The organism is Sphingomonas trueperi (assembly GCF_040545965.1).
GTDB classification, from domain to species: Bacteria; Pseudomonadota; Alphaproteobacteria; order Sphingomonadales; family Sphingomonadaceae; genus Sphingomonas; species Sphingomonas trueperi_C.
Map to the genome: position 1 here is coordinate 110015 of NZ_JBEPMV010000005.1, position 113094 is coordinate 223108.

The 113094-nt window shown below is 67.2% G+C and carries 99 protein-coding genes and 1 tRNA gene (2 of these 100 only partly in view); 57 read left to right on the top strand and 43 right to left on the bottom strand.

The window, feature by feature from the left end; genetic code table 11:
* From metK to ABIC35_RS15520, 6 genes are all read left to right on the top strand, one after another.
* Window positions 1-543, top strand: the end of a protein-coding gene (metK, locus tag ABIC35_RS15495; protein WP_066724303.1) for a methionine adenosyltransferase. 669 nt of this gene lie to the left of the window's left edge; 543 of the gene's 1212 nt are visible here — the last part of the coding sequence; the start codon falls outside the window, past its left edge; its stop codon occupies window positions 541-543.
* Window positions 544-692: 149 nt separating this feature from the next.
* Window positions 693-1448: an EAL domain-containing protein gene (locus tag ABIC35_RS15500; protein WP_121073508.1), complete on the top strand. Its 756-nt coding sequence runs from the start codon at window positions 693-695 to the stop codon at window positions 1446-1448.
* A 90-nt stretch (window positions 1449-1538) separates the two neighbouring features.
* The gene (locus ABIC35_RS15505; RefSeq protein WP_121073506.1) at window positions 1539-2300 is read left to right on the top strand and encodes an EAL domain-containing protein; all 762 of its coding nucleotides are present in this window, start codon (window positions 1539-1541) and stop codon (window positions 2298-2300) included.
* 157 nt (window positions 2301-2457) lie between these two features.
* Window positions 2458-3198: an EAL domain-containing protein gene (locus tag ABIC35_RS15510; protein WP_121073503.1), complete on the top strand. Its 741-nt coding sequence runs from the start codon at window positions 2458-2460 to the stop codon at window positions 3196-3198.
* A gap of 49 nt (window positions 3199-3247) precedes the next feature.
* On the top strand, window positions 3248-3928 hold the full coding sequence (gene trmB / locus ABIC35_RS15515; protein WP_121073500.1) for a tRNA (guanosine(46)-N7)-methyltransferase TrmB: 681 nt from the start codon (window positions 3248-3250) through the stop codon (window positions 3926-3928).
* Window positions 3915-4508 (top strand): NUDIX domain-containing protein, encoded by a 594-nt coding sequence (locus ABIC35_RS15520; protein WP_121073497.1) that lies wholly within the window; start codon window positions 3915-3917, stop codon window positions 4506-4508. Before trmB ends, ABIC35_RS15520 begins: the two co-directional genes overlap by 14 nt.
* Here the strand turns inward: ABIC35_RS15520 and ABIC35_RS15525 are convergent.
* Entirely contained in the window at window positions 4484-5518 is a 1035-nt protein-coding gene (locus ABIC35_RS15525) for a GNAT family N-acetyltransferase (protein WP_121073494.1), read from the bottom strand. The two genes, ABIC35_RS15520 and ABIC35_RS15525, sit on opposite strands and share 25 nt — an antisense overlap.
* 85 nt (window positions 5519-5603) lie before the next feature.
* Between ABIC35_RS15525 and ABIC35_RS15530 the strand changes: the two genes are divergently transcribed.
* The 3 genes from ABIC35_RS15530 (at window position 5604) to ABIC35_RS15540 (ending at window position 7680) form a co-directional block, all read left to right on the top strand.
* Window positions 5604-6059, top strand: a complete 456-nt coding sequence (locus ABIC35_RS15530) for a DUF2721 domain-containing protein (RefSeq protein WP_121073492.1) — start codon at window positions 5604-5606, stop codon at window positions 6057-6059.
* Window positions 6060-6121: 62 nt separating this feature from the next.
* Window positions 6122-6607: a 5-(carboxyamino)imidazole ribonucleotide mutase gene (gene purE / locus ABIC35_RS15535; RefSeq protein ID WP_121073489.1), complete on the top strand. Its 486-nt coding sequence runs from the start codon at window positions 6122-6124 to the stop codon at window positions 6605-6607.
* The gene (locus tag ABIC35_RS15540; protein WP_121073487.1) at window positions 6604-7680 is read left to right on the top strand and encodes a 5-(carboxyamino)imidazole ribonucleotide synthase; all 1077 of its coding nucleotides are present in this window, start codon (window positions 6604-6606) and stop codon (window positions 7678-7680) included. Before purE ends, ABIC35_RS15540 begins: the two co-directional genes overlap by 4 nt.
* Before the next feature lie 27 nt (window positions 7681-7707).
* Here the strand turns inward: ABIC35_RS15540 and ABIC35_RS15545 are convergent, their stop codons facing one another.
* Entirely contained in the window at window positions 7708-8028 is a 321-nt protein-coding gene (locus tag ABIC35_RS15545) for a hypothetical protein (RefSeq protein WP_064310305.1), read from the bottom strand.
* A 315-nt stretch (window positions 8029-8343) separates the two neighbouring features.
* On the opposite strand from ABIC35_RS15545, the gene ABIC35_RS15550 reads away from it, so the two are divergent.
* The gene (locus ABIC35_RS15550) at window positions 8344-9852 is read left to right on the top strand and encodes a pentapeptide repeat-containing protein (RefSeq protein ID WP_121073484.1); all 1509 of its coding nucleotides are present in this window, start codon (window positions 8344-8346) and stop codon (window positions 9850-9852) included.
* Here the strand turns inward: ABIC35_RS15550 and ABIC35_RS15555 are convergent.
* Genes ABIC35_RS15555 through ubiA form a run of 3 tightly spaced genes read right to left on the bottom strand, consistent with a single transcriptional unit; the run spans window position 9849 to window position 12925 of the window.
* Complete coding sequence (locus ABIC35_RS15555; RefSeq protein ID WP_121073481.1) at window positions 9849-10622, bottom strand: 3'(2'),5'-bisphosphate nucleotidase CysQ; 774 nt, start codon at window positions 10620-10622, stop codon at window positions 9849-9851. The genes ABIC35_RS15550 and ABIC35_RS15555 overlap by 4 nt on opposite strands.
* Window positions 10615-11961, bottom strand: a complete 1347-nt coding sequence (locus ABIC35_RS15560) for a TldD/PmbA family protein (RefSeq protein WP_121073478.1) — start codon at window positions 11959-11961, stop codon at window positions 10615-10617. The genes ABIC35_RS15555 and ABIC35_RS15560 overlap by 8 nt, the downstream gene beginning before the upstream one ends.
* 31 nt (window positions 11962-11992) lie before the next feature.
* Window positions 11993-12925, bottom strand: a complete 933-nt coding sequence (gene ubiA / locus ABIC35_RS15565) for a 4-hydroxybenzoate octaprenyltransferase (protein ID WP_121073474.1) — start codon at window positions 12923-12925, stop codon at window positions 11993-11995.
* Window positions 12926-13039: 114 nt separating this feature from the next.
* On the opposite strand from ubiA, the gene ABIC35_RS15570 reads away from it, so the two are divergent.
* Window positions 13040-13777: an EF-hand domain-containing protein gene (locus ABIC35_RS15570; RefSeq protein ID WP_121073471.1), complete on the top strand. Its 738-nt coding sequence runs from the start codon at window positions 13040-13042 to the stop codon at window positions 13775-13777.
* A gap of 173 nt (window positions 13778-13950) precedes the next feature.
* Here ABIC35_RS15570 and ABIC35_RS15575 read toward each other — a convergent pair whose 3' ends face one another.
* The gene (locus ABIC35_RS15575; protein WP_121073468.1) at window positions 13951-14517 is read right to left on the bottom strand and encodes a carboxymuconolactone decarboxylase family protein; all 567 of its coding nucleotides are present in this window, start codon (window positions 14515-14517) and stop codon (window positions 13951-13953) included.
* Window positions 14518-14730: 213 nt separating this feature from the next.
* On the opposite strand from ABIC35_RS15575, the gene ABIC35_RS15580 reads away from it, so the two are divergent.
* Complete coding sequence (locus ABIC35_RS15580; RefSeq protein ID WP_121073466.1) at window positions 14731-15846, top strand: acyltransferase family protein; 1116 nt, start codon at window positions 14731-14733, stop codon at window positions 15844-15846.
* Window positions 15847-16032: 186 nt separating this feature from the next.
* Window positions 16033-16566 carry a hypothetical protein gene (locus tag ABIC35_RS15585; RefSeq protein ID WP_121073463.1) on the top strand — a complete coding sequence of 178 codons (534 nt, stop codon included), beginning with the start codon at window positions 16033-16035 and terminating at the stop codon, window positions 16564-16566.
* A gap of 22 nt (window positions 16567-16588) precedes the next feature.
* Here ABIC35_RS15585 and ABIC35_RS15590 read toward each other — a convergent pair whose 3' ends face one another.
* The 6 genes from ABIC35_RS15590 to ABIC35_RS15615 all read right to left on the bottom strand — a co-directional run bounded on the left by ABIC35_RS15590 (window position 16589) and on the right by ABIC35_RS15615 (window position 20325).
* Window positions 16589-17212 (bottom strand): MarC family protein, encoded by a 624-nt coding sequence (locus ABIC35_RS15590; RefSeq protein ID WP_121073460.1) that lies wholly within the window; start codon window positions 17210-17212, stop codon window positions 16589-16591.
* A complete protein-coding gene (gene folD / locus ABIC35_RS15595) occupies window positions 17209-18084 on the bottom strand; it encodes a bifunctional methylenetetrahydrofolate dehydrogenase/methenyltetrahydrofolate cyclohydrolase FolD (protein WP_121073457.1) in 876 nt (291 codons plus the stop codon). Before folD ends, ABIC35_RS15590 begins: the two co-directional genes overlap by 4 nt.
* Window positions 18074-18382, bottom strand: coding sequence for a DUF167 domain-containing protein (locus tag ABIC35_RS15600; protein WP_121073454.1), 309 nt, complete (start codon window positions 18380-18382; stop codon window positions 18074-18076). The genes folD and ABIC35_RS15600 overlap by 11 nt, the downstream gene beginning before the upstream one ends.
* A gap of 3 nt (window positions 18383-18385) precedes the next feature.
* Entirely contained in the window at window positions 18386-18682 is a 297-nt protein-coding gene (locus tag ABIC35_RS15605; RefSeq protein ID WP_183049468.1) for a YggT family protein, read from the bottom strand.
* A 75-nt stretch (window positions 18683-18757) separates the two neighbouring features.
* Complete coding sequence (gene argB, locus ABIC35_RS15610) at window positions 18758-19657, bottom strand: acetylglutamate kinase (protein WP_121073451.1); 900 nt, start codon at window positions 19655-19657, stop codon at window positions 18758-18760.
* Between the two features lie 20 nt (window positions 19658-19677).
* Window positions 19678-20325, bottom strand: a complete 648-nt coding sequence (locus tag ABIC35_RS15615; RefSeq protein WP_121073449.1) for a queuosine precursor transporter — start codon at window positions 20323-20325, stop codon at window positions 19678-19680.
* A gap of 205 nt (window positions 20326-20530) precedes the next feature.
* Here ABIC35_RS15615 and ABIC35_RS15620 point away from each other — a divergent pair, with 205 nt between their 5' ends.
* The 4 genes from ABIC35_RS15620 (at window position 20531) to ABIC35_RS15635 (ending at window position 26517) form a co-directional block, all read left to right on the top strand.
* Window positions 20531-21061 carry a hypothetical protein gene (locus ABIC35_RS15620; RefSeq protein ID WP_121073447.1) on the top strand — a complete coding sequence of 177 codons (531 nt, stop codon included), beginning with the start codon at window positions 20531-20533 and terminating at the stop codon, window positions 21059-21061.
* A 154-nt stretch (window positions 21062-21215) separates the two neighbouring features.
* A complete protein-coding gene (locus tag ABIC35_RS15625; RefSeq protein ID WP_121073444.1) occupies window positions 21216-24050 on the top strand; it encodes a M16 family metallopeptidase in 2835 nt (944 codons plus the stop codon).
* 15 nt (window positions 24051-24065) lie between these two features.
* On the top strand, window positions 24066-24365 hold the full coding sequence (locus ABIC35_RS15630) for a hypothetical protein (protein WP_121073442.1): 300 nt from the start codon (window positions 24066-24068) through the stop codon (window positions 24363-24365).
* Window positions 24366-24453: 88 nt separating this feature from the next.
* Window positions 24454-26517, top strand: coding sequence for a S9 family peptidase (locus tag ABIC35_RS15635; RefSeq protein WP_121073439.1), 2064 nt, complete (start codon window positions 24454-24456; stop codon window positions 26515-26517).
* Window positions 26518-26611: 94 nt separating this feature from the next.
* Here the strand turns inward: ABIC35_RS15635 and ABIC35_RS15640 are convergent, their stop codons facing one another.
* From ABIC35_RS15640 to ABIC35_RS15660, 5 genes are all read right to left on the bottom strand, one after another.
* On the bottom strand, window positions 26612-27304 hold the full coding sequence (locus tag ABIC35_RS15640; protein WP_121073436.1) for a DarT1-associated NADAR antitoxin family protein: 693 nt from the start codon (window positions 27302-27304) through the stop codon (window positions 26612-26614).
* A complete protein-coding gene (locus tag ABIC35_RS15645) occupies window positions 27297-27821 on the bottom strand; it encodes a DarT ssDNA thymidine ADP-ribosyltransferase family protein (protein ID WP_183049295.1) in 525 nt (174 codons plus the stop codon). The genes ABIC35_RS15640 and ABIC35_RS15645 overlap by 8 nt, the downstream gene beginning before the upstream one ends.
* A 97-nt stretch (window positions 27822-27918) precedes the next feature.
* Complete coding sequence (locus ABIC35_RS15650; protein WP_354278507.1) at window positions 27919-28146, bottom strand: short-chain fatty acyl-CoA regulator family protein; 228 nt, start codon at window positions 28144-28146, stop codon at window positions 27919-27921.
* 19 nt (window positions 28147-28165) lie between these two features.
* Window positions 28166-28921, bottom strand: coding sequence for a class I SAM-dependent methyltransferase (locus tag ABIC35_RS15655; RefSeq protein ID WP_121073430.1), 756 nt, complete (start codon window positions 28919-28921; stop codon window positions 28166-28168).
* A gap of 208 nt (window positions 28922-29129) precedes the next feature.
* Window positions 29130-30506: a helix-turn-helix domain-containing protein gene (locus tag ABIC35_RS15660; protein ID WP_121079088.1), complete on the bottom strand. Its 1377-nt coding sequence runs from the start codon at window positions 30504-30506 to the stop codon at window positions 29130-29132.
* Between the two features lie 391 nt (window positions 30507-30897).
* On the opposite strand from ABIC35_RS15660, the gene aceA reads away from it, so the two are divergent.
* Both aceA and ABIC35_RS15670 read left to right on the top strand, forming a co-directional pair.
* A complete protein-coding gene (gene aceA / locus ABIC35_RS15665) occupies window positions 30898-32187 on the top strand; it encodes an isocitrate lyase (RefSeq protein WP_121073428.1) in 1290 nt (429 codons plus the stop codon).
* Window positions 32188-32201: 14 nt separating this feature from the next.
* Window positions 32202-32357: a hypothetical protein gene (locus ABIC35_RS15670; RefSeq protein WP_019367690.1), complete on the top strand. Its 156-nt coding sequence runs from the start codon at window positions 32202-32204 to the stop codon at window positions 32355-32357.
* Window positions 32358-32418: 61 nt separating this feature from the next.
* Here ABIC35_RS15670 and ABIC35_RS15675 read toward each other — a convergent pair whose 3' ends face one another.
* Complete coding sequence (locus ABIC35_RS15675) at window positions 32419-33870, bottom strand: MFS transporter (RefSeq protein ID WP_183049294.1); 1452 nt, start codon at window positions 33868-33870, stop codon at window positions 32419-32421.
* A 147-nt stretch (window positions 33871-34017) separates the two neighbouring features.
* On the opposite strand from ABIC35_RS15675, the gene ABIC35_RS15680 reads away from it, so the two are divergent.
* Both ABIC35_RS15680 and ABIC35_RS15685 read left to right on the top strand, forming a co-directional pair.
* Window positions 34018-35163 (top strand): acyl-CoA dehydrogenase family protein, encoded by a 1146-nt coding sequence (locus tag ABIC35_RS15680; RefSeq protein ID WP_121079084.1) that lies wholly within the window; start codon window positions 34018-34020, stop codon window positions 35161-35163.
* 42 nt (window positions 35164-35205) lie between these two features.
* Entirely contained in the window at window positions 35206-35994 is a 789-nt protein-coding gene (locus tag ABIC35_RS15685; protein WP_121073425.1) for an SDR family oxidoreductase, read from the top strand.
* Window positions 35995-36016: 22 nt separating this feature from the next.
* Here the strand turns inward: ABIC35_RS15685 and ABIC35_RS15690 are convergent, their stop codons facing one another.
* The gene (locus tag ABIC35_RS15690) at window positions 36017-38272 is read right to left on the bottom strand and encodes an NADP-dependent malic enzyme (RefSeq protein WP_121073422.1); all 2256 of its coding nucleotides are present in this window, start codon (window positions 38270-38272) and stop codon (window positions 36017-36019) included.
* A gap of 93 nt (window positions 38273-38365) precedes the next feature.
* Window positions 38366-39901: a hypothetical protein gene (locus ABIC35_RS15695; protein WP_121073420.1), complete on the bottom strand. Its 1536-nt coding sequence runs from the start codon at window positions 39899-39901 to the stop codon at window positions 38366-38368.
* Between the two features lie 111 nt (window positions 39902-40012).
* On the opposite strand from ABIC35_RS15695, the gene mutS reads away from it, so the two are divergent.
* Window positions 40013-42592, top strand: coding sequence for a DNA mismatch repair protein MutS (mutS, locus tag ABIC35_RS15700; RefSeq protein WP_121073417.1), 2580 nt, complete (start codon window positions 40013-40015; stop codon window positions 42590-42592).
* Here mutS and ABIC35_RS15705 read toward each other — a convergent pair.
* The 5 genes from ABIC35_RS15705 to ABIC35_RS15725 form a co-directional block, all read right to left on the bottom strand.
* On the bottom strand, window positions 42589-44220 hold the full coding sequence (locus ABIC35_RS15705) for a putative bifunctional diguanylate cyclase/phosphodiesterase (protein ID WP_354278508.1): 1632 nt from the start codon (window positions 44218-44220) through the stop codon (window positions 42589-42591). The genes mutS and ABIC35_RS15705 overlap by 4 nt on opposite strands.
* 578 nt (window positions 44221-44798) lie before the next feature.
* Window positions 44799-45326, bottom strand: a complete 528-nt coding sequence (locus ABIC35_RS15710; RefSeq protein ID WP_121073414.1) for a hypothetical protein — start codon at window positions 45324-45326, stop codon at window positions 44799-44801.
* 88 nt (window positions 45327-45414) lie between these two features.
* Window positions 45415-47610, bottom strand: coding sequence for an excinuclease ABC subunit UvrB (gene uvrB, locus ABIC35_RS15715; protein ID WP_121073410.1), 2196 nt, complete (start codon window positions 47608-47610; stop codon window positions 45415-45417).
* A 63-nt stretch (window positions 47611-47673) separates the two neighbouring features.
* A complete protein-coding gene (locus ABIC35_RS15720) occupies window positions 47674-48129 on the bottom strand; it encodes a hypothetical protein (RefSeq protein WP_121073407.1) in 456 nt (151 codons plus the stop codon).
* Between the two features lie 50 nt (window positions 48130-48179).
* Entirely contained in the window at window positions 48180-49343 is a 1164-nt protein-coding gene (locus ABIC35_RS15725; RefSeq protein ID WP_354278509.1) for an MBL fold metallo-hydrolase, read from the bottom strand.
* A gap of 63 nt (window positions 49344-49406) precedes the next feature.
* On the opposite strand from ABIC35_RS15725, the gene ligA reads away from it, so the two are divergent.
* The 4 genes from ligA to ABIC35_RS15745 all read left to right on the top strand — a co-directional run bounded on the left by ligA (window position 49407) and on the right by ABIC35_RS15745 (window position 57047).
* The gene (gene ligA, locus ABIC35_RS15730) at window positions 49407-51533 is read left to right on the top strand and encodes an NAD-dependent DNA ligase LigA (RefSeq protein WP_121073404.1); all 2127 of its coding nucleotides are present in this window, start codon (window positions 49407-49409) and stop codon (window positions 51531-51533) included.
* Between the two features lie 145 nt (window positions 51534-51678).
* Window positions 51679-55017, top strand: a complete 3339-nt coding sequence (locus ABIC35_RS15735; protein WP_121073401.1) for a TonB-dependent receptor — start codon at window positions 51679-51681, stop codon at window positions 55015-55017.
* 90 nt (window positions 55018-55107) lie between these two features.
* A complete protein-coding gene (locus ABIC35_RS15740; RefSeq protein ID WP_183049293.1) occupies window positions 55108-56247 on the top strand; it encodes a sensor histidine kinase in 1140 nt (379 codons plus the stop codon).
* Window positions 56244-57047, top strand: coding sequence for a LytR/AlgR family response regulator transcription factor (locus ABIC35_RS15745; RefSeq protein ID WP_121073394.1), 804 nt, complete (start codon window positions 56244-56246; stop codon window positions 57045-57047). The genes ABIC35_RS15740 and ABIC35_RS15745 overlap by 4 nt, the downstream gene beginning before the upstream one ends.
* A gap of 165 nt (window positions 57048-57212) precedes the next feature.
* Here the strand turns inward: ABIC35_RS15745 and ABIC35_RS15750 are convergent, their stop codons facing one another.
* The 3 genes from ABIC35_RS15750 to ABIC35_RS15760 form a co-directional block, all read right to left on the bottom strand.
* Window positions 57213-59723 carry a TonB-dependent receptor gene (locus ABIC35_RS15750; RefSeq protein ID WP_121073391.1) on the bottom strand — a complete coding sequence of 837 codons (2511 nt, stop codon included), beginning with the start codon at window positions 59721-59723 and terminating at the stop codon, window positions 57213-57215.
* Between the two features lie 125 nt (window positions 59724-59848).
* Window positions 59849-60952: an FUSC family protein gene (locus ABIC35_RS15755; protein WP_354278510.1), complete on the bottom strand. Its 1104-nt coding sequence runs from the start codon at window positions 60950-60952 to the stop codon at window positions 59849-59851.
* A gap of 1 nt (window position 60953) precedes the next feature.
* Window positions 60954-61679 (bottom strand): dienelactone hydrolase family protein, encoded by a 726-nt coding sequence (locus tag ABIC35_RS15760; RefSeq protein WP_121073388.1) that lies wholly within the window; start codon window positions 61677-61679, stop codon window positions 60954-60956.
* Window positions 61680-61755: 76 nt separating this feature from the next.
* Here ABIC35_RS15760 and gpmA point away from each other — a divergent pair, with 76 nt between their 5' ends.
* On the top strand, window positions 61756-62442 hold the full coding sequence (gene gpmA / locus ABIC35_RS15765) for a 2,3-diphosphoglycerate-dependent phosphoglycerate mutase (protein ID WP_121073385.1): 687 nt from the start codon (window positions 61756-61758) through the stop codon (window positions 62440-62442).
* 133 nt (window positions 62443-62575) lie between these two features.
* On the opposite strand, the gene ABIC35_RS15770 is transcribed toward gpmA, so the two are convergent.
* Window positions 62576-64123, bottom strand: a complete 1548-nt coding sequence (locus ABIC35_RS15770; RefSeq protein WP_183049467.1) for an amidase — start codon at window positions 64121-64123, stop codon at window positions 62576-62578.
* 161 nt (window positions 64124-64284) lie between these two features.
* On the opposite strand from ABIC35_RS15770, the gene ABIC35_RS15775 reads away from it, so the two are divergent.
* On the top strand, window positions 64285-65163 hold the full coding sequence (locus tag ABIC35_RS15775; RefSeq protein ID WP_121073379.1) for an AraC family transcriptional regulator: 879 nt from the start codon (window positions 64285-64287) through the stop codon (window positions 65161-65163).
* Window positions 65164-65599: 436 nt separating this feature from the next.
* Window positions 65600-67489 (top strand): ribonucleoside-diphosphate reductase subunit alpha, encoded by a 1890-nt coding sequence (locus ABIC35_RS15780; RefSeq protein ID WP_121073376.1) that lies wholly within the window; start codon window positions 65600-65602, stop codon window positions 67487-67489.
* A gap of 126 nt (window positions 67490-67615) precedes the next feature.
* Here ABIC35_RS15780 and ABIC35_RS15785 read toward each other — a convergent pair whose 3' ends face one another.
* A complete protein-coding gene (locus tag ABIC35_RS15785) occupies window positions 67616-67879 on the bottom strand; it encodes a DUF2171 domain-containing protein (RefSeq protein ID WP_084583816.1) in 264 nt (87 codons plus the stop codon).
* Between the two features lie 98 nt (window positions 67880-67977).
* Here ABIC35_RS15785 and ABIC35_RS15790 point away from each other — a divergent pair, with 98 nt between their 5' ends.
* The 4 genes from ABIC35_RS15790 (at window position 67978) to ABIC35_RS15805 (ending at window position 70046) form a co-directional block, all read left to right on the top strand.
* Window positions 67978-68313 carry a hypothetical protein gene (locus ABIC35_RS15790; protein WP_121073373.1) on the top strand — a complete coding sequence of 112 codons (336 nt, stop codon included), beginning with the start codon at window positions 67978-67980 and terminating at the stop codon, window positions 68311-68313.
* A complete protein-coding gene (locus ABIC35_RS15795) occupies window positions 68310-68531 on the top strand; it encodes a hypothetical protein (protein WP_121073370.1) in 222 nt (73 codons plus the stop codon). Before ABIC35_RS15790 ends, ABIC35_RS15795 begins: the two co-directional genes overlap by 4 nt.
* A gap of 51 nt (window positions 68532-68582) precedes the next feature.
* Complete coding sequence (locus tag ABIC35_RS15800; protein WP_064310348.1) at window positions 68583-69635, top strand: ribonucleotide-diphosphate reductase subunit beta; 1053 nt, start codon at window positions 68583-68585, stop codon at window positions 69633-69635.
* A gap of 243 nt (window positions 69636-69878) precedes the next feature.
* Window positions 69879-70046, top strand: coding sequence for a hypothetical protein (locus tag ABIC35_RS15805; RefSeq protein ID WP_183049292.1), 168 nt, complete (start codon window positions 69879-69881; stop codon window positions 70044-70046).
* A gap of 39 nt (window positions 70047-70085) precedes the next feature.
* Here ABIC35_RS15805 and ABIC35_RS15810 read toward each other — a convergent pair whose 3' ends face one another.
* From ABIC35_RS15810 to ABIC35_RS15820, 3 genes are read right to left on the bottom strand one after another with little or no spacing between them, the layout of a single operon-like run.
* Entirely contained in the window at window positions 70086-70712 is a 627-nt protein-coding gene (locus ABIC35_RS15810) for a 2-dehydro-3-deoxy-6-phosphogalactonate aldolase (RefSeq protein WP_121073367.1), read from the bottom strand.
* Window positions 70709-71587 (bottom strand): 2-dehydro-3-deoxygalactonokinase, encoded by an 879-nt coding sequence (locus ABIC35_RS15815; protein ID WP_121073364.1) that lies wholly within the window; start codon window positions 71585-71587, stop codon window positions 70709-70711. The genes ABIC35_RS15810 and ABIC35_RS15815 overlap by 4 nt, the downstream gene beginning before the upstream one ends.
* Window positions 71578-73197, bottom strand: coding sequence for a sodium/sugar symporter (locus tag ABIC35_RS15820; protein WP_121079076.1), 1620 nt, complete (start codon window positions 73195-73197; stop codon window positions 71578-71580). The genes ABIC35_RS15815 and ABIC35_RS15820 overlap by 10 nt, the downstream gene beginning before the upstream one ends.
* 192 nt (window positions 73198-73389) lie before the next feature.
* On the opposite strand from ABIC35_RS15820, the gene ABIC35_RS15825 reads away from it, so the two are divergent.
* Window positions 73390-74133, top strand: a complete 744-nt coding sequence (locus tag ABIC35_RS15825) for a FadR/GntR family transcriptional regulator (protein WP_121073360.1) — start codon at window positions 73390-73392, stop codon at window positions 74131-74133.
* Here ABIC35_RS15825 and ABIC35_RS15830 read toward each other — a convergent pair.
* Entirely contained in the window at window positions 74130-75191 is a 1062-nt protein-coding gene (locus tag ABIC35_RS15830; protein WP_121073357.1) for an SDR family oxidoreductase, read from the bottom strand. The genes ABIC35_RS15825 and ABIC35_RS15830 overlap by 4 nt on opposite strands.
* Window positions 75192-75290: 99 nt before the next feature.
* Between ABIC35_RS15830 and ABIC35_RS15835 the strand changes: the two genes are divergently transcribed.
* Complete coding sequence (locus ABIC35_RS15835) at window positions 75291-75671, top strand: winged helix-turn-helix transcriptional regulator (RefSeq protein ID WP_121073354.1); 381 nt, start codon at window positions 75291-75293, stop codon at window positions 75669-75671.
* Window positions 75672-75815: 144 nt separating this feature from the next.
* Here ABIC35_RS15835 and ABIC35_RS15840 read toward each other — a convergent pair whose 3' ends face one another.
* Entirely contained in the window at window positions 75816-77612 is a 1797-nt protein-coding gene (locus ABIC35_RS15840; protein WP_121073351.1) for an IlvD/Edd family dehydratase, read from the bottom strand.
* A 102-nt stretch (window positions 77613-77714) separates the two neighbouring features.
* On the opposite strand from ABIC35_RS15840, the gene ABIC35_RS15845 reads away from it, so the two are divergent.
* The 6 genes from ABIC35_RS15845 to hemW all read left to right on the top strand — a co-directional run bounded on the left by ABIC35_RS15845 (window position 77715) and on the right by hemW (window position 86067).
* On the top strand, window positions 77715-78641 hold the full coding sequence (locus ABIC35_RS15845; RefSeq protein WP_121073348.1) for a Gfo/Idh/MocA family protein: 927 nt from the start codon (window positions 77715-77717) through the stop codon (window positions 78639-78641).
* Window positions 78642-78835: 194 nt separating this feature from the next.
* Window positions 78836-80074 (top strand): efflux RND transporter periplasmic adaptor subunit, encoded by a 1239-nt coding sequence (locus tag ABIC35_RS15850; RefSeq protein WP_121073345.1) that lies wholly within the window; start codon window positions 78836-78838, stop codon window positions 80072-80074.
* 6 nt (window positions 80075-80080) lie between these two features.
* Window positions 80081-83281 carry an efflux RND transporter permease subunit gene (locus ABIC35_RS15855; RefSeq protein WP_121073342.1) on the top strand — a complete coding sequence of 1067 codons (3201 nt, stop codon included), beginning with the start codon at window positions 80081-80083 and terminating at the stop codon, window positions 83279-83281.
* On the top strand, window positions 83278-84801 hold the full coding sequence (locus ABIC35_RS15860; RefSeq protein WP_121073339.1) for an efflux transporter outer membrane subunit: 1524 nt from the start codon (window positions 83278-83280) through the stop codon (window positions 84799-84801). Before ABIC35_RS15855 ends, ABIC35_RS15860 begins: the two co-directional genes overlap by 4 nt.
* A gap of 38 nt (window positions 84802-84839) precedes the next feature.
* Window positions 84840-84913, top strand: a tRNA-Gly gene (locus ABIC35_RS15865).
* An 11-nt stretch (window positions 84914-84924) separates the two neighbouring features.
* Window positions 84925-86067: a radical SAM family heme chaperone HemW gene (gene hemW / locus ABIC35_RS15870; RefSeq protein WP_121073335.1), complete on the top strand. Its 1143-nt coding sequence runs from the start codon at window positions 84925-84927 to the stop codon at window positions 86065-86067.
* Window positions 86068-86196: 129 nt separating this feature from the next.
* On the opposite strand, the gene ABIC35_RS15875 is transcribed toward hemW, so the two are convergent.
* Window positions 86197-87396 (bottom strand): penicillin-binding protein activator, encoded by a 1200-nt coding sequence (locus ABIC35_RS15875; RefSeq protein WP_121073332.1) that lies wholly within the window; start codon window positions 87394-87396, stop codon window positions 86197-86199.
* Between the two features lie 11 nt (window positions 87397-87407).
* On the opposite strand from ABIC35_RS15875, the gene rsmI reads away from it, so the two are divergent.
* From rsmI to ABIC35_RS15895, 4 genes are read left to right on the top strand one after another with little or no spacing between them, the layout of a single operon-like run.
* Entirely contained in the window at window positions 87408-88241 is an 834-nt protein-coding gene (rsmI, locus tag ABIC35_RS15880; protein WP_121073329.1) for a 16S rRNA (cytidine(1402)-2'-O)-methyltransferase, read from the top strand.
* Window positions 88238-88591 carry a YraN family protein gene (locus ABIC35_RS15885; RefSeq protein WP_121073326.1) on the top strand — a complete coding sequence of 118 codons (354 nt, stop codon included), beginning with the start codon at window positions 88238-88240 and terminating at the stop codon, window positions 88589-88591. The genes rsmI and ABIC35_RS15885 overlap by 4 nt, the downstream gene beginning before the upstream one ends.
* A 31-nt stretch (window positions 88592-88622) precedes the next feature.
* Window positions 88623-89576: a glutathione synthase gene (gene gshB, locus ABIC35_RS15890; RefSeq protein ID WP_121073323.1), complete on the top strand. Its 954-nt coding sequence runs from the start codon at window positions 88623-88625 to the stop codon at window positions 89574-89576.
* A 15-nt stretch (window positions 89577-89591) separates the two neighbouring features.
* Window positions 89592-90179, top strand: coding sequence for a DedA family protein (locus ABIC35_RS15895; protein WP_121073321.1), 588 nt, complete (start codon window positions 89592-89594; stop codon window positions 90177-90179).
* Between the two features lie 6 nt (window positions 90180-90185).
* On the opposite strand, the gene ABIC35_RS15900 is transcribed toward ABIC35_RS15895, so the two are convergent.
* Window positions 90186-91325, bottom strand: coding sequence for a glutathionylspermidine synthase family protein (locus ABIC35_RS15900; RefSeq protein WP_121073319.1), 1140 nt, complete (start codon window positions 91323-91325; stop codon window positions 90186-90188).
* Window positions 91325-91675, bottom strand: coding sequence for a hypothetical protein (locus ABIC35_RS15905; RefSeq protein ID WP_121073317.1), 351 nt, complete (start codon window positions 91673-91675; stop codon window positions 91325-91327). Before ABIC35_RS15905 ends, ABIC35_RS15900 begins: the two co-directional genes overlap by 1 nt.
* 267 nt (window positions 91676-91942) lie before the next feature.
* On the opposite strand from ABIC35_RS15905, the gene mdh reads away from it, so the two are divergent.
* From mdh to ABIC35_RS15950, 9 genes are all read left to right on the top strand, one after another.
* A complete protein-coding gene (mdh, locus tag ABIC35_RS15910) occupies window positions 91943-92905 on the top strand; it encodes a malate dehydrogenase (protein ID WP_121073316.1) in 963 nt (320 codons plus the stop codon).
* A complete protein-coding gene (locus tag ABIC35_RS15915) occupies window positions 92875-93477 on the top strand; it encodes a hypothetical protein (protein WP_121073315.1) in 603 nt (200 codons plus the stop codon). The genes mdh and ABIC35_RS15915 overlap by 31 nt, the downstream gene beginning before the upstream one ends.
* On the top strand, window positions 93478-94362 hold the full coding sequence (gene sucD / locus ABIC35_RS15920) for a succinate--CoA ligase subunit alpha (protein ID WP_121073314.1): 885 nt from the start codon (window positions 93478-93480) through the stop codon (window positions 94360-94362).
* Window positions 94363-94426: 64 nt separating this feature from the next.
* Complete coding sequence (locus ABIC35_RS15925) at window positions 94427-97357, top strand: 2-oxoglutarate dehydrogenase E1 component (RefSeq protein ID WP_183049291.1); 2931 nt, start codon at window positions 94427-94429, stop codon at window positions 97355-97357.
* 2 nt (window positions 97358-97359) lie between these two features.
* Window positions 97360-98580: a 2-oxoglutarate dehydrogenase complex dihydrolipoyllysine-residue succinyltransferase gene (odhB, locus tag ABIC35_RS15930; protein ID WP_121073310.1), complete on the top strand. Its 1221-nt coding sequence runs from the start codon at window positions 97360-97362 to the stop codon at window positions 98578-98580.
* 120 nt (window positions 98581-98700) lie between these two features.
* Entirely contained in the window at window positions 98701-98976 is a 276-nt protein-coding gene (locus tag ABIC35_RS15935) for a GIY-YIG nuclease family protein (RefSeq protein ID WP_354278511.1), read from the top strand.
* A gap of 105 nt (window positions 98977-99081) precedes the next feature.
* A complete protein-coding gene (lpdA, locus tag ABIC35_RS15940) occupies window positions 99082-100476 on the top strand; it encodes a dihydrolipoyl dehydrogenase (RefSeq protein ID WP_121073306.1) in 1395 nt (464 codons plus the stop codon).
* A gap of 91 nt (window positions 100477-100567) precedes the next feature.
* A complete protein-coding gene (locus ABIC35_RS15945; protein WP_121073304.1) occupies window positions 100568-101752 on the top strand; it encodes an NAD(P)/FAD-dependent oxidoreductase in 1185 nt (394 codons plus the stop codon).
* Between the two features lie 243 nt (window positions 101753-101995).
* Complete coding sequence (locus tag ABIC35_RS15950; protein ID WP_121073302.1) at window positions 101996-103945, top strand: TonB-dependent receptor plug domain-containing protein; 1950 nt, start codon at window positions 101996-101998, stop codon at window positions 103943-103945.
* An 18-nt stretch (window positions 103946-103963) separates the two neighbouring features.
* Here the strand turns inward: ABIC35_RS15950 and metH are convergent, their stop codons facing one another.
* The 4 genes from metH to ABIC35_RS15970 all read right to left on the bottom strand — a co-directional run bounded on the left by metH (window position 103964) and on the right by ABIC35_RS15970 (window position 109738).
* Window positions 103964-106561 (bottom strand): methionine synthase, encoded by a 2598-nt coding sequence (gene metH / locus ABIC35_RS15955; RefSeq protein WP_121073300.1) that lies wholly within the window; start codon window positions 106559-106561, stop codon window positions 103964-103966.
* A 130-nt stretch (window positions 106562-106691) separates the two neighbouring features.
* Window positions 106692-107738: a homocysteine S-methyltransferase family protein gene (locus ABIC35_RS15960; protein WP_121073298.1), complete on the bottom strand. Its 1047-nt coding sequence runs from the start codon at window positions 107736-107738 to the stop codon at window positions 106692-106694.
* A gap of 135 nt (window positions 107739-107873) precedes the next feature.
* Window positions 107874-108773, bottom strand: coding sequence for a methylenetetrahydrofolate reductase (gene metF / locus ABIC35_RS15965; protein WP_121073296.1), 900 nt, complete (start codon window positions 108771-108773; stop codon window positions 107874-107876).
* Window positions 108774-108787: 14 nt separating this feature from the next.
* The gene (locus tag ABIC35_RS15970; RefSeq protein WP_121073294.1) at window positions 108788-109738 is read right to left on the bottom strand and encodes an ArsR/SmtB family transcription factor; all 951 of its coding nucleotides are present in this window, start codon (window positions 109736-109738) and stop codon (window positions 108788-108790) included.
* A 116-nt stretch (window positions 109739-109854) separates the two neighbouring features.
* On the opposite strand from ABIC35_RS15970, the gene ABIC35_RS15975 reads away from it, so the two are divergent.
* Genes ABIC35_RS15975 through ABIC35_RS15985 form a run of 3 tightly spaced genes read left to right on the top strand, consistent with a single transcriptional unit; the run spans window position 109855 to window position 111304 of the window.
* Window positions 109855-110088 (top strand): hypothetical protein, encoded by a 234-nt coding sequence (locus ABIC35_RS15975; protein ID WP_121073292.1) that lies wholly within the window; start codon window positions 109855-109857, stop codon window positions 110086-110088.
* A 38-nt stretch (window positions 110089-110126) separates the two neighbouring features.
* Window positions 110127-111077, top strand: coding sequence for an aldo/keto reductase (locus ABIC35_RS15980; protein WP_121073290.1), 951 nt, complete (start codon window positions 110127-110129; stop codon window positions 111075-111077).
* A complete protein-coding gene (locus tag ABIC35_RS15985; protein ID WP_010543862.1) occupies window positions 111077-111304 on the top strand; it encodes a hypothetical protein in 228 nt (75 codons plus the stop codon). Before ABIC35_RS15980 ends, ABIC35_RS15985 begins: the two co-directional genes overlap by 1 nt.
* Window positions 111305-111360: 56 nt before the next feature.
* Here the strand turns inward: ABIC35_RS15985 and ABIC35_RS15990 are convergent, their stop codons facing one another.
* Window positions 111361-113094, bottom strand: partial view of a TonB-dependent receptor domain-containing protein gene (locus tag ABIC35_RS15990; protein WP_121073288.1) — the 3' portion only. The gene runs 576 nt beyond the window's last position; only the last 1734 of its 2310 coding nucleotides appear in the window; its start codon lies off the right edge, out of view; its stop codon occupies window positions 111361-111363.

Here is a 113094-nt window from a genome sequence, read left to right on the forward strand (position 1 = left end):
CTGCTTCCGGCCGAGCTGCTGTCGGACGCGACCGAGTACCACATCAACCCGACCGGCTCGTTCGAAATCGGCGGCCCGGACGGTGACGCCGGCCTGACCGGCCGCAAGATCATCGTCGACACCTATGGCGGCGCGAGCCCGCACGGCGGCGGCGCGTTCAGCGGCAAGGATCCGACCAAGGTCGATCGTTCGGCGGCGTACATCACCCGCTATCTGGCGAAGAACATCGTCGCCGCCGGCCTCGCCGCGCGCTGCACGATCCAGCTCGCCTATGCCATCGGCGTGTCGAAGCCGCTGTCGCTCTATGTCGACACCCACGGCACCGGCACCGTCGGCGACGACAAGATCGAGCAGGCGATCCAGGGCATCGAGAAGCTGGGCGGCCTCACCCCGCGCGGCATCCGCACCCACCTGGGCCTCAACAAGCCGATCTACCAGCCGACCGCGGCCTATGGTCACTTCGGCCGCAAGCCCGAGGGTGACTTCTTCCCCTGGGAGCGCACCGATCTGGTCGAGGATCTGAAGGCCGCGCTCGCAGCCTGATCGGTCTTTCTGATCCGAAGATGAAAAGAGCCCCGCCGGCACCCGCTGCGCGGGGCTTTTTCGTGCCCCCACACCCACTTGTTTCGCACCCAGCCTATAAGGCCTTGTGGGGCCCGTCATGGTTAACACGGGCAGCGGAGGGAGTAGGAATGGTTCTCGACACGGAGGACTGGCAGGCCGCACCGGCACCGGGCCTGCATCTCGCATTTCGACCGGTACACGATGTCATCACGAGCCGCGTCTTCGCCTATGAGGCGGTGCTGCGCGGCCCCGACGGCGAGGAAGGCGACGAGATCCTCGCCCAGATCCCCGCGAAGCGCCATGCCGAGCTCGATCGCCGCGTCGCCGCGGGTGCGGTCGTCAAGGCAATGGAAATGGGCCTCGGCACCACCACCGCGCGCCTGCTGATCCCGATCCACGCGCCGAATGCTGCGCCGGCCAATGCCGCGCTCGCTGCCGCCACCCTGGCCGGACAGCGCACCGGTCTGATCCCCGAGCGGATGATCTTCGGCATTCACGGCTTTGCCGACGTGCCCGGCCAGCAGCTCGCCGATCTGGTCGACGGCCATGCCCGCGCGGGTGCGCTCACCGCCTTCCTCGGCCTGGGCCATGATCCGATCGGCTTCAGCCCCTGCGTGCGCTATCGCCCGGCGATGGTGCGGCTCGATCCCGATCTGGTGAATGGCATCGATTCGAGCTGGTCGCGCCGGCTGATGCTGGAAGAGCTGGCGCCGCGCCTGCGTGAGCACGGCATCCGCGTCATCGCCGACGGCGTGTCGAACGAGGCCGTGCTGCGCCGCCTGCGCAGCTTCGGCATCTTCCACCTCCAGGGCGATCTGGTCGCGCCGCCGATGCCCGGCATGCTCCCGCCGACCCGCATCGAGCGCCCTGCGGCGGCGGCTTGATATGGTGTTAGCCCGAGCGTCACCATCAACGCTCGGGTAATCACTTCCGCCTACCATTCGAGACAAGGGGATCCAGCTTGGAGATGCCCCATGCTCGACCAAATCGCTCCCGCTCCGCTTCAGGAAGCGCTTCGCCGAGACTGGTTCGCGATGGCGTTCCAGCCGGTCGTCAACACCTCCACCCTGATCGTCACCGCCTATGAAGCGACGTTCCGCGGCCCCGAAGGCGAAGGCCCTGCCGCCTTTGTCGAGACGCTCGCCGAGGACAAGCGGCCCACCTTCGATCTTCGCTGCCGCGTCGCCGCGATCGAGCAGGCGATGCAGCTCGGCATCACCGAGCGCCACACCCGCCTTGCGATCAAGGTGATGCCACGCTACATCACCGATCCGGACGCCGATGCCGATCGCATGCTGCGCATCGTCCGTCGCCTCGGCTTCCCCGCGCGCGAGCTGGTGTTCGAGTTCAGCGATCGCGACCATCTCGAAAGCGACAAGATGCTGCGGCTGATGAAAGCCTATCGCAAGCTCGGCTTCCTCATTGCCTTCGACGATTTCGGTGCGGGCGACATGGGGCTGGACCTCGTCTCGGCCTTTACCCCCGACACGCTGAAGCTCGCGCCCGAGCTGGTCCACAGCCTGTGCAGCAGCTGGGCCAAGCGGATCGTCGTCGAGCGCGTGGCCGAGATCGCCAAGAAGGGCCGCATCCGGCTGATCGCCGAAGGCGTCTCGACTCGCGCCGAGCATGATCGGCTGCGTTCGCTGGAGGTGACGCTGATGCAAGGTGATCTGATCGCGCTGCCGCAAGTGGGCGCGCTTCCTGCCCCTTCGCTGCGCCTCAACGTCGCGGCATGAGGCACGAATCGCGGAATCGTTTGCAGTCGTCGAATGCAAGCACCGTAGATTCCCCAACCGTTTGAATCCGCTGCGCAGACGCACGGAATGGGAGGGTTCGGCCGAATCGGGTACCCAAGCTCCAGGTTCACAAGAATCGCGTTGAGGAGCACACCCCATGGCCACCACGATGGATCTTCGGATCGACCTGCAGCCGATTACGGCCCAAGGCAGCACCGAGCCCTTCGCCTGGCATGCCGGCATCCAGGCGCGTCCCCAGGCCTTCCACACCGTCGATGCGATCCTGCTGCGCGAGGACCGCGCCGAACTGGAAGCCGCACGCCTCGATCGCGCGCTTGCCGCCGCTGCCGCCGCCGGGCTGGCCGATGCCGGCACGCTGCTGGCGGTGCCGGTCCAGGTCCGCGCCGGTTCGCCCGATCGCCTGCTCGGCCACCTGTTCCGCGCCGCGCTGCGCCACCGCTTCCCGCTCGACCAGATCGTCGTCGAGATCAGCGCCGACGAATCGACCGATCGCGACGCCGCAGCCGCGATGATCCACGCCTGCACCGATCGCGGCATGATGATCGGCCTGAGCGATTTCGCCGCCGGCCCGCTGGCGCTGGGCCTGCTCGCGCACTGCTCGCCGCGGCTGATCCGCCTCGCGCCCGCGCTGGTTCACCATCTCGAAGCGGCTCCGGCCCGCGCGCGCCTGGTCGAAGGCGTGCTGCGCCTCGCCCGCGGCATGGGCGTCACCGTGATCGCGCCGGTCCCCACCGAGGAAACCGAGCAGCGCGCCGCCGCCGCCGCCGGGCTCCGCCACTTCGAAGGCACGCCGAACGCCGCACCGCGCGTCCGCCGCTACACCCGCCCGGTCCGCCGCTGGGGTGCGCCGATCGCCGCGACCCGCCTCGCCGCCTGAACACCCCGGATTTGCCAGCACGCGGCGGCGCGACTATGCGCTGCGCCCCATGGCAGATCCCGTCACTCTCCGTCGTCTTTACGGCCGCCGCCAAGGCCACAAGCTCCGCCAGGGTCAGTCCGCGCTGGTCGAGGAATTGCTGCCGCAGGTGAGCGTGCCCGATGCCGGCCCGCTCGATGCGCAGACCCTGTTCGGCGACGACCGCCCGCTCGAATTCGAAATCGGCTTCGGCGGCGGCGAACATCTCGCCGGCCAGGCGACGATGCGCCCGGACCACGGCTTTATCGGCTGCGAGCCCTTCCTCAACGGCGTGGTCGGCGCGCTCAACCATATCCGCGACGGCGGCCTCGCCAATGTCCGCCTGCACATGGGCGATGCGCTGGAAGTGATGGAGCGGCTGCCCGACGCGAGCCTGTCCCGCGTCTACCTGCTCCACCCCGACCCCTGGCCCAAGGCGCGCCATGCCAAGCGCCGCATGGTCAACCACGGCCCGCTCGACCTGATCGCCGCCAAGCTCAAGCCCGGCAGCGAGTTCCGCCTGGGCACCGACGATCCCACCTATTGCCGCTGGGCGATGATGGTGCTGGGCCAGCGCAAGGACTTCGTCTGGCAGGCGCAGACCGCGCAGGACTTCCTCACCCGCCCCGCCGACTGGCCGGAGACTCGCTACGAGCGCAAGGCGCGCCGCCAGGGCCATGAGGTGTGGTATTTCCGCTATGTCCGGGTCTGAGCCCGGCCACCGCATCGAAAGCGTCGAGACGGTCTTCCAGGGCTGGGGACGCATGCTGCTGGCGACGCTGCGGACGCCGGACGGCAGCCTGATCAGGCGCCAGGTGGAGGACCATGGCGATGCCGTGGGCGTCCTCCCCTATGATGCCGAGCGCGGCACGGTGCTGCTCGTCCGCCAGTCGCGCCCGCCGCTGATCTTCCGCGGCGAGACCGAGTCGGTGTTCGAGGTTCTCGCCGGCCGTATCGATCCGGGCGAAGCGGCCGAGGACAGCGCCCGCCGTGAGGCCGTGGAGGAGTGCGGCGTCATGCTGGGCACGATCGCGCTGGTCGGCCATTTCTTCTCGATGCCGGCGGTGTCGACTGAGCGGCTGAGCCTGTATCTCGCCCCCTATAGCCACGCCGATCGCACCAGCGCCGGCGGCGGGCTGGCGGACGATCACGAGGATATCGAGGTGATCGAAATGCGCCTTGACGATCTCTGGGCGAAGGGGATGGGTGCGCTGGCCGACATGAAGACCGCGATCCTCGTCCTTGCGCTGCGCGAACGTCTCGCCGCTCAGGCCTGGCCGCCCGCCGCCTGACCGCTGCGGCGCCACGCGCCGCGCAGCAACCGCGCAGCAAAGGCTTCCAGCCCCGGCCGCACGAAGATCCAGTCGCGGATCGCCGGGCCTCTGGTCGCCCCCATGGTCTGCTTGTAGCCGCTGTCGCCCGCGCCCCAGTCGACCAGCGTCACCCCGCGATCGCGGACGCGCAGCAGGTTGCGATACTGGAGCAGCTTGCCCGGCGAGTGCTTCGCCACCGCCGGATCATAGCTGTTGGCGATGGCATAGCAGCGCGTGCCGGTGATCAGGTCGAACGAGAAGGCCATCGGCCGCCCGTCGATCCGCAGCATCGCGGCGGAAAGCATCTCCGCCAGCACGGGATCGTGCAGCGCCGCTTCCCAGAATGCGCCATGCCCCTCGGGCGTGAACTTGGCGTCGCGCCCGTCGGTGCGGTCGGCGACCCAACTGCGCCGCTCGATATCGGCGAGCGCATCGACGTCCGGCGCCCCCCATTCCCAGGCGAGCGCGCCCGCCGCCGCGAGGTGCTTCTCCAGATGCCGGTTCTTGCGCAGCGTCGATCCGCGCGGCCAGTCCTCGGCCGCGATATCAAGCAGGAAGCTGTCGGCCACCTGCCGATCGAGCAGCGTCCAGCCGGTCGCCAGCGCTGGTGCCTTCAGCCAGTCGAGCGCGGGATCGCCGTCTTGGATCGGCCCGATCCGCAGCGCCCGCACCTGCCGCGCCAAGCCGCCGAGCAGCGCCTCCGCCGATCCCGGGCACGCGCCTTCCGCCACGGGGAAGCTGCGGAACGGCCAGTAGCAGCCGGGGATCTCCGCCAGCCCCAGCCAGCGCGGCCCCTTGGCGACCAGGGGCAGCGCCGCCACTGGCGCGCCCGCGTCTTCCACCACCAGCGTCCGCGCCGTTCCGCCATAGGCCTGCAGCGCCGCGGCATACCAGGCGCGACGAAGGAAACGGTGGCCCTCCGCTGCGCCTGTCGCCGCATCGTCCAGCGCATCGGCGAGGCCGGTATGGAGGCGGACTGTGGAAGCCATGCATCCACTCTATGCCCGCACCCGTTACCATCCGGTGCAGCCCCCGCTTGCACCGCACGCACCACCCCTTGCATAAGGAGCATGCATGGAAGGCCCCTATCTCTCCACCGTCTCGGAAACGATCCAGGCCGCGATCGCGCCGGTGTTCCTGCTCGCCGGCATCGGCGCGTTCCTGAACACCATGGTCGGCCGCCTCGCCCGCATCGTCGATCGCGCGCGGGTGATCGAGGAGCTGCACCCCCGCTCCAGCGGTCCCGAGCATGACCGGCATGTGTGGGAGCTGCGGATCATCGATCGCCGCATCTCCGTGATCAACAACGCGATCTTCCTTTGCACCGCCAGCGCGCTCGCGATCTGCTTCGTCGTCGCGATCATGTTCATCTCGCGGCTGGCCAACCTGCATGTCGGCATCTGGATCGCGGTGGCGTTCATCGTCTCGATGCTGCTGCTGATCGCCGGGCTGCTCTATTTCCTCGTCGAGGTGCGGATGTCGCTCAAGGCGATCCATGTCCGCCAGGAACTGCTCGAACTTGATTCCTAGGCCATTGCCCTGAGGCGCCCGCCTGACTAACACCCCGCTTCCATTCCACGGTCGGGCAGGCAATGGCGGACGCACCTCTTATCGGCATCATCATGGGCAGCACCTCCGATTGGGAGACGATGCGCCATGCGGCCGACATCCTCGAAGAACTAGGCGTCCCGCACGAGACCAAGGTCGTCTCCGCGCATCGTACCCCGCAGCGGCTCTATGACTATGCCACCAGCGCGGCGGATCGCGGGCTCAAGGTGATCATCGCCGGTGCCGGCGGTGCGGCGCACCTCCCCGGCATGACGGCGGCGATGACGCATCTGCCGGTGCTGGGCGTGCCGGTCGAATCCAAGACGATGAAGGGGCTCGATAGCCTCTATTCGATCGTCCAGATGCCCGGCGGCATCCCCGTCGGCACGCTGGCGATCGGCAAGGCCGGCGCCAAGAATGCCGCCTTGCTCGGCGCCGCGATCCTCGCCACGGCGGACGCGGCCCTCACCGAAAAGCTGATCGCCTGGCGCACCGCGCAGACCGACAGCGTCGCGGAGGAACCGGCATGAGCGAGGTGCTTCCTCCCGGCTCGACCATCGGCATCCTCGGCGGCGGGCAGCTCGGCCGGATGATCGCGGTCGCGGCCGCCAATCTCGGCTATCGCACCCATGTCCTCGCCCCCGACGAGGAAAGCATCGCCGCGCAGACCGCCTCCAGCTTCACCCGCGCCGATTATCACAGCCATATCGTGCTCGACGAACTGGCGAGCCACGCCGACGTGATCACCTATGAGTTCGAGAATGTCGCGCTCGCCCCCGTCGCGCACCTCGCCAGCAAGGTGCCGGTACGCCCGGGCGCCAAGAGCCTGGAGATCGCGCAGGACCGCGCCAACGAGAAGTCGTTCGTCGCCGAGCTCGGCGGCCGCACCGCCCCCTGGGCGCTGGTCACCACCCGCGACGAACTGCACGACGCCATCGCCAGGATCGGCGCACCATCGATCCTGAAGACGCTGCGGCTCGGCTATGACGGCAAGGGCCAGGTGCGCCTGCACGATGCCTCGGAAGCCGACGCGGCCTGGGCGGCGATCGGCGAGCGCCCGGCGATCCTCGAAGGCTTCGTCACCTTCAGCCACGAATTCTCGATCATCACCGTGCGCGGGCTCGACGGCACGCTGGCCAGCTATCCGCCGCCCTGGAACGAGCACAAGGATGGCATCCTCGCCCGCTCCACCCTGCCCGCCCCCGCCGAGATCGCCCGCCACTGGACCGAGGCGGCGGCACTCTCCGGCCGCGTCGCCGAGGCGCTGGGCCATATCGGCGTGCTGACCTGCGAGTTCTTCGCGACCGAGCAGGGCCCGGTGTTCAACGAAATGGCACCGCGCGTCCACAATAGCGGCCACTGGACGATCGAGGGGGCCGAGACCTCGCAGTTCGAAAACCATGTCCGCGCGATCTGCGGCCTGCCCTTGGGCTCGACCGCGCTGACCGGCAGCCATGTGGAAATGGAAAACCTGATCGGCGACGAAGCGAACCGCTGGCCCGAACTGCTCGCGGAGCCGGGCACCCATCTCCACCTCTATGGCAAGGGCCAAGCCCGGCCGGGGCGCAAGATGGGGCATGTCACGCGGGTGAAGCGGGGCTAGCCCGCCGTCACCCGCGCGGGTGACGGCTCAATTGCCTTCGGAATCGACGACGAACACTTCTGGCTTGCCGCGCGACAGGGGATCCCAGCCCGCCGACAGCGCGGAGCGAACGCAGCGCGTGATCGTCGCGTCGTCCAGCTGGAGGCGGCCGCGCGGCAGCCCCTTGAGCAGGCGCTTGGGCGCCGGGAACTCCAGCCACGCCTCGCGCTTGGCATCGCGCTGGGCGACCGCAATGGTCATCCCCTTCCAGCCCTCGTCGTCCGAAAGATGGGGCTCGCGCTGCAGACGCCAATCATAGGTCACGCCATCCAGATCGATGGCACCGCTGGTGCTCAGGGATTTCGACATGGGTGAGCCCTTAGCATGCTCGCCGCGCAAAGGCACAGGGGCGGATGCGGCATCGCCTCGCTACGGCACGCCGGGCGCCTCCCGCTTCGCATCCAAGCCAAAACCTAGAGGGCTAAGGCAAAAGCAGCTTCCGGCACTCCATCCATTTCGGATGCCAACATGAACGCCAGCGCGACTTTCGAAACACGACTGTAACACAACTTGGGAAACCATCAGCAGAGGCGCGCCACAGCTACAGCTTAACCCTTTGGGCACCTTTCCACCGGATATTTACGCTCGAATCTTTTCGACTGTCATTTCAAGGGGGAACAGGCGATGTCTTCGATCAATTCGGTATCCACCGTGCCCTATGTGCCGCCGGCCGCGACGACGTCGCAGGACGCGGCGCCCGATAGCGCCAAGACCGACGCCGCGGCCGCCCCCGCGCTCAATGCACGCCCGCCGCAACTCGCCGCCGCCACCGCCGCGGCGTTGATCGCCGAACAGGCCGCCCCGCCCGCCGATCTCGCCGGCCAGGACCTGCGCAACACCGACCTGACCAAGCTCGACCTCAAGAACGCCAACCTCAAGGGCGCCAATCTTTCGGGCATGGACCTGAGCGGCCTCGATTTCTCCGGCGCGGACCTGAGCGGCGCGAACCTTTCCGGCGCGACGCTCAACAACGCCAACCTCAGCGGCGTGCACGCACAGGGCGCGAACTTCTCCGGCGCCACGATGACCGACACCGCGATGAACGACGCCAACTTCGAGAAGGCCGATTTCTCGAAGGTAACGATGCGCAGCAGCGACTTGCACAATTTCGACATCGTCGGCAAATTGAACGTGACGCTGGACGGCGCCGACTTTACCGGCGCTTCGCTGACCTACATCACCTTCAAGGGCGGCACGTCGCGCAACGCAACCTTCAACGACGCCCAGGCCCAGACGGTCACCTTCATACGGAGCGATGTGTCCGGCTCGAAGTTCCAGAATATCAGTGGTTCGCTTGGCGTCGAGTTTTCGACGGCGGAGAATCTGGACTTCCGCAACGCATCGGGCTCGGCCGCAATCAGCCTGACCGCTTCCAAAATCGACGGCACGACGTTTCAGGGCGGCAGTTACCGATCGCTGTGGCTCCGCTACAGCGACCTTCGGGAGGTCAATCTCGATGTGAAGGACCACGACCTGTCCAACGGCAGCCTGGAAGGCTCCAATCTTTCCGGCATGGATCTCTCGGGGTACAATCTGAAAGGCAACGCTCTCGGCGACAGCGAAGGCCCGACGATCGAAGGCGTTACCTGGAAGAACGGTCTGGCGAGCCTGAATCTGCGCGGTGCCAACCTTGACGGCGCCTATGTCGCGAACGCCGATCTCGCCAGCGTGAACTTCTCGGGCGCGACGATGCGCGGCGCCTATTTCGTTCGCGCCGACGTAGCGAGCAACCCCACCGCCGACGTGACCGGCGCCAATCTGGAATCGGCAACGGGCGCGGGCGCGCCCGTGGTGGATTTCATGCAACGCATCAACGCCGCCAAGAAGGCGGCCGAGGCCAAGGAAGCCGCGGCGGCCGCCAAGAGCGACGCGCCCGCCGCCGCCACGCTGCCCGTGACGGAGGCCACCGCGGACACCACGAACCTCGATGTCGCGCTCAAGATGCTCAACAGCATCTCCGATCAGCTGAGCGCAGACCAGGAAGACAGCGCGAAAAAGGCCGACGCGAAAAAGGCGGCACAGGAGCGCGAAGACCAGCGCGCGATCGACGAAGCGCACGGAAAAGATCAAGCCACCCAGGCCAAGATCGACGAGAAACTGCTTGCCGCCAAGCTGGTCGCCGGGGACGCCTAGCGCTTCCCCGGCTCGACCCGGTCCGCCAGCCGCGCCACGGCGGCGGCGTGGATGCCCTGCGTCGTCGCCAGCACGCCATATGCCTCGCCCGCAGGGGTGTTGAACGCGAGCGGCTGGCCCAGCGCATCGGTCACCGCCGCCCCCGCTTCCCGCGCGAGCAGCACCGCGGCGGCGATGTCCCATTCATGCCCCCAGCGCAGCGTCGCGACGAGGTCGGCCTCGCCGGCTGCGACCATCGCGATGCGCAGCGCGATCGAATTGGGCTTGGGCACCGACACCAGGTCGCGGTCGACCTTGGGGAGCTGGTCCGCCGGTACGCGCGCGCCGGGCAGCTCCGTGCGCTCGGCGGCATGCAGCGCCACCCCGTTGCGCCATGCCCCTGCACCCGCCCGCGCGGTCCACACCTCGCCCCGCGCGGGTGCGTCGAGCACGCCGATCACCGGCTGGCCGTTCTCCACCAGCGCGATCGAGACCGCCCAGCCCGGGCGCCCGCGCAGATAATCCCGCGTGCCGTCGATCGGATCTACCACCCACAGTCGCGACAAGGCCAGCCGATCGGCATTGTCCACCGTCTCTTCCGACAGCCACCCCGCATCGGGGAGCAGCGCCCCCAGCCGGTCGCGGAGCAGCGCGTCCACCTCCAGGTCGACGGCGCAGACCGGGTTGCCCGGCGCCTTCTCCCAGCGCGCGAAATCGCTCTGCCAGCGCGCCATGGCATGCCGGCCCGCCTCGGCGGCGATCGCCGCGACCTGGGCGGCTAGCTCAGGCACCGGCGATCGTCATCCCGTCGATGCGGACCGTCGGCGCGTTGATGCCATAGCGGAACTCGAGGTCGTTGGCAGGCGTCAGCGCCAGGAACATGTCCTTGAGGTTGCTCGCGATCGTCACCTCGGAGACCGGCACGGTGAGCTCGCCCTTCTCGATCAGGAAGCCCGCGGCACCCCGGCTATAGTCGCCGGTCACGCCGTTGACGCCCTGGCCGATCAGCTCGAACACATAGAGGCCATAGTCGATCTCGCCGATCAGCGTCTCGGCCGGCACATGCCCCGCTTCCATATAGAGGTTGCTCGGCGACACGCCGGGCGCCCCGCCGCCGCCGCGCGTGGCATGGCCGGTCGGCTCGAGCCCGAGCTGGCGGGCGGCGGCGCTTTCGAGCAGCCAGGTCTCGAGCATGCCTTCGCGCACGATCTGCATCCGGCTGACCGGCAGCCCCTCGCCGTCAAAGGCACGCGAGCGCATCCCGCGCGGGCGGTGCGGATCGTCCCAGATCGTCACGCCGGGGGCGAAGATCTGCGTGCCCAGCGCATCGAGCAGGAAGCTGGTCTTCCGCGTGATCGACGCGCCCGAGATCGCCCCCATCAGATGGCCGAGCAGCCCCGAGGAAACGCGGCGATCGAACACCACCGGCATCGCGCCGCTGGGGATTTTCCGCGGGTTCAGCCGCGCCACCGCACGCTCGCCGGCGAGCCGGCCGATCGCCTCGGGCGAGTCGAGCATCGCGGCATGGCGCGCCGAGTGGTGGGCATGGTCGCGCTCCATCGCGCCGTCGCTGCCGGCAAGCACGCTGGCGGAGATGCCATGGCTCGACTGCGCATAGGCGCCGTGGAAGCCGTGGCTGGTGACGAGCGCGAGCTGCACCCGGCTCGCGCCCGCGCCCGCACCTTCGCTGTTGGTGACGCCCGCCACGCCGCGCGCAGCTTCCTCGGCGGCGAGCGCGCGCGCCTTGAGCGCGGCAGGCTCGACCTCGGCCCCATCGTCGAGGTCGAGGTGCGGCGGCGCGCCGTGCATCAGCCGATCCTCGGGGGCGAGCCCCGCCCACGCATCCTCGGGCGCCTCGCGCGCCATCGCGACGACGCGGTCGACCAGCGTGGCGATCGCATCGCTGCTCAGGTCGCTGGCCGAGACGCTCGCCGAGCGCTTGCCGACGAACACGCGCAGGTCGAGCTCCTCGGCCTCGGAGCGCTCGACATCCTCCAGTGCGCCCATCCGGACGGAGACGGAAAGCGAGCGGTCGGCGGAGAAGACGGCGTCGGCGGCATCCGCACCGGCACGGCGGGCACGCGCCACCGCATCGGCGGCGCGCTCCAGGGCCTGATCGTTGTTCAGCATCCCCGCGACTTAGGGGCGCGGGGGCACAAAATCAAAGTCCGGACAAACCCACGACCGCGCAGGCGGCCAGCATCAGCAACCCGGCATCGCGATTGGCGCGGAAACGGCGCAGCGCATTGGCGCCGTCCGCAGGCTTGAGCGTGGCAAGCTGCCAGACGAAATGCACCGCCACCGGCACCAGCGCGAGCAGCGCCAGCGGATCGGGCCGCACCGTCCACAGTGCCATCGCCCACAGCGCCACTGCGCCGACATAGAGCAGCCCGACGCCGCCGCGGACATGCGCGCCCATGCGCCGCGCCGAGGAACGCACGCCGACGATCGCATCGTCCTCCACGTCCTGCAGCGCGTAGATCGTGTCATAGCCGATCACCCACAGGATCGTGCCGGCATAGAGCCACCACTGCGCCCCCTGGCGGCTGGCGAAGGCCGCCCCGGGATCACCCGCGACGAACCCCACCACCGCGCCCGATCCGAAGACGATGCCGAGGAACGCCTGCGGCCACCAGGTGATGCGCTTCATGAACGGATAGGCGGCGACCACCGGCAGCGTCGCCAGCGACCAGAGCTTCGCGGGCAGCGGCATCGCCAGCCACACGGCCAAACCGATCGCCAGCAGCACCGCCAACCAGGTCCAGGCCGCGCGCAACGAGACGGCGCCGCTCGGCAGCGGACGGCTGCGGGTGCGCTCCACCTGCGCATCTAGGTCGCGATCGACGATATCGTTGTAGACGCAGCCCGCGCCGCGCATTGCGATCGCACCGAGCAGCATCGCCGCGATCCGCCACCAGCTGCCGTCGGGCAGGCCCGAGAGCACCGCACCCCAGGCACAGGGCAGAAACAGCAGCCACCAGCCGATCGGCCGGTCCAGCCGGGCGAGCAGCGCATAGGGCCGCCAGCCGCGGGGCAGCAGGCCGATGAAGCCGCGATGTTCGGTATCGGGGGTGATGGGGGTGGCGCCGGTCATGCGCCGCCTGCTGCCACAAGCGCGCCCCTGCCCCCAAGCCGAAATTTGCGGGCACATTTCTGCGACAATCGCTAGCTAGCGGGACGAATCGATTTTCGGGTGGAGGGTTCAGAGATGCGGATGCTGGGTTTGGCAGGACTGTTGCTGGTGCTGGCGAGCGGCGCACAGGCGCAGGACGGTCCCCCGCCGCCGGGCGGCCCCGGGGGCCCGGGCGGCCCGCGTCCGCGCGGTCTGTTCATCAGCCCGATGGGCGAGCCGTTCCGCGGGACGGTGGACGGCAAGGCGCCGCAGGACGCCTGGTTCGACGGCGCCGACGCCGATCATGACGGCGCGCTGACGCTCGACGAGTTCCGCGACGATGCGATGCGCTGGTTCAAGATCCTCGATCGCAAGGGCGACGGCGAGATCGACCCCGCCGATATCGAGCATTACGAAACCGTGCTCGCCCCCGAGGCGCGCGGCGGCGGCTTCGAGACCGGCGGCCCGACGATGGGCGACAATGGCGAGGTGAAGGCGGCCGATATCGGCTCCACCCGCGTGCTGAGCGGCCTCGCGCGCTTCAACTATCTCGGTAGCCCCGAGCCGGTGACCGCGGCGGACACGAGCCTCAACGGCGGCGTGAGCGCGATCGAGTTCATGAGCTCGGCCAAGCGCCGCTTCGACCTGCTCGACACCAACCATGACGGCAAGATCACCAAGGCCGAGCTGCCCGATCTCCACCCCGGCGCGATCAAGCGGGGCGGGCGGGGCGGACGCGGCGGCGGTGGTGGCGAGGGCGGCGGCCGGCGCGGCGGCGGCGGTCATCGCGGCAGCTATATGGGCGGATCGATGGGCGGCAGCATGGGCGGCTGAGCCAGCACCCTCACCCTCCCCACCGCCTGCGGCGGCGGGTCCCCTCCCTCTTCCTTGGAAGGGAGAGGGCCAATTCCCTCTCCCTTCCAAGGAAGAGGGAGGGAGGCGCGAAGCGCCGGAAGGGTGAGGGTGACTGCGGGTGACTGGGTGCCGGGGTGACGGAGGACGCTCCCCTATTCCCGCTCGGGCACCGGCACGTTGAACCCGTTGAGCGTCACCGACACCAGGCTGTACAGCCCCACCAGATAGATCAGTTCGTTCGCGCCGTGCTGGCCGAAGGTCTCCACCGCCAGCCGGTAGCAGGGCTCGGGCAGCACCCCGCCCTTGACCAGCGCATAGGCGACGTCGAACGCGACATTTTCCTGTTCGTCGAGATCGGCGGGCTTGAGCCCCGCGCAGATCGCCGAGATCCGCGCCGGCGCCATCTTCTCCGTCTCGGCCACCGCGACATGCGCGTAGATCTCGTACGCCGCATCGAAATGCGCGCCGGTGACGAGGATCGCGACCTGCCGCGCCGGATCGGGCAGTGTCGCTTCCATCGACATCGCCTTGGTCAGCTCCCAGATCGCGCCGCCGATCTTCGGCTCGTGCAGCCACGGGTTCCACGGCCCCATCAGGCTGCCGTCCTCGCCTACCGCGACGAAGGCGTTGAAGTTGGACGAGATGCCGCGCTTCATGTCCTCATAGAGCGGCTTCTGGTCGTCGGAGAGCTGGTCGGGCTTCAGGAGAGGCAGGCGCATGGTCGTGCAGTCCTTCGCGGGACGCGGCGGAGATGCCGCGCTGCACAAATGCTACAGCGGGGCGTTGGCTCCTCAAAACCGCAATCCTCCGGAGCGTCGGTGCGCGGATCCAGGCGGTGCGATTGTGATCGGCGGGATCCGGGCGACACCGGCAGCAGCGTAGGGATAAAGCGATCGGTTGGCGAGCGCAACGTTTCGCTTCATACCGTCGCGATGGCATCGACAACCGAACCCACCCCGACAGAGCGGAATGCCGGCATCGACCTGGTGCGGGTCCTCATGACGATGCTCGTCATCCTGCACCACACGGCAATCGTCTATGGCGGGTCCGGTGGATGGTTCTGGCGGCAGGAGCCCAATGCATCGAATCCGCTGCTCGTCATGTTCAATGCAATCAACCAGTCCTATTTCATGGGCCTGTTTTTCCTGCTGGCTGGCTATTACACGCCGGCCTCGTTCGATCGGAAAGGCGCCGGGCGCTACCTGGCAGATCGCTGGATCCGCCTCGGGCTGCCGCTGCTCGTATTCTTCTTCCTCTTGTTCCCGCTTACCGTCGCGATTGCCGAAAGCGCCAATGGATATGACGTAGGGCAGCGCTGGCTGCAGCGGATGGTGGGCGGGACCTATGGCCCCGGTCCCCTCTGGTTTGCGCTGGCGTTGCTGATCTTCGCACATGCCTATGCGCTGTTGCGACAAACGGGCGCGGTTCCGCGCGCTCATCAAGCGAAAGCATTGCCGAAATTCTGGGCGATCTTGCTGGGGGTGGTCGCGATCGGCATGGTGGCGTTTGCGGTTCGCCTTGTCATTCCTGTTGGTCGCGAGGTGCTTTGGCTGCAGCTCGGCTATTTCCCAAGCTACATCCTGCTGTTCAGCATCGGCATTGCCGCCGCGCCGCATCGCTTGCTGGAACGGATCGAAATGCGCGCAGCCATTCCCTGGCTGGCGATCGCCGCCCTTGCGATCGTGACGCTCCCGCTCATGGTCCTCAGCCGCGGCGCCGCCGGAGGGTTCGAGGGCGGATGGAACTGGAACGCGCTCTACTACGCCATGTGGGAGCCGTTCGTCGCGACCGGTGCGATCCTGGTGCTGTTTGCCTGGGCGGCGACTCCCGCGCGGCGGGCTGGTCCGATGGCTCGGTGGTTTGGAGCGAATGCGTTCGGCGCGTTTGTCGTGCATCCGCCCGTCGTCGTCGCGCTCAGCAAATTGGCCGCGACGATGCCGTTTGCGCCCATGATCAAGTTCGTCGGGGTGTCCGCAGCCGCCTGCCTCGGTGCCTTTGTCATCGCCGGCGCATTGCGGGCAATCCCGGGCGTGCGGCGCGTTCTCTGACCCAAGGCCGACTGCATGCCGCCATGCCGACAGACAGCGTGGCACCGTCCAACCTGCGCACGTCGCCGACCGCCAGTCGCTGACTTTTTCTGCGCCTGTGCTCTCCTCAGCGGCGCGTGCAGCGACTAAGGGCGCTTCACCAACCATGACGGGCGCCAGCATCGTCAGTGCCTGAGGGAAGCAGCATTGGACCATCCGAACGGCATCGACGCACGCGAAGCGCAGCCCAGGGGAGTCGCCACGGCGCGAAAACCTCTGGCCCTGATCCTGCCGATCGCGGCCGGCGTTCTGCTGCTGTCAGGTGCGCCCCTGCTGCGCGAAAGCGCTGCCGCACCGGCGGCGAGCGGGCCAACCGGGACGCAGAAAGCGCCGCAGCACGTCGCGTTGCCCCAAGCGGCAGTCAGTCCCTTCGTCGGCGAGTATGCGGGGAAGGTCGAGGGTGGCAGCGGGTCGATGAGGATCCAGCCGCGCGCAGGCGGGCGCGTTCATGTCGACATCATCATCGGCAGTCCCGATTGCAGCGGCAGCCTCGCTTTCGAGGGGACGCCGACAAACGACGTTGTCCGCTATCACGGCCCGAGCGACCAGATTTCCGGCCATCAGTGCAACATGACGCTCACGCGGCGCGGCAATCGCATCACGACAGCCGAAGACGGCTGCCTGGACGATCACGGCCAGTCCTGCTCCTTCAGCGGCACGTTCAAGCCGGGACGCTTCTGAAGCGCAGGACCCGGGCCGGCCTCTACCCCGCCGCCAGCGCCGCCCGGATGCCGTCGATCACGAACTGCACCGCCAGCGCCGCGAGCAGCACGCCGAGCAGCCGCGACACCACCGCCTCGATCTTGGCGCCGACGATCCGCATGATCGGCCCCGCCGCGAGCAGCGCCAGCACGCACAGCAGCAGCACCGCCAGCATCGCCGAGAGCACGACCAGCGACTGCTCGATCCCCTTGCTCTGCGCCATCAGCAGCATCACCGAGGCGATCGAGCCCGGCCCGGCGATCATCGGCATCGCCATCGGGAAGATCGAGATGTCGACCGGATCCTCGGCCTTCACCTTCTCGGCGCGGTCCTCGCGGCGTTCGGTGCGCTTCTCGAACACCATCTCCAGGGCGATCAGGAACAGCATGATGCCGCCGGCGATGCGGAAGGCGTTGAGGCTGATCCCCAGCGCGTGGAGCAGCGCCTCGCCGAACAGCGCGAAGCCGAACAGGATGATCGCGGCGACCATCACCGCGCGCACCGCCATCGCGCGGCGGTGCACGGCGTTGGTCCCCGCCGTCAGCCCCGCGAAGATCGGCGCGCAGCCGGGCGGGTCGATGATGACGAAGAAGGTGACGAAGGACGAGACGAACAGCTCGATCAAATCGCGTCTGCCTCGAGCGTTACCCCGGCGTTGCGGTGCGCGGCGACCAACGTGTTGCGCAGCAGACAGGCGATCGTCATCGGGCCGACGCCACCCGGCACCGGCGTGATCGCACCCGCGACGCTCGCCGCGCCGTCGAAATCGACATCGCCGACCAGGCCGTTGTCGGTGCGGTTGATGCCCACGTCGATCACCGTCGCGCCGGGCTTGAGCCACTCGCCCTTGACGAAGTGCGGGATGCCCACCGCCGCGACCACGATGTCCGCATGACGAAGGTAATGCGGCAGGTTGCGGGTGCGCGAATGGACGATCGTGACGGTCGCGCTCGCCTTGGTGAGCAGCGCCGCCATCGGCTTGCCGACGATGTTCGAGCGGCCGATCACCACCGCGTCGAGGCCGGACAGGCTGCCCAGCTTGTCCTGCAGCAGCATCAGGCAGCCGAGCGGGGTGCAAGGCACGAAACCCTCCAGACCCGTGGCGAGGCGGCCGGCATTGACCGGGTGGAAGCCATCGACATCCTTCTCGGGCGAGATGCGCAGCAGCACTTCCTGCTCGTCGATATGCTTGGGCAGCGGCAGCTGGACGAGGATGCCGTCCACGCTCGCATCGGCATTGAGCTGGTCGACCAGCGCGAGCAGCGCCTCCTGCGTCGTGTCGGCGGGCAGCTTGTGCTCGAAGCTCGCCATGCCGGCCTCGCGGGTCTGCTTGCCCTTGGAGCGGACATAGACGGCGGAGGCGGGGTCTTCGCCCACCAGCACCACCGCCAGGCCGGGCACACGCCCCGCCGCCGCTTCGAATGCAGGAACCAGGGTCGCGATGCGGGCGCGCAGGCCCGCGGCAAATGCCTTGCCGTCGATGATCTCAGCCGTCATGCCCCTCGCCATAGAGGCTGCGGGCGATTTGTTCCAGCGCCGCACCGTCTCCGGCGATCGAAAGTCGCTTGAGCCGCGAGGTTTCGCCCGCGATCAGCGTCACGTCGCGCTTGGGCACGCCGAAGGTCTTGGCGACGAGCGGCACCAGCGCGGCATTGGCGGCGCCCTCCACCGGCGGGGCGGCAAGGCGCGCGGCGAAATGCTCTTGCGTCCCGGCCGCCAGCACGTCGCGCGACGCCCGGGGCGTCACGCGCACGGCAATCTCCAGTCCCGTGGCGCTAGGCCGCCAGGCCGGCACGGCTCAGAACGCGGCGCCGGCGATCATGATCGCGATCCGCGGGATCACGATGTTCTGCAGGATGTAGAGGATCAGCAGCACGACCAAGGGCGAGAGATCCAGCGCACCGAAGTCCGGCAGGATGCGGCGGAACGGGCGGTAAAGCGGCTCGGTGATCCGGTACAGCGCGTTCCACACCGCGCGGACAAAGTCGCTGTGCGTGTTGATGACGTTGAACTGGATCAGCCACGACAGGATCGCCTGAATGACGATGATCCACCAGACGATGTTGAGCAGCACCTGCAAAATCTGCAGCAGCATCAGGCCAATCTGGGTCAATTCACTCTCCGCGACACCGTTTCAGGTGCGATATAGGATGAAACGCGCGCCGAACAATCAGGCGTGGACGAGCGTGCCTACGCCCTGGCGGGTAAAGATTTCCAGCAACATGCCGTGGGGGATGCGTCCGTCGAGGATCACCGCCGCGTCGACGCCCGCGGCGACCGCGTTCACGCAGGTCTCCACCTTGGGGATCATGCCGCCGGAAATCGTGCCGTCGTCCTTCAGCGCCTGCACCCGCGCGGCATCGAGATCGGTCAGCAGGTCGCCGGTCTTGCTGAGCACGCCCGGCACGTCGGTGAGCAGGAAGAAGCGCTTGGCGCCGCATGCGCCGGCGATCGCACCCGCCATCGTGTCGGCGTTGATGTTGTAGGTGTGCCCGTCCGCTCCCAGCGCGATCGGCGACACCACGGGGATGAAGCCCGAGGCCGCGAGCGACTGGAGGATGGAGATGTCCACCGCCACCGGCTCGCCGACGAACCCCAGGTCGACATGCCGCTCGATGCCCTGCAGCGGATCGGCCTCGCTGCGCTGCACCTTCTCGGCGCGGACCAGCCCCGCATCCTTGCCCGAGATGCCCACGGCCTTGCCGCCGGCCGCCGCGATCCAGGCGACGATCTCCTTGTTGATCGAGCCGGCGAGGACCATCTCGGCGATCTCGGCGGTTGCCTTGTCGGTGACGCGCAGGCCGCCGACAAAGGTCGATTCGACGCCGAGCCGCTTGAGCATCCGGCCGATCTGCGGGCCGCCGCCATGGACGACGATCGGGTTGATCCCCACCGCCTTCAGTAACACCACGTCTTCGGCGAAATCACGCGCCAGCTCGGGATCGCCCATGGCGTGGCCGCCATATTTCACGACGAAGGTGGCGCCGGCATAGCGCTGCAGATAGGGCAGCGCCTCGGTGAGGGTCTCGGCCTTGGCGAGCAGCGCCGGATGGGGTGCGTGGTCGGTCATGCGCGGCCCTTTAGAGCCGCTCAGGCCTTACGTCCATCGAGAGCGCGACCGAGGGCGACGGCGCCGGTGATCAGGAACGGCACGAGCACGATCGACAGCACCACCTTGGTGAGCATCTGCCCGCCCATCAGCGCCAGGATCGGCCGCTCGCCGAGGAAGGAGATGCTGATGAACAGCACGGTATCGACGATCTGCGAGACGACGCTCGCGACCATGCCACGGAACCAGACGAGCCCGCCCGGGCCCGCCTGCCCGCGCAGCTTGTTGAAGATGAACACGTTGAGCGTCTGCGAGGTGCCGTAGGAGATGAACCCGGCGAGCATCATCCGCATCCCCTGCCCGACGACGATCGGGAAGGCGGCGACCGCGGGCGGGTACATGCCGGGATCGGTCGGCAGGATCAGCACCAGCTGGATCAGCGCGGCGGACATCAGCAGCGGCACGAAGCCCAGCCGCACCAGCCCGGTGGCGATCGCCTGGCCGTGCAGCTCGGCCACCGCACTCGACAGCACGACGAGCAGCAGGAAGGCGAAGATCCCCGCTTCCACCGCCAGCGGCCCGAGCGCAACCTGCTTCACCCCCAGCACGCCCGCCATGCAGACCATGCCGCCATAGAGGATGGCGTAGACGAACAGCGAACGGGGGATGGCGAGCTTCTGGGTATCCATCGCCGGGTGCTAGCGCCAAAGCCCGCGCGGTGGAAGATGGCGTAAGGGCCAAAACGTCCCGGACCAATCCGGTCTGCCTAGACGCGTCGCACGGCGCGTGCCTGCACACTTTCTTAACGATGCCGGATGTCTAACCAGACGTGTAACGATAAATCCGTCAAGTCCGGTATGTTGCGGGGACGGCGGGGATATGGGGGAGCCGCACATGATTGTCGCCGCGAAGCGCGCATATTGGCGCGAAGCCGTGGAGTTCCTCGTCTATTTCGTCTTCATGACGCTGTTGAGTGCGGCGATGTTCGTGCTCGTCAGCTATGCGCCGCAGGCCAACTCGACCTGGTATATCAATACCTGTATCGCCGTTGCCGTTCTTACCGGTGGCTACGCCGTCCGGATGTACCGGCGTCACCGGGCAGCGGGGCTGTCGAATTCGGTGGGAACGGCGAAGACCACCCCCACCCGCATCTCGCCCAAGGAGTCACGTCGGCGGAGCTGGTCCGATCGCATTGCCGGCGAGACGCTGCGCAACGACAATCCGGAACGCGCGAAAGCTCTCACGGAGCTGGAAGCCGTGGAGGAAGCCTATCGCGCGCGCTGCCGGGCACGCGGGGAGAAGCCGGATCGGTCGTCGTCCGAACCGACCGCGTCGATGACGACCGACCAGATCCGTAAAAGAATCGCGCTGCGACTGGACCAGCTGGCGCTGCATGGCGCGCGCGGGCCCGCTTCCGGCCGCTAGACCGCCGGATCCGCGAACCGGCGGACGGCATGACCGTAGCGGACCGGGTGAACGAAGATTCACCCGATCCAAGCATGCAGCCTGCCGATGCTTGCCGCCCCCGCCCGCGCGGCTATGGTGCCGCCCGTCACATTCTGTGGGGAATTCCGCTTCGATGCCGTCCATGCGCCTGCTCTGCACCACTGCCCTGATCGCGCTCGCAGCGCCTGCCCTGCCCGCCGTCGCCCAGCAGGCCCCCGCCGCCCCCGCGCCCGCCCCGCTTTCCACGCTGGTCGATCAGGTGAAGCTCCCCTATGAGGAGTTCACCCTCGCCAACGGCCTGCGCGTGATCGTCCATACCGATCGCAAGGCGCCCGTCGTCGCAGTTTCGGTCTGGTACGATGTCGGCTCCAAGCATGAGCCCGCCGGCAAGACCGGGTTTGCCCATCTGTTTGAGCATCTGATGTTCAACGGCTCGCAGAATGCGCCGGGCGATTTCTTCGAGCCCTTGAAGCAGGTGGGCGCGACCGATCTCAACGGCACCACCTATTACGATCGCACCAATTATTTCGAGACGGTGCCCAAGCCCGCGCTCGAACGCGCGCTGTTCCTCGAAAGCGACCGGATGGGCTGGCTTACCCCCGCCATCACCCAAAGCGTGCTCGACGAGCAGCGCGGCGTCGTCCAGAACGAGAAGCGCCAGGGCGACAACCAGCCCTATGGCCTCGTCGAATACACCCTGGCCGAGGGGCTGTTCGGCAACGGCCCCTATGGCCATTCGGTAATCGGATCGATGGCCGATCTCGACAAGGCGAGCGTCGCCGACGTCAAGGGCTGGTTCCGCGACCATTATGGCCCGAACAATGCGGTGCTCGCGCTCGCCGGCGACATCGATGCCGCCGAGGCGCGGCCGCTGGTAGAGAAATATTTCGGCAAGATCGCACGCGGGCCCGAGAGCGAGCTGCCCAAGGTCACCATCCCCACCCTGCCCGCCGCCAAGACGGTGGTGCTCAAGGACCGCGTGCCCGCGATCGCCATCACCCGCAACTGGGCGATCCCCGGTCTCAACGATCCCGATGCCGCAGCACTCGACGTGTTCGGCCAGGTCCTGGGTGGCCTCGCCAGCTCGCGGCTCGCCAATGCGCTGGTCCGCGAGGAGAAACTGGCGGTACAGGCCTCCGCCTATGCCGAGACCTTCTCGCAGGCAGGCACCTTCGCCATCTCGGTCACGCTCAAGCCGGGGGTGGAGCCGGCCACGGTCAACAAGCGGATCGACGCGATCCTCGCCGACCTGATCGCCAAGGGCCCGACCGCCGACGAGGTGCAGCGCGTCGCCACCACCAGCGTCAGCGATACGATCAAGGGCCTGCAGTCCACCCGCGCCCAGGCATCGGTGCTGGCCGAGGGCGCGCTCTACTCGAACGATCCCGGCTTCTTCCGCAAGCGGCTGGAGGAAGTGGCGAAGATGACGCCGGCCAAGGCCCGCGCCGCCGCCGCCAAATGGCTCACCCGCCCCGCCTTCACCATCATCGTCGAACCCGGTGACCGCGAGGCCTATCAGGAAGCCGCGGCGGTCGCCCCCGCCAAGCCCGCTGCCGAAGAGGCGATCCCCAAGGGTGATCGCGGGGCCATGCCCGATGTCGGCCCGATCCGCGACATCCGCTTCCCCACGGTCGAGCGCACCCGGCTGGCGAACGGCGTGGAGCTGATCTACGCGCAGCAGACCGCGGTGCCGGTCACGCGCATGGTGCTGAGCTTCGATGCCGGTGCCACCGCCGATCCCGACGGCAAGCCCGGCACCCAGAACCTCACCCTCTCGCTGATGGACGAGGGCACGACCAGCCGCAATTCGATCGCGATCGCCGAGGCCAAGGAGCGGCTGGGCGCCGAGATCGACGGCGGCAGCTCGGCCGACCGCACCTACCTCAGCCTCGGCGTGCCGAGCGCCAATCTCGGCGGCGGCGTCGAGCTGTTCGCCGACATCGTCCGCCACCCGGCCTTTGCGCCGGCGGAGGTCGAGCGGCTGCGCGCCACCACGCTCACCGCGATCCAGTTCGAGCTGAGCAGCCCGAGCGGGCTCGCCAACCGGGCGCTGCCGGGGCTGCTCTACGGCCCGGCCAACCCCTACGCCAAGCTCGCCAACGGCTCGGGCGACCCGGCCGTGGTCGCCAAGCTGTCGCGCGACGAACTGGTCGCCTTCCACCGCGCCTGGATCCGGCCGGACAAGGCCAAGGTGTTCGTGGTCAGCGATCTGCCGCTGGCGCAGGTGAAGGCGGCGCTCGACGCGCGTTTCGGCGACTGGAAGGGCGAAGGCGCGGGCGGCGTCAAGGCGTTCACCGCCAAGCCGCAACAGGCGAGCCCCCGCATCGTGCTGGTCGACCGGCCGAACTCGCCCCAGTCGCTGATCGTCGCCGGGCAGATGACTCCGCTCGATCCGGCGAGCGACCTCCTCGTCGCGGTCACCGCCAACCAGGTGCTGGGCGGCGGCTTCCTGTCGCGGATCAACATGGACCTGCGCGAGGCGCGGCACTGGTCGTACGGCGCCGGCGGCGGGTTCAACTGGCTCGAACATGCCGTGCCCTATGCGGTGAATGCGCCGGTGCAGGCCGATCGTACCGGCGACTCGATCAAGTCGATCCGCGACGATGTGCGCGGTTTCCTCACCACCAGCGGCGTCAGCCCGGCCGAGCTCGCGCGCGAGATCACCGGCAGCACCCGGGAGCTGGCCGGCCGATTCGAAACCGCCAACGCGGTGCTCGGCGCGATGCAGCAGAACGACATCCGCCACCGTCCGGACGATTATTACGACAGCATCGCGCAAAAATATCGCGCGCTCACCGCGCCCCAGCTTGACGCTGCGGCACGCGGGGCACTCGATGTCGATCGCTTCGTTTGGGTGGTGGTGGGCGACGCCGCCAAGGTCCGCCCGCAGCTTGACAGCCTCGGCCTGCCTGTCGAGGTGATCAGCGCGAGTTCTCTGGCGGGGAAGGCCCCGCCGGCAACCAAGTAAGCAGGAGAGATCCAAATGGCGAATGTGGATGGCAACTGGAACACCGTGACCAAGTCGCCGCTGGGCGACCAGCAGGCGACGCTGAGCGTCACCAGCAACGGCGATACGTTCACCGGCAACTTCAACGGCGCGATGGGCCAGACCGAGATCAAGGACGGCAAGGTCAATGGCGACACGCTCAGCTGGTCGCTCGACATCACGGTGCCGATGCCGATGACGCTCACCTGCGAAGCGACCGTCAACGGCGACAGCCTCGACGGCACCGTCACCGCGGGCGCGTTCGGCAGCTTCCCGATCACGGGCACGCGGGCGTAAGCTTCTACCCATCTCCCACCCGCCTGCCGCACGCGCGTGCAGGCGGGTGAGGGCTTGCCCCGGCCCAGCGACTTCCTACAAACAGGGCATGAGCGAAAACCCCACGCCGCCCGTCGCCGCGACCCGCCCGCACAGCGTCACCCACCACGGCATCACCATCGAAGATCCCTGGGCCTGGCTCCGCGACCCCGGCTATCCCGACGTGACCGACAAGGACGTGCTCGCCTATCTCGAGGCCGAGAACGCCTATTTCGACGCGATCATGGCGCCGCACAAGGCGCTCTCCGAGACGCTGTTCCAGGAGATGCGCGGCCGCATCAAGGAGGACGAATCCAGCGTCCCCCAGAAGGACGGCGAGTGGCTCTACTGGACCGACCACGAGGTCGGCGCCGAATATGCCCGCTGGTGGCGCAAGCCCGTCGCGGGCGGCGAGGACGTGCTGATCCTCGACGAGACCCCGCTCGCCGCCGGCAAGGAATATTTCCGCCTCGGCGAAATCGCGGTCAGCCCCGACGGCCGGCTGCTCGCCTATGCCTATGACGACAACGGCTCGGAGCGGTTCGAAGTCCGCGTCAAGGACCTCACCACCGGCGAGCTCCTTCCCGACACCATCTCGGGCATGCTCTCCGACATCGTGTGGACCGCGGATTCGAAGGGCTTCCTCTACGGCCTCGCCAACGAGAACTGGCGCACCGACAATGCCCGCTGGCACAAGCTCGGCGAGCCGGTCGAGAGCGATATCGAGCTGTTCCGCGAGAAGGACGAAGGCTACCGCGTCGCCGTCGGCGAGACCTCGTCGCGCAAATGGCTGACCATCGCCACCGGCGACCATGTCACCAGCGAAGTCTGGCTGCTCCCCGCCGACAACCCCGCCGCTACGCCGATCTGCGTCGCCCCGCGCCAGCCGGGCCGCGAATATGACGTGGACGAGCATGACGGCACGCTGTTCATCCACACCAACGACACCGACACCAACTGGCGCCTCGTCACCGCGCCGATCACCGCGCCCGGCGAATGGACCGAGCGCATCGCCCCCTCGCGCCATTTCTACATGACCGGCGTCACCTGCTTCGCCGATTTCTTCATCGTCGAGGGCCGCGAGGACGGGCTCGATCAGATCGAGCTGCACCGCTACGACGCGAGCGTGCCCCCCACCCGCTTGGCCTTCCCCGAGGCGAGCTATGTCGCGGGCCTGGGCGACAACCCGGAATATGCCGTCACCAAGCTGCGGCTCGGCTATGAATCGATGGTCACCCCCGGCACCGTCCAGGACTACGACGTCGCCACCGGCGCGCTGGAGACGCTGAAGGTCCAGGAGATCCCCAGCGGCTATGACGGCAGCAAATACCGCACCGAGCGCCTGACCATCACCGCGCGCGACGGCACCGCCGTCCCCGTCTCGATCGTCTACCCCAAGGACTTCCCGCGCGACGGCACCGGCAAGCTCTATCTCTATGCGTACGGCGCCTATGGCCACGCCATCCCGCCGGGCTTCTCGACCAGCCGCATGTCGTTCCTCGATCGCGGCATGGCCTTCGCCATCGCCCATATCCGCGGCGGCGACGATCTCGGCCAGCACTGGTATCACGAGGGCAAGCTGGAGAAGCGCACCAACACCTTCAACGATTTCGTCGACGTGGCGAAGGGGCTGATCGCGCTCGGCTATACCGCGCCGGGCAAGATCGCCATCGCCGGCCGATCGGCGGGCGGCGAGCTGATGGGCGCGGTGGTCAATTCGGACCCCGAGCTGTGGGGCGCGGTGATCGCCGACGTGCCGTTCGTCGACGTGCTCAACACCATGCTCGACGAGAGCCTGCCGCTCACCCCCGGCGAGTGGCCCGAATGGGGCAACCCGATCGAGGACAAGGCGGCGTTCGAGCTGATCCGCAGCTACAGCCCGTACGACAATGTGCGGGCGCAGGCCTATCCGCCGATGCTGATCTCGGGCGGCCTCAACGACCCGCGCGTGACCTATTGGGAGCCCGCCAAATGGGCCGCCCGCCTGCGCGCGACCAAGACCGACGACAATATCCTGCTGCTCAAGACCAATATGGGCGCCGGCCATGGCGGCAAGTCCGGGCGGTGGGAGAGTTTGCGCGAGTACGCCGACGAGATGGCGTTCGTGCTTTGGCAGTTGGGGGTGGAGGGGTGAGGCTAAGCAGTCGGACTTTTTTAGACGCCTCTAATCTATAATTAGGTATGCATGAATGACACCGAGACCGTCATTTATGCATACTTAAACAAACTCATATTAAATATCTAACTTCCCCGGGGGCACGCGGATCAGAAACTCGACCGCTATACAGCGATATGAAGTTATCTTTACTACCCAAGGCATATTCAAGCTTATCATTGTGCCACAAAGCACAGAAAAGTGCTACAGATCTGGCCTGACAGTTAATGGACTTCTCGGGATTGAATTCAATATCCGTGAAGCCATCTCTATCCGTAACTTCCTCGACGAGCGCTGGATTTTTGAGGAGCGCATTTATATAGAGCCAATCATAAAACGCCGTTTTAGGCTCCAGTCCCCACTCGTCTCCATAAAACGAAAAGCATTTTAGAGGTCCGCTAGAGCGCAGGCGCTCATCACGCTTGGCGTCCATAGGAGATTTCTCGAATATGTCTCTGTATGGACCGCCGTTGTTGAAGACCTTGCTTCCTTGAAACGCCGCCTCAACTGTAAGCACACGCCCCTTCTGCGTTGTGAATTTTAGATTAAAGCTGGAAAGAGCCACGCCCAAGGGATCTTCAGATTTCGAAGAAACCTCTAGCGGATTGCGAACTGAATACTCACGGAGCGCAACCTCATGCAAAGAACGAATACTTTTTTGTTTCTGAGTCTTAGCAAATCCGGCATGCCACTCAAAATCTACGTACCGCTCGAGGACGTACCTGCGGCCATCCAGTAGGGGAACAAAGATAGGACGCTTAGCCATCAACGTTCCCGAGCAGCGCAGGAGGTATCACCGCGGGGATAAGTATCTCCCACTTTTCGGCAGCCAAACGCCGACCGTGATTTTCCGCAACTTTCCAATCGAGATAGCGGTAAGTTGCGTCGAAGTCTATTTTCTCAATCATTTCAGATGCATCGCCTATCACGGCGTCGTTGGAGGTCGCGACTCGATCCGCTATGCGAACGCCATTGAGCAAAAGCACGCTCGGACATACGTTTAAAACGTGAAGCGATTTGATGCCACCGCGCTCTTGCGCCACATGTGACATTGGATGGTGCTCACAGAAGCTCAGTCGAACGCTTTGATCGAAGCCCCGCGCTCGGTCGACAGCGAGGCTACCATCATCACCGCCTGTAACAGCCACGATTCCCAAGAACGCGAGGTGCGCAGTGGGAACAAGGCCAACCCGGCGTATCGAAGGCAAATTTTCTTTGTCAGTGAAGTGATAGAGCCGTCGCCGCTCCTTTTGCAGTTGAGCTACAAAATCCTGTAGGTTCAATTTCACCCCCCCCATTTCGCTACACGAGCTATAATAAGAGGCGGCCTAAGTGTTCTTCAAGAGTAACTTAGCTTAGTTGCCACTGCCCACCCTCCCCTCAATCCCCCGCAAACCCAAACGCCGTAACCCCGCGCTCCCGCTCGCTCCCCGCCGCTGCCCGCCCCGCGGGCGCCGCCGAGCGCTGCGGGCAGGCGACCCGCGTACACGCCCGGCACCCCAGCCCGATCGGCGCCGCCCGCTCCGCCAGGTCCACCCCGCGTGCTGCCGCCAGCGTCCCCGCCTCCGCCGCCGGCAGGCCCAGCGCGATCACGAAGCGCGGGCGCACCCCGCCGGATGTGGGTCTCCTATTTGGTGAGCAGCACGATCGAGCTTGAGGACATGTCTGCGTCGTACACCATCCGTTCGATGCGCCGCAGCAGGCCGAAGCGCCGCAATCGCTGCAAGAACCAGTTGCCCGGTCCCCGGCCTTTATTTCCGTAGAAAATGTCGAGAATGTCCTGCGGCATCGGAAAAACGCGGAAGCTCGAGAAACCGGCCTGCAACGCATGCCGGACGATCAGGCTCGGCGGCATGTCCTTCTCGTTCACGCCATATTGCTGCATCGCAGCAACCGAGTGGGGATTGGTCGAATGCCCCTCGCCCGGCTCGTGCGTCAGCAATATGCCGCCCGGCTTCAACGCCCGGTATACGGAACGTATTGCGGATGCTTCGTCATCCGCGTGGTGCAGAGAATCGAAAAAGACCGCGCAATCGAACTGCCCTTCCTCCAGCGAATCCTCATAGTCACCACAGATGAAGTCGAGACGATCCAGCGTCAGATTGTTTCGAAGCCGATTTTCGTGCGCCAGATCGATCATCGACGGCGCAATGTCTTGGCCAAGCACGTGATAGCCGCGCTGCGCGAAGAAGGTACTGGTCCATCCGCCGCCGCATCCAAGGTCAAGCAGCCTGCCCGGCGGGGGCGGCAAAAGACTCATCAACACGCCCATCGACAGCAGATTTACTCCGCAGAGCGGATCGGAAAACGGCTTAAACAGCGAATGCGCTCGTCCGGCGTCACCAATATTGTCAAGATAAGCAACTTCCGCTGCCTTGCTCATCACGCACTCCCGATTCGGATTGATGGAAGATATAAAAAGGACCATTAAGGGCGCCGGAAAGATTCACCCGCAGCTATCTTCCATACCAATAGTATAAAACTGATATAATTGAGCTTTCCCGATCTTTCCGGTTCCGACGGGAACGAGCTTATGCACGATGTCGCTCATAAGGACAAACCTCCCGCCCCCCCCCCCGTTCAGCGGGGCCTCAATCCCCCGCAAACCCAAACGCCGTAACCCCGCGCTCCCGCTCGCTACCCGCCGCAGCCCGCCCCGCAGGCGCCGCCGAGCGCTGCGGACACGCAGGCCGCGTACACGCCCGGCACCCCAGCCCGATCGGCGCCGCCCGCCCCGCCAGGTCCACCCCGCGTGCCGCCGCCAGCGTCCCCGCCTCCGCCGCCGGCAGGCCCAGCGCAATCACGAAGCGCGGGCGCACCCCGCCCGCCACGCCGCCATGCGGATGCACGCAGCGCGCGATGGTGAAGGCGCGGGCGCCGTCCTCCAGCTCGACGAGTTGCACCGCCGTCTCGTCGGTCCGCGCGAAACCGTCATAGGCGTTCCACAAGGGGCACGGCACCGCCGCCTCGACCAGCGCCGATCCGCTGGCGCCGGCATAGCGTTTCGATACCTGCCCCGCGCGATCGAACCGCATCAGGAAGAAGGCGAGGCCCCGCGCGCCGACCCGCTGCAGCGTCGTCAGCCGGTGCGCGACCTGGGAGAGGCTCGCGCCGAAGCGCCGCTGGAGCAGCTCCAGGTCATAGCCGCTGGCCTCGCACGCGCGCAGGAAGCGGGCATAGGGCATCATCACCGCGGCGGCGAAATAGGCGGTGAGGTGGCGGCGGAACAGCCGCGCGGCGACCCGGTCGAGCTCGGCGCCGCGCACCAGCGCCTCGATCTCGTCGCGCGCCTCCACCGCCAGCTGCTCGGCCAGCGCAAAGGCACGCGCGCTGGGATCGAGCGCCTCGGAAAGCTGCAATTGCCGCGCATGCAGGTCGAGCCGCTTGAGGGTATCGACCATCACCTCGGCGGGCAGGATGCGCACGGCAAGCTGGTGCTTCACCCGCAGCCGATCGGCCATCGCGCCATACGGCTCGCCGGCCATGCGCAGTTCGTCCGCCAGCGCCTCGGCGGCGGCGTCGAGATCGGCGAAATGGTTGCGCCAGCGCTCGATCGCGCGGCGGACCTGTTGGCCGGGATCGGCGGCGTTCGCGGCGGGCGCGGCGCTGCCGCCCATCCGGTCATAGGCGCGGGCAAAGGCCTCGGCGCCGTCGGGGGCGGCGGCCAGCCATTCGCCGAGCTGGTGGCGATCGACCGGGATGTCGGCGAACAGCGGATCGGCCAGCCGCCGCCGCAGCGCCTCGGCCCCACCGCCGGGCTCGGCCGCGGTGAGGCGGCGCGGATCGAAGTCATAGGTCTCGGCCAGCTTGAGCATCAGCGCGGCGGAGACCGGCCGCTGGTTGCGCTCGACCAGGTTGAGATAGCTGGCCGAAATCTCCAGCGCCTCCGCCATCGCCGCCTGGGTGACGCCGATCTCGAAACGGAGGCGACGGATGGCGTGCCCGGCGAAGAGTTTGCGTTCGGCCATGGGTCGTCGTGCTCCTTCTAAATTCCTCCCCGGAACGGGGAGGGGGACCATGCGAAGCATGGTGGAGGGGCCGCGCCGCAGGCGCGGTGGTCCCGACCCATCCTTCACCCGCACCGCCGCTAACGCGGCGGCCCCTCCACCACGCCGCTGGCGCGGCGCGGTCCCCCTCCCCGTTCCGGGGAGGAATTTGTCCACTGTCCTACACTAGGCGTTCCTGATACGTTCCATCGAAGCGCCGCAGACTATCTGTAAATACTTTACATGAATACAATGGAGCCCCGCAACCTACCACACACCTCCACCCTGTACGAAGCCAAAGTTGATTCCCCACCTGCACAAACTTTGCCAACTTACTCACACAAGGTTCAGGCAGTCAGTCAAGGAATTCACAATGTCCCAGTCGCTTGGTTTCGAGGATCTGGTCCCCGCCCCCGCCGGGCGGTTCGAAGGCATCCAGCGCCCCTACACCGCCGCCGACGTCGCCAGGCTGCGCGGCTCGCTGCCGGTGGAGCATACGCTGGCCCGCCGCGGCGCGCTCAAGCTGTGGGAGCTGCTGCGCACCGAGGACTATGTCCATGCGCTGGGCGCGCTGTCGGGCAACCAGGCGATGCAGATGGTACGCGCCGGGCTCAAGGCGATCTATCTATCGGGCTGGCAGGTCGCGGCGGATGCCAATACCGCCGGGCAGATGTACCCCGATCAGTCGCTCTACCCGGCCAATGCCGGGCCGGAGCTGGCGAAGCGGATCAACGCGACGCTCCAGCGCGCCGACCAGATCGAGCATATGGAAGGCGGCGCGACGCGCGACTGGTTCGCCCCGATCGTGGCGGACGCGGAGGCCGGATTCGGCGGGCCTCTCAACTGCTTCGAGATCATGAAGGCGTACATCGCGGCGGGTGCGGCGGGCGTGCATTACGAGGACCAGCTGGCCAGCGAGAAGAAGTGCGGGCATCTCGGCGGCAAGGTGCTGATCCCCACCCAGGCGCATATCCGCAACCTCGATGCGGCGCGGCTGGCGGCGGACGTGTGCGGCGTCCCCACGGTGATCTGCGCCCGCACCGATGCGGAATCGGCGCGGCTGATCACCTCGGATGTCGACGAGCGGGACCATCAATTCCTCACCGGCGAGCGGACCCCTGAGGGGTTCTTCCGCCTCAAGGAGGGGACCGGCGTCGATCACTGCATCCAGCGCGGGCTGGCCTTCGCGCCGCATGCCGATCTGCTGTGGTGGGAGACGTCGAAGCCCAATCTCGACGACGCCCGCCGCTTCGCCGAGGCGATCAAGAAGGCACATCCGAACAAGATGCTGGCGTACAACTGCTCGCCCAGCTTCAACTGGGAGAAGAATCTGGACAAGGACGATATCGCCCGCTTCCAGCGCGAGATCGGCGCGATGGGGTACAAGTTCCAGTTCGTCACCCTCGCCGGCTTCCACAGCCTCAACTACGGCATGTACGAGTTGGCGCGCGGCTATCGGGATCGCGGCATGGCGGCCTATTCGGAGCTGCAGCAGGCCGAGTTCGCGGCGGAGGCCGATGGGTACACCGCGACGCGCCACCAGCGCGAGGTCGGCACCGGCTATTTCGACGCCATTGCCCAGACCGTGGCGGGGGGCGCCAGCTCCACCACCGCGCTCGCCGAGAGCACCGAAGCCGCCCAGTTCACCAGTGAAGCCGCGTAAAGGAGAGTATTGCCATGTCGAACGAACCGCAGCGCAGCCGCGCCGTCTTCTCCACCGAGGATTTCCGCCTGCTCCGCGAGGCCGTCGGGGCCCATCTGCAGGCGGTGAAGGACAAGCCGGAATCGGTGAAGTTCTCGAACCTCTACCACCGCTTGGGCCGCGTGGCCTGACGCCTTTCCTGGGGAGGAAAGGATGCCCGCCGGGTCGCGTGCCCGGCGGGCATTTCCGCGCTTACTCGGCCCGCGCGCCGAGCTGCGCCAGCCGGGCGGCATGCTCCGCCTTGCCGAAGGGGAAGCGACGGTAGAAGAACGCCGCGATGGCGCCGAGCGCCAGGTAGACGGCGCAGAAGATCAGCGTGAACCGGTCGATCACCGCCTCGGGCACGGTGCCGGGCTTGGCGCCGTCCGGGAAGCCGGAGAAGGTGAGGATCAGCCCGGTGACGAAGATGCCGAGCCCGCTCGAGCATTTCTGGACGAAGAAGAAGCCGGCGAAGAACACGCCCTCGGAACGGCGGCCGGTCTCGACTTCGCTATGCTCCACGACGTCGGCCAGCATCGAGGCGCCGAGCATGGTGGAGGAGACCGCGAAGGTCGCGTTAACGGTGAAGATGGTGAACAGCACCGGCAGCAGCAGCGGATCGCCCGGCGCCGGGAACAGCCCCGCGAGGCGGAGGATATAGGGCGCGACGAGCAGCAGCACGGCGAACACCATCGCCATGGTCGCCGCCTGGGGCTTGCCCATCCGCCGAGCAAGCCGGGGTGCGATCAGGAAGGCGAGGACGACGCCGAGGAACAGCGTCGCGCCGAGCAGCTGGAAGGCGAGGTTCCCGAAGTGCCAGACATGGGCGTAGAGATAGTTGGACATCGAGAAGCTGATGCCCTGCGCGACGAAATAGCTGAGCGCCGCGGTCATCAGCACCAGGAAGGCCGGGTTGCGCAGGGTGGCGAACAGTTCGGCAATGCTCTGGCGGAGCGGCTGGGGTGCGATCTCCACCGGCGGCAGGTTCTTGATCTCGCGGTGCGTGCCCAGCGCCGAGCCCAGGATCGCCACCACCATCAGCGCCGCCCCGCCGATCGCGAAGCCCGGATAGCCGGCCCGGTCGAACTGGCCGTGCGGCTGCCCCGCCCGCTCGGCGAGGAACCAGCCATAGGAGAGCATCAGCATCGCCATGCCCCCGCCCCAGCCGAACAGGAAGCGATAGGCCATGATCCGGGTGCGCTCCTCATAGTCGGAGGAGAGCTCGGGACTGAGCGCCTGCGACGGCACCTCGAAGGCGGAGACGGCGGTGCGCACCACCACGGCGGAGACGAACAGCCAGCCGAGCAACGCGCGCTGCGACCAGCTTGTCGGCGGATTCCACAGGAACAGCCATCCCGCTGCGATCGGCAGCCACGCCGCATACATCCAGGGATGGCGCCGCCCCCAGCGGCTGCGGGTCCGGTCCGAGAGCATGCCGATCGCCGGATCGACGAACGCGTCGAACAGCAACGCGCACATGATCACGAAGCCGACCTGCGCGGCGGGCAGCCCCACCACCTGGTTGTAGAACAGCAGCAGGAAGGTGACGAAGCAGAAGTCCTTCACGCCGTATGCCGCGGCGCCGAAGCCATAAGCGAGCATCGTCGGCGTCGCCACGCGCCGGCTCGGCGGCACGGGTGGGGTATCGGCGGTGCGACCGTCCATCAACTGCTTCTCCACTACGTCCCCCGCCCACCCCGATACAGAGGCGGGGCCGCCCCGGCAAACGAAACACTTTGGAAGATCGGGTACGGCTTGCAGACCACCACCCAGCCGTTATACCTGCCGGCAATTAGAACCGAGAGGATGGCCATGGCCCTCGAACCCGAGCTGTTCGACGCGCTGATCGACACGGTCCGTCGCTTCGTCGCCGAGCGGCTCCGCCCGCTGGAGGCGGAGGTGGAGGCGGCCGATGCGATCCCCGACGCGATCGTCGAGGAGATGAAGGCGCTCGGGCTGTTCGGTCTGTCGATCGCCGAGGAACATGGCGGGCTGGGCCTCACCATGGCGGAGGAAGCCCGCGTGGCGATCGAGCTGGGGCGCACCACGCCGGCTTTCCGCTCGGCCTTCGGCACCAATGTCGGCATCGGCAGCCAGGGACTGGTCATCGCCGGCACACCCGAGCAGAAGGCGCACTGGCTGCCCAAGATCGCCCGCGGCGCGATCATCACCAGCTTCGCACTGACCGAGCCCGATGTCGGCTCGGACTCCGGATCGGTGAAGACCCGGGCGGTGCGTGACGGCGACGTGTACCGGCTGAGCGGTACCAAGCGCTACATCACCAATGCGGACAAGGCGCAGCTGTTCACCGTGATGGCGCGCACCGGAGAAGAGGCAGGAGGCCGCGGCGTCTCTGCCTTCCTGGTGCCGCGCGACCTGCCGGGTGTGTCGATCGGCGAGCCCGAGAAGAAGATGGGGCAGAAGGGCGCGCGCGTCGCCGACGTGATCTTCGACGACGTGCCGGTGCCGGTGGCGAACCGGTTGGGCGAAGAGGGCGAGGGCTTTCGGATCGCGATGCAGGTGCTCGATCGTGGGCGGCTGCATATCGCCGCGGTGTGCGTCGGCGTCGCTGAGCGGCTGATTGCCGACTGCGTCGCCTACGCCAGTGAGCGCCGGCAGTTCGGCAAGCCGATCGCCGAGCACCAGCTGATCCAGGCGATGCTGGCGGATTCGAAGACCGAGGCGCTCGCCGCGCGCGCGCTGGTGCTGGAAACCGCCGCTGCCAAGGACACGGGGGCGAACACCACCATGGAAGCCGCGGCGGCCAAATATTTCGCCAGCGAGATGGTCGGCCGGGTGGCCGATCGCGCGGTGCAGATCTTCGGCGGCGCCGGGTACATCGCCGATTACGGGATCGAGCGGCTGTACCGCGACGTGCGGCTGTTCCGGATCTACGAAGGCACCAGCCAGATCCAGCAACTGATCATCGCCCGCGAGACACTCAAGCGCGGCGGATAACACGGCCCGGCAAATAGGCAGGGCTCGGAGAGGGAGTTAGGCATGGACGTAGCTTCGCTGTTTCGCCTCGATGGCCGGGTGGCGCTGGTCACCGGGGGCTCGCGCGGCATCGGGCGGATGATCGCCGAAGGATTCGTTGCATCGGGTGCGAAGGTCTATGTGTCGTCGCGGCGAGCCGATGCCTGCGAAGCCACCGCCGCGGCGCTAGGTCCGAACGCCATTCCCCTGCCTCATGACGTCTCGACAGTCGAAGGCTGCCGCGCACTTGCGGCCGACCTCGCCGCACGCGAGCCCCGTCTCGACATCCTGGTCAACAATGCCGGCGCGGCATGGGGCGAGCCGTTCGAAAGCTTCCCCGAAAAGGGCTGGGACAAGGTCATGGACCTCAACGTGAAGTCCCCCTTCTTCCTGACGCAAGCACTGCACGACCTGCTCAAGGCAGCAGGCCGCGCAGAACGCCCGGCCAAGGTGATCAACATCACCTCGATCGACGGCCAGCGGCTCAATGCCTGGGAGACCTACAGCTATCAGGCCTCCAAGGCGGCGCTGATCCACCTGACCCGGCGGATGGCCGCGCGGCTGGTGCGCGACCAGATCCACGTCACCTCGATCGCCCCCGGCGCCTTCCCCAGCGACATGAACAAGGCCGCGCGCGACCATGGCGGCACCGTCGCGCAGGCGATCCCCGCCAGGCGCATCGGCGTAGCCGAAGACATGGCGGGCGCCGCGATCTACCTCGCCAGCCGCGCCGGCGATTATCTGGTCGGGGAAACCGTCACCGTGGACGGTGGGCTGGTCAACGCCTCGCTGGGCGCGAGCATCGACGGCTGACCCGCCGATGCTCGCCTGAGCATCAGCGCGCGATGTCGCCCGCTGCCAGCACCGCCAGCGTCACCAGCTCGCTGGCGGTGGAGGTCATTGGCGCGATCTGCACCGACTTCTCCATGCCGATCAGCATTGGGCCGATGGTGGAGTCGCCGCCCAGCTCGCGCAGCAGCTTGGCCGAGATGTTGGCCGACTGCAGGCCCGGCATGATCAGGATGTTGGCCGGACCCGAGAGGCGCGCAAACGGATAGTTGGCGAGCAGCTTCGGGTTCAGCGCCACGTCCGGCGCCATGTCACCTTCATATTCGAAGCTCACCCCTCGCGCGTCGAGCACCTTCACCGCGTCGCGGATATTGTCGATCCACTTGCCCTCGGGGTTGCCGAAGGTCGAGTAGCTGAGCAGCGCGACGCGCGGCTCATGACCCATGCGGCGGGCGACCTGCACGGTGCGCTCGGCGATGTCGGCCAGTTCCTCGGCGCTCGGGCGCTCGCTGACCGTGGTGTCGGCGATGAACACGGTGTGCGACTGGCCGACCAGCACATGGATGCCGAACGGCGTGCGGCCGTCGACCGGATCGATCACGCGACGCACCTGGCGCATCGTCTCGGCATAGGTGCGGGTGACGCCGGTGATCATCGCATCGGCATGGCCGAGGCGCAGCAGCAGCGAGCCGAAGATGTTGCGGTCGCGATTGACCATCCGCTCGCAATCGCGGCGCAGATAGCCGCGGCGCTGAAGGCGCTTGTACAGCGTCTCCACCATTTCCTCGACCAAGGGCGAGTTGACGCTGTTGTGCAGCTCGAAATGATCAGGATTGGCGCCGAGCGCGCGCAACTGATCATGCACCGACTCGCGGCCGACCAGCACCGGCGTGCCATAGCCGCCTTCCTGGAACGCGATCGCGGCGCGCAGCACGACTTCTTCCTCGCCCTCGGCGAAGATCACGCGCTTCGGCTGGGCGCGGGCGCCTTCATAGGCCATGCTGAGCACCGACGTGGTCGGATTCATGCGCGCGCGCAGCTGCTGGCGATAGGCCGTCATGTCGATGATCGGCCGCGTCGCCACGCCCGAATCCATTGCCGCCTGCGCCACCGCCGAGGGGATGATCTCGATCAGGCGCGGGTCGAACGGCGTCGGGATGATATAGTCGGGGCCGAAGCTGTGCGACGTGCCATAGGCACTCGCCACTTCCTCAGGCACCTGCTGGCGGGCAAGCTCGGCCAGCGCGCGGGCGGCCGCGACCTTCATCGCGTCGTTGATACCGGTCGCGCGGACGTCGAGCGCGCCGCGGAAGATGAACGGGAAGCAGAGCACGTTATTGACCTGGTTCGGATAGTCCGAACGGCCGGTGGCGATGATCACGTCCGGGCGGACGCGCTTGGCCTCGGGCGGCGTGATCTCGGGATCAGGGTTGGCCATCGCGAAGATGATCGGCTTCGGCGCCATCTTCGCGAGAAGCTCGGCCGGCAGCGCATTGGCGGCCGAGAGGCCGAGGAACACGTCCGCGCCCTCCAGCGCCTCGGCGAGCGTGCGGCGATCGGTCCTGGCGGCGTGCGCGGACTGCCATTGGTTCACGCCCTCGCGACCCTGGTAGATCACGCCGGTGCGGTCGCACATCAGCAGATTGTCGTTCGGCAGGCCCATCGCCTTGATCAGCTCGGTGCAGGCGATCGCGGCGGCGCCGGCGCCATTCACGACGATCTTGGTCGTCTTGATGTCGCGGCCGGTCAGGTACAGCGCGTTGATCAGGCCGGCGGCGGCGATGATCGCGGTGCCGTGCTGGTCGTCATGAAATACCGGGATGTTCATGCGCTCGCGCAGCGTCTGCTCGATGACGAAGCATTCCGGGGACTTGATGTCCTCCAGGTTGATGCCGCCGAAGCTCGGCTCCATCAGCTCGACCGCGTCAATGAAGCGATCGACGTCTTCGGTCTTCAGTTCGAGATCGATCGAGTCGACATCGGCGAACCGCTTGAACAGCACCGCCTTGCCTTCCATCACCGGCTTGGAAGCCAGCGCGCCCAGGTTGCCCAGGCCCAAGATAGCGGTACCATTGGAGATCACGGCAACGAGGTTGCCCTTCGCCGTATAATCATAAGCGGTGGCAGGATTTTCGGCGATCGCGAGCACCGGCACGGCGACGCCCGGCGAATAGGCCAGCGCCAGGTCGCGCTGGGTCGCCATCGGCTTGGAGGCGACGATCTCGATCTTACCGGGGCGGCCCTCGGCGTGGTAGCGCAGCGCCTCGCGATCGGAAAACTGGACGTTGCTCTCTTCGGCCATCCGCTCGGCTCCTAACTTCGTTGACTGTTTGCGTCCCTAAAGCAGCCCGAAGCAGCGATTGCAAACCGCAGAAGTCGTTTTCCGTGCGTTCCCCTACGTCGCTTTAATATGATGAATTGCGTAGAGCGTGCTCTCGCCAGACTGCCAAATCGGTACGAGCCGCGGATCGCGGAAGCCGGGCGGAAGCTCCACGTCGATCAGCCAAAGATAGTCGACCTGGTCGAGCGGCAGCGTCGGTGCGAGTTGGGCAATGGTGCGGCGTTCGCGGCCGGCGCCGCTGGGCCCCACGCAGTCCGTCGGCCAGACCAGCTGGGAAGGGTCGGTGGCGAAGCGCGGCGGCGCATAGCGCGATTCCAGCAGGTGCACGGACTTCACCGCCCAATGCGCGTTGACCCAGGCATCGCGATCGAGCGTGGCGAGATTGGCGAGGTGGCTGATCCGCGGGTTGCGCCAGGCCCGCACGCCGCAATCGGTGAGGGTCAGGTTCAGCACTCGGCTGCCCCGGGCGACGTGATCGAGCGCCTGCAACTCGCGGTGGTAGCGCTGGCCATAGCCGACGAAGCTCGCCGTGGTGACGCCGAAGCGCAGCACCAGTAACGCGACGCCTGCCGCCGCAACCCAGGCGCGTGGACGGCGCTGCACGCCGCTCCAGTCCTGCAGCGCGAGCGCCAGCAGCATCGCATGTGCGATCAGCCGCGCATCGACATTGGCGGTGCCCGAAAGCTGATAGGGCGCCGCGAGGAACAAGGCGAAGCTCGCCCACACTGCCAGCCTGCCGCCTTGCGCCAGCCGCGCGCCGCGCAGCCGGCCATAGAGAAGCACCGCAAAGGCGGCACCCAAGCTCGCCAGATCGAACACCATGTTCTGGTCGCGCAGCATGTTGCACAGCGCATCGATCTTGCCGGGGAAGTCCCAGACGGTCTTGCCGCCCGTCTCCCCGCCGGCTGAGAGAACCACCGGCACCGCGACGAACAGGAACGGCCAGAGCCTGGCGGCGAGCGCAGCGAGAGCCCGCGGCTGCCACCAGCGCCCGATCCGCTCCGCCTCCCACGCCGCGACCCACAACAGCAGCAGCGCACCGCCCTCGCCATGCCCCAGGAACAGCGCCGGGGCGAACAGCGTGAAGACCAGCGCCCGCACCGCCCGCCGCCGCTCCAGCGCCATCCACAGCGCCCAGCCGCACAGCGACAGCGCCGCGCTCAGGGCATAGTTGACGAAGCCCCACAGGAAGGAATCGTTGTAGACGAACAGCAGCGCGAAGGGCAGCGCGGCCGCACCACCCGGGTTCAGCCGCCGCGTGACAGCCAGCAACCCCACCACGATCAAGGTCGGCACCGCCGCGCAGACCAGCCACATCGCCGCCACCGGCCCCAGCAGCGGGTGCAGCGCCTGGACGATCAGGTCCGCCCCCAGGTTCAGCGTCGGGCGCCAGGTGAAGACGAAATAGCGGTGCAGGATGCTCTCCGCCGGGGCCAGCTGCACCGCAAAGCGCCCGATATGCCCGGGCACGTCGACCAGCGGCGGCACCCGCACGAACAGGAAGGGCAGGATCGACAGCAGCGACAGCAGCAGGATCCAGTGCCAGCGCAGCACCGCCGCCTTGCCCGTCTGCGCGGAAAAGAAGGTCATGGCTCCGCGCCTTATCCCCAGTTTCCACCAGCGTCACCCCATGCCCGCGGCTTGTGCGCCACCCCGTGCATCCGGTAGCGAGGCGCGATGTCCTCTGCCGCCCCTACTCCGATGATGGCCCAGTATCTCGCGCTCAAGGAAGAGGCGGGGGATTGCCTGCTCTTCTACCGGATGGGCGACTTTTTCGAGCTGTTCTTCGAGGATGCGAAGACGGCGAGTTCGGTGCTCGACATCGCGCTCACCTCGCGCGGCGAGCATGAGGGCGACAAGATCCCGATGTGCGGCGTGCCGGTGCACGCGATGGAGGCCTATCTCGCCCGGCTGATCAAGGCGGGCCACCGCGTCGCCATCGCCAACCAGACCGAGACGCCCGAGGAGGCCAAGAAGCGCGCCGGATCCAAGGCGCTGGTCGCCCGCGCGATCATCCGCGTGGTGACCGCCGGCACGCTGACCGAGGAAGCGCTGCTCGACAGCCGCACCGCCAACTGGTGCGTGGCCGTGGGCGAGGCCGGCGGCGGCGTGGCGATCGCCTGCGCCGACATTTCCACCGGCCGGTTCGAACTGATCGAGACCGATGCCGCGCGGCTGGGCGCCGAACTCGCCCGGCTCAATCCCGCCGAGACAATCGCCTGCGACGCGACCGACTTCGCCGAACTCGCAACGGCACTCCGCCCCAAGCTCGACTTCGACAGCGCCGGCGGCGAGGCGCGGCTGAAGCGGCTGTTCGGCGTCGCGACACTCGACGGCTTCGGACAATTTTCGCGCGCGGGACTCGCCGCGGCGGGCGGGCTGGTCGCCTATCTGGAGCATACCGCCAAGGGCTCGCTCCCCTTCCTCCGCCCGCCCCGCGTCAGCCGCGCCGAAGCCGCGATGGCGATCGATGCGGCGACGCGCGAGAGCCTGGAACTGACGGTCAGCGCCGCGGGCGCGCGCAAGGGCAGCCTGCTCGACGCGGTCGACCGCACGGTTACCGGCGCCGGCGCCCGTCTGCTCGGCGCAGATATCGCCGCACCACTGATGGACCGCGCCGCGATCGACGCCCGGCTGGATCTGGTCACCCTGTTCCACGACGATGCAGGCCTCCGCGACAGCATCCGCGCCACGCTGCGCGCGCTGCCCGATATCGGCCGCGCGCTCGGCCGCCTTGCCGCCGGCCGCGGTTCCCCTCGCGATCTCGGCCAGCTACGCGACGGGCTCGACGGCGCGTGGCGGCTAGGAGAGCGGCTCGACCGCCTCGCCGACGCGCCGCCCCTGCTCCGCGAACTCGCCCCGCAGCTGCGCGGCCACGGCGCGCTGATCGACCTGCTCACCCGTGCACTCGTCCCCGAGCCGCCGGTCGACGCGGCGCATGGCGGCTATATCGCCGAGGGCTATGACGCCGCACTCGACGATCTGCGCGACGCGGGCGCCGGCGGCCGTCGCGCCATCGCCCTGCTGGAAGCCGAGTATCGCAGCCGCACCGGCATCACCGCGCTCAAGATCCGCCACAACGGCGTGCTCGGCTATCATATCGAGGTCCCCGCCCGCTCGGCCGATGCGCTGATGAAGCCCGACAGCGGCTTTACCCATCGCCAGACGCTGGCAGGTGTGGTCCGCTTCAACGCGCCCGAGCTGCACGACGTCGCGGTGAAGGTCACCCAGGCCGGCGCCCACGCCCTTGCCGCCGAGTCCGCGCATCTGGAAGACCTGACCGGCCAGGCACTTGCCCGGCGCGAGCCGATCGCCGCCACCGCCGATGCGCTCGCCCGGATCGACGTCGCCGCCGGCCTCGCCGAACGCGCAGCCGAAGGCGGCTGGGCGCGCCCCGATCTGGTCGAGCATAGCTGCTTCGAGATCGAAGGCGGGCGCCATCCGGTGGTGGAAGCCGCCGTAGCCCGCGCCGGCGGCCGCTTCGTCGCCAATGACTGCAGGCTCTCCGAAGACTCGCGCCTGTGGCTGGTCACCGGCCCCAACATGGGCGGCAAGTCGACCTTCCTGCGCCAGAACGCGCTGATCGCGGTGCTGGCGCAGGCCGGCAGCTACGTGCCCGCCACGCGCGCGACGCTGGGGCTGGTCGACCGGCTGTTCAGCCGCGTCGGCGCCTCGGACAATCTCGCCCGCGGCCGCTCGACCTTCATGGTCGAGATGGTCGAGACCGCGGCGATCCTGGCGCAGGCGACCCCGCGCAGCTTCGTCATCCTCGACGAGGTCGGCCGCGGCACCTCCACCTATGACGGGCTCGCCATCGCCTGGGCGGTGGTGGAGGCGATCCACGAGGAAAATCGCTGCCGCTGCCTGTTCGCCACCCATTATCACGAGCTGACCCGGCTGGCCGAGCGCTGCGATGCACTCACCCTCCACCATGTCCGCGCGCGGGAGTGGAAGGGCGAGCTGGTACTGCTCCACGAACTGGCCGACGGCCCGGCGGACCGGAGCTACGGCATCGCCGTCGCGCGGCTCGCGGGCATGTCGCCCGCGACGGTCAAGCGCGCCAAGGCGGTGCTCGACAAGCTCGAGGCCGGCCGCGCCAAGACCGGCGGCCTCGCCGCGGGCCTGGACGACCTGCCGCTGTTTGCCGCCGCCGCGCATGCCGAGGAGGAGAAGGTCGACGCGCTGCGCCACGAACTCGACACGCTCGACATCGACGCGCTCAGCCCGCGCGAGGCGCTGGACGTGCTGTACAAGCTGAAGGGACTGGCGACCGAAGCCTAGGCGGCCGCGCGTTCCATATGCGCGTCGAGGAAGGCGGCCGCCTCGGCGGCGGGCAGCGGACGCGAGAACAGATAGCCCTGATATTCGTGGCAGCCGAACGAGCGCAGGAAACCTTGCTGCAATTCGTCCTCCACCCCTTCCGCGGTCACGCCGATGCCCAGCGACTGGCCGATGCCCAGCACCGCCTGGATGATCGCCCGCGCATCCTTGGAGCGGGCGAGATCGCGGACGAAGCTCTGGTCGATCTTCACCCGGTCCACCGCCAGCTTGTGGAGGTGCGACAGGCTCGAATAGCCCGTACCGAAATCGTCGAGCACCAGCTGCACCCCGGCCTCGCGCAGCCGGGCGAGGGTCTGCTCCACCCCGGCATCCATCGCGAGCATCGTGCTTTCGGTGACCTCCAGCTGCAATTGCCGCGGGTCCATGCCATGCCGCGCGAGGATCGCGAGAATGCGGGAATCGAGGTCCGGGCTCCGCAGCTGGATCGGCGACAGGTTCACCGCCAGCGCCAGCGCCGGGAAGCGCACCATCATCGCAACCGCGCGATCGAGCACCCATTCGCCGAGCGGCACGATCAGCCCGCTCGCCTCGGCTACGGGGATGAAGCGCAGCGGCGCAATCATGCCCTGTTGCGGATGGTGCCAGCGCACCAGCGCCTCGACCCCTACCACCCTGTGGCCGCCGGCATCGATCACCGGCTGGTAATGGACGTCGAGCTGGTCGCCCGTGGCGAGCGCGGTACGTAGGTCCGCCTCCAGCGCGCGGCGGGCCTGCACTTCGCCGGCCAGTACGGCGTCGTAGAGGCGGAACGCGTTGGCCGGCTGGCGCTTCGCCTCGTAGAGCGCGAATTCGGCGCGGCGGTGCAGCTCTGCGGGGGACAGGCCGGGCTCGCCCCAAGCGCAACCGACCGAGACGCCGAGCATGACGGCCCCCGAAGGTCCGACGAGCGGCGCATCGAGCAGCGCGAGCACCCGCCTGCACGCCGCTTCGGCCGCGGCGGCGTCATGGCAGTCATCGACCAGCACCGCGAAACTGTCCCCGCCGGTCCGCGCTACCCGGTCCGACCCGCGGGCAGCGCCCGCGAGCCGGTAGGCGAAAGCCCGGAGCAGAGCATCACCGACACTGTCCCCAAACGCGTCGTTGATGTCCTTGAACTGGTAGAGATCGATCAGCAGCAGCGCCGGTGCCCCATCGTCCATGGACTTCACCAGCTGCTCGTTGAGTGCGGCGCGATTGGGCAGCCCCGTCAGCGTGTCGTGATAGGCCAGGTGGCGGATATCCGCCTCCGCCTTCCGTAGGGGAGTGATGTCCGTAAGGATCGTCAGCACCAGCGGCGTGTCGCCGACAAGAATGCGGCGGCGGCGGGTGACGACGTTGCGGCAGGTGCCGTCATGCCCCTCAATCACCTCTTCGGTCTCCATATCCTCGCCGGTAGCGAAGACCTGGGCATGTTCGGCGGTGTAGCGGGCAAATTGCTCTGGCGAGAGATAGAATTGGGAAGGAGTCGAGAGCCAATGCTCCCGATTCCTGCCGGCCAGCGCGCAGAACGCCTGGTTCACTTCGACGATGCGATCGTTGCGGTCGATCAGCAGCACCGGCGAGGGCAATGCCTCCAGCATCATGCGCATACAGGCGCCAAGCGCCGTGTCCGCATCTCCCTGCTCTGCCTGCTGCATCGGGCGCTCCGCTGCCAATTTCCCTGGAGCGTGCGGCTCTGCCCTGCCGACTCGGGCACTGCCTAGTTGGGGCATGTCCATATCGGAAGCGTCACTTTCCGCTAACTATTGGACTTGGCCGGAAGCGCGGAAAGAACTGCCCAAAATGAAAGAGGCCGCCGGGCCCTTCTCCAAGGTACCCGGCGACCCCCGACATGGTCAGCGGCCGGAGAGCTCCAGCCCGGGAGACCATGCGGACCGCATTACCTGCAACTGCCGACGTTGTTTGGAGGAGGATACCTCCCGGCGGCAATATGGATGGAGGGCTTCCATCCACGCGGCAGGATCAGCGGCGCGTCTCCCGAACGAACTGAACCGACCTCACTGCTGAACCATGAGACATCGGATCACCTCCTTTCGCTTGTTGAAGAGCCTGTGCCTCTCGACACACTTGACATGTAGGATGACCCTGAGTCGCAGAACAAGTCTTGTAAAAGAATTTTATCGGTGCGATTCTGGAAGTCTGGGCCGAAGCGGTGCGGCGCGTCGCCCTATTTGCGGCAATCCTCCACCACGCGCAGGATTTCCGGCCAGGCCGGAATAACCAGCACCGGCAAGCCCCCGCCCTCTATCACGAACCGTCCGCGGCTGAAGCCCAGCGCGTCGAGGAAGCTGTCGTTGGCGGCAAAGGCCATGGCGAGCATGCCGGGCGCGCTCGGGTCCGGCGTCGCCGGCCCGGCGCGGACGGCGCTGGTGGTCCGCAAGGTCAGGGTCGCGGGGGCGGAACCGGTACGCGCCAGCGTCACGCGGCGTGCCGCCAGGTCGCAGCGGAGGATCGCAAGCGGCGCGCCGCCGGCGACGCCATAGGTCGCGGTGCCGCCCCGGTAGCGCCAATCGCCGGGCGTCAGCGGCCAGTCACGCCAGTCCGCGCCGACCGTCGGCTTGGATACGGGCGGCGGCGGGAGCGCGGGCACCGGCACGGGCCGGGGCGCAGGCGCGGGCGGCGGCGTAGAGGGAGCAGGCACGCAGCCGGCGAGCGCGACGAGGCCGACGCCGGCGAACAGGGAAAGCAAACGCATGGCCGGGCTTATGGACGCGTGCGGGCCGCGGCTCAACTGCACGAACCGCGCTGCACGACGGACGGGAAGATCGAGACGACCGCCCGACCTACCCCCGCCGCGGCCCGCCGAACTTCGTCTTGGTCTGCTTGCCGAACCGCGTCTTGCGCGTGCCTGGCTTGCCCTCGTTGGACCGCCCCATTATCGGCGCCTTGCGCTCGCTCTCGGGCAGCCCGAGCTCCTCCGCCTCCAGCGCGCGGATCTCGTCGCGCAGGCGGCCGGCTTCCTCGAACTCCAGATTCGCGGCAGCGTCGCGCATCTTCTTCTCGAGCTCCTCGATATAGCCGCGGAGATTGTGGCCGACCATGTGCGGACGATCGGCATCGATCTCCACCGTCACCTGGTCCTTGCTGGACACATGCGCGATGATGTCGCCGATATTCTTCTTGACCGTCTCCGGCGTGATCCCGTGTTCGAGATTGTACGCCATCTGCTTCTCGCGACGACGGCCGGTCTCGGCGAGCGCGCGTTCCATGCTGCCGGTCATGCGATCGGCATAGAGGATCACCCGCCCCTCGACGTTGCGCGCGGCGCGGCCGATCGTCTGGATCAGCGACGTCTCGGAGCGCAGGAAGCCTTCCTTGTCGGCATCGAGGATCGCGACCAGCCCGCATTCGGGGATGTCGAGCCCCTCGCGCAGCAGGTTGATGCCGATCAGCACGTCGTACACGCCCATCCGCAGGTCGCGGATCAGTTCGATTCGCTCCAGCGTCTCGGTGTCCGAGTGCATGTAGCGGACCTTCACGCCCGCCTCGTGCATATACTCGGTCAGGTCCTCGGCCATGCGCTTGGTGAGCGTCGTCACCAGCGTGCGATAGCCCTTGGCCGCAGTCGCCTTGCACTCCTGGATCAGGTCCTGCACCTGCTCTTCTACGGGTCTGATCTCCACCGGCGGGTCGATCAGCCCGGTCGGGCGAATCACCTGCTCGACGAACACGCCGCCGGTGCGCTCCATTTCCCAGTCGCCGGGGGTGGCCGAGACATAGGTGGTCTGCGGCCGCATCGCGTCCCATTCGTTGAAGCGCAGCGGACGGTTGTCGATCGCGCTGGGCAGGCGGAAGCCGTACTCGGCAAGCGTCAGTTTGCGCTTGTGGTCGCCGCGCGACATGCCGTTGATCTGGCCGATCGTCTGGTGGCTCTCGTCGACGAACAGCAGCGCGTTCTCGGGCAGATATTCGAACAGCGTGGGCGGCGGCTCGCCGGGCAGGCGGCCGGTGAGGAAGCGACTGTAATTCTCGATGCCCGCGCAGGAGCCGGTGGCGGCGATCATCTCCAGGTCGAAATTGGTGCGCTGCTCCAGCCGCTGCAGCTCGAGCAGCTTGCCCTCGGCTTCCAATTCCTTGAGCCGCTCGGTCAGCTCGTGGCGGATCGCCTCCATCGCCTGCTTCAGCGTCGGCCCCGGCGTGACATAGTGGCTGTTGGCATAGACGCGGACATAGTCGAGGCTCGCCACCTTCTTGCCGGTCAGCGGATCGAACTCGACGATCTCCTCGATCTCGTCGCCGAAGAAGCTGATCCGCCAGGCGGTATCCTCATAGTGCGAAGGAAACAGCTCGAGATTGTCGCCGCGCACGCGGAAGGCGCCGCGCCCGAAGGCGGCGTCGTTGCGCTTGTACTGGAGCGCCACCAGCTTGCGGATGATCTCGCGCTGGTCGACCACCTGCCCCTTCTTGAGGTCGAAGATCATCGCCGAATAGGTCTCGACCGAACCGATACCGTAGAGGCACGAGACCGAGGCGACGATGATCACGTCGTCGCGCTCCAGCAGCGAGCGGGTCGCGGCGTGGCGCATCCGGTCGATCGCCTCGTTGATCGAGCTTTCCTTCTCGATGTACGTGTCCGACCGGGGCACATAGGCCTCGGGCTGGTAATAGTCGTAATAGCTGACGAAATATTCGACCGCGTTCTCGGGGAAGAAGCTCTTGAACTCGCCATAGAGCTGCGCCGCGAGGATCTTGTTGGGCGCGAGGATCAGCGCGGGGCGCTGCAGCTCCTCGATCACCTTGGCCATGGTGTAGGTCTTGCCCGATCCGGTGACGCCGAGCAGCACCTGGTCGCGCTCGCCGGCCCGCGCCTGCTCGACCAGTTCCGGGATCGCGAAGCGCTGGTCGCCCGAGGGCTGGTATTCGGAGACGAGCTTGAACTTCTTGCCGCCCTCCGCCTTTTCCGGGCGCTGGGGGCGGTGGGGGATGAACGCCTGCCCCGTTTCGGGCTCGGCAAGGTTGGTCCGGATCTGGATCGCCATGGCCGGAATATGGGGTGCGCGGCGCCGTCTGAAAAGCGGCCTTTCGATCAGGAACTTGGGCGATCAGGGTGTCGGGCGGTACGCAATGCGCCACATGCCAAAGCCGATCCCGCCCGCGAGCAGCGTCACCGCCGCGGCTTGCGCGAGCTTGAACGCCAGCCCCAGCAGCCAGCTGCGCGTGTCGATCGGCGCCAGGCTGAACATGCCCTCGCCGCTCTGCGCGCCGACGAACAGGCCAAGCCCGAGCAGTCCCGTCACCGCGGCGGCATAGCGGCCCCGCCGCAACCCGATCGCGTGCAGCAGCAGCCAGATCGGCCCGCCGACCGCCGCAAGCGCCAGACCCGCGAACAGCGTGCCGACGGCCCAGCCCGCCAGCAGCGCCAGCGGCGCGCGCTGCCCCGCCGCGATCAGCAGCAGCAGGATCAGCAGCCCGCCCAGCGTGCTGCCGGCCGCCAGCGCCTTGGCGATCTGCTTTCCATTCGTTCCGAGTTGGCCCCCTGCGCCGCTACCGTCGTGCATCCGTCCCCGCCCTCGACCCTTCTTAGGAACGGTTACGAAGCGTCTCAACCTCAGCGGAAACGGTCGAAGCGCCCCTCGGCGCGGCACGTGGCGATGCCCTGGTCGTCCGGCGCGCGCGGCGGGGTGCCGATCGCGGGCACGTCGAAGCTGCGGCCGATAGCATGATCGACGAAGCGATCGCCGCTCGTTCCGCCACAGCGCAGCATCGCGGCCAGCATGTCCGGCGGGGTGCGATAGGCTTCCCAAGAGAGGCGGAAGGTGCCCCAATGAATCGGCAACGCCCAAGGCCGGCCGAGCCCGTCCCACACCCGGATTGCGTCGCGCGGACCGATATGCGCATCCGCCGCCATCTGGCCAGGCTTGAAGCGGAAGGCGCCGATCGGGATCGCCGCAAACCGCACCGGACCGAGCGCGGCGGCTTCGGCCGGCCATTTGCCGTCGCCCCAACCGGTGTCGCCCGCAAAGAACAGGTTGCCGCCCGGCAACGTCACCACGAAGCTCGACCATAGCGCGCGATTGCGATCGGCGAACCAGCGGCTGCTCCAGTGATGGTTGCGTGTGACGACAACATCGATGCCGGGCCGCAAGGCCAGTCGCTGCCCCCAGTCCAGTCCGCGCGCCGGCACGCCTGCCTGCCCGATCACGCTGTCGTTGCCGAGCCCGGTTACGACCACCGGGCGGTCGCGCTGCCAGATCGTCTTGAGCGTCGCGAGGTCGAGATGGTCATAATGGTTATGGCTGACCACGATCAGGTCGATCCTGGGCAGATCCGCCAGCCGCACGCCGGGCACCGCCACCCGCTTGGGGCCGATGCCGAACGGCCCCGCCACGTCGCTCCAGACCGGATCGGTGAGGATATTGAGCCCCTGGGTCTGGATCAGCACGCTGGCATGACCGATCCAGGTGACCTTCATCGCCTGCCCCTCGATGCGTGCGGCAGGGCGTGCCGGGTTCACGGGCACGCTGGCCGGCCAGGGCGGCTGCCGGCTGGCATTGGCAAGCCGATGCGCGAGGAAGGCGAACCCCAGCGCCGGCACCGGCGCGGTCTCGCCGTCGGGGTTAGCGAAGTGTGCGCCATCGAAATGCGCCGTCTCCGCGCCGCGGTAATAGATGCGGTCGAGAAACGGCGGCACCAGCGTCAGGAACAGACACAAGGCCACCACGATCCAGAGCAGGAGTCCAACGAGCAGCTTGGCCATCGTCGCAATACGCATGGCAGCGGCTGATGGCCGCAAAGCCCCTTGCGATCAACCGCCCCGATCCCCTAGCGCGGGCCCATGACGCTGCCCCGTACGCCTGAGGAAGCCGCCGCCGAGCTGGAAAAGCTCGCCGCCGAGATCGCGCACCACAACCGCCGCTATCACGACGCCGACGCGCCCGAGATCAGCGACGCGGACTTCGACGCGCTGGTCCGCCGCAACACTGCGATCGAAGCCGCTTTCCCGGATCTGGTCCGCGCCGATTCGCCCTCGCGCCAGATCGGCGCGACGCCGTCGGGGCCGCTCGCCAAGGTGGCGCATGCGCGGCAGATGTTCAGCCTCGACAACGGCTTTGCCGACGAGGACGTGGCGGACTTCCTCGGCCGCGTGCGCCGTTTCCTCAAGCTGGCCGACGATGCGCCGGTGGAACTCACCGCCGAGCCCAAGATCGACGGCCTCTCCTGCTCGCTGCGCTACGAAAACGGCGTGCTGGTGCAGGCCCTTACCCGCGGGGACGGCCGGATCGGGGAGGACGTGACGCCCAATGTCCGCACGATTCGAGACATCCCCCACCGCATCGAAGGCGCGCCGCCGGTCTGCGAGGTGCGCGGCGAAGTCTATATGGCTAAGGCCGATTTTGCGGCGCTCAACGCGCGACTGCTCCTCGAAGCCGAGGAGACCGGCAAGGAAGCGCGCCAGTTCGCCAATCCGCGCAACGCCGCCGCCGGCTCGCTGCGTCAGAAGGACGCCGCCGTCACCGCGACGCGCCCCTTGCGCTTCCTCGCCTGGGGCTGGGGCGAGCTGAGCGAACCGCTGGCCGACAAGCAGTACGAGGCGATCGATCGGATCCGCGCTTGGGGCTTCCCGGTCTCCGACCTGTTCGTCCGCGCGCCCACGCTGGAGGATGCGCTCGCCCAGTATCGCGCGATCGAGACTCGCCGCGCCGACCTGCCCTTCGACATCGACGGCGTCGTCTACAAGGTCGACCGGCTCGATTGGCAGGAACGGCTCGGCTATGTCGGCCGCGCGCCGCGCTGGGGCCTTGCCCACAAATTCCCCGCCGAGCGCGCGCAGACCACGCTCCAGGCGATCGACATCCAGGTCGGCCGCACCGGCAAGCTCACGCCGGTGGCGCGCTTGGAGCCGGTGACGGTGGGCGGCGTCGTCGTCAGCAATGCGACGCTGCACAATGCCGACGAGATCGCGCGGCTGGGCGTGCGCCCCGGTGACCGAGTCGTGCTCCAGCGCGCCGGCGACGTGATCCCGCAGATCGTCGAAAATCTCACCCGCGACGAACCCCGCGCGGACTGGCACTTCCCCAGCCACTGCCCGATCTGCCAGTCCGAAGCGGTGGCCGAGGAAGGCGAAGTTGACGTCCGCTGCACCGGCGGGCTGATCTGCCCGGCGCAGCGGCTGGAGCGCTTGAAGCATTTCGTCAGTCGCGGCGCGCTCGACATCGACGGGCTGGGCGAGAAGACGCTGATCGAGCTGCTCGACCTGGGCTGGATCGCCGAGCCGGCCGACATCTTCCGCCTGGCGCAGCACCGCGACGCACTGCTCGGCCGCGAAGGCTGGCAGGAAAAATCGGTCGACGGCCTGCTCGCCGCGATCGAGGCGAAGCGCGCGCCCGATGCGGCGCGGCTGCTGTTCGGGCTCGGCATTCGCCACATCGGTGCGATCACCGCGCGGGACCTGCTCAAGCGCTACGTCACCCTGTCGGCGCTGGAAGCGCTCGCCGACGAGCTGATTGCCCTGCGCGACGCCACGCCGCTCCAGCTCGGCGAGACCGAAGCCAAGCACCGCACCCGGCTGGACAAGGCGATCGCCGAGCGGATCGGCGTCGAGAATGTCGGCGCCGCCGTCGGCCATGCGCTGGCGGACTTCTTCCACGAGCCGCATAACCGTACCGTCTGGAGCGACCTGCTGCGCGAAGTGGCGCCGCCGCCCTTCGTTGTCGAATCGCGCGACTCGGAAGTGACCGGCAAGACCTTGGTCTTCACCGGAACGCTCGAAGCGGTGAGCCGCGACGAAGCCAAGGCGCAGGCCGAGCGACTGGGTGCGCGCGTGTCCGGTTCGGTCTCCGCCAAGACGGACCTGGTGATCGCTGGGCCGGGCGCCGGTTCGAAGCTGAAAAAGGCCGCGGATCTCGGGATTCGGGTGATCAGCGAGAGCGACTGGCTGGCAATCGTAAGCGCTTCCGAGTGATGCCTTTTTGCAACGCACCATAGTGGAACGTTGCGCACGTATTGACTGTCACAATTCCGCAATCAAAGCCAAGCAGGGGGCAGCCAGACAGATGGCGCGCAAAGCGCCACGACTGGTAGCCACAGGCTAAAAAAGGGAACTCTCGATGCGAACGCACTATCTTGCAGGCGTGGCCGCTGCCGCGCTGCTCATTCCGGTTGCAGCCCATGCGCAGGAAACCACCTCGACGATTCGCGGCACCGTGACCGCCAACGGCGCACCGGTCGCCGATGCGGCTGTCGTGGCGACCAATTCCGCATCGGGAACCCGCTCCACGGCACGCACCGACGCCAGCGGCAACTTCAGCCTGACCGGTCTTCGCACCGGCGGCCCGTACACCGTTGAAGTCACCGCGCCGAATTATTCGAGCGCGTCGGTCACGGACATCTACACGGTGGCCGCGCAGTCGTTCGATCTCCCGGTCGAACTCGTCGCAGAGGGCCAGGACATCGTCGTGACGGCCAGCACCGTTCGCGGTGCTCGCTCCATCTCGCAGGGCCCCGCCACGGTGCTCACGGCCGAGCAGATCGCCAACGTCGCCAGCCTCAACCGCGACATCCGCGACCTGTCGCGTCGCGACCCGTTCGCGCGCCTGGATGACACGCCGACGGGCGGCCGCGCGATCTCGTTCGCGGGTCAGAATGCGCGCTACAACCGCTTCAGTGTCGACGGCGTGCCGATCACCGACAATTTCGGTCTCAACACCGATGGCCTGCCCAGCCGCCGCTCGCCCATTCCGTTCGACGCGATCGGCCAGTTCCAGGCCAAGGTCGCGCCCTACGACGTGCGCGAAGGCAATTTCCAGGGCGGCGCGATCAATATCGTCCTGAAGTCGGGCACCAACGATTTCCACGGAACCGGCTTCTACGCGCGGTCCGGCGACTCGTTCGTCGGCAGCAAGACCAAGGACGTCACCGTCAACGTGCCGAAGTTCCACGTCGACAATTATGGCGCCGAACTGAGCGGCCCGATCATCAAGGACAAGCTGTTCTTCATGGTCGCCGGTGAGCGCCTGCGCGGCGGCCGTCCGATCGTCGAAGGCCCGGTGGACAACAATGGCGGCACCGTGATCCCGGGTGTCACCCAGGCGCAGGTGGATCGCATCAGTGCGATCGCCAAGAGCGTCTACAACTACAATACCGGCGGCGTGCTGCACGATTCGGGCGATAAGGACGACCGCGTCGTCGCCCGCCTGGACGCGAACATCAGCGACAAGCAGCGCCTGTCGGTGACGTACACCTACGCCAACGACGCGATCAACCTGCTCAACAACACCTTCACCAACGCGCCGACGGGCCTGGGCCTGGCGTCGAACGCCTATATCCAGGGCAACCGCCTGCACACCGGCGTGGTGCAGCTGAACTCCGACTGGGCGGATGACTTCTCGACCGAAGCACGCGTGTTCTACAAGAACTACACGCGCATCCAGGATCCGCTGTTCGGCCGCGGCTTCGCCCAGTTCCGCGTCTGCGCCAACGAGACCTCGACCGGTTCGCTGACCGCCTGCGACAACAACGCAGCGATCGTCTCGTTCGGCCCGGACAACTCGCGCCAGACCAACCAGCTGAAGACCGACACCTGGGGCGGCATGTTCCAGGCGCGTGTGACCAAGAACGACCACGACCTGCGCATCTTCAGCGAAGTTGCGTTCGTGAACGTCTTCAACTCCTTCCTGCAGAACAGCGCCGGCAACTATTATTTCGACTCGATCGCCGACCTGCAGAACAAGACCGCCAACTCGATCACCTATGGGAACGCGATCCCGTCGCTGGTCCCGAACGACGCGGCATCGAACTTCTCGTACCAGAGCTACACCTTCGGTGTCATGGATTCCTGGCGCGTCACCCCGACGCTGAACATCAGCTACGGCATGCGTTATGACCTGTACGGCATGCACGATCTCCCGGCGCGCAGCGCGGCCTACACGGCGCGCTATGCCGCCGGTGCGATCGTCAACGGCCAGCTCCAGACCATCGGCGCCAACAACGCCAACATCTCCGGTCTCGGCCTCTTCCAGCCGCGCGTCGGCTTCGACTGGAAGCCGCTCCCGCGCGTGAGCATTCGCGGCGGCGGCGGCATCTTCGGCGGCGGCACCCCCGACGTCTATGTGTCGAACAGCTTCTCCAACACCGGCGTTCTGACCAACTCGATCAACATCAACCGCACGGCCACCGGCTTCTCGGGCGCGACGACCGATGCCACCATCGGCAACGCCGCGCTCTCCGGCGTCACCGGGACCTCGATCCCCGGCGCGGTGAACACGCTGCTGACCAACGCGACGGTGGCCACCAACGCCCCCGTCAACGCGATCGATCCGCACTTCAAGCTGCCCTCGCAGTGGCGTGCGACGCTGAGCGGCGAATACACCGTGAGCGGCTGGACCTTCGGCGCCGACTTCCTCTACTCGAAGGTTCGCGACCAGGTGTACTTCACCGACATCCGTTCGCAGCCGATCGCGGGCTCGCTGACGCCGGATGGTCGCCAGCGCTATCAGAACATCATCGATGGCGCCGCGAGCACCAACACCAACACCGACATCCTGCTGACCAATACCAGCAAGGGCCGCGCGCTTATCGGCGTCGCCCGTGTCGACAAGACCTGGGATTTCGGTCTCAACATCAATGGTAGCTTCACCTATCAGGACGTGAAGGATCAGTCGCCGGCGACCTCGTCGACCGCGGGTTCGAACTACAGCAACGGCTCTTTCGTAGACCCCAACAACGTTGCGTATGGCATCTCGAACGATCAGGTGAAGTACTTCTTCAAGTACAGCCTGAACTACGAGCACGCGTTCTTCGGTGACTACAAGACCACCTTTGCGCTGTTCGGCGAATCGCGCATCGGTCACCCGTACAGCTATACCTTCCAGGACTTCGGCAGCGGCCGTTCGTCGGTGTTCGGCACCACCGGTGTCAGCTCGGGCACCGGTACTGGCGGCAACCGCTATCTGATGTACGTGCCGACGGTGAACGATCCGCTGGTTTCGTACAGCACCCCGGCGGTCCGCGATGCGGTGAACGCGTTTATCGACGCTTCGGGTCTCGGCAAGTATCGTGGCCAGGTCGCGCCGCGTAACGCGTTCCACTCCAAGTGGTTTACCCGCATCGATCTGCACGTTTCGCAGGAACTGCCGACCGGCCTGGGCAAGTCGCGGGTCACCCTCTTCGGCGACATCGAGAACTTCACCAACTTCCTCAACAAGAAGTGGGGCCAGACCCGCGAGTACGTGTTCCCATACAACGTGGCGACGGTCCGGGTGCAGTGCCTGACCACCAAGGGCAACGCCGATGGTGCGGGCACCGTCGCGACCAGCGCGGCGCAGCCCTGCGCCCAGTATCGCTACTCGCCGGTGGGTGGCTCGGCCAACTTCACCGCGCCGAGCGATCAGATCTACGCGAACCAGTCGCTCTACTCGATCCGCATCGGCGCCCGCTTCACCTTCTAAGCGGCACGACCGATCCTTTCAGAATGCCGGGCGCCCAGCGCGCCCGGCATTTTTTTTGCCCCCTCGCCGTCCCGATGGTACAGGCGCAGCGTGGCAAAGACTTCGCTTCCGCAGACCAACACCCGGACCTTGGGCCTTTCCAAGCCCGACCTGTTTTCGCGTCCCTTCTTCGAAGACAAGGGCCGGGCCTTCTGGATTCTCCAGGCGACCGGCTGGAGCGGCTATCTGCTGCTGCGCTCGGTATCTTCGATCTCGAACGGATTTTCGGTCGAAGGGCTGATCAAGGCAATCATCGAGGCGATCGTCGGCTATTGCCTGACGCTGCTGCTCTCGGCTCTCTACGGCTTCTACCGCCGCCTGCCGCGCATCCCCGCGGTGCTGCTCACTCTCGCCACGCTGGGCGCGGCGACGCTGATCTATGCGGTGCTGGAGGCCTTCACCTATTCGTTCACCGCGGCCGAGGCGGGGATCACCGTCGCGCGCGTTATCGGCTACAGCTTTCTCACCTTCACGGTGCTGGCGGGCTGGTCGGCGCTCTATTTCGGGATCAATTTCTATCTGATCGTCGAGCAGCAGATCGACCAGATGCAGATACTGGAGAACCAGGCGTCGAGCGCGCAATTGGCGATGCTGCGCTACCAGCTCAACCCGCATTTCCTGTTCAACACGCTGAACTCGATCTCGACGCTGGTGCTGCTCAAGCAGACCGAGAAGGCGAACATCATGCTGTCGCGCCTCTCCTCCTTCCTGCGCTACACGCTGGCCAACGAGCCGACCGCGCACGTCACGCTGGCGCAGGAGATCGAGACGCTGAAGCTCTATCTCGAGATCGAGAAGATGCGCTTCGACGAGCGGCTGCGCATGCATTTCGATCTCGACCCGCGCGTCGCCAAGGGCCGGCTGCCCTCGCTGCTGCTCCAGCCGCTGGTCGAGAATGCGATCAAATATGCCGTCAGCACCCAGGAGGACGGCGCCGATATCATCGTTTCGGCTCGGCTCACCGGTGATAGGGTGCAGATCGCCGTGTCCGATACGGGTCCGGGATTGATCGAAGCGCGTCCACGGCCGACGCTCTCCACCGGCGTGGGGCTCGCCAATATCAGGGAACGGCTGGTTCAGGCTTTCGGGCCTGACCATCGTTTCGAGACGCGAACGAAACCTGGGGAAGGTTTCAGCGTTGAGATCGAAATACCGTTCCAGCTTGAGGAACCGAACCGAGAGGCCGCATGACCATCCGTACCATCCTCGTTGACGACGAATCCCTGGCGATTCAGGGGCTCGAGCTCCGGCTGCAGGAGCATGAGGATGTCGAAATCATCGACAAATGCTCCAATGGCCGCGAAGCCATCCGATCGATCAAGACGCACAAGCCCGACCTCGTTTTCCTCGACATCCAGATGCCGGGGTTCGACGGGTTCTCGGTGATCCAGGGCCTGATGGAGGTCGAACCGCCGCTGTTCGTCTTCGTCACCGCCTATTCCGACCACGCCATCCGCGCCTTCGAGGCGCAGGCGGTCGATTACCTGATGAAGCCGGTGGAGCCCTCGCGCCTCGCCGACACGCTCGACCGCGTCCGCCAGCGCCTCGCCGAGAAGCGCGGCGTGGAGGAAGTGGAGAAGCTCAAGGAAGTGCTGGCCGAAGTCGCGCCGGACGCCGTGGACGACATCGCTACCGGTGACGGCACGGAGCCGGCCTCCAGCCGCTTCGAGAAGCTGATCAACATCAAGGATCGCGGCCAGATCTTCCGCGTCGACGTCGACACGATCGAGCGGATCGACGCCGCCGGCGATTACATGTGCATCTACACCGGCGACAACACGCTGATCCTGCGCGAGACGATGAAGGATCTGGAAAAGCGGCTCGATCCGCGCCGCTTCCAGCGCGTCCACCGCTCGACCATCGTCAATCTCGACCTGGTCCGCCAGGTCAAGCCGCACACCAATGGCGAGTGCTTCCTGGTGCTCAACTCGGGCGCGCAGGTGAAGGTCTCGCGCTCCTACCGCGACGTGGTGGCGCGCTTCGTCCACTGAGGCGCGATCGCCGGATCGCCCTCACCCTTCCGCCGCTGCGCGGCTCCCTCCCTCTCCCAAAGGGAGAGGGAATAAGCGCCCTCTCCCTTTGGGAGAGGGAGGGGACCCGCCGCCGAAGGCGGTGGGGAGGGTGAGGGTGACACGCGCCCCCACCCTCTAACCATCTCAGAACCCGGCCGAGAAGGTCAGGAACCACTGGCGCGGGGCGATCGGGTACAGCGAATAGCTGTTGGTCGCCGAACCCACCGAAATGGTCGACCAGCCGCCGACGTCCGCCAGGTTGGTGACGTTGAGGCTCAGTTCGCCCTTCTTTAGCCGCACCATCTCCGCCGGCAGCTTGGCGGCGATTCGCAGCGAGGTGAGGAAATAGGACTTCACGCTGGTGTCGTTGGCATAGGTCGCATAGCGGCGGCCGACATAGTCGCCGGTCACCTGCGCCTCGAACGCGCCGAGCGACAGTGTCGCGACCGACTTGTTCATCCACTTGGGCGAGCCTGGTACCTGCTTGCCGCAGGTCGGCACCACGCCGCCGGTCACCACGCCGCCGCCGATGCAGCCCGGCACGGCCGCGCCGATGCCGGCTGCGGTGGAGCTGTAATCGCTCTGGTAGGTCGAGCTGTTGTACGAAGTGGCGTTGTACAGCGACAGCGCCCGGCCGAAGTGCAGCGTGAAGGCGGCGTCGACGCCGTCGGTGTGCACGCTGCCCACGTTGACCAGGATCGAGGTGCCGCCGGTGATCGCGCCGCCGGCGATGCCGCCCGGGTTGGTGCTGATCGCCAGCAGGCGGTTGCTGAAGGTGACGTGGTAATAGTTCACCTGCGCGTCGAGCCCGCTCAGGACGCCATCGAAGCTGCGATGCGTGCGCACGCCGCCTTCATAGGTCCAGCTCGTCTCGGGCTTGCCCTGCTGGGCGAAGGCGTCGAACGCCGACTGGCTGCCGGTGAACCAGGGCGAGAGCGAGCCGCCGCCCAGATAGGCCATATATTGGTGCAGGTTCTTCTGGACGTTGAAGTAGAGCTGCTCATGGCCGTTGAGGTCATAGGTCGCGCCAACCGAAGGCAGGAACCAGTTCTTGGTGTTGATCCGGCCGCTCGGCAGGTTGCCGGTCAGCCCCGAGAGCGAGCCTGCCTTGGGCTGCACCGGGAACCAGCCGTTCGCCCATTGCGCGCTGGTCTTCACGCCGGCCTCGACGCGCAGCTGCTCGTTCACCTTCCACGCGTCCTGCACATGGAGCTGCAGGACGTTGACGCGCGCCTCGCCCTGATACTGGGTGAACAGCGGGTTGGACGGGCGGATATAGGGGCTGCTGGAAACGGGGTTGTTGACGTCGAGCCCGTACCAGCGGCGCCACTGGGTCGCGCTGTTATGCTCGAACCAGGCGCCGAGCTGGACCTGGTGCGCGCCGAAATCGAGATCGAGGTCGGAGATGCCGCCTTCGCGATCGATACGATATTCCGTGGTGCGGGTCACCAGGCCCGAACCGCCCGTCGCCGCGACCAGCGCCGCCGAGGCATTGGCGTTGGTCCCGTACTTCGGGCCCTTGCCATAATTGGGGTCGAGATAGGCCTGGATCACCGTGATCGACTGGCCGAGCGGCCCCGCCACCACGCCGACGCCGTCGTTATGATGATAATAGCCCGTGTTGGACCAGGTGATCCGGTCGCCCAGCTTGGCGTCGTAGCGGGCATAGGTCAGATAGTCGGTGCGCTGCGCATCCGAGTAATAGTTGCGATAATTGCCGCCCTGCGCGGCCGGCGTATTGCCGAAGGCGTCCATATAGGCGCGCATGCCGGCGAGGTCCGAATAGAAGAAGGGGCGGGTCCGCGGGGTGTAGAGCTGCGCGGCGGTCGCGGTCTTGCCCGGCGAAGGCTGGAAGAAGCTGGTTGCGTCCTCGTTCGGCTCCTTCTTGTCGGAATAGTCGAAGAACAGGGTCAGCTTGCCGGCGGCATTGTCATGGACGAGCTTGGCATTGGCCTGCCAGCCGCCCTGGATGCCGTTGAAGTCCCAGGCGCGGGCGCGCTGGCGGACGCCGGACACATAGGCGCTGTTCTCGCCGCCCGGGCCGAAGGCGCCGCTGTCGAGCCGCAGATAGGTGCGCGAGGTGCCGTAGCTGCCCACCGTCTGGTTGAAGGTGCCGCCCAGCGTCTTGGCCGGATCGGCCGAAAAGGTCTCGACCGTGCCGCCCAGGTTGCTGGTGGACGCGGTGCCGAGATCGCCGGCGCCGGTGGTCACCACCACGCGGCCGACATTCTCCGAGATCACCGCGCGCTGCGGCGACAGGCCGTTATAGTTGCCGTAGCTCTGATCCCCGAGCGGGATCCCGTCCATCGTGTAGCCGAGCTGCTGGAAGTTGAAGCCGTGGATGAAGATCTGGGCGTTCTGCTCGTTGTTCCCCCAGGGATCGGCGGTGATGTAGAGCACGCCCGGCAGCGTCTGGATCGCCTTGAGCGGCGAGACGCCCGGCAGGATCTTCTGGATCTCCTCGGACGAGATCGCGGTCGCCGAGCGCGTCGTCTTCGCGGTAACGACGATGGTGCTGGCGGTTTCACTGTCGCTGCCCCCCTGGTCGTCGGCGGCGACGCTGCTGGTGTCCTGCGCCTGCGCGGGCAGCGCGGCGGCGGCGGTGAGGAAGGCGGCGACGGAAACCGTCGCGCGGAGTGCGTGGTGGAACTTCATGTGGCGACCCCCCAGGTCTGATGTTGCGGTTGCAAGCTGGGGGGCGGCTAGGGTCGCGATGTTTCAGTTCGGCGGCGTTTCGATAAAACTGGCGTGACGTTGCCTTTTTGCTGCGGTCGCGAGACTCACACGCCGCCGGGCTCGTCCAGTCCCTGCCGGCTGGGCGTGACCGGGAGGCGGCGGGGGCCGAGCCAGTGGCCGGCGAGCAGCACCGGCTCCAGCACGGCCATGCCGATCAGCACGGCGATCAGCCGCTCGACGCCCGGCAGCACGTCGCCATCGGCATAGCTGTCCGGCACCAGCATCACGAGTACGGCGAGCGTGAACTGGGTACCGACATAGCGATAGCTGTGCGGCCCGTTCTCGATGCTCCGCCCGATCGCGACGCCAAGCGCCGTGCCCGCGACCAGCACCGGCGCATGGCCCTGGGCGAGGAACAGGCAGGCCGCCGACAGCGCCGCCCCGGCGAGGCAACCGACGAAGCGCTGGGCCAGCCGCGCGCTCACCGGCACCAGCCCGCCCGCGCCGAGCCCATGGACCGGCACCAGCATCACTGCCATCACGCCCACCGCGCTCTGGGCGAGGGCCGGCAGCGCCAGGGCACGCGCCACCCCGATCAGCAGCGCCAGCGCCAGGCCGGCCTGCGCAGCATGGCGGAACGCGGCGGGGTGCCATAGCGTGATCACCGGCGGCGGGGTGGGCGGCGCCGGCCAGCGTCGCCGCAGCGTTAGAGTCGAGACGATACTCACCGTCGCGCAGGCGACCGTCCCTGCCACCGTCTCCAGGATGCGGGTGAGGACGAACTGGTCGAGCGCCGTCGCCGGCGTCTCGATCTTGTCGAGCAGCACCATCGCGAAGGTGAGGCCGAAGAACAGCCAGGCATAAGCCCGCCGCGCGGTAAGCGCGCGGTAGAGGCTGAGCGTGCCTACCACCATCATCGCAAGGGCGCTGCCCATCCAGCTGGTCGCGACGAGCGGCGCCAGGCCCAGCGCAAGCAGTCCGCCCGCGACGGTGCCGACGATCCGCAACAGGCCGCGCAGCACCGTCTCGCTGGCATGGCCGCGCATGACCATATAGCCGGCGAACGCCGCCCAGGCGACATTGTCGCCGCCGATCGCATGCGCCACCAGGATCGCCAGCAGCACGGAGACCACGCACTCGCCGATATCGACGGTGCGCGGGCTGATCCGCGCGATCAGGGCGTTCCAGATGGCTGCGATACGATTCATCTCATCCGAACAGCTCGGCGAGGAAAATGGTCATCGCCTGCCAGCTGCGGCGATCGGCCTTGGGCTCGAAGGCGACCTTGGGATTGTCGCCGCCCTTGCGGCTGACATCAGTGAAGGCATGGCCGGCATGGCCATAGGCGTGGAGCTGCCAGTCGGCGCCGCTCTCGGTCAGCTCCTGCGCGAGCGCGACGGTCGCCTCGGGCGGGGCGATCGGGTCTTCCCAGCCATGGCAGACCAGCAGCTTGGCGGTGATCGGCGAGACGCTGGCATAATCGGGCCGATCATAGACGCCGTGGAAGGAGACGCCGCCGAGGATGGGCAGCCCGGCGCGCGCCATGTCGAGCACGCACTTGCCGCCGAAGCAGAAGCCGATCGCCGCCATGCGGGTGTTATCTGCCTGCTCAAGCTCCGAAAGCGCCGCCAGCGACGCTTCCAGCCGGGCGCGGAGCAGCGCGCGGTCGGCGTTAAGCTCCGCCATGTAGCGGCCGACCTCCGGGTCGCTGAGCGTAGTGCGCTTGCCCTGGCCGTACACGTCGGCGACCAGCGCGACATAGCCGAGCGCCGCCAGCGCATCGGCCTTCACATTATCCTCTTCCTTCTGGCCAAGGATGTTGGGCAGCACCAGCACCGCCGGGCGCTTGCCCGAAATCGCATCGTCCCATGCCGCCACGCCTTCGAATGGGCCGCCCGGGCCATCATAGACCAGCGTCTGTCGAACCAATGCCATGCTTGTCGTCTCCTGCGCTTGTCCCTGTCGCCCCTTTCGCTAAGGACGGCGACGCGCAGTTACAAGGAGATCGCCCATGCCCACCCTCGTCCTGATCCGCCACGGCCAGTCGGCCTGGAACCTGGAAAACCGCTTCACCGGCTGGTGGGACGTGGATCTCACCGAGCAGGGCGTGCGCGAGGCGACCGCCGCCGGCACGCTGATGAAGGAGAAGGGCCTCGATTTCGACCAGTGCTTCACCAGCTTCCAGAGCCGCGCGATCAAGACGCTGCACCTCGCGCTGGAGGCGATGGATCGCCTGTGGCTGCCCGAAGAAAAGGACTGGCGCCTCAACGAGCGCCACTATGGCGGCCTGACCGGGCTCGACAAGGCGGAGACTGCGGCCAAGCATGGCGACGAGCAGGTGAAGATCTGGCGCCGCAGCTTCGACGTGCCGCCGCCGCTCCCCGAGGCGGGCTCGCCCTGGGATCTGACCAAGGACCCGCGCTATGCCGGCATCCCGATCCCGCGGACCGAAAGCCTGAAGGACACGATCGCCCGCGTGCTGCCCTATTGGGAGCAGCGCATCGTCCCCGAGCTCAAGGCCGGCAAGCGCGTGCTGATCGCGGCGCATGGCAACTCGCTGCGCGCGCTGGTGAAGCATTTGTCGGGCATTCCCGATGACGAGATCGTCAGCCTCGAAATCCCGACCGGCCAGCCGATCGTGTACGAGCTGGACGCGGACCTGAAGGAAGTCGAGCGCTATTATCTGAGCGAGCGGTAAGATCCTGACTTAAGCCCCTCCTCCTCGGAGGAGGGGTTGGGGGTGGAGGGATTCCAGACCAGAAGTTGGTCTCTGTGAGACACAGCCCCACCCCAACCCCTCCCCTGAAGGGGAGGGACTTGCGTTCATCCCCTCACCGCCCCCGCGGCCCGAGATCCGCCGGGATCGTCGCGCGATACTGCGGCGCCACCCGCGCCTTGCTCGCCTGCTCGTACGCATAGCCGGTGCGCAGCAGCAGCCCGTCGGAATAGGCCGTGCCGATGAAGGACAGCCCGGCCGGCAGCCCGTTCACCAGCCCCATCGGCACCGTGAGGTGCGGATAGCCCGATACCGCCGGCAACTCGCTCGCCGAGGGGCCGACGAACTGGTCGCCATGCGCCGGATCGCTTAGCCACGGCGTGCCATAGGTCGGCGTGACCAGCACCTGCGCGCCCGCTGCCTTGAGCATCGCATCGATGCCCTCCGCCCCCGCCAGCCGCTGCGACTTGACCCGCGCCGCCTTGTAGTCGGGATCGTCGAGACCCTTGGTCGCCTCGGCCTTGAGGAAGGTTTCCTGGCCGAAGAATGCCATCTCGTCGGCGGCATGCGCTTGGTTGAACGCGATCACGTCGGCCAGCGTCCGCACCTTCACCGCGGCGGGTGTGGTCGCGAGATACGCGGCGAGATCGGCCTTGAGCTCGGTATAAAGCACCAGCCCCTCGGCCTCGCCCAACCCGTCGAGCTTGGGCAGCTTCACCTCCACCAGCGTCGCCCCCGCGGCGCGCAGTTCACCCAGCGCCTTGTCGAAGCGCGCCCCCAGATCGTCCGCCATTTCCGGTCGCCAATAGCCGATCCGCATGCCCTTCAGCGCATCGGCGGTGAGGCCTGCCGTGTAATCCTTGCGATAGGCATTCGCGCCCTTGGTCGCCGGATCGGCAGGATCCTCGCCCACCATCGCGGAGAAGAGCAGCGCGACATCAGCGACACTGCGCCCCATCGGCCCGGGCGTATCCTGGCTGTGGCTGATCGGCACGACACGGGTGCGGCTCACCAGCCCCAGCGTCGGCTTCAGTCCGACCAGCCCGTTCATCGCCGAGGGACAGACCACCGATCCGTCGGTCTCGGTTCCCACCGCCACCGCCGCCAGGCTCGCCGCAGCCGCCGCGCCCGATCCGCTCGACGAGCCGCAGCTGGTGCGATCGAGCGCATAGGGATTGCGCACCAGCCCGCCGACCGCGCTCCAGCCGCTCATCGAATGGTCCGAACGGATGTTCGCCCATTCGCTGAGGTTGGTCTTGCCGAGGATCACCGCGCCCGCCGCGCGCAGCTGCGCCACCACCGGCGCATCGCGGCCGGTGCGGTTGTCCTTGAGCGCGAGGCTGCCGGCGGTGGTCGGCAGTTCCTTGGTCTCGATATTGTCCTTGATCAGTACTGGCACGCCGTCGAGCGGCCCCAGCGGCTTCCCCGCCTTGCGCCGCGCATCGCTGGCGCGCGCCTGGGCGAGCGCATCGGGGCTCACCGCGATCACCGCGCGCAGCGTCGGCCCTTTTCCGTCGATTGCCGCGATGCGGGCGAGATAGGCGGCCGTCACCGCGGCGCTGCTGGTCCTGCCGGACGCCAGATCGGCGGCGATCCTCGTTGCCGGCACCTCCTCGACCTGCACTTGCGCCACCGCCGGACTGGCGGCGGCCAGCGCCAGCATCGCCACACCCCAAGCTCGCATCGCATCCCCCTTTTGTCTGGTTCGCGGGCAGCCTAGCCTGTGCCGAACCAAGCGCAATCCTGCTCGCGGGAACATAGGGCAAGATCAGTCGGGCGGGCCGCCACACCGCCGCATAGGAAGGCGTCGCCACGGAGGAAAAGATGCAGACGCCGCTCGCCCGCTACCATGCCCGGATGCAGCGCGTGCTCGACCATGTCGACGCGCATGCCGAAGAGGAGCTCGACCTGGCGACGCTGGCGGGCGTCGCGGCGTTTTCGAAGCATCATTTCCACCGCCAGTTCAGCGCGCTGTTCGGCCTGTCGGTGCACCGCTACGTCCAGCTCGTGCGGATGAAGCGGGCCTCGTACCGCCTTGCCTATCGGCCGGGTGAGCCGATCACCGGCATCGCGCTCGACGCCGGCTATGAAGCGCCCGAGGCGTTCGCCCGGGCCTTCCGCCAGCGCTTCGGCCAGGCACCCTCGCAGTTCCGCGCGGCGCCGGACTGGCATCCCTGGCACGCGGCCCTCGCGCCGCTCACCCAAGCAAGGAGCCAGACGATGCAGAACCGATTCACCGACGACGTGACGATGCTCGACTTTCCCGCCACCCCGGTGGCCTTCCTCACCCACCGCGGCGACCCCGCCCATCTGGGTGATTCGATCCGCCGCTTCATCGCCTGGCGCAAGACCACCGGCCACCGCCCGCCGGCGAGCGCCACCTACACGATCTTCCACACCGACCCGCGCACCACCCCGCCCGAAGACTATCGCCTCGATCTCTGCGCCGGTGTCGCGCATCCCGTGGCCGACCCTGCTCAAGGCATCGAACCCGGCCTGATCCCCGCCGGCCGCTGCGCGATGCTGCGGGTAGTGGGCCAAGCCGACGACCTCGAACCCGCCGCACTCTTCCTCTACCGTGAATGGTTGCCGGAAAGCGGTGAGGAACCCGGCGACTTCCCGCTCTTCGCCCGCCGCGTCGCCTTCTTCCCCGATGTGCCCGAGAACGAGGCCGTGACCGAGCTGTATCTGCCCATCAAATAGCGCCTATGGTGCAGCTTGTGCCGTCACAGCCACCAGCGGTTGTGGCGGCAGTGATTCATCCCCCAAAATTTATTTGCAGTTCCATGTTCGTTCCCTTGCCTTTTGCGGAGGCAAGGAAGGTCCGTGCGTCGCGCGCTTTCAACGGCGGCGGCGGCGCCACGAGCCGAGTCATTTCAGCGACGAGCCGTTGCAATCCTCCGTGATTTCCGCTCTTGTGCCCGAACTCGGATTGGCACAATCTGTAGTGGTCGCACCAAGGGGCAAGCCCAAGCACTGGTAACTCATCGTTCGCATCCCCAAATGCGGCATGGGTAAATTCGTGCCGGGCGCCGGGCCGATGGACACTTTTTGTTCTCGCGCAAACCCGGCTGGTGCTACGATTGCTACCGTGCCCCGAGTCGGTTGTTGCCTGATGCAGAAGACAGGGGTCCGAGGTATGGAATTCAGAGATAGTGAGACCAGCGTGAACGAGACCGCCACCATCGAAGCCGCCCCCGCCAGCAAGGCGCTCGACAGCAAGGCGATCGTGCCGCAGCCCTATCCGGTCGAGGTCGATCATGCGCGCGACGCGCTGCTCACCGATTTCGGCAAGGAGACGCTGAAGGACCGCTATCTGCTCCCCGGCGAAAGCTATCAGGACCTGTTCGTCCGCGTCGCCTCGGCCTATGCCGACGACCAGGCGCACGCCCAGCGCCTGTACGACTATATCTCCAAGCTGTGGTTCATGCCGGCCACCCCGGTGCTGTCGAACGGCGGCACGGGCCGCGGCCTGCCGATCAGCTGCTATCTCAACTCGGTGCCCGACAGCCTGGACGGCATCGTCCAGACCTGGAACGAGAATGTCTGGCTCGCCTCGCGCGGCGGCGGCATCGGCACCTATTGGGGCAGCGTGCGCGGCATCGGCGAGCCGGTGGGCCTGAACGGCAAGACCAGCGGCATCATCCCCTTCGTCCGCGTGATGGATTCGCTGACGCTGGCGATCTCGCAGGGCTCGCTGCGCCGCGGCTCGGCCGCCTGCTATCTCGACATCTCGCACCCCGAGATTGAAGAGTTCCTCGAGATCCGGAAACCCTCGGGCGACTTCAACCGCAAGGCGCTCAACCTGCACCACGGCGTGCTGATCCCCGACGCGTTCATGGAAGCGGTGCGCGACGGCGCCGAATGGCAGCTGAAGAGCCCGAAGGACGGCTCGGTTCGCGCCACGGTGGATGCGCGCGCGCTGTTCCAGAAGCTGGTCGAAACCCGCCTCGCCACCGGCGAGCCGTACATCGTGTTCTCGGATCACGTGAACTCGACCATGCCGAAGCACCACCGCGATCTGGGCCTCAAGGTCTCGACCTCGAACCTGTGCTCGGAGATCACGCTGCCCACCGGCCGCGACCATCTCGGCAATGATCGCACCGCGGTTTGCTGCCTGTCCTCGCTCAACCTCGAAACCTGGGACGAGTGGAACAAGGACAAGCTGTTCATCGAGGACGTGATGCGCTTCCTCGACAATGTGCTGACCGACTATATCGAGCGCGCGCCCGACGAGATGGCCCGTGCCCGCTATTCGGCAGCGCGCGAGCGCTCGGTCGGCCTCGGCGTGATGGGCTTCCACAGCTTCCTTCAGGCGCGCGGCATTCCGTTCGAAGGCGCGATGGCGAAGAGCTGGAATATGCGCATCTTCAAGCATGTCAGCGCACAGGTGAACGAAGCCTCGATGGCACTCGCCGTCGAGCGCGGGCCTTGCCCGGACGCCGCCGACATGGGCGTGATGGAGCGCTTCAGCTGCAAGATGGCGATCGCGCCGACCGCGTCGATCTCGATCATCTGCGGCGGCACCAGCGCCTGCATCGAGCCGATCCCGGCCAATATCTACACCCACAAGACGCTCAGCGGCTCCTTCTCGGTGCGCAATCCGTATCTGGAGAAGCTGCTCAAGGAGAAGTCGAAGAATTCCGACGCGGTGTGGAATTCGATCCTCGAGCAGGGCGGCTCGGTCCAGCACCTCGACTTCCTGACGCCGGAAGAGAAGGACACGTACAAGACCAGCTTCGAGATCGACCAGCGCTGGATCCTGGAACTGGCGGGCGATCGCGCGCCGTTCATCGATCAGGCGCAGTCGCTCAACCTGTTCATCCCGGCGGACGTGGAAAAGTGGGACCTGCTGATGCTCCACTTCCGCGCCTGGGAGTTGGGCATCAAGTCGCTCTACTATCTGCGCTCGAAGTCGGTGCAGCGCGCCGGCTTTGCGGGCGGGGTCGAGGCCGACAACACGATCGAGAAGCCCAAGTTCGATCTGGGCGAATCGACCGATTACGACGAATGCCTGGCCTGCCAGTGAACCTCGGCGATGCAGCGGCGGTCCACCCTCTTGCCCTCCTCTCCCGCATCGGGAGAGGCAGGGGCTCGTGCTGAGGCACGAGAGGAAGCGGTGAGGAAGGCATGTGCCTCCTCACCGCCCGCGGCGTTACGCCTCTTCTTCGAACAGCTCGGCCGCAACGTCGGCATTGGCCGACAGGCGGACCTTGTCGCCCTCGACTTCAGCGACCAGGCCGCCGGGGAGATAGTGGTGGTGCCCTTCATGGCTGCCGGTGGCGCCTTCGACCTGCGCACCCGAATCCTTCTTGGTGAGCTTGATGCGGTCGCCATCGACATGGTCGACGGTGCCGACATGGACGCCGTCCGCGCCGATGACTTCCATATGCTCCTTGATTGCGCTCAGATCTGCCATGGGTCTTCTCCTACTTGGGGTTCGCGCACCGAACGCACGCGGTCGCGAAACGATGCACATTGCACCAAGGGACGTCTGCCATACGCAGGGATAGCCGCATGAAGATCCGCACCGCCTTCGCCCTTGCCCCCCTCGCCCTGCTCGCCGCCTGCGCACACCAGGTGCCGAGCGCGGTCGCCCCGCAAGCCCCGGGCTTCCTGCTCGGGCTGTGGCACGGCTTCATCTTCCCCGTCGCCTGGGGGCTGTCGCTGCTGTTCCCGGAGGTCGCGGTCTATGCGGTGCCCAACAATGGCGGCTGGTATGATTTCGGCTTCTTCATCGGCGTGGTGTTCCTCGGCGTCGGCGCACAGGGTGGCCGCAAGGTCGTCTATCGCGAGCGCGTCGTGGTGCGCGATGGGATGAAAACCGTCCGCGGACGGGTAATCGACCAATGACACGCACGCTTGCCCTCCAGGCCGGCCTCGGCATCGCTTCGGGCACGGCAGGACTGATCGTCCTCCTCCGCCCCTCTGCGGCGCGGGGGCTGCTGCGCTTGGAGGCCAGCGAGCCGGCGACCTATGCGCTGCGGATCGGCGGCATGATGCTGGTCGCGCTCGGCCTGTTCCTCACCGGCTTCGCGCTGGCCTTTGCGAGTGCGGGAGGGGTCACATGACCTCCGTCGCCGCCCATTTTCAAGTTTAAGAATTCTGCCGGAGTATCCTCAATGTCGCTTCTCGAAGCCCGCAAGACCTATAAGCCCTTCGAATATCCCTGGGCCTATGAATATTGGAAGCGCCAGCAGCAGGTCCACTGGCTGCCGGAGGAAGTGCCGCTGGGCGAGGATTGCCGCGACTGGGCGCAGAAGCTGACCGATCACGAGCGCAACCTGCTCACCCAGATCTTCCGCTTCTTCACCCAGGCCGACGTGGAAGTGCAGGATTGCTACCACGAGAAGTACGGCCGCGTGTTCAAGCCGACCGAGATCAAGATGATGCTCACCGCCTTCTCCAACATGGAGACGGTGCACATCGCGGCGTACAGCCACCTGCTCGACACGATCGGCATGCCCGAGACCGAGTACAGCGCCTTCCTCCAGTACAAGGAGATGAAGGACAAGCACGACTATCTGAGCACCTTCGGTGTCGATACCGACGAGGATATCGCCAAGACGCTGGCGATGTTCGGCGGTTTCACCGAGGGCCTGCAGCTGTTCGCCAGCTTCGCGATGCTGATGAACTTCCCGCGCTTCAACAAGATGAAGGGCATGGGCCAGATCGTCACCTGGTCGATCCGCGACGAGAGCCTGCACTGCGAGGGCATCATCAAGCTGTTCCACACCTTCTGCAAGGAGCGGAACTGCATGACGCCGAGCGTGCGCGACGACATTCTGGACATGTGCCAGAAGACCGTGCGCATCGAGGACGCGTTCATCGACCTGGTGTTCGAAATGGGCCCGGTGAACGGCATGACGCCCAAGGACATCAAGAAGTATGTCCGCTTCATCGCCGATTGGCGCCTGGGCCAGCTGGGCCTCAAGCCGATCTACATGATCGACGAGCATCCCCTGCCCTGGCTCGCCCCGCTGCTCAATGGCGTCGAGCACGCCAATTTCTTCGAGACGCGCGCTACCGAATATTCGAAGGCGGCGACGCGCGGCCAGTGGAACGAGGTGTGGGACAGCTTCGACAAGCGCCGCCAGGCCAAGACCAGCACGATCGCCAACGAGGACGCGATCGAAGGCGACATGTTCGCCAAGGCGGGGATCGCGGCGGAGTAACCAGCGAGCTTGCTCGCGGCCGAGGCAAGCCTCGGCCGCGAGCAATTTTCACGCAGTAGAAAGGAGGCGAAGAACAATCAGCTTGATTGGGCGGGCTACACGAAGACACGGAAGTCATGGTTTTTGAGGCAATTCAGGACGGCGGAAGAATAGACCGAAAAGGCGGTCAGACTCTCGAATCCTTCATACGACGGCTTCTTCATGATTGGGATGTAGCCATTCACCATCATTGAAGGACAAATCATGAACGCAGACATCTTCCTCGACAATCGAGGTTCATGGCAGTGGGAAGTGGTAGACGGAGATGGAGTCTATCTCCGGTCAGACCGCCATTTTGACTCTCAAGCAGAAGCTCTGCGCAATTTGAGAGAAGAAACTCACTTGCTTAACCCAACAGTTCGCCTGAACTGACAACAGCGGGCGGGAGGGCAACCTCCCGCCCGTCCGCGATCAAGCTCCGAGCGCGGCGACGAACGCCCGCGCATTGGCGCCGACCTGTTCGGCGGTCATCCCCACCTTGTAGAGCGCCGAGCCCAGGCCGAAGCCGGGCGCGCCCGCGGCGATCCACGGCGCCATCGTGTCGGGCGCGACGCCGCCCACCGGCAGGATCCGCGCCTCGGTCAGCACCGCGCGCATCGCCTTGAGCACCGTCGGGCTCGCCGCCTCGGCTGGGAACAGCTTGAGCGCGGTCGCGCCTGCGTCGAGCGCCGCGAAGGCCTCGCTCGGGGTCATGATGCCGGGCAGCGAAACCAGCCCCGCCGCCGCGCTCGCGCGGATCACGTCGAGATTGGCGTTGGGCGAGATGATCATCGTGCCGCCGGCGTCGGCCACGGCCTGCACCTGCTCGACCTTGAGCACCGTGCCCGCGCCGATCACCGCGCGGCCGGCGAAGCGCTTGGCGAGACGCGACACGCTCTCCAGCGGTTCGGGCGAGTTCATCGGCACTTCGATCAGCGTGAAGCCGGCCGCGACCAGTTCGTCACCGATCGCCTCGACCTCGTCTGGCTTCACGCCGCGCAGGATCGCGATCAACGGGCAACGGGCGAAGGCGGCGTCGAATTCGGCGATGTGGCTCATGCAATCTGCTCCGCAATGGCAAGGATTCCCGCGACGAACGCGTCATGGCTGCTGGCGATGACCGCCTCGCGGCCCTGCGCGCCGATCGCGGCGGCATAGAGGCCGCCCAGCATCGGGTCGGCCAGGATATGGACGGTGTCGTGCCCGGCATGTTCGAGCCGCGCGGCGACGTCGCTGCCGATCAGCAGCCCGCTGGCGAAGGCCGCCGCGTCGGCATCGTCGCGCACGCCCAGCATCTTTGCGGCGCGAATGCCGAACAGCGAGGCGGCGAGGTCGCGCTTGCGCCCCTCCTCCACGCCGGCATGGAAGGCGGGGCCGACATGCACCTCGCCGCCGAGCTGGGCTGCGAGCAGGCCATGCTTGCGAAGCGTGGCGAACAGTTCGCCGGTCATCGCGGTGGTGAAGTCGGCGATGCGACCGCCCGCCATCTCGACCCATTTGCAGTGCGTGCCCGGCTGGACGAGCAGCGCGTTCGCAGGCGCCAACCCCGCACGTACCGCGCCGAGCAGCTGGACCTCCTCGCCGCGCATCACGTCCGGCCGGCCGGTGACCATGGTCGAGACGCCCGGCACGATCGCACTGCGCTCCTCCACCCAGAGCAGCCCGCCCGCCAGCTCGGCGATGCCCGCCGGTGCCGCGACATAGGGCGCCGGCGCCCAGCCGATATTGGCGCCGACCATGCCCGCCATCAGCAGCGGCAGGTCGCCGTGCCTGGCGCGGATCCCGGCAGCCTCGGCGGCGAAGTCCGTCACCGAAGTCACGCCCTTGTCGTCGCGCTCGGTGTGGGTGACCGCACCGTTCTCCACGAGGAAGACGCGGCGGTTGGTCGTGCCCCAGTCGACCGCGAGGAAGGAGCCCGAGAAGCTTACCACCATGTCGCGTACAGCCCGATCAGGATCAGAATGATCACCACGGCGGCGATGTTGAAGCCGGTGGTGGTGTTGAAGCGCACGCCTTCCATGCGGATGCGGTTGCTGCCCCCTGCCGCGGGTCGGGCCAGCGAGACGATCACCGCCAGCGCCAGCGAGGCGAGGAAGACGATGCCCATGCGGTTGATGAACGGAACCGCATTCAGCGCTTCGATGCCGCCCCACTTCGCCGGGAACCAGAAGACGAAGCTGAGCACCACCGAGGCGACGGCGCCGACCAGCGCGCCCGCCTCGGTCGCGCGCGGCCAGAACAGGCCGAGCAGGAAGATGACGGTGATGCCCGGCGTCACGAAGCCGGAGAATTCCTGGATATACTGAAACGCCTGATCGAGGCTGCCGAGCAGCGGCCGCGCGGTGAACATCGCGATGATGATCGAGACCACCGCGGCGATCCGGCCGACGCGCACGAGATGCGTTTCATAGCCCGCCTTGTCCACGCCGTCCTCCGCGCGGCTCTGCACGCCCTTCAGCTTGGCATAGATGTCGAGGGTGAAGATCGTCGCGATCGAATTGATCTTGGAGGCGGTCGACGCGATGATCGCCGCGATCAGCGCCGCGAAGACGAGGCCGAGCAGCCCGGTCGGCAGCAGCGCCATCATCGTCGGGTATGCCTGATCGGGCTTGGCGAGATTGGGGGCCAGCACCACCGCGGCGATGCCCGGCAGCACGATAACGACGGGCATCAGCAGCTTGAGGAAGCCCGCGAACACCACGCCGCGCTGCGCCTCGGCGAGGCTCTTCGCCGCCAGCGCGCGCTGAATGATATACTGGTTGAACCCCCAGTAGCTCAGGTTCGCGATCCACATGCCGCCGACCAGCACGGCGATGCCGGGCAGATCCTTGTAGTGCGGATTGTCGGGCGAGAGGATCATGTCGAAATGGTCGGGCACGCGCCGCGTCAGCTCTTGGAAGCCCCCGATCACGCCGCTGTCGCCACCGATCTTGGTCAGCGTGAGGTAGGCGACGACGAGGCCGCCCAGCACCAGCAAGGTCACCTGGACGATGTCGGTCAGCGCCACCGCCTTGAGGCCGCCGCGCAGCTGGTAGAGCAGCGCAAAGGCGCCAAGCCCGATCAGCGCCACGTCCTGGTTCACGCCCGCCACCTGGGTGACGGCGATCGAGCCCAGCCAGATAATCGAGGTGAGGTTCACGAACACGTACAGGATCAGCCAGAACACGGCCATCACGGTGCGGATGGTCGGCCCGAAGCGTTGCTCCAGGAACTGCGGCATCGTGTAGATTTCGTTGCGCAGGAAGATCGGCAGGAAGAACTTGCCGACGATCAGCAGGGTCAGCGCCGCCATCCACTCATAGGACGCGATGGCGAGGCCGATGGCATAGCCCGATCCCGACATGCCGACGATCTGCTCGGCCGAGATGTTCGCCGCGATCAGCGAGGCGCCGATCGCCCACCAGGGCAGGTTCTTCGAGGCAAGGAAATAGTCGCTCGAATCCTTGGTGGCGCCCGCCTTGTCGCGGCTCACCCATTGCGCGAGGCCGAAGATGCCGATCGCATAGACGATCACCACGATCAGATCGATGTTGGATAGACTCATGCCCACTCCTGCCGGTGCCGGCGCGAGCGGCATGGCCCGCGCGTCTTGCCCCTCCCCGCCCCAATGCAGGGTTCGACCACTCATTTATCTTATTTATCGGGGTTGTCCAGCAACGCGGCTGGAGTACCATGGGCGCAACGATGCGGACGTGCGCAGCTTGGCACGGACGACTACAGGAAAGCAATTGCGAGGATGTCCACCTCTCCCTCCCTCCCTGCCGATGCGGTCCGTTCGGGGCTGGGCCGCAACCTCACCTATGGCATGCTCGATGCGCTGGGTCGCGCGATCGTCACCGGCCGCTACGAGACCGAGCCCTTCCCCACCGAGGCCGAGCTGGCCAAGCAGCACGGCGTCAGCCGATCGGTGACGCGCGAGGCGGTGAAGATGCTCACCGCCAAGGGCCTGCTGAGCGCGCGCCCGCGCCAGGGCACGGTGGTGCAGCCGGCCTCCTCCTGGAATCTGTTTGATACCGATGTGCTGCGCTGGCTGCTCGAGCGGCAATTCTCGGTCGATCTGCTGCGCCAGTTCAGCCAGCTGCGCATCGCGATCGAGCCGGAGGCGGCGGCGCTGGCGGCCCAGTTCGCCACCGAGGAGGATCTGCGCCAGATTTCCGGCGGGCTAGCGCGAATGGAAGCGGCAGAGCGCGGCCTGGATGACACGCTGGACGCGGACATCGCCTTCCACGTCGCGGTGCTGCGCGCCTCGGGCAATCCCTTCTACGCCCAGTTCCGCGACATGGTGGCGACCGCGCTGCGCACCTCGATCCGGTTCACGAATCGGATCAAGGGCCGCAGCGCGAGCGTGGCCGACCATGCCGCGGTGCGCGACGCCATCGCCGCCAAGGATTATACCGCCGCCCGCATCGCGATGCGGACGCTGATCGGCGACGTGGTCGAGCTGATCGAAACCGTCGAGGGCGCAGACGCCCCGGCTTAAGGAATCAGCCGATCGGCGCGCAGCCGCTCGAACAGCGCGAAGAAGGCGTCATCGGTCGGCTGATAGGCGGTGAAGCCCATCCGGCGGCTCTTCGACATGTCGGTGACCACCTCGATCGGGCGGCCTAGGTCGGCATCGGTGTGCCAGGGCGAGGCGAGCCGGGCCAGATTCGGCTCCGCCAGGCCTTCACGCTCGGCGATCGTGCGCCAAAGCCCCGCATCTTCCGCCATCTGCTGCTCGAGCGGCTGGATCGTGCCGTCGAATGGCGCGGGCTCGAGTCCGAAACATTCGGCGATGCGCGCCCACATCCATTGCCAGCGGAAGACGTCGCCATTGACGACGTTGAACGCCTCGTTCGCCGCCGCCGGCGTCTCCGCCGCCCACACGAGATGCCGGGCGAGCTGGCCCGCATCGGTCATGTCGGTGAGCCCGCTCCACTGCGCCGCCGAGCCGGGGAAACGGAACGGCCGGCCGGTCTCGCGGCACAAGGTCGCATAGACCGCGAGCGTCGTCCCCATGTTCATCGCATTGCCGACCGCCTTGCCGATCACGGTGTGCGGGCGGTGCACGCTCCAGCTGAAGCCGTCCCGCTCGGCCGCCGCGAAGACTTCGTCTTCCTGGGCATAATAGAAATTGTCGACGTCGAGCCGACCCTGCTCCTCGCGGAACGGCGTCTGCGGCAGGCTGCCCTTGCCGTACGCCTCGAACGGGCCGAGATAATGCTTGAGCCCGGTGACCAGCGCGACGTGGCGCGGGCCGGTCGGCTTGGGCAGCCCGTCGAGCAGGTTGCGGACCATCGCCGAATTGACCCGGATATTCTCCGCCTCGCTGTCCTGCCGCAGCCAGGTGGTGATGAACACCGCATCGGGGTTCACGTCCTGCAGCGCCTGTGCGGTCGCGGCCGCATCGGTGAGGTCGGCGGCGACCGGCGCGACGCCTGCCTGTTCGATTGGCCGGCGCGCCAGACCGTGCACCGTCCAGCCCTGCGCGACCAGCAGGTCCGCCGTCGCGCTGCCGACGATGCCGCTTGCGCCTACCACCAAAGCCGTCTTGGCCATTTCTGCCTCCATAAAGCGTTGGAGGCCGAGCTAGGCAGCCGCGCATGCGGCTTCTAGACGGCACCAAATCGGAACCTAGGCACCAGAAGGTACCCACATATGCAGCCAGGCACGGCGGATTCGGAATGGCGGGAGGATTGCGCGCCGCGCCGCGTGCTGGCGCTGTTCGCCACCAAATGGACGAGCATGGTGCTGCACACGCTCCACGCCCGGCATGGCGGGGCGGCGCGCAGCGGCGTGCTGCTGCGCAGCCTGCCGGGCATCTCCAAGAAGATGCTGACCCAGACGCTGCGCGAGATGGAGGAGGTGGGGCTGGTCGACCGGATCGTGCAGAATGCGGTGCCGCCGGCGGTGGAATACCGGCTGACACCGCTGGGCGACCGCTTCGTCGAGCCGGTCGAACTGCTCTATGCCTGGGGGCGCGACAATGCCGATGCGCTCGACCAGCTCGGCAGCCGGCCCACCGCCCGTCGCGCCTAAGGCGCGAACGCTCTCCTCTTATTCGTCATCCCGGCGGAAGCCGGGATCCATTCGCCACTCGGCCGCAGCACGAGCCTCGACGGAGGCGCCAATGGATTCCGGCTTTCGCCGGAATGACGAGATTGGGTTGGTCGCCGCGACCGATCAGTGACTATCGCGCGGCAGGCCCTTGGTCTGCGCGATGCGCTGATACTTCACCGCATTCTCGAACACCGCGCCGCCATCGAACTGGCCGACCAGCCCGCGATGGATCTCCTGCCACGGCGTCTGCGACTCGGGCACATAATCGATGCCGAGCTCTGCGCGGCGCTGCGCCAGTTCCTTGTCGCTGACCAGCATGTTCGCCGAGCGGGTGTTGAGGTCGATGCGAATGCGGTCCCCGGTCCGAACCAGCGCGAGCCCGCCGCCCACCGCCGCTTCCGGCGCCGCGTTGAGGATCGAGGGGCTGCCGCTGGTGCCCGACTGGCGGCCGTCGCCCAGGCACGGCAGCGCATGCACGCCCGCCTGGATCAGCGCGACCGGCGGACGCATGTTGACCACCTCGGCACCGCCCGGATAGCCGACCGGCCCGGCGCCGCGCATGATCAGGATGCTGTTCTCGTCGATGCCCAGCGCGGGATCGTCGATGCGGTGGTGATAATCCTCGGGCCCGTCGAACACGAAGGCGGTGCCTTCGAACGCGCCGGGATCCTCCGGGTTGGAGAGATAGCGCGCGCGGAACTCGTCCGAGATCACGCTGAGCTTCATCACCGCATTGTCGAACAGGTTGCCCGAGAGCACGGTCAGCCCCGCCGCCGGCCGCAACGGCGTGGCGAGCGGGCGGATCACGTCGTCATCCTCGATCTGCGCGGTGCCGATATTCTCGCCGATGGTGCGGCCGTTGACGGTCAGCGCGTCGTTGTGGAGCAGCCCGGCGCGGTACAGCTCGCCCATCACCGCGGGCACGCCGCCGGCGCGGTAGAAATCCTCGCCGAGATATTTGCCCGCCGGCTGCAGGTTCACGAGCAGCGGCACGTCGGCGCCGTAAGATTCCCAGTCCTCGAGGCTGAGCTCGACGCCGATGTGGCGGGCGATCGCATTCAAATGGATCGGCGCGTTGGTCGAGCCGCCGATCGCGGAGTTGACCCGGATCGCATTGAGGAACGCCTCGCGGGTCAGCACGTCGCTGGGCTTGCGATCGGCCAGCGTCATCTCGACGATCTGGAGGCCGGTGCGATAGGCGCACTCCGCGCGGTCGCGGTACGGTGCCGGGATCGCCGCCGAGCCGGGCAGCGACATGCCGAGCGCCTCGGCCATCGAATTCATCGTCGTCGCGGTGCCCATGGTGTTGCACCAGCCGGTCGACGGCGCCGAGGAAGCGACGAGTTGGATGAAGCCCTTATAGTCGATCTCGCCCGCCGCGAGCATCTCGCGCGCCTTCCAAACGATTGTGCCGGAGCCCGTACGCTCGCCCTTGAACCAGCCGTTGAGCATCGGCCCCACCGACAGCGCGATCGCCGGGATGTTCACGGTCGCGGCGGCCATCAGGCAAGCCGGCGTGGTCTTGTCGCAACCGATCGTCAGCACCACGCCGTCGATCGGATAGCCGTACAGCGTCTCGACGAGGCTGAGATATGCGAGGTTGCGGTCGAGCCCGGCGGTCGGGCGCTTGCCGGTTTCCTGGATCGGATGGGTCGGAAATTCGATGGCGATGCCGCCCGCGTCACGAATGCCCTCGCGCACCCGCTTGGCGAGCTCGAGATGGTGGCGGTTGCAGGGGCTGAGGTCGCTGCCGGTCTGGGCGATGCCGATGATCGGTTTGCCCGATTGCAGCTCCTCCAGGCTCAACCCGAAGTTGAGGTAGCGCTCGACATAGAGCGCCGTCATGTCGGGGTTATCGGGATTGTCGAACCAGGCCCGCGAGCGCAGCGCCGCGCGACGAGTTCCAGCTTCTTCGGTCATGATTCCTCCGCTACGGCGCACTTTCGGGCGTATCTGCGGCTCTTGATAACCGCGGGCTACGCCCATAGGAAGCATATATATCTTATAAAAGGATGGGCTGAAATGTCGGAGCGGATTCGTCTGGGATTGGTGGGCATCGGCAAGATCGCGCGCGATCAGCATCTGCCGGCGCTGGAAGGCGATGACCGTTTCGAGCTGGTCGCCACGGCGAGCCGCAATGCCTCGGTCGACGGCGTCGCCGCGCACAAGGACATCGAGTCGCTCATCGCCGGCGGGCATGACCTCACCGCCGTGTCGCTCTGCACCCCGCCCGAGGGCCGCTATGATCAGGCGCGGATCGCGATCGAGGCCGGGCTCAACGTGATGCTGGAGAAGCCGCCGGCTGCGACGCTCACCGAAATCGCCGATCTCGCCGAGCGCGCCCGCGCCAAGGGCGTGACGCTGTTCACCACCTGGCACTCGCGCGAGGCCGCCGGCGTCGAGCCCGCCAAGGCATGGCTGGCGGGCAAGCAGATCAAGGCCGCGCGGATCACCTGGCGCGAGGACATCCGCCGCTGGCACCCCGGGCAGGAATGGATTCTCGCGGCAGGCGGTTTCGGCGTCTTCGATCCGGGCATCAACGCGCTGTCGATCGCGACCAAGATCCTGCCGGACGCGCTGCTGCTGGACCAGGCCTGGATGGAAGTGCCCGAGGGCCGCGCCTCGCCGCTCCGTGCCAAGCTGCACATGCGCAGCGGCGGCGCCACGGTGACCGCGGACTTCGACTTCCTCCAGACCGGTCCGCAGACCTGGGACATCGAGGTCGACACCGATGCCGGCACGCTGCGCCTCGGCATGGGCGGCAGCATCCTGCAGCTGCCGGGCGAGGACGAGCAGAAGGCGCCGGACCGCGAATATGCCCGGCTCTATGCGCGCTTCGCTGAGCTGGTGACGGCAAAGCAGAGCGACGTCGACGTCCGCCCGCTCCAGCTGGTGGCCGACGCCTTCCTGGTCGGCGAGCGCACGATCGGCGAGTCGTTCGCCTTCTGACGCAGCCCGGCACCCGAGCCAATCGCGGCGCGGGCGCCTGTCCTTTGGGGCACCCGCTCCCAAGTCGCTACGGCGTTCGACATATTTTGCGACAACCTTTTTGTGGCACCACGGAAACGTGCCATCTAATGGCGAGTTTGGCAGTGACCGGTGGTCCGGCATTCTTCGGACCACCCCTAAGCGGGTTCTGAAATTTGAACGCTCCGACCAGCTATGGCCGTTCGGGCCTGATCGTGTTTGCATCGGCCCTGCTCCTCGCCTCGTGCAGCTCCGGCGACGGTGCCGGCAAACAGCAGGCGGGCGGCCGCCGCGGCCCCTCGGGCCCGCCGCAGGTAGGCTATGTCGTGGTGCAGCCGGGCAGCGTGCCGATGACGACCGAGCTCGCCGGCCGCGTCACCGCCTATCAGTCTTCGGAAGTTCGCCCGCAGGTTGCCGGCATCGTCCAGCGCCGCTTCTTCACCGAAGGCACGATCGTCCACCAGGGCCAGACGCTCTACCAGATTGATCCCAGCCTCTATCAGGCGAGCACCGCGCAGGCGCAGGCCAACCTGCAGAACGCGCAGGCCAATCTGGAAGCCGCGCGGATCAAGGCCGATCGCTACAAGCCGCTCGCTGCGATGCAGGCGGTGAGCCAGCAGGATTATACCGACGCCGTCGCCGCATCGCGCCAGGCCGCCGCGCAGGTGGCGCAGCAGCGCGCCGCGCTGCAGACTGCGCAGATCAACCTGCGCTTCACCAAGGTGCCCGCCCCCATCACCGGCCGGATCGGCCGCAGCCTCGTTACCGAAGGCGCGCTGGTCACCACCAACCAGACCGATCCCCTGACGACCATCCAGCGGCTCGACCCCATCTATGTCGATATCCAGCAGTCGAGCGCCGACATGCTCGCGCTGCGCAAGGCACTCGCCAAGGGCGGCATCGTCCCCGCCAGCGCCGCGGTGCGGCTGAAGCTGGAAGACGGCAGCGATTACGAGATGGCCGGCACGGTCGAATTCTCGGAGGTCGTCGTCAACGAAAGCACCGGCACGGTCACGCTGCGCGCGCGCTTCGCCAATCCGCAGAACATCCTGCTGCCGGGCATGTTCGTCCGCGCGACCTTCGCGCAGGCGATCGATACCCAGGCCTATCTGGTGCCCCAGGCCGGCGTGTCGCGCGATCCCAAGGGCAATGCGACCGTCTATGTCGTCGGGCCCGGCAACAAAGCGGTGGCGCGCACCGTCGTCGCCGATCGCACGATCGGGCAGAACTGGGTAATCACCCAGGGGCTGGCGCCGGGCGACAAGGTGATCGTGCAGGGCACGGCGAACCTCAAGCCGGACATCGACATCAAGCCGGTGCCCGCCAACACGCCGCAGAAGATCGAGCCGCCCAAAAAGGGCCAGGGGCAAGGCGGCGCCCAGACCAAGGGCGGCAGCCAGGCCAAGGCGGGCTGAGCCCCCATGTCGCGCATCTTCATCGACCGGCCGATCTTCGCCTGGGTGCTCGCCATCATCGTGATGCTGATGGGCCTTGCCGCGATCTTCTCGCTGCCCATCGCGCAGTATCCGGATATCGCGCCGCCGCAGGTCAACATCCGCGCCACCTATCCGGGTGCCTCGGCCGAGACGGTGCAGAACAGCGTCACCCAGGTCATCGAGCAGCAGCTGAGCGGCATCGACGGTCTGCTCTATTTCAACAGCTCGTCCACCTCGCGCGGCCAGGTGTCGATCTCGGCGACGTTCGAAAAGGGTACCAACCCGGACATCGCCCAGGTGCAGGTGCAGAACAAGGTGCAGCAGGCGCTCTCCCGCCTGCCCACCCAGGTGCAGCAGCAGGGCCTGACCGTCACCAAGTCGAACCCCGACTTCCTGATGATCGTCGGCGTCTATGACTCGACCGACAAGAAGAGCAATCTCGACGTCTCCGACTGGCTCGCCTCGAACCTGCAGGATCCGCTGTCGCGCATCGAGGGCGTGGGCGACACCAACGTGTTCGGCGCGCCCTACGCGATGCGCATCTGGCTCAATCCGGCGCGGCTCGCCAGCTACGGACTGATCCCCAACGACATCATCACCGCGATCCAGGCCCAGAACACCGAAATCGCCGCGGGCGAACTCGGCGGCCAGCCGATGCCCGACGAGCAGATGCTCAACGCGACCGTGACCTCGCAGTCGCGGCTGCAGACGCCCGAGCAGTTCGCCAACATCATCGTGAAGACCGATTCGACCGGCGCGGCCGTCAAGCTGCGCGACGTGGCGCGCGTCGAGCTCGGATCGGACAACTACAACTCTTCCAGCCGGATCAACGGCCATCCCGGCGCCGGCCTCGCCATCTCGCTGTCGCCGGGCGCCGACGCGCTCAAGACCGCGGACCTGGTCAAGCAGCAGGTGGAAGCCGCATCCAAGGGCTTCCCGGCCGGCTTCAAATACGCCTATGCCAACGACACCACCGGCTTCATCAAGCTTTCGATCGAAGAAGTGGTGAAGACGCTGCTCGAGGCGATCGTCCTCGTCGTCATCGTGATGTTCGTGTTCCTGCAGAGCTGGCGCGCGACGCTGATCCCGGCGATCGCGGTGCCGGTGGTGCTGCTCGGCACCTTCGGCGTGTTCTACGCGCTCGGCTTCTCGATCAACACGCTTACCCTGTTCGGGCTCGTCCTCGCCATCGGCCTGCTCGTCGACGATGCCATCGTCGTCGTCGAGAATGTCGAGCGGCTGATGGAAGAGAATCCGGACATGACGCCGCGCGAGGCGACGATCCGCTCGATGGACGAGATCCAGGTGGCGCTGGTCGCGATCGCGCTGGTGCTGTCCGCCGTGTTCCTGCCGATGGCGTTCTTCGGCGGCTCCACCGGCGTGATCTACCGCCAGTTCTCGGTGACGATCGTCTCCGCCATGGTCCTGTCGGTCCTCGTCGCACTGGTACTGAGCCCCGCGCTCACCGCCACGCTGCTCAAGCAGAAGAGCGAGGAAAAGGACATCGAGGACACCTGGTTCGCCCGCAAATTTCCGTGGGTGGGACGCGGGCTGACCACGGCCAAGACCAAGTTCAACAACGGCTTCGATCGCGGCATCGAGCGCTACACCGGCTGGGTGCAGGCGGTGATCGACCGCAAGTGGATCTTCCTGCTCGTCTATGTCGCGGTGTGCGCGATCCTCGTGCTGATGTTCGTGCGCCTGCCTACCGGCTTCCTGCCGACCGAGGACCAGGGCGCCGCCTCGGTGCAGTTCCGCCTGCCCGCGGGCGCGACCATGTCGCGCACCAAGGAAATCCAGCTCGCGGTGGAGAAATACTTCCTGACCAAGGAAGCCAAGAATGTCTCGGTCATGTTCTCGGTCGCCGGCGGCGGCGGTGGTGGCGGCCCGGCCGGTCAGAATACTGGCCAGGGCTTCATCAACCTCGCCGACTGGTCGGACCGCAAGGGCAAGGAGAACAGCGCAGACGGCATCGTCAATCGCGCGGCCGGCGCCTTCCGCAACTTCCGCGACGCGCAGGTCTTCGCGCTGGTGCCCCCGGCGATCCGCGGCCTCGGCCAGTCGACCGGCTTCACCATGGAGCTGCTCAACACCAGCGGGATGAGCCGCGACCAGTTCGTCGCCGCGCGTGACAAGCTGCTCGCTGCCGCCAATGCCGACCCCGAGCTGGCGCAGGTGCGCCTGACCGACCTGCCCGACGTGGCGACGCTCAAAGTCGACCTCGACCAGCAGAAGCTTGCGACGTTGGGCCTATCCCAGGCCGATGTGAACTCGACCCTGTCGACCGCCTGGGGCGGCCGCTACGTCAACGACTTCATCGATCGCGGCCGCGTCAAGCGCGTCTATGTGCAGGGCGATGCGCCCTATCGCTCCGAACCCAGCGACCTTGCCCAGTGGTTCGTCCGCAGCAGCAACGGCCAGATGGCGCCGTTCACCTCCTTCTCCTCGACCAGCTGGGCGACGGCACCGACCTCGATGGCACGGTTCAACGGCGTGCAGTCGTTCGAGTTCAGCGGCCAGGCCGTCCCGGGCAAGAGCTCGGGCGAAGCGATGAAGCGCATCGCCGAACTCGCCGCGCAAATCCCAGGCACCAGCGTCGCCTGGGCAGGCCTCTCCTATCAGGAGCGGCTCTCCTCCGGCCAGGCGCCCTTGCTCTACGGCGTGTCGCTGCTCGTCGTGTTCCTGTGCCTCGCCGCGCTCTATGAAAGCTGGTCGATCCCGATCGCGGTGCTGCTCGTCATCCCGCTCGGCCTGGTCGGCGCGATCTTCGCGGTGACGCTGCGCGGCCTGCAGAACGACGTCTACCTGCAGATCGGCCTGCTGACGACGATGGGCCTCGCCGCCAAGAACGCGATCCTGATGATCGAGTTTGCCGAACAGGCCGAGAAACAGGGCAAGCGCGTGATCGAAGCGGCGCTGGACGCGGCCCGCATCCGTCTCCGCCCGATCCTGATGACCAGCCTCGCCTTCATCTTCGGCGTGCTGCCGCTGGCGATCTCCACCGGCGCCGGTGCCAACAGCCGCATCGCGATCGGCACCTCGGTGATCGGCGGCATGCTGACCGCGACGATCCTCGCCATCTTCTACATCCCGCTGTTCTTCGTGCTCGTCCGCCGCGGCGTGCGCGACGGCTTGGCCGCGCTGCGCAACCGCCGCCATCGCAACACCCCGGAGGCCCAGGCATGAAGCGCGCGCTGACGCTCCTTTCCACCGTCGCGCTCGCCGGCTGCTCGATGGCGCCCAAGGACGTGCGCCCCGCGGCGCCGGTGCCGCCAAGCTGGCCTGTGGGCGATTCCTACCTGCGGACGAGCGAGGCCACCCTCCCCGCGCTCACCTGGCGCGAGGTGTTCCGCGACCCGCGGCTGCAGAAGCTGATCGAGCAGGCGCTCGCCAATAATCGCGACCTGCGGGTGGCGGCGGCGAACATCGCCGCGGCGCGGGCGCAGTACCGCATCCAGCGCGGCGCGCAGTTCCCCGAGGTCGATGCCAGCCTCGGCATCACCGAGCGACGCGGCAACGCGACCACGAACGGCAACGGGCTGGGCAACACCGGCGGCACGGGCACAGGCGGAACCGGCACGGTCGGCAATGCCGGCGGCAACGGCACCGCGCTGCGCACCAACTATTCCACCCAGGTCGGCATTACCGGCTTCGAGCTGGACCTGTTCGGCCGCCTCGCCTCGCTCACCCGCGTGCAGCAGAACACCTATTTCGCCACCGAAGCCGGTGCCCGCGCGACGCGACTGACCTTGGTCGGCGACATCGCCACGGCGTGGCTCAACTATGCCTCGGACGCGAGCCTGCTCGAGGTCGCCCGGCAGACCGCCAAGAGCGCCGAGGACAGCGTCCGTCTCACCCGCGCCCGGCTGGAGGGCGGCATCGCTCCGCGCACGGATCTCCGCCAGGCCGAACAGACGCTCGCCACCGCGCAGAATGACGTCGCCCGCCAGACCAGCGCGCTGGCGCAGGACGTCAACGCGCTGCGCCTGCTCGCCGGATCGGAGATCGACCCGGCGCTGCTTCCCGCCTCGATCGAGCAGGCAGCCCCCACCGTCGCCGCCGTCCCCGCCGGGCTCGATTCGAGCATCCTGCTGCGCCGGCCGGACGTGGTGCAGGCCGAATATCAGCTCCGCGCCGCCAATGCCCAGATCGGCGCGGCGCGGGCGGCGCTGTTCCCGCGGATCAGCCTCACCAGCGTGCTCGGCTTCGCCAGCACCGCGCTGTCCAGCCTGTTCGACGGCGACGCGTTCAACTGGCAGGCGGGCGGCAATGCCAGCTATGCGATCTTCCGCGGGGGCGCCGGGCGCGCCAATGTCCAGCTGAGCGAAGCGCAGCAGCAGGCGCAGGTCGCCAATTACGAGCGCGCGATCCAGACCGCGTTCCGCGACGTCGCCAACGCACTGGCGGTGCGCGGCACGATCGACGCGCAGCTGCGCGCAACCCAGCTTCAGGCCGATGCCGCGGCGGACACCTACCGGCTGAGCGAGGCGCGCTATCGCGGCGGGATCGATACCTTCCTGCAGAGCCTCGTGTCGCAGCGCTCGCTCTATGCGGCGCAGCAGCAGCTGGTGACGGTGCAGCTGACGGCTGCGACCAACCGGGTGAACCTCTACCGCGCGCTGGGCGGCGATTCGCAGCTAGAGGTGACACGGCAAGGGCCGCAGCCGGTGGACGCTTCCGGAACCGCCGCGAACCCGGGCAGTTGACCGCACGCCCCTGCTTGTGGCAGGCGCAATCCAAGCGGGCGGGTATAGCACAATGGTAGTGCAGCAGCCTTCCAAGCTGAATACGCGGGTTCGATTCCCGCTACCCGCTCCATCTTACAAAGCATGACAGCCAATCCCGCCCCGCTCGCAGTCTATGTGCATTGGCCGTTCTGCGTGTCCAAATGCCCCTATTGCGACTTCAACAGCCATGTCCGCGAAAGCGTCGACCAGGCGCGGTGGCGGGATGCGTTGCTGGCGGACCTCGCCCATGAGGCGGCGGTGCTGCCGGGGCGGCGGCTGGGGTCGATCTTCTTCGGCGGCGGCACGCCCTCGCTGATGCCCCCCGAGACGGTAGCCGCGATCATCGATGCGGCCGCCAAGGCCTGGACCTTCGAGGACGGCATCGAGATCACGCTGGAAGCAAACCCCTCCTCGGTCGAGGCGGCCCGCTTCGCCGATATCGCCAGGGCGGGTGTGACTCGCGTGTCGCTCGGACTGCAGGCGCTCGACGATGACGCGCTGGTCTTTCTCGGCCGCGCACACGGCGTCGACGAGGGGCTGGCGGCGCTGGCAACGGCGCAGGCTGCCTTTTCCCGGGTAAGCTTCGACCTGATCTATGCCCGCCCCGGCCAGTCGCTTGACGCCTGGGAGGCCGAATTGCGCCGCGCGATCGGCTTCGGCACCGAGCATCTCTCGCTCTACCAGCTGACCATCGAGCCGGGGACGCGCTTCGCGACGCTCGCGGCCAAGGGCCAGCTGACCATCCCCGATGCCGATATGGGCGCCGACCTGTTCGAGATGACGCGGGCGATCACCGCCGCGGCGGGGCTGCCCGCCTATGAGATTTCCAACCACGCCCGCCCGGGGGCGGAGAGCCGGCACAACCTCACCTATTGGCGCTACCGTGATTATGCGGGCGTCGGGCCCGGCGCGCATGGTCGGCGCGGCGGGCTCGCGACGCTGCGCCACAAGAAGCCCGAAAACTGGCTGGCCGCGCTCGACCGCAACGGGCACGGGATGGAACGCGAGGATCGCCTCGACCCCGCCGACCGCGCGATCGAGGCGCTGCTGATGGGGCTGCGGATCGGCGAGGGGGTGGACCTCGATCGCATTGCAGCGTTGGCGGACGGAGCGCCGCCGATCGACGTGAAGGCGCTCGATCGTATCGTGCAGCAGGGGCTGGCCGAGCGCGAGGGGAGCCGCCTGCGGGTCACCGAGGCGGGCATGCCCGTGCTCGAAGCGATCCTGCGCGAGATCGTCGCCTAAACGCGTCTACCGTCATCCCGGCGGAAGCCGGGATCCATTTGCCACTCCGTATCCGCAGAAGCCGTAACGGCGACCCCAATGGATCCCGGCTTTCGCCGGGATGACGACGTTTGGGCCTTATCTCCCGCCTCAGTTGGCGCTGGCTGGTGCCGCCGACACGGTCACGATCGACCCGTCGCGCACTTCCTGCACCTCCAGCGCGCGCGCGGCGACGCCGTCGCGGCCGAAGCGGAAGGCGCCGTCGACGCCGCCAAAATCATGGTCGACCAGCATCGACGTCGGGAAGTCGGTGTTGTTCTTCCAGTCCCGCGCGATCCGCACGGTCAGCAGCACCGCGTCATAGCCGAGCGCCGAGAGGCGATACGGCGCAGCACCGAAGCGGGTGCGATACTTGACCGCATATTGGCGGTAGACGCCGTCCGGCACGCTGGCGAACCAGGAGCCGTTGAGCACCGGCCGGCTGGCGATCGCCGAATCGGTGTTCCACAATTCGGTGCCGAGCACCCGCGCCGCCTTGCCCGCACCTGAGCGGCGGATCGCCGGCACCGCAAGCGTGGCCGAGCCGGCGCTGCCCGCGATCAGGATCGCCTGGTAGGGCACACCCGACAGCTTGGCGATCGCCGCATTCATCGATCCCGGCCGCGCATCGTAATTCTGCATCGACAGCACCTTGCCGCCCGCGCTCTCCACCGCGCGGAGGAACGCGGTCGAGCTGCGCTGGCCATAGACGCCCGACGGGATAAGTCCGGCGAACTGGGTGATGCCGTTGCCCTTGGCATAGTCGACCACGCGCTCGATCGACTGGGTCGGCGAATAGCCGAGCAGATAGACGCCGTTGCCCGCCGCGCTGGCATCGTTGGAGAAGCTGAGCACCGGCACCCGCGCCTTACGCGCGATCGGCGCGACCGCGCGGGCATCTTCGCCGAGCAGCGGGCCGAGGATCAGCTTGTTGCCCTCGGCCACCGCGCGTTCGGCGGCGGCGATCGCCCCGCCGGGACCGGCGGTGTCATAGCTGGTGATGCGGATCGCGTCGGTGTTGGTGTCGAGGATCGCCAGCTGCGTCGCATTCTGCAGCGATCGGCCGAGCCCGGCATTGGTGCCGGTCAGCGGCACCAGCAGCGCGACCCGGTGGCGCGCGACGTCCTGCGGCAGCCCCTGCTGGATCGGCGTGCTGGGACGCTCGGCCGGGCGCTCGGCCGGCGCGGTCGGCGCGGTCGGCGGACCGCCGCGCGGCGCGACGCAGGCGCTGGCCAGCAGGGCGAGACCGGTCACGGCCAAACGAAGGGACGCGACGCGTCCCGGTTGCGATTTGCCGCTGCCCTCTGCCATGACACTCCCCGATGGAAAACACGCTTGCGCCCGGCCTCTATATCGTCGCCACCCCGATCGGCAATCTCGGTGACCTGTCGCCGCGCGCCAGCATGATACTCTCACAAGCCGATGTGGTTGCAGTGGAAGACAGCCGCGTGACCGCCGGACTGCTCCGCCACATCGGCGTCAAGCGGCCGATGCAGCCCTATCACGACCATAATGCCGACGCCGTGCGGCCGGGCCTGATCGCGCGGATGGGCAGCGAGGCGGTAGCGCTGGTGTCGGACGCGGGCACGCCGCTGATCTCCGATCCCGGCTACAAGCTGGTCCGCGACGCGCGCGCGGCGGGCCACACCGTGGTGACGATCCCCGGCCCCTGCGCCGCGATCGCCGCGTTGACGCTGGCGGGGCTGCCAACCGACCGCTTCTTCTTCCTCGGCTTCCTGCCGAGCAAGGCGCATGCGCGAGCAGAGGCGATCGCGGAGGTCGCGGCCATCAAGGCGACGCTGGTGCTGTATGAATCGGGCCCGCGCCTTTCCGCCTGCCTGTCGGCACTGGCTGAGGGGCTGGGCGACCGCGAGGCGGGGGTGGCGCGCGAGATCACCAAGAAGTTCGAGGAGTGCGTGACCGGCACCCTCTCCACCCTCGCCGCCCGCTATGCCGAGGCGCCGCCCAAGGGCGAGATCGTCATTATCGTCGGCCCGCCCGGCGAGGCACCGCCCGCGACGCTCGAGGACGGCGAAGCGGCTCTGGTGGAAGCACTCACCCGCCTCCCCGCCTCCAAGGCGGCGGGGGAGGTCGCCAAGAAGCTAGGGCTGGACCGCAAGGCGCTCTACGCCCGGGCGATGGAATTGAAGGGGTGAGGGACCGCCGCGCCGCCGAGCTGCGTGGTCGCGACGGCGAGCGCCGCGCCGCCTGGTGGCTGTGGCTGCGCGGCTGGCGGATCCTCGACCAGCGGGTGCGCACGCCCGCCGGCGAAGTCGACATCGTCGCGCGGCGCGGCAGCCTCGTCGCGTTCGTCGAGGTGAAGACACGTAAGTCTGCCGCCGAGCTCGATTTCGCCATCGACGAGCGCCGCCTCGCCCGCGTCGCCGCCGCCGCCGAACTGCTGATGCCGCGCTATGCCGGCCCGGGCGACGATATCCGCGTCGACGTGATCCTCATTGCCCCGCGCACGCTGCCTCGCCATATCGAGAACGCCTGGATCGGGTGACCTAGCCCGGCAAGACACCCAAGGAGGCCGCATGCTTACCGTCGCCGTGCAGATGGACCCGCTCGATTCAATCAACATCGCCGGCGATTCGAGCTTCGCACTGATGCTCTCCGCCCAGGCGCGCGGGCACAGGCTGTTCCATTATGCACCCGAGGACCTGAATTACAGCGCCGGCCGCGTCTGGACCAAGGCGCATCCGGTGACGGTGCAGCGCGTCGAAGGCAATCACTTCAGCTTCGGCGATCCCGTGAAGCTCGACCTCGGCGACGAGGCCGATGTCGTGCTGATGCGCCAGGACCCGCCCTTCGACCTCGGCTATATCACCGCGACCCACCTGCTCGAGCGCATCGCCGACAAGACCTTGGTGGTGAACGACCCCGCCCAGGTCCGCAACGCGCCGGAAAAAGTGTGGGTGCTCGATTTCGCCCAGTTCATGCCGCCGACGCTCGTCACCCGCTCGGTCGACGAGGCCAAGGCGTTCCTCGCCGAACATGGCGAGATCGTCGTCAAGCCGCTGCACGGCAATGGCGGCAAGGCGATCTTCAAGATCGGCCGCGACGGCGCCAACCTCTCCTCGCTGATCGAGGTGTTCAACACCGCCTATCGCGAACCGCATATGGTACAGGCCTTCCTCCCCGACATCGCCAAGGGCGACAAGCGCATCGTGCTGGTCGACGGCGAAGTGGCCGGCGCGATCAACCGGCTGCCCGGCGAAGGCGAAATCCGCTCCAACCTCGCGGTCGGCGGATCGGCGGCGAAGACCGAGCTGACCGACAAGGAGAAGGAAATCTGCGCCGTACTCGGGCCCGAGCTCAAGAAGCGCGGGCTCCTTTTCGTGGGCATCGACGTTATCGGCGGACAATGGCTGACCGAAATCAACGTCACTTCGCCCACGGGCATCGTCGCGATCGACCGGTTCAACGGCACCGACACGGCGGGCATGATCTGGGATGCGATCGAGGCCCGGGTGGCCGCGCGCGCCTGATCGGGGCCTGACGCGATGGGTGTGATCCTTGGCTGGGGCTATTGGGGCATCTTCCTGCTGATGGTGCTGGAGAACGTGATTCCTCCGGTCCCGTCCGAGGCGATCATGGGGATGGCGGGCATCGGCGCGGCGCGTGGGCATTTCGACCCCGTGCTGCTGGTGCTGGTCGGCACGCTCGGCACCGTGCTCGGCAATCTCTTCTGGTGGGAGATCGGGCGGCGGCTCGGCTATGAGCGGCTGCAGCCCTTCGTCGCGCGCTGGGGCCGCTGGCTGACCGTCGAGTGGCACGATGTCGAGCGGTTCAAGGGCTATTTCGATCGCTGGGGCGGCCCGACGATCTTCGTGTTCCGCTTCATGCCGTTCGGCCGCACGATCATCTCGCTGCCCGCCGGGCTGATGCACATGCCCTTCTGGAAATTCTGCCTCTACACCGCCGCGGGCAGCGCGCTGTGGAACGCCGCGCTGGTCGGCGTCGGCTACGGTCTGGGCGCCGCGATCGCGGAGATCGACCGATTCGTCACCCCCGCGATCGTCATCGGCGTAGTGGCCATGCTGATCTTCTATGTGTGGCGGGTGCTGACCTGGAAGCCGCGCGCAGCCTGACCGCCCCTACCCGTCGATCACGTGCGGCACGAACCGCGCCGTGTTGCCAGTGATCAGCCCGTCCTCGCGGATACCCATGCCGACCGGTACGCCGTCCACCACCCAGGACCCGATCACCGGATAGCCGGCGCCGAAATCGCGCAAGGGGTGGAACCGCTGGTAGATCCAGCCCTGCTCGACATAGTCGCCGTCGCTCTCCGCGACGACCCTGTCGCCCCAGCGGATCGAGACATTGGCCCCTTCGCGCCCGAACAGCGGCTTGGCGACCTGGTCGCCGCCGATCGGCCGCGTGCCCGCCTCGAGTAGGTTGGGATGGCCGGGAAACAGCTCCCACAGGATCGGCAGGATCGCCTTGTTGCTCCACAAGGTCTTCCAGATCGGCTCGATCCAGCGCGTTCTGCCCAGGCTCTCGACCAGCATCGGCGCGAATTGCTCGGCGAGCAGCCATTCCCAGGGGTAGAGGTGGAAGACCGTCTCGATCGGTCGATCGCCGCCATCGACGAAACGACGCGCGGCATGGTTCCAGCCGATCGCTGCCATTTCCACCGGCAGCGTCGCGAGCCCTGCCGCCTCGGCCGTGTCGCGCAGATAGGCGATGGTGACGCTGTCCTCGCCCGCGGCATCGGCCATGTGGGCGAAATGGACCGACCCTTCCCCGAGCAGCGGTGCGATCGCGCGCCATTGGGCGACCAGCGCCTCGTGGAGGCCGTTATATTGGTCGAGCGCAGGAAACACCGCTTCCTTCCAGTCCCACTGGATCACCGCCGCCTCGAGCAGGCTGGTCGGCGTATCGCAGTTGAACTCGAACAGCTTGGGCGGCCCGTCGCCCGAATAACCGAGGTCGAACCGACCGAAGTTGAGTGCGGGCGGCTCGGCCTCCCAGGCAGCCGCCACTGCGTCCCAGGCAGGGCGCGGAATGCCGAGCTCGCCCAGCCGCCCTTCGGCGATCACATGATCGCCCGCCGCCAGATACAGCCGGTACAACTCCGCGCTCGCCGACTCGATTTCGGCAATCTCGGCGGCGGTGAAGACGTAGCAGGCGCTTTCGTCCCAATAGGGCTTGCCGTCGAGGCTGTGCCAGACGAGCCCAAGCGCCTCCACCCGCGCCTGCCAGTCGGCGCGCGGCGCCACCGTCGTGCGGCGCATCAGCCGCCCTTGCTGCCGAAGAACCCGCCGATCCTGCCGAACCCGCCGCGCGTCACCGCCTCCGCGCCGCCATAGCGTACGCCGCTGGCAGGCTGGAACGATCCGCCGCGCGCAGCCTCGCCCACCGCAGGCACCGTCGAGCCCTTGCCGGCATAGTAGAAATGCCCGCCACCATGACCGCCGTCACTGCGGTTGCAGTTGGCATCGGCGATGCGGCGCCCTGCCGCATCGGTGCAATAGCGCACCGGCTGGCTGGCCACGTTGCTGCCGCCGCATCCTGCCACGAGCAACGCCATGGACGTCGCGGCGGTAATCCGCAGCACACTGAAATCGGGTGATCTACGCATCATGCCCCCCAGCTACCCGCGGTGCATTCCCCATGCACCGCAAACAGCAGGCTTTTTACCGAGGCTTCCGCCCGCTGTCTCGGAAAAGCGGAACCCCACGGCAATCTGCGGAAAACGCGCCCTATTGCTCCTGCGAACGAATTGCAAAGATATTCCTGTGCCGATACCGAATCCCGGGTTGCAGCCTCGCTATTATAGGCCTATCCCGCCCTCGCTTTCGCGGCGCATGTTCACGCGACCGCTTTGCTTGGAACCAACCAAGGAGATTCCATGGCCCGCAAGAAGATCGCGCTGATCGGCTCCGGCATGATCGGTGGTACGCTCGCGCACCTCGCCGCCATCAAGGAACTGGGCGACATCGTCCTTTTCGACATCGCTGAAGGCACCCCGCAGGGCAAGGCGCTCGACATCGCGCAGTCCGGTCCGGTCGAAGGCTTCGACGCCAACCTCAAGGGCGCGAACAGCTACGAGGATATTGCGGGCGCCGACGTCTGCATCGTCACCGCCGGCATCCCGCGCAAGCCGGGCATGAGCCGCGACGATCTGCTCAAGACCAACCTGGGCGTGATGAAGGCCGTGGGCGAGGGCATCGCCCAGTATGCGCCTGACGCGTTCGTGATCTGCATCACCAATCCGCTCGACGCGATGGTGTGGGCGCTCCGCGAGTTCTCGGGCCTGCCGCACCAGAAGGTCGTCGGCATGGCCGGCGTGCTCGATTCGGCGCGCTTCCGTCACTTCCTCGCCGAAGAGTTCAACGTCTCGGTCGAGGACGTTACCGCCTTCGTGCTCGGCGGCCATGGCGACACCATGGTCCCGGTAATCGAATATTCGACCGTCGCCGGCATCCCCGTGCCCGACCTGATCAAGATGGGCTGGTCCACCCAGGAGCGTATCGACGCCATCGTCGCGCGCACCCGTTCGGGCGGCGGCGAGATCGTCGCGCTGCTCAAGACCGGCTCGGCCTTCTATGCTCCGGCGACCAGCGCGATCGCGATGGCCGAGAGCTATCTGAAGGACAAGAAGCGCCTGCTTCCCTGCGCCGCGCACCTCACCGGCCAGTACGGCGTCGACAACATGTATGTCGGCGTGCCGATCGTGATCGGCAAGGACGGCGTCGAGCGCATCGTCGAGATCGAACTGAACGCCGCGGCGAAGCAGAATTTCGACGTCTCGGTCGACGCGGTCAAGGAACTGGTCGCGGCATGCAAGTCGATCGACTCCTCGCTCGCCTGATCCTGCCCGCGCTCGTCGCGGTGCCGGGCGTCGCTTCCGCACAGGAAGCGGTCGCCACGGCACCGACCGAGCCGGTGGCGCTGTTCCGTGCCGTGTGCATGGGCGGCAGCGCCCGGTTGACTCGCGGCATGGCCGAACCGGCAACCTATGCGACGCTGCCGCTGCCTGCGCAGCGCGCGATCGGCATCGGCGCCGCTTCGACCGACAATGCCGCCGATGCGCTTAAGGCGCCTGCCCCCGAACCGGCCAAGGTGCCCAACAGCATCTACCGCATCGCCGGCGGTAACACCTATCTGTTCGTCCCCAAGGCCGGCTCCGGCACGGGCACCCTCGCCGAAAGCTGCATGGTCCTGTGGATCGGCGGCGGCGACGATTATCTCGCGGCCCGCAAGATCGTGCTGCCGAGCGAGGAAAAGGTGCCGCTCTATGCGCGCCCCGAATCCAAGCCCGACCGCGCGACCTTCACGGCCGCTTCGTTCGGAACGACGCAATATTCGCTCGCCACGTTCGGCGGCTGGATTGCGCTGCGCTCCTTTACCCCTCCTCCCAGCGACCCGGAAAAGGCGAACTGAATGAGCATCCTCGTCGACAAGAACACCAAGGTCATCGTCCAGGGGATGACCGGTGCCACCGGCACGTTCCACACCGAACAGGCGCTTGCCTATGGCACGCAGATGGTCGGCGGCGTCACCCCCGGCAAGGGCGGTAGCACGCATATCGGCCTGCCAGTGTACGACACGGTCGCCGAAGCCAAGGACAAGACCGGCGCCGACGCCAGCGTGATCTACGTGCCGCCCCCCTTCGCGGCGGACTCGATCCTCGAGGCGATCGACGCCGAAATCCCGCTGATCGTCGCGATCACCGAAGGCATTCCGGTGCTGGACATGGTCAAGGTGAAGCGCGCGCTCTCCGGCTCCAGGTCGCGCCTGATCGGCCCGAACTGCCCGGGCGTGCTGACGCCGGGCGAGTGCAAGATCGGCATCATGCCGGGCTCGATCTTCTCCAAGGGCTCGGTGGGCGTCGTGTCGCGCTCGGGCACCCTCACCTATGAGGCGGTGTTCCAGACCACCAACGCGGGCCTGGGCCAGACCACGGCCGTCGGCATCGGCGGTGACCCGGTCAACGGCACCAACTTCATCGACGTGCTCGAGCTGTTCCTCGCCGACGAAGCCACCCAGTCGATCATCATGATCGGCGAGATCGGCGGCTCGGCGGAAGAAGAAGCCGCCCAGTTCCTGATCGACGAGGCCAAGCGTGGCCGCAAGAAGCCGATGGCCGGCTTCATCGCGGGCCGCACTGCCCCTCCGGGCCGCCGCATGGGCCATGCCGGCGCGATCGTCTCGGGCGGCCAGGGCGGCGCCGAAGACAAGATCGCGGCGATGGAAGCCGCCGGCATCCGCGTCTCCCCCAGCCCCTCGCTGCTCGGCGAGACGCTGCTGGAAGCGCTGAAGGGCTAAACTGCAACGGTAGCGCTCCTATATAGGTGGGGATGGGAGCGCTAACACGAACGGAAGCATGATCATGGGCTATGAAGGCCTCGACTTCGACGACATCGCCGGCGGTGTGAGCCCCGGCTTCGTCGAGACCCTGTACCGGCGCTACAAGAGCGATCCGGCCTCTGTCGAACCGAGCTGGCGTGCCTGGTTCGAGGGTCTCGAATCCACGGCCTCTGGCCCCAGCTGGCAGCGCGCCAACTGGCCGCTGACCGAAACCGACGCGCTCACGGCCGGGCTCGACCCCACCCAGATGGAGCCCGCGCCGAAGCCCGCCAAGGGCGGCGCGCCCGCAAAGCCGGCTGCCCCCGCCGCCTCGACGGCGGACGTGACCAAGGCCGCGGAAGATTCGATCCGCGCGATGATGCTGATCCGCACCTACCGGGTGCGCGGCCATCTCGCCGCCAATCTCGACCCGCTGGGCCTCGCCCGCCAGAACCTGCCCGCCGATCTGACGCCGGAATATCACGGCTTCTCGGGCGCCGATCTCGATCGCCCGATCTATCTCGGCGGTGCGCTCGGCCTGCAGCACGCCACGGTGCGCGAGATCGTTGCGATCCTCCAGGCCAATTACTGCGGTAATGTCGGCCTCGAATATATGCACATCGCGGACGTGGAGGAGCGTCGCTTCCTCCAGGACCGGATGGAAGGCAAGGACAAGGCGATCACCTTCACGCCCGACGGCAAGAAGGCGATCCTGTCCAAGGTGATCGAAGCCGAGCAGTGGGAAAAATTCCTCGGCAAGAAATATGTCGGCACCAAGCGGTTCGGCCTCGACGGCGGCGAATCGATGATCCCGGCGATGGAAGCGATCATCAAATATGGCGGCCAGCAGGGCGTCCGCGAGATCGTGTACGGCATGGCCCATCGCGGCCGGCTGAACATGCTCGCCAACGTTATGGAAAAGCCGTTCCGGGTGATCTTCCATGAGTTCGGCGGCGGTTCGGCCAACCCGGACGACGTCGCCGGTTCGGGCGACGTGAAGTACCACCTCGGCACCTCCACCGATCGCCAGTTCGACGGCATCAGCGTCCACATGTCGCTGGTCGCCAACCCGTCGCACCTCGAGGCGGCCGATCCGGTCGTGCTCGGCAAGGCGCGCGCGCTGCAGACGATCCGCGGCGATCTGGAAAAGCACGAGCAGGTCCTGCCGGTGCTGATCCACGGCGATGCGGCCTTCGCCGGCCAGGGCATCGTGTGGGAGACGCTCGGCTTCTCCGGCATCCGCGGCTACAATACCGGCGGCTGCATTCACTTCGTCATCAACAACCAGGTCGGCTTCACGACGAGCCCGCAGTTCGCGCGCTCCTCGCCCTATCCGTCGGACGTCGCCAAGGGCGTCCAGGCGCCGATCCTGCACGTCAACGGCGACGATCCCGAAGCCGTCACCTTCGCCTGCAAGGTGGCGATCGAGTTCCGCCAGGAATTCCACCGCGACATCGTGATCGACATGTGGTGCTATCGCCGCTTCGGCCACAATGAAGGCGACGAGCCCGGCTTCACCCAGCCGCTGATGTACCAGAAGATCCGCCAGCACCCCGGTGTGAGCAGCATCTATGGCCAGAAGCTGATCGCCGAGGGCGTGGTCGACCAGGGCTTCATCGACGAGAAGACCCACCAGTTCACCACGCTGCTCGAAGGCGAGTTCGAGGCGGGCAAGACCTATCTGCCGAACAAGGCGGACTGGTTCGCCGGCCGCTGGTCGGGCCTGGGCGCGCCGTCGGACGGCGAGGGTTCGCGCCGCAACGTCGAGACCGGCATCGAGAAGAAGCTGTTCGACAGCCTCGGCCGCACGCTGACCACGGTCCCGGAGGATCTCGAGATCCACAAGACCCTCGGCCGCGTGCTCGATGCCAAGCGCGAGATGTTCAAGTCGGGCACCAATTTCGATTGGGCGACCGGCGAGGCGCTGGCCTTCGGCTCGCTGCTCTCGGAAGGCTATGCGGTGCGTCTGTCCGGCCAGGATTCGGGCCGCGGCACCTTCTCGCAGCGCCATGCCGTCTGGGTCGACCAGAAGACCGAGGCCAAATATGTGCCGCTCACCACGGTGCCGCACGGCAGCTTCGAGGTGCTCGATTCGCCGCTCAGCGAATATGGCGTGCTCGGCTTTGAGTACGGCTACGCGCTGGCCGATCCGAAGGCACTGGTGCTGTGGGAGGCGCAGTTCGGCGACTTCGTGAACGGCGCGCAGATCATGATCGACCAGTTCATCGCGTCGGGCGAGTCCAAGTGGCTCCGCGCCAACGGCCTGGTGATGCTGCTGCCGCACGGCTATGAAGGCCAGGGCCCCGAGCACAGCTCGGCGCGTCCGGAGCGCTTCCTCCAGCTCTGCGCGCAGGACAACATGCAGGTGGTGAACATCACCACGCCGGCCAACTATTTCCACCTGCTGCGCCGGCAGATGCACCGCAACTTCCGCAAGCCGCTGATCCAGATGACGCCCAAGTCGCTGCTCCGCCACAAGATGGCGGTGTCGAGCGCCGAGGAGTTCCTGGGCGACAGCCACTTCAAGCGGATCCTGTCGGACCCGAACGCGCCGGCGGATACCGAGGTGAAGCGCCTCGTGCTCTGCACCGGCAAGGTCGCCTACGACCTGATCGAAGCGCGCGACGCGGCGGGCGACAAGAACACCGCGATCGTCCGGATCGAGCAGCTCTACCCGTTCCCGGGCGAGCCGCTGACCGAGCGGCTGAAGCGCATGACGAACCTCGAAGAGGTGGTGTGGGCCCAGGAAGAGCCGAAGAACAACGGCTACTGGTTCTTCGTCGAGCCGCTGATCGAGGAATGCCTCATCGACGCGGGCACGAAGGTACAGCGTCCGCGCTATGCCGGTCGCGCCGCGGCGGCCTCGCCCGCCACCGGCCTGATGAAGCGCCACACCGCAGAGCAGGGCGCGCTCGTTGCCGACGCGCTCGGCCATAATGTCCGCGAAGAAATCCGCCGCACCCGGAAAGGTTGAAAATGGCCACCGAAGTCAAAGTCCCTGTACTGGGCGAATCGATCACCGAAGCTACCGTCGGTGAATGGCTGAAGAATCCGGGCGATCCCGTCCGCGCCGACGAGCCGATCGCCAGCCTCGAGACCGACAAGGTCTCGGTCGAAGTCCCCTCGCCGGTCGCCGGCGTGATGGGCGAGCAGATCGTCAAGGTTGGCGATACCGTCGAAGTGGGCGCGGTGATCGCGATCATCGCCGGTGAAGGTGCGGCCGCCGCTCCGGCTGTGGCTCCCGCCGCTGCTGCTCCGGCCGCAACGCCGGCTCCGGCGCCTGCCGCTGCCCCGGCCCCCTCGGCCGATGCCGCTGCGCTGTCGCCATCGGTGCGCCGTGCGGTGCTCGAAACCGGTGTCGATCCCTCGACCGTGCAGGGCACCGGCAAGGACGGCCGCCTGACCAAGGACGACGTGATCGCCGCCGCCAGCAGCAAGCCTGCTGCGCCGGCAGCCGCTGCGCCTGCCCCCGTCGCCGCTCCGGCAGCGACCGGCGGTCGCAAGGAAGAGCGCGTGCGGATGACCCGCCTGCGCCAAACGGTCGCCAAGCGCCTCAAGGAAGCGCAGAACACCGCCGCCATGCTCACCACGTTCAACGACGTGGACATGACCGCGGTGATCGAGGCGCGCGCCAAGTACAAGGACCTGTTCGAGAAGAAGCACGGCGTTCGCCTGGGCTTCATGGGCTTCTTCGTGAAGGCCGCGTGCATGGCGCTGAAGGACATCCCCGGCGTCAACGGCTCGATCGAGGGCGACGAGATCGTTTATCACGACTATTGCGACGTCTCTGTCGCGGTCTCGGCCCCGCAGGGCCTGGTCGTGCCGGTGATCCGCGATGCGCAGGACCTGTCGGTCGCCGGCATCGAGCGCACGATTGGCGATTTCGGCAAGCGCGCCAAGGACGGCACGCTCAAGATGGACGAGATGAAGGGCGGTACCTTCACCATCTCCAACGGCGGCGTGTTCGGCTCGCTGATGTCGACCCCGATCATCAACCCGCCGCAGTCGGCCGTGCTCGGCCTGCACCGCATCGAGGATCGCCCGGTCGTCCGCAACGGCCAGGTCGTCGTCCGCCCGATGATGTACCTCGCGCTCAGCTACGACCACCGCCTGGTCGACGGCCGCGAAGCGGTGACCTTCCTCGTCGCGATCAAGAACGCGATCGAGGACCCGACCCGTCTGCTGATCGACCTCTGATACAACTTGTGCCCCCGCGGAAGCGGGGGCCCAGGGTTGGGAAATACATCGCGTGTGGCCCTGGGCTCCTGCTTCCGCAGGAGCACGGAACCAAGGAGAAGCCCGACGAAATCCGGCTGCGTGTACATCATGGCGAACAAGCGCAACGGGACGATCTATGTCGGATCGACCAGCGACTTGCCCGGCCGGGCGTACCAGCATCGCAATGGGGTGATCGAGGGCTTCACCAAGGATAAAGGCTGCACGCTTCTCGTCTGGTACGAGGCGCATGAGGATCTGGACGGGGCGCGGCTTCGCGAACGCCAGATGAAGAAATGGAAGCGGGCGTGGAAGATCGAGCTGATCGAACGCGACAACCCGCAGTGGAAGGATTTGTACGGGACGCTCTTCGGCTGAGCCGCGCGATGGCGCCGGATCGAGGAACGACCTTCGCAACCCTGGGCTCCTGCTTTCGCAGGAGCACGGCAAGGCGCCTGACGCGGCGCACGCATGGAGCGGAAAATGGCTGAATATGATTTCGACGTCCTGATCATCGGTTCCGGCCCCGGCGGCTATGTCGCGGCGATCCGCGCGGCGCAGCTGGGCCTCAAGACCGGCTGCGTCGAGAGCCGCGAGACGCTGGGCGGCACCTGCCTCAACGTCGGCTGCATCCCCTCCAAGACGCTGCTGAACGCCTCCGAGCTGTTCTACGAAGCCGCCTCGGGCGCGCTGGCGAAGCACGGCGTCAAGCTCGGCTCGGTCGAGCTCGACCTGCCGACGATGATGGCGGACAAGGACAAGGCCGTGAAGGGCCTGACCGGCGGCATCGAATTCCTGTTCAAGAAGAACAAGATCGAATGGGTGAAGGGCCTCGGCACCTTCATCGACGCACACACCGTGCAGGTGGGCGAGCGCACCGTAACCGCCAAGAACATCGTCATCGCCACCGGTTCATCGGTCACCCCGCTGCCGGGCGTGACGGTCGACCAGAAGGTCGTCGTCGACTCCACCGGTGCGATCGCGCTGGAGAAGGTGCCGGCCAACATGGTCGTGATCGGCGGCGGCGTGATTGGGCTCGAGCTCGGCTCGGTCTGGCAGCGCCTCGGCGCCAAGGTGACCGTGGTCGAGTATCTCGACCAGCTGCTCCCCGGCATGGACGGTGAAGTGCGGAAGGAAGCTTCCAAGATCTTCAAGAAGCAGGGCATGGAGATCAAGCTCTCCACCAAGGTGACCGGCGTCGTCGTCAACGGCGACAAGGCCAGCGTGACCATCGAGCCCGCCGCCGGCGGCGCCGCGGAGACGCTGGAGGCCGATGTCGTGCTCGTCGCGATCGGCCGTCGTCCGAACACCGAGGGCCTGGGCCTCGACAAGATCGGCCTCGCCACCAACCAGCGCGGCCAGATCGAGACCGATCACAGCTTCCGCACCGCCGTCGACGGCGTGTGGGCGATCGGCGACGTGATCCCCGGCCCGATGCTCGCGCACAAGGCCGAGGACGAAGGCATCGCGGTTGCCGAGAACATCGCCGGCCTGACCGGCATCGTGAACCACGCGGTGATCCCGAGCGTCGTCTACACCCACCCCGAAATCGCCGGCGTCGGCCTCACCGAGGAGCAGGCGCGCGAAAAGGGCGAGGTGAAGGTCGGCAAGTTCCCGATGGCGGGCAACAGCCGCGCCAAAGCGATCGACGACACCACCGGCTGGGTGAAGGTGATCGCCGACGCCAAGACCGACAAGGTGCTCGGCGCCTGGATCATCACCGCGCCGGCCGGCACGATGATCGCCCAGGTGGCGCAGGCGATGGAGTTCGGCGCGACGTCCGAAGACATCGCCTATACCTGCCATGCCCACCCGACGCATTCCGAGGCGATCAAGGAAGCGGCGATGGGCGTACTCGGCAAGCCGATCCACATCTGATCCGATTCACCTTCGGACCGAAGCAAGCGCCGCCGGCATCCCCGGCGGCGTTTTGCTGTTCGAGGCCCCAGAACCGCGCTAACGGCCCTGCATGCACGCATCCCTCGGCACCCATGACGCAATCATCCTCGGCGCCGGAGCGGCGGGGATGTTCTGCGCGGCGATGGTCGGCCAGCGCGGGCGCAAGGTGCTGTTGCTCGACCATGCCGAGGCGCCGGGGAAGAAGATCCTGATCTCGGGCGGGGGGCGGTGCAACTTCACCAATCTCGGCACCGCGCCCGATCGCTACCTCTCCGCCAACCCGCATTTCGCCAAGTCGGCACTGGGCCGCTACACCGCGCAGGATTTCCTCGCGCTGGTCGAGCGCCACGGCATCGCCTGGCACGAGAAGACGCTGGGCCAGCTGTTCTGCGACGGCTCGGCCCGCCAGATCGTCGACATGCTGCTCGGCGAATGCGCGATGGGCGGCGTGACGATCGAACTCGGCGCCAGCATCACCGACATCGACCATGCCGATGGCCGCTTCCGCGTGACCACCAGCAAGGGCATCGCCGAGGCCCCTGCCCTGGTCATCGCCACGGGCGGCCCGGCGATTCCCAAGCTCGGCGCGACCGGCTTCGCCTATGATCTCGCGCGGCGCTTCGGCCTCAAGGTCGTCGAGCCGCGCCCGGCGCTCGTCCCCCTTACCCTCGGCCCCGACCAGGCGTTGTTCCGCGACCTCTCCGGCGTCTCCACCCCCGTCGCCGCAAGCGCCGGCAAGGCGAGCTTCCGCGAGGCAGCGCTGTTCACCCATCGCGGTCTCTCCGGCCCGGCGATCCTGCAGGTGTCCTCCTACTGGAAGCATGGCGAATCGATCGCGATCGACTTCCTGCCCGAGCAGCCCAAGGGCTGGCTGCGCGAGGCCAAGCGCACCGAACCGCGCCTCGGCCTCCGCAGCTTGCTCAACCGCCAGCTGCCCGAGCGGCTCGCCACCACCCTGGCCGAACGCATCGCCCTGCCCAGCGAGCTCGGCAATTGCCGCGACGCGCTGCTGGAGCAGGCCGAGGCGCAGCTGGCAGGCTGGCGCTTCACCCCCAACGGCACCGAGGGTTTCGCCAAGGCCGAGGTGACCGTCGGCGGGATCAGCACCGCCGATCTCTCCTCGCAGACGATGGAAGCGCGGAAAGTGCCCGGCCTCTACGCGATCGGCGAGGCGGTGGACGTGACCGGCTGGCTGGGTGGCTATAACTTCCAATGGGCCTGGGCGAGCGGCTGGGCCGCGGCGCAGACGTTGTAAGATTGCACGCCTGTTGCGCGAACAGCACGTTAGACTCCGGAAAGTTGCTTAACACCCGGTTTTCGTTTGCAAAGCTTGCGCTGGATCGGCCAGACTTGCGCGAAGGAGCAATTATCTTGTTGCGCCTGGGGGGACATTTCGACTCGAATGAAAGTCAGGTGCGTTTTGGCAGCTGCCGCACTGGCCTGCCCTGTCGCCGCGTTCGCACAGCAACAGCCTGACCCGGCCTCAGGCATCCCCGGCGTGCCGCCTGCGGCGGGGGTGCTGGTCTATGGGCCAGAATTCTTCGCGAATACCGCGTTGCCGACCGCGCTGGACATGGTGCAGCGCCTGCCGGGCTTCACGCTCGACGTCGGCAATGGCGATGCTCGCGGGCTCGCCGGCAACACCGGCAACGTGCTGATCGACGGCAAGCCGCCCGCCTCCAAGACCGACGGCCTGGGCGAGATCCTGCGCCGGATCAGCGCGGGCAGCGTCGCGCGGATCGAGCTGATCCGCGGCGGCGCGCCAGGCATCGACATGCAGGGTCGCGCGGTGATCGCGAACGTGGTGCTCAAGCGCACCGCCTCCACCGAGAAGCTGATCAACTTCCAGAGCTATATCTACCGCGACGGCTATGTCGGCCCCGACGTGACGCTACAATATGCCCGGCGCGACGGCGATCGCCGCGACGAGGTGTCGCTGGAGGTGCTCAGCGACCGCACCAGCAGCACCGCGGAGGGCAACCGCGTCCGCCGCGACGCCGCGGGCAATTTGCTGGTGCGCCAGACGCTCGACCTGTGGGACCGCGACCGCACCGCGACGCTGCGCTCGACGATCCAGCGCGCCGCGGGCGGCGGGCTGCTGACGGTCAACGGCCGGTTCGACTATCTCGATTACCCGACCAGCTTCACCGCCACCACGGTGGAAGGCAGCGGCGACGACAGCCGCGCCACCGACATCACCCACCAATGGAAGGGCGAACTCGGCGCCAACTGGACGCGCGCGCTCGGCCAGAAGAGCGAAGTCGAGGTGATCGGGCTGCAGCGGCTGGGCCATGTCGGCTATGATTCGAACACGCTGATCGGCGATTTCGCCTCCACCTTCGGCCAGCAATCGCGCACCGGCGAATCGATCCTGCGCACGATCCTGCGGCACAAGCCGAGCAGCAAGCTCTCCTTCGAGGGCGGCGGCGAGATCGCCTACAACTTCCTCGACAACCGCACCGCCTATACGGCGCAGGGCACGCCGGTGACGCTTCCCGACCAGAAGGTGTTCGTTAGCGAAGTGCGCGGCGAGCTGTTCGGGCTGGCGCGCTGGCAGCCCTCGGCACCGGTCACGCTGGAGGCGGGGCTGCGCACCGAAGTATCGCGGATCCGCGCCGATGGCGACACGCCGCGCAGCCGTTCCTTCTTCTATCCCAAGCCGCGCGTGCAGCTGACCCTGCGCCCCACCAAGCGCGACCAGCTGCGCCTGCGGGTGGAGCAGAGCGTCAGCCAGCTCGACTTCACCGATTTCGTCGCTGCGACCGAGATCAACCTGGGCACCGTTCGCGCCGGCAATGCCGATCTGGTGCCCGAGCAGACGCTGACGCTCGAAGCCGTGGTCGAGCACCGTTTCTGGGGCAAGGGCGCGCTGGAGCTGGGCGCCAAGCACGAAGCGACCCGCCACGTGATCGACTATATCCCGCTGGAGGGCGGGTTCGATGCGATCGGCAATATCGGCAACGGCACCCGCGACACGCTGTCGACCACGCTCACGCTTCCCTTCGACAAGCTGGGCATCAAGGACGCGCGCTTCCGCGGCAATGCCGAGCTGGTGCGCAGCCGCGTCACCGATCCGCTGACCGGCGAGCGCCGCCGCTATGCCAATGAAGTGCCCGTCACCTGTTCGGGAAGTTTCAGCCAGGATCTGTTCGGCGGTCGCTTCACTTACGGCATCTATGGCAGCTGCGGCCAGCCGAGCACGCATCTCTACCGCATCGACGAATATCGCACGACCGTGGTGGAGCCGACGCTGGAGGTGTACGGCATCTGGAAGCCGAGCAAGCGGCTGGCGATCCGGCTGGACGCGGGCAATCTCAACAACGCCGCGCGGATCTACGACCGCGACGTCTACAATGCCGAGCGCAACGCCTCGCCGCTGCTGTACCACGAACGGCGCATCCAGCGGCGCGGGCAATATATGTACGTGCAGATCCGCCGGGCGCTGTGACGCGCCTGGCGGCGGGGATCAGTCCAGGTTGGGCCGCAGATAGCGGGTCGCCAGCTCCTCGCTGATCCCGCGGCGGACGGCATAGTCCTTGAGCTGGTCCGGCCCGACGCGGGCGACGCCGAAATATTCGGCCTGGGGGTGGCCGAAATAGAAGCCCGAGACCGCCGCCGTCGGCAGCATCGCAAAGCTTTCGGTGAGGCTGATGCCGGTGCGCTTGTGGGCATCGAGCAGATCGAACAGGATCGGCTTGAGGCTGTGCTCGGGGCAGGCGGGATAGCCGGGCGCCGGGCGGATGCCGCGATATTGCTCGCGAACCAGCGCGTCATTGTCGAGCTGCTCGCCCTCGGCATAGCCCCAGAGTGCGGTGCGGACGAACTTGTGGAGCCGCTCCGCGAACGCCTCGGCCAGACGGTCCGCTAGCGCCTTGAGCAGGATGTCCGAATAATCGTCGATCGCCGCCTTGAAGCGGGCGAGGTGCGGCTCGATGCCGTGGATCGATACCGCGAAGCCGCCGATCCAGTCGCCGTCATGATCGATAAAATCGGCCAGGCACATATTCGCGCGGCCCTCGCGCTTGGCGATCTGCTGGCGCAGGAACGGCAGGCGGACATGCTCGTCCTCGAGATGCACGATCACGTCGTCGCCCTCGCGGCGGCACGGCCACAGCCCCGCGACACCGCGCGCGGTGAGCCAGCGCTCGGCGATGATCTTGTCGAGCATCTTCTGGGCGTCCGCGAACAGCGAGGTCGCGCTCTCGCCGACCACTTCGTCGGTGAGGATCGCCGGGTAGTTGCCGGCCAGCTCCCAGGCGCGGAAGAAGGGCGTCCAGTCGATATAGTCGCGCAGGTCCTTGAGATCCCAGTCGTCGAAGCTGTGCACGCCCGGCATGCGCGGCTTGCCCGGCTTGAGCGTCATGTCGGCCTCGAAGGCGTTGGCGCGGGCGTCTTCCAGCGGCAGCAGCTCACTCTGACCCTTGCCCGCGCGGGTGACGCGGACATGCTCATATTCGTCGGCGATCTTGGTGACGTAGGGATCACGCTGAGTGTCGGAGACGAGCGCCGTCGCCACGCCCACCGCGCGGCTGGCGTCGAGCACATGCACCACCGGGCCGGTATAGGCCGGGTCGATGCGCAGCGCAGTGTGGACACGGCTGGTGGTGGCGCCACCGATCAGCAGCGGCATGGTCATGCCCGCGCGCTGCATTTCCTCGGCCACCGTCACCATCTCGTCGAGGCTCGGCGTGATCAGGCCCGACAGGCCGATCATGTCGGCATCGTGCTCGACCGCCGCCTGCAGGATGTTCGACCAGGGCACCATCACGCCCAGGTCCACCACGTCGAAGCCGTTGCACTGGAGCACCACGCCGACGATGTTCTTGCCGATATCGTGCACATCGCCCTTCACCGTGGCGAGCACGATCTTGCCCTTGCCCTTGGCGCCTTCTTCCTTCTCCGCCTCGATATAGGGGAGCAGGTGGGCCACGGCCTTCTTCATCACGCGGGCGGACTTGACCACCTGCGGCAGGAACATCTTGCCCGATCCGAACAGGTCGCCGACGACGTTCATGCCGTCCATCAGCGGGCCCTCGATCACCTCGATCGGGCGCGCGAAGATCTGGCGGCATTCCTCGGTATCCTCGACGACATGCGCGTCGATGCCCTTGACCAGCGCATGCTCCAGCCGCTTGGCGACCGGCCAGCTGCGCCATTCGGCCGCCTGCTTTTCCGCCACCGCATCGGTGCCGCGATACTTCTCGGCGAGCGCCACCAGCCGGTCGCCGGCGTCCGGATCGCGGTTGAGCACCACGTCCTCGCACGCCACGCGCAGCTCGGGGTCGATCGCGTCATAGACGTCGAGCTGGCCGGCATTGACGATCGCCATGTCCATGCCTGCGGGGATCGCGTGGTAGAGGAACACGCTGTGCATCGCCCGGCGCACCGGCTCGTTGCCGCGGAAGCTGAACGACAGGTTCGACAGCCCGCCCGAGATATGGACGTGCGGGCAGCGCTTCTTGATCTCGCGGCACGCCTCGATGAAGTCGACGCCGTAGTTGTTGTGCTCCTCGATCCCCGTCGCCACCGCGAACACGTTGGGGTCGAAGATGATGTCCTCCGGCGGGAAGCCGATGCCGGTGAGCAGCTTGTAGGCGCGGTCGCAGATCTCGACCTTGCGCGCTTGCGTATCCGCCTGGCCGACCTCGTCGAACGCCATCACCACGACGGCGGCGCCGTACGCCATGCACTTGCGGGCGTGGTAGAGGAACGCTTCCTCGCCTTCCTTCATGCTGATCGAATTGACGATCGGCTTGCCCGAGACGCACTTGAGGCCGGCCTCGATCACCTCCCATTTGGAGCTGTCGATCATCACCGGCACGCGGGCGATGTCCGGCTCGGCGGCGATCAGCTTGAGGAAGGTGGTCATCGCCTCGACGGCGTCGAGCAGGCCCTCGTCCATGTTGACGTCGATCACCTGCGCGCCGTTCTCGACCTGCTGGCGCGCGACTTCGACCGCGGCGGGATAGTCGCCGGCCATCACCAGCTTCTTGAAGCGGGCCGATCCGGTGACGTTGGTGCGCTCGCCGACATTGACGAAGTTGGTGGAGGAAGGCGTGGTCATGGATCAAAACTCATCCCCCTCCCGCATGCGGGAGGGGCTAGGGGTGGGCGCCCGCTGTCCACGGGCCGTATCGCTGGAGGCAAGCGGGCGCCCACCCCCGACCCCTCCCGCACGCGGGAGGGGAGAGAAGTCAGGCCGCCATAGTGAACGGTTCGAGGCCCGCCAGCCGCGTCCGTACTTCCGGCGTGGGAATGCTGCGCGGAGTCAGCCCCTGCACCGCCTTGGCGATCGCGCCGATATGCGCGGGCGTCGAGCCGCAGCAGCCGCCGAGGATGTTCACCTGCCCCGCATCGGCCCATTCCTTGACGAGGCCCGCCGTGGTCGCCGGCATCTCGTCATAGGCGCCCAGCTCATTGGGGAGCCCCGCATTCGGGTAGATCATGATCAGCGTGTCGCACAGCGCCGACAGCGTCTTGACGTGCGGACGGAGCTGCTCGGCACCGAACGAGCAGTTGAGCCCGATCGTTACCGGCCGGGCATGGCGCACCGCCGCCCAGAACGCCTCGACCGTGTGGCCGGAGAGGTTGCGGCCGGACAGATCGGTGAGCGTCATCGACAGCATGATCGGCAGGTCGCGGCCCAGCGCCTCGCCCGCCTCGATCGCCGCCATGATGCCGGCCTTGGCGTTGAGCGTGTCGAACACCGTCTCGATCAGCACGAAGTCGATGCCGCCCTCGACCAGCGCGTCGATCTGCTCGCGATACACGTCCTTGAGGTAATCGAAGTCGATCTCGCGATAGCCGGGATCGTTGACATCCGGGCTCAGCGACAGCGTCTTGTTGGTCGGCCCCAGCGCGCCGGCGACGAAGCGCGGGCGGCCGTCCTTGGCCTCGTACTCGTCGGCGATGCTGCGGGCGAGCTTGGCGCTCTGAATGTTGATCTCGCGGACCAGATGCTCGGCGCCATAATCGGCCTGGCTGATCCGGTTGGCGGAGAAGGTGTTGGTCTCGGCGATGTCGGCACCCGCCTCGAAATAGGCGCGGTGGATCGAGCCGGGCACCTCGGGCTTGGTCAGCGCGAGGATGTCATTGTTGCCCTTCTGGTCGTGGGAAAGGCCGAGGTTGCCGGCATAGGCGGCCTCGTCGAGCTTCCAGTTCTGGATCTCGGTGCCGAATGCGCCGTCGGTGATCAGGATGCGCTTGGCGGCTTCGGCCAGCAGTTTCTCGCGTGCAGTCATGTCAAATTCCTCACGTAAGCCCCTCCCCTTCAGGGGAGGGGTTTGGGGTGGGGCAGGGTCTCACCGAGACCAACCAGCGTTCTGGCATCCCACCACCCCCAACCCCTCCTCCCAGGAGGAGGGGCTTAGGTTGGGTCAGGCCGCAGCCACCGCCGCCTGCTGCCGCGGGCGCAGCCCCAGCAGGTGGCAGATGGCGTAGCTCAGCTCGGCGCGGTTGAGCGTGTAGAAGTGGAACTGCCGAACGCCGCCCGCATAGAGCTTGCGGCAGAGTTCCGCCGTCAGCGTCGCCGTCACCAGCTGGCGCGCCGAGGGATGCTCGTCGAGCCCCTCGAACAGCTTCTCCATCCAGGCCGGCACGTCGGTGCCGCACATCGCGGACATCTTCACCACACTGGCATAGTTCATCACCGGCATGATGCCCGGCACGATCTCGGCATCGATCCCGGCAGCTGCCGCGCGGTCGCGGAAGCGCAGGAAGGTCTCCGCCTCGAAGAAGAACTGGGTGATCGCGCGGTTGGCGCCGGCATCGATCTTGCGCTTCAAATTGTCGAGATCGGCCTCGGGGCTCGGCGAATCCGGATGGCATTCAGGATAGGCGCTCACCGAAATCTCGAACGGATGCAGCCGGCGCAGGCCCGCAACGAGATCCGCCGCGTTCTCATAGCCGCCGGGATGGGTGCGATACTTCTCGCCGGCACGGGGCGGATCGCCGCGCAGCGCCACGATGTGGCGCACGCCCGCCGCCCAATATTCCTCCGCGATCTGGTCGATCTCCTCGCGCGTCGCCTCGACGCAGGTGAGGTGCGCGGCGGCCGCCAGCGGCGTCTCGCGCGCGATCTTCGAGACGGTGGCGTGGGTGCGCTCGCGGGTGGTGCCGCCGGCACCATAGGTGACGCTGACGAAGCGCGGCCCGAGCGGCGACAGCGTCTCGATCGACTGCCACAGCGTCTCTTCCATCTTCTCGGTCTTGGGCGGGAAGAATTCGAAGCTCACCGCCACATCGCCCGCCACATCGGCGAACAGGGGCGGCGCCATGGGGTCTACGATACTCATGCCGCCTTCACCTTTTCCACGCTCTCCCCGGTCTTGCGACCGAGCCATAATTTCACCGTCAGCGCGCCGCCTTCCAGCGTCTGCACCTGCACCGGGGCAAGCCCGGCGCGATCGAACCAGCCGAGCATCTGCTCGTCCGAGAACCCCAGTCGCGCATGCGCATCGCGGGTGCGCAGCTCCTCGCGCTCATGCGGCGCGAAATCGACGATCAGCAGCCGCCCGCCGGCGCCGAGCACGCGCGCCGCTTCGCCGATCGCCGCTGCCGGCTGCTGCGCGAAGTGGAGCACATGATGCAATATAGCAGTATCCGCAGCCCCATCCTGCAGCGGCAGCGCATAGAGATCGGCCTGGCGCAGCTCGGCATGGCCGAGTTCGGCCAGCTTGGAACGCGCCAGCCGCAGCATTTCGGAGGAGCGATCGATCCCGACCGCCTGCGCGGCGCGCGGCCCGAACAGCTCGAGCATGCGGCCGGTGCCGGTGCCGATATCGACCAGCGTGCCTAGCGAGCCCTCGCCCAGCGCCGCGCCCATCGCGGCCTCGACTTCGCTTTCGGCGACGTGGAGCGAGCGGATCGCGTCCCACTGCCCGGCATTGGCCTCGAACCAGCTTTCCGCCGCACTCGCCCGATCGGCGCGGACCGCCGAGAGCCGCGCCTGATCGGCGATTACCCAAGGGTCGCCCGCCAGCTCCCAGGCGTCGAGCGCGGCGAGCACCGGCGCGGTCACCGCCTGCCGGCCGAGCGCCACGAAGACCCAGCTGCCTTCCTTGCGCCGCTCGGCAATCCCGGCGTCGCAGAGGATCTTCACATGGCGGGAAACGCGCGGCTGGCTCTGCCCCAGCACCTGCGCCAGCTCGCCGACGCTCAGCTCCATCGCCCGCAGCAGCGCGACGATGCGCAACCGGGTCGAATCCGCGAGCGCGCGGAAGATGGCGAGGGGCTCTGTCATGGGCGGCTTAGAGATATAAAGATATCTTTATATCAGGTCAACGCATCGCTGCGCGGTTGCGTGCGTTTGCGGCTCTGGCTAGCCCGGCCCCAAACCCCGTGAAGGAACCCAGTCCCATGCGCAAGCTTCTCCTCCTCCCCGTCGCCGCGCTGGCGCTCACCGGCCTGTCGGCCTGCGGCAACAAGGCGAAGAACGAAGCCGCCGAAGCGAACGAGGCGATGGCTGGCGACAGCAACACGATGGGCGACGCGGTAGCCGACGTGAACGCCGCCGAAGACGCCGCCTTCGCCAATGCCGAGAGCGCCTATTCGAACACCGCGGGCCCGGCGGGCAACGAGATCACCGACTGACGCGTTCCTCGCCCTCCCCTTCCCATCGGAGACCGTCCATGCCGCATCTTCGCCACCTCGGCGCCTCGGGCCTCGAGATTTCGCCGCTCGTCCTCGGCGGCAATGTGTTCGGCTGGACCGCCGACAAGGCCGCCAGCTTCCGCATCCTCGATCGCTTCGCCGAGCGCGGCGGGGTGATGATCGATACCGCCGATGTCTATTCGGCCTGGGTCTCGGGCCATCAGGGCGGCGAATCCGAAAGCGTGATCGGCGAATGGCTGCGCAGCTCCGGCAAGCGCGACCAGGTGCTGATCTCCACCAAGGTCGGCATGCTGCCGGGCGAAGGCGGGGCGAAGCTGGCACCGGCCCGCATCGCGGCGGCGGCCGAGGCGTCGCTCCAACGGCTCGGCATCGAGACGATCGACCTCTATTTCGCGCACCAGGACGATGAGGATGTGGCGCAGGAAGACTATCTTGCGGCGTTCGGCAAGCTGATCGACGCGGGCAAGGTACGCGCGCTGGGGGCGTCGAACTTCCATGCGATGCGGCTCAAGTCGGCGCTCGACCTCGCGGCGAAGGAGGGCCTGCCGCATTTCCGCGTGCTCCAGCCCGAATACAATCTGGTCAGCCGCCGCAAGTTCGAGGGCGAGCTGCAGGACCTGTGCATCACCCATAATCTGGGCGTGATCCCCTATTACGGCCTCGCCTCGGGCTTCCTTACCGGCAAGTATCGCAGCGAAGCCGATCTCTCGAAGAGCGTGCGCGGCGGGGGCATGGCCAAGCTGCTCGCCGGGAAGGGCGGCGCGGTGCTGGCGGCGATGGACGAAGTCGCGGCCGAAACCGGGGCAAGCCTCGCCCAGATCGCGCTCGCCTGGCTCGCCGCGCAGGACGGCGTCACCGCCCCGATCGCCAGCGCGACGAGCGTGGAGCAGCTCGACGAACTGATCGGCGCGTGGGACGTGGACCTCAGCCGCGACCAGCTTGATCGCCTCACGGCCGCCGGGGCCTGATGACCGCAGCCGACCTGATCGACCGCATCGTCGCCCAGCTCGTCCGCCGCCATGGCGGCACCGTGCGGCGCTGGAAGACCGTGCTGGGCAAGGTGCGCGTCTACGACGCCGAGACGCACCCGCATTGCAACTGGTCGCTGGCCCCCAGCGGCGCGGCGGGCGACGTTGCCGCGGTGGAGAAGCTGCTCGACGAGCTGCGGATCACCTATCCGATCGTCACCGGCTGAACGAAAAAGGGCGGAGCACCTGGTGCCCCGCCCCCTTCACCCTCTCCTCGCAGCCCTTAGAGGCCGACCTTCAGCGTCAGGAAGAACTGCTGCGGCGCGCCGACCATCAGCGTCTGGTTGTCGCCGCTGTTGCCGAACCCATTGGTACCGATCGTCGAGATATACTTCTTGTCGAACAGGTTGGTGACGTTGCCCTGCAGCTCCAGCTTCCGCCCGCCCAGGTCGAACTTGTAGCCGAGCGTCGCATCCACCACCACGCGGCCGTCGACATACTGGTCGCTGGTGTAGGTGAAGTAGCGCTTGCTCATATAGTTCGCGCCGACGCGGGCGTTGAAGCCCTGGCCCGACCAGGTGACTTCGCCCTTCAGCATGTGCTTGGGCGAATCGACCACCGTCTTGCCCTTGGTGGGGATCACGCCGCTCGCGGTGACGACGTCGTCGCGATAGGTCGAGTCGTTGTAGCTGTACGAGGCGAACAGGCCCAAGCCCATCGGCAGGCGCACGTCGCCGGTCGCCTCGACACCCACCGAGCGCGCGTCGCCGACATTCTGCAGGATCGCCGGGTTGCCGACGATGCCCGCGCTGGTCGTCACGGCGAGCAGGCGATTGCGGAAGTTGACGTAATAGCCGGCCAGCGAGCCGGTGAAGATGCCGCTGCGATAGCGGCCGCCCAGCTCATAGGTGTCCGATGCTTCGGGCTTCAGCTTGGTCGACCCGCTGTTGAGCGCGTCGAAGCCGGCCTGGGTCGTCGCGAACGGGCCGCTGGTGGCGGCGGACACGAAGGCGCGGGTCACCTGGGTGAAGCCGGCGAACAGCTCCGCATTGTCGTTCACCCGGTAGTTGAGGCCGGCATGCGGCTGGAACCAGTCAGTCACCTTGATCCTGCCGCCGGCGAGCCCGCCCGCGACGATCGGCGTCGCGTGGTTGGTGACGGCAAAGCCCTTCCAGCCCAGATTCGCGGTGAGCGCGCCCAGCTCGATCTTGTCCTGCACATAATATTGGACGGTGTCGGTCTGGTACTTCCAGTACCACTGGGTGGCGAACGGGTTGCTCTGGAACGAGAGGCTATCGCGGCCCGGATTGGTCCGGCTGTCCAGCGCGTAGAAGCGGCGCGCCTGGCGGAAGTCGTTGCGCTCGTACCAGCCGCCGACGGTCACGTCGTTGAAGCCGAGCTTGGTGCCGATATTGCCGAACACGCCGCCCCGGCGGACGTCATATTCGGTGGTCCGCAGCGACATCGGCACGCCGTTGGGAGAGGCGACATAGGGCGTGTACCACAGGCCCTGGCCATGGTTGTTGTGGAAATAGCCCTTGAGCACGCCGTGGATCGCCGCACTGCCGGTCGTCTCGAGGCCGGCCGAAGCGAGATAGTCGCGGCGGAGCCCCGCGGCGTTGTAGTAGGCATCGTCCGGGTTGAGGAACGGCGCGGGATAAACCTTGCCGGCGCCCGGATTGGTCGGCGTGACGCCGGTATAGCCGTTGTTCGCGCCGACGTCCGAGACGAGGATCGCCTTGGCATAGTCGTTCGAGATATTGTCCCAGTTGTAGCCGAGACGCTTGATCATATCGAGCGACATGTCCTGATAGTCGTTCTCGCGACGATCGGAGAAGTCGAAGGTGCCGACCGCGCGCAGCTCCGGTGTGATCGGGGTGACGATCTTGCCGTTGGCCTGGTTGATGCGCTGCGCACCCCAGCCCTTCCACTTGTCGGTATCTGAGTGGAGGTAGGAGAGATAGGCGCGGGTACCACCCGGGGTCAGCTCGCCGAAATCGAGCCGGCCGAACACGCG

What these genes read in the sequence shown, in the direction of transcription:
- ABIC35_RS15760 (WP_121073388.1), bottom strand. Translation starts at nt 61,679, where the DNA reads ATGGCATTGGTTCGACAGACGCTGGTCTATGATGGCCCGGGCGGCCCA.
- ubiA (WP_121073474.1), bottom strand. Translation starts at nt 12,925, where the DNA reads ATGACCGGCGCCACCCCCATCACCCCCGATACCGAACATCGCGGCTTC.
- ABIC35_RS15830 (WP_121073357.1), bottom strand. Translation starts at nt 75,191, where the DNA reads ATGGCCAAGACGGCTTTGGTGGTAGGCGCAAGCGGCATCGTCGGCAGC.
- ABIC35_RS15620 (WP_121073447.1), top strand. Translation starts at nt 20,531, where the DNA reads ATGATTGTCGCCGCGAAGCGCGCATATTGGCGCGAAGCCGTGGAGTTC.
- ABIC35_RS15510 (WP_121073503.1), top strand. Translation starts at nt 2,458, where the DNA reads ATGGCCACCACGATGGATCTTCGGATCGACCTGCAGCCGATTACGGCC.
- ABIC35_RS15670 (WP_019367690.1), top strand. Translation starts at nt 32,202, where the DNA reads ATGTCGAACGAACCGCAGCGCAGCCGCGCCGTCTTCTCCACCGAGGAT.
- ABIC35_RS15735 (WP_121073401.1), top strand. Translation starts at nt 51,679, where the DNA reads ATGCGAACGCACTATCTTGCAGGCGTGGCCGCTGCCGCGCTGCTCATT.
- ABIC35_RS15860 (WP_121073339.1), top strand. Translation starts at nt 83,278, where the DNA reads ATGAAGCGCGCGCTGACGCTCCTTTCCACCGTCGCGCTCGCCGGCTGC.
- metF (WP_121073296.1), bottom strand. Translation starts at nt 108,773, where the DNA reads ATGGCGCCGCCCCTGTTCGCCGATGTGGCGGGCGATGTGGCGGTGAGC.
- purE (WP_121073489.1), top strand. Translation starts at nt 6,122, where the DNA reads ATGGCGGACGCACCTCTTATCGGCATCATCATGGGCAGCACCTCCGAT.
- ABIC35_RS15900 (WP_121073319.1), bottom strand. Translation starts at nt 91,325, where the DNA reads ATGCGCCGCACGACGGTGGCGCCGCGCGCCGACTGGCAGGCGCGGGTG.
- hemW (WP_121073335.1), top strand. Translation starts at nt 84,925, where the DNA reads ATGACAGCCAATCCCGCCCCGCTCGCAGTCTATGTGCATTGGCCGTTC.
- mdh (WP_121073316.1), top strand. Translation starts at nt 91,943, where the DNA reads ATGGCCCGCAAGAAGATCGCGCTGATCGGCTCCGGCATGATCGGTGGT.
- ABIC35_RS15575 (WP_121073468.1), bottom strand. Translation starts at nt 14,517, where the DNA reads ATGCGCCTGCCTCTCCTGAAGCCCGACCAGCTCTCCGACGACCAGAAG.
- ABIC35_RS15840 (WP_121073351.1), bottom strand. Translation starts at nt 77,612, where the DNA reads ATGACCGAAGAAGCTGGAACTCGTCGCGCGGCGCTGCGCTCGCGGGCC.
- rsmI (WP_121073329.1), top strand. Translation starts at nt 87,408, where the DNA reads ATGGAAAACACGCTTGCGCCCGGCCTCTATATCGTCGCCACCCCGATC.
- ABIC35_RS15570 (WP_121073471.1), top strand. Translation starts at nt 13,040, where the DNA reads ATGCGGATGCTGGGTTTGGCAGGACTGTTGCTGGTGCTGGCGAGCGGC.
- ABIC35_RS15500 (WP_121073508.1), top strand. Translation starts at nt 693, where the DNA reads ATGGTTCTCGACACGGAGGACTGGCAGGCCGCACCGGCACCGGGCCTG.
- ABIC35_RS15755 (WP_354278510.1), bottom strand. Translation starts at nt 60,952, where the DNA reads ATGAATCGTATCGCAGCCATCTGGAACGCCCTGATCGCGCGGATCAGC.
- mutS (WP_121073417.1), top strand. Translation starts at nt 40,013, where the DNA reads ATGATGGCCCAGTATCTCGCGCTCAAGGAAGAGGCGGGGGATTGCCTG.
- gshB (WP_121073323.1), top strand. Translation starts at nt 88,623, where the DNA reads ATGCTTACCGTCGCCGTGCAGATGGACCCGCTCGATTCAATCAACATC.
- uvrB (WP_121073410.1), bottom strand. Translation starts at nt 47,610, where the DNA reads ATGGCGATCCAGATCCGGACCAACCTTGCCGAGCCCGAAACGGGGCAG.
- ABIC35_RS15640 (WP_121073436.1), bottom strand. Translation starts at nt 27,304, where the DNA reads ATGGCTAAGCGTCCTATCTTTGTTCCCCTACTGGATGGCCGCAGGTAC.
- ABIC35_RS15800 (WP_064310348.1), top strand. Translation starts at nt 68,583, where the DNA reads ATGTCGCTTCTCGAAGCCCGCAAGACCTATAAGCCCTTCGAATATCCC.
- sucD (WP_121073314.1), top strand. Translation starts at nt 93,478, where the DNA reads ATGAGCATCCTCGTCGACAAGAACACCAAGGTCATCGTCCAGGGGATG.
- ABIC35_RS15685 (WP_121073425.1), top strand. Translation starts at nt 35,206, where the DNA reads ATGGACGTAGCTTCGCTGTTTCGCCTCGATGGCCGGGTGGCGCTGGTC.
- ABIC35_RS15505 (WP_121073506.1), top strand. Translation starts at nt 1,539, where the DNA reads ATGCTCGACCAAATCGCTCCCGCTCCGCTTCAGGAAGCGCTTCGCCGA.
- ABIC35_RS15695 (WP_121073420.1), bottom strand. Translation starts at nt 39,901, where the DNA reads ATGACCTTCTTTTCCGCGCAGACGGGCAAGGCGGCGGTGCTGCGCTGG.
- ABIC35_RS15815 (WP_121073364.1), bottom strand. Translation starts at nt 71,587, where the DNA reads ATGGTGGTAAGCTTCTCGGGCTCCTTCCTCGCGGTCGACTGGGGCACG.
- ABIC35_RS15985 (WP_010543862.1), top strand. Translation starts at nt 111,077, where the DNA reads ATGACCGCAGCCGACCTGATCGACCGCATCGTCGCCCAGCTCGTCCGC.
- ABIC35_RS15915 (WP_121073315.1), top strand. Translation starts at nt 92,875, where the DNA reads ATGCAAGTCGATCGACTCCTCGCTCGCCTGATCCTGCCCGCGCTCGTC.
- ABIC35_RS15895 (WP_121073321.1), top strand. Translation starts at nt 89,592, where the DNA reads ATGGGTGTGATCCTTGGCTGGGGCTATTGGGGCATCTTCCTGCTGATG.
- ABIC35_RS15855 (WP_121073342.1), top strand. Translation starts at nt 80,081, where the DNA reads ATGTCGCGCATCTTCATCGACCGGCCGATCTTCGCCTGGGTGCTCGCC.
- ABIC35_RS15795 (WP_121073370.1), top strand. Translation starts at nt 68,310, where the DNA reads ATGACACGCACGCTTGCCCTCCAGGCCGGCCTCGGCATCGCTTCGGGC.
- ABIC35_RS15690 (WP_121073422.1), bottom strand. Translation starts at nt 38,272, where the DNA reads ATGGCCGAAGAGAGCAACGTCCAGTTTTCCGATCGCGAGGCGCTGCGC.
- ABIC35_RS15520 (WP_121073497.1), top strand. Translation starts at nt 3,915, where the DNA reads ATGTCCGGGTCTGAGCCCGGCCACCGCATCGAAAGCGTCGAGACGGTC.
- ABIC35_RS15770 (WP_183049467.1), bottom strand. Translation starts at nt 64,123, where the DNA reads ATGCTGGCGCTGGCCGCCGCCAGTCCGGCGGTGGCGCAAGTGCAGGTC.
- ABIC35_RS15580 (WP_121073466.1), top strand. Translation starts at nt 14,731, where the DNA reads ATGGCATCGACAACCGAACCCACCCCGACAGAGCGGAATGCCGGCATC.
- metH (WP_121073300.1), bottom strand. Translation starts at nt 106,561, where the DNA reads ATGACCACGCCTTCCTCCACCAACTTCGTCAATGTCGGCGAGCGCACC.
- ABIC35_RS15525 (WP_121073494.1), bottom strand. Translation starts at nt 5,518, where the DNA reads ATGGCTTCCACAGTCCGCCTCCATACCGGCCTCGCCGATGCGCTGGAC.
- ABIC35_RS15810 (WP_121073367.1), bottom strand. Translation starts at nt 70,712, where the DNA reads ATGAGCCACATCGCCGAATTCGACGCCGCCTTCGCCCGTTGCCCGTTG.
- ABIC35_RS15925 (WP_183049291.1), top strand. Translation starts at nt 94,427, where the DNA reads ATGGGCTATGAAGGCCTCGACTTCGACGACATCGCCGGCGGTGTGAGC.
- ABIC35_RS15675 (WP_183049294.1), bottom strand. Translation starts at nt 33,870, where the DNA reads ATGGACGGTCGCACCGCCGATACCCCACCCGTGCCGCCGAGCCGGCGC.
- ABIC35_RS15790 (WP_121073373.1), top strand. Translation starts at nt 67,978, where the DNA reads ATGAAGATCCGCACCGCCTTCGCCCTTGCCCCCCTCGCCCTGCTCGCC.
- ABIC35_RS15805 (WP_183049292.1), top strand. Translation starts at nt 69,879, where the DNA reads ATGAACGCAGACATCTTCCTCGACAATCGAGGTTCATGGCAGTGGGAA.
- ABIC35_RS15970 (WP_121073294.1), bottom strand. Translation starts at nt 109,738, where the DNA reads ATGACAGAGCCCCTCGCCATCTTCCGCGCGCTCGCGGATTCGACCCGG.
- ABIC35_RS15605 (WP_183049468.1), bottom strand. Translation starts at nt 18,682, where the DNA reads ATGCTGCTGCAGATTTTGCAGGTGCTGCTCAACATCGTCTGGTGGATC.
- ABIC35_RS15905 (WP_121073317.1), bottom strand. Translation starts at nt 91,675, where the DNA reads ATGATGCGTAGATCACCCGATTTCAGTGTGCTGCGGATTACCGCCGCG.
- ABIC35_RS15545 (WP_064310305.1), bottom strand. Translation starts at nt 8,028, where the DNA reads ATGTCGAAATCCCTGAGCACCAGCGGTGCCATCGATCTGGATGGCGTG.
- ABIC35_RS15785 (WP_084583816.1), bottom strand. Translation starts at nt 67,879, where the DNA reads ATGGCAGATCTGAGCGCAATCAAGGAGCATATGGAAGTCATCGGCGCG.
- ABIC35_RS15745 (WP_121073394.1), top strand. Translation starts at nt 56,244, where the DNA reads ATGACCATCCGTACCATCCTCGTTGACGACGAATCCCTGGCGATTCAG.
- ABIC35_RS15845 (WP_121073348.1), top strand. Translation starts at nt 77,715, where the DNA reads ATGTCGGAGCGGATTCGTCTGGGATTGGTGGGCATCGGCAAGATCGCG.
- ABIC35_RS15725 (WP_354278509.1), bottom strand. Translation starts at nt 49,343, where the DNA reads ATGCGTATTGCGACGATGGCCAAGCTGCTCGTTGGACTCCTGCTCTGG.
- ligA (WP_121073404.1), top strand. Translation starts at nt 49,407, where the DNA reads ATGACGCTGCCCCGTACGCCTGAGGAAGCCGCCGCCGAGCTGGAAAAG.
- ABIC35_RS15630 (WP_121073442.1), top strand. Translation starts at nt 24,066, where the DNA reads ATGGCGAATGTGGATGGCAACTGGAACACCGTGACCAAGTCGCCGCTG.
- ABIC35_RS15945 (WP_121073304.1), top strand. Translation starts at nt 100,568, where the DNA reads ATGCACGCATCCCTCGGCACCCATGACGCAATCATCCTCGGCGCCGGA.
- ABIC35_RS15705 (WP_354278508.1), bottom strand. Translation starts at nt 44,220, where the DNA reads ATGCGCATGATGCTGGAGGCATTGCCCTCGCCGGTGCTGCTGATCGAC.
- ABIC35_RS15975 (WP_121073292.1), top strand. Translation starts at nt 109,855, where the DNA reads ATGCGCAAGCTTCTCCTCCTCCCCGTCGCCGCGCTGGCGCTCACCGGC.
- ABIC35_RS15720 (WP_121073407.1), bottom strand. Translation starts at nt 48,129, where the DNA reads ATGCACGACGGTAGCGGCGCAGGGGGCCAACTCGGAACGAATGGAAAG.
- ABIC35_RS15835 (WP_121073354.1), top strand. Translation starts at nt 75,291, where the DNA reads ATGCAGCCAGGCACGGCGGATTCGGAATGGCGGGAGGATTGCGCGCCG.
- ABIC35_RS15655 (WP_121073430.1), bottom strand. Translation starts at nt 28,921, where the DNA reads ATGAGCAAGGCAGCGGAAGTTGCTTATCTTGACAATATTGGTGACGCC.
- ABIC35_RS15875 (WP_121073332.1), bottom strand. Translation starts at nt 87,396, where the DNA reads ATGGCAGAGGGCAGCGGCAAATCGCAACCGGGACGCGTCGCGTCCCTT.
- ABIC35_RS15680 (WP_121079084.1), top strand. Translation starts at nt 34,018, where the DNA reads ATGGCCCTCGAACCCGAGCTGTTCGACGCGCTGATCGACACGGTCCGT.
- ABIC35_RS15530 (WP_121073492.1), top strand. Translation starts at nt 5,604, where the DNA reads ATGGAAGGCCCCTATCTCTCCACCGTCTCGGAAACGATCCAGGCCGCG.
- ABIC35_RS15550 (WP_121073484.1), top strand. Translation starts at nt 8,344, where the DNA reads ATGTCTTCGATCAATTCGGTATCCACCGTGCCCTATGTGCCGCCGGCC.
- ABIC35_RS15960 (WP_121073298.1), bottom strand. Translation starts at nt 107,738, where the DNA reads ATGACTGCACGCGAGAAACTGCTGGCCGAAGCCGCCAAGCGCATCCTG.
- ABIC35_RS15660 (WP_121079088.1), bottom strand. Translation starts at nt 30,506, where the DNA reads ATGGCCGAACGCAAACTCTTCGCCGGGCACGCCATCCGTCGCCTCCGT.
- trmB (WP_121073500.1), top strand. Translation starts at nt 3,248, where the DNA reads ATGGCAGATCCCGTCACTCTCCGTCGTCTTTACGGCCGCCGCCAAGGC.
- ABIC35_RS15780 (WP_121073376.1), top strand. Translation starts at nt 65,600, where the DNA reads ATGGAATTCAGAGATAGTGAGACCAGCGTGAACGAGACCGCCACCATC.
- aceA (WP_121073428.1), top strand. Translation starts at nt 30,898, where the DNA reads ATGTCCCAGTCGCTTGGTTTCGAGGATCTGGTCCCCGCCCCCGCCGGG.
- ABIC35_RS15710 (WP_121073414.1), bottom strand. Translation starts at nt 45,326, where the DNA reads ATGCGTTTGCTTTCCCTGTTCGCCGGCGTCGGCCTCGTCGCGCTCGCC.
- ABIC35_RS15635 (WP_121073439.1), top strand. Translation starts at nt 24,454, where the DNA reads ATGAGCGAAAACCCCACGCCGCCCGTCGCCGCGACCCGCCCGCACAGC.
- ABIC35_RS15825 (WP_121073360.1), top strand. Translation starts at nt 73,390, where the DNA reads ATGTCCACCTCTCCCTCCCTCCCTGCCGATGCGGTCCGTTCGGGGCTG.
- argB (WP_121073451.1), bottom strand. Translation starts at nt 19,657, where the DNA reads ATGACCGACCACGCACCCCATCCGGCGCTGCTCGCCAAGGCCGAGACC.
- ABIC35_RS15820 (WP_121079076.1), bottom strand. Translation starts at nt 73,197, where the DNA reads ATGAGTCTATCCAACATCGATCTGATCGTGGTGATCGTCTATGCGATC.
- ABIC35_RS15750 (WP_121073391.1), bottom strand. Translation starts at nt 59,723, where the DNA reads ATGAAGTTCCACCACGCACTCCGCGCGACGGTTTCCGTCGCCGCCTTC.
- odhB (WP_121073310.1), top strand. Translation starts at nt 97,360, where the DNA reads ATGGCCACCGAAGTCAAAGTCCCTGTACTGGGCGAATCGATCACCGAA.
- ABIC35_RS15625 (WP_121073444.1), top strand. Translation starts at nt 21,216, where the DNA reads ATGCCGTCCATGCGCCTGCTCTGCACCACTGCCCTGATCGCGCTCGCA.
- ABIC35_RS15775 (WP_121073379.1), top strand. Translation starts at nt 64,285, where the DNA reads ATGCAGACGCCGCTCGCCCGCTACCATGCCCGGATGCAGCGCGTGCTC.
- folD (WP_121073457.1), bottom strand. Translation starts at nt 18,084, where the DNA reads ATGACGGCTGAGATCATCGACGGCAAGGCATTTGCCGCGGGCCTGCGC.
- lpdA (WP_121073306.1), top strand. Translation starts at nt 99,082, where the DNA reads ATGGCTGAATATGATTTCGACGTCCTGATCATCGGTTCCGGCCCCGGC.
- ABIC35_RS15615 (WP_121073449.1), bottom strand. Translation starts at nt 20,325, where the DNA reads ATGGATACCCAGAAGCTCGCCATCCCCCGTTCGCTGTTCGTCTACGCC.
- ABIC35_RS15560 (WP_121073478.1), bottom strand. Translation starts at nt 11,961, where the DNA reads ATGCTGAACAACGATCAGGCCCTGGAGCGCGCCGCCGATGCGGTGGCG.
- gpmA (WP_121073385.1), top strand. Translation starts at nt 61,756, where the DNA reads ATGCCCACCCTCGTCCTGATCCGCCACGGCCAGTCGGCCTGGAACCTG.
- ABIC35_RS15540 (WP_121073487.1), top strand. Translation starts at nt 6,604, where the DNA reads ATGAGCGAGGTGCTTCCTCCCGGCTCGACCATCGGCATCCTCGGCGGC.
- ABIC35_RS15980 (WP_121073290.1), top strand. Translation starts at nt 110,127, where the DNA reads ATGCCGCATCTTCGCCACCTCGGCGCCTCGGGCCTCGAGATTTCGCCG.